77 protein-coding genes are annotated in these 86,452 nt (G+C 56.1%); 46 read left to right on the top strand and 31 right to left on the bottom strand.

The window, feature by feature from the left end:
• Positions 1-283 precede the first annotated feature (283 nt).
• The 5 genes from asnB to nagB all read right to left on the bottom strand — a co-directional run bounded on the left by asnB (position 284) and on the right by nagB (position 6,260).
• The gene (asnB, locus tag ABLU88_RS20975; protein WP_025106390.1) at positions 284-1,945 is read right to left on the bottom strand and encodes an asparagine synthase B; all 1,662 of its coding nucleotides are present in this window, start codon (positions 1,943-1,945) and stop codon (positions 284-286) included.
• A 278-nt stretch (positions 1,946-2,223) separates the two neighbouring features.
• A complete protein-coding gene (locus ABLU88_RS20970) occupies positions 2,224-2,976 on the bottom strand; it encodes an HAD-IIA family hydrolase (RefSeq protein ID WP_004100215.1) in 753 nt (250 codons plus the stop codon).
• A gap of 45 nt (positions 2,977-3,021) precedes the next feature.
• Positions 3,022-4,242 carry an N-acetylglucosamine repressor gene (locus ABLU88_RS20965; RefSeq protein ID WP_025106389.1) on the bottom strand — a complete coding sequence of 407 codons (1,221 nt, stop codon included), beginning with the start codon at positions 4,240-4,242 and terminating at the stop codon, positions 3,022-3,024.
• Positions 4,243-4,250: 8 nt separating this feature from the next.
• On the bottom strand, positions 4,251-5,399 hold the full coding sequence (gene nagA / locus ABLU88_RS20960) for an N-acetylglucosamine-6-phosphate deacetylase (protein WP_014228413.1): 1,149 nt from the start codon (positions 5,397-5,399) through the stop codon (positions 4,251-4,253).
• Positions 5,400-5,459: 60 nt separating this feature from the next.
• Positions 5,460-6,260: a glucosamine-6-phosphate deaminase gene (gene nagB, locus ABLU88_RS20955; protein ID WP_004130458.1), complete on the bottom strand. Its 801-nt coding sequence runs from the start codon at positions 6,258-6,260 to the stop codon at positions 5,460-5,462.
• A gap of 312 nt (positions 6,261-6,572) precedes the next feature.
• Between nagB and nagE the strand changes: the two genes are divergently transcribed.
• The 4 genes from nagE to chiQ all read left to right on the top strand — a co-directional run bounded on the left by nagE (position 6,573) and on the right by chiQ (position 12,590).
• Complete coding sequence (gene nagE / locus ABLU88_RS20950; protein WP_004848836.1) at positions 6,573-8,525, top strand: PTS N-acetyl glucosamine transporter subunit IIABC; 1,953 nt, start codon at positions 6,573-6,575, stop codon at positions 8,523-8,525.
• A 178-nt stretch (positions 8,526-8,703) separates the two neighbouring features.
• The gene (gene glnS, locus ABLU88_RS20945) at positions 8,704-10,371 is read left to right on the top strand and encodes a glutamine--tRNA ligase (RefSeq protein WP_004848839.1); all 1,668 of its coding nucleotides are present in this window, start codon (positions 8,704-8,706) and stop codon (positions 10,369-10,371) included.
• 436 nt (positions 10,372-10,807) lie between these two features.
• A complete protein-coding gene (gene chiP, locus ABLU88_RS20940) occupies positions 10,808-12,211 on the top strand; it encodes a chitoporin (protein ID WP_004130464.1) in 1,404 nt (467 codons plus the stop codon).
• 46 nt (positions 12,212-12,257) lie between these two features.
• Entirely contained in the window at positions 12,258-12,590 is a 333-nt protein-coding gene (gene chiQ, locus ABLU88_RS20935) for a ChiQ/YbfN family lipoprotein (RefSeq protein ID WP_004848843.1), read from the top strand.
• A 52-nt stretch (positions 12,591-12,642) separates the two neighbouring features.
• On the opposite strand, the gene ABLU88_RS20930 is transcribed toward chiQ, so the two are convergent.
• From ABLU88_RS20930 to ybfF, 8 genes are all read right to left on the bottom strand, one after another.
• Positions 12,643-13,938, bottom strand: a complete 1,296-nt coding sequence (locus ABLU88_RS20930) for an MFS transporter (RefSeq protein WP_103814118.1) — start codon at positions 13,936-13,938, stop codon at positions 12,643-12,645.
• 54 nt (positions 13,939-13,992) lie between these two features.
• Complete coding sequence (gene tcuB / locus ABLU88_RS20925; RefSeq protein ID WP_348837830.1) at positions 13,993-15,132, bottom strand: tricarballylate utilization 4Fe-4S protein TcuB; 1,140 nt, start codon at positions 15,130-15,132, stop codon at positions 13,993-13,995.
• Positions 15,119-16,522 carry an FAD-dependent tricarballylate dehydrogenase TcuA gene (gene tcuA, locus ABLU88_RS20920; protein ID WP_348837828.1) on the bottom strand — a complete coding sequence of 468 codons (1,404 nt, stop codon included), beginning with the start codon at positions 16,520-16,522 and terminating at the stop codon, positions 15,119-15,121. Before tcuA ends, tcuB begins: the two co-directional genes overlap by 14 nt.
• Positions 16,523-16,619: 97 nt before the next feature.
• Positions 16,620-17,546, bottom strand: coding sequence for a tricarballylate utilization LysR family transcriptional regulator TcuR (gene tcuR, locus ABLU88_RS20915; RefSeq protein WP_025106387.1), 927 nt, complete (start codon positions 17,544-17,546; stop codon positions 16,620-16,622).
• Between the two features lie 129 nt (positions 17,547-17,675).
• Positions 17,676-18,128, bottom strand: a complete 453-nt coding sequence (gene fur, locus ABLU88_RS20910) for a ferric iron uptake transcriptional regulator (RefSeq protein WP_004130476.1) — start codon at positions 18,126-18,128, stop codon at positions 17,676-17,678.
• 291 nt (positions 18,129-18,419) lie between these two features.
• A complete protein-coding gene (gene fldA / locus ABLU88_RS20905; RefSeq protein WP_004100234.1) occupies positions 18,420-18,950 on the bottom strand; it encodes a flavodoxin FldA in 531 nt (176 codons plus the stop codon).
• Positions 18,951-19,099: 149 nt separating this feature from the next.
• Positions 19,100-19,393, bottom strand: a complete 294-nt coding sequence (gene ybfE, locus ABLU88_RS20900) for a LexA regulated protein (protein WP_004848855.1) — start codon at positions 19,391-19,393, stop codon at positions 19,100-19,102.
• Between the two features lie 133 nt (positions 19,394-19,526).
• Positions 19,527-20,300, bottom strand: coding sequence for an esterase (ybfF, locus tag ABLU88_RS20895; protein ID WP_014837821.1), 774 nt, complete (start codon positions 20,298-20,300; stop codon positions 19,527-19,529).
• A gap of 184 nt (positions 20,301-20,484) precedes the next feature.
• On the opposite strand from ybfF, the gene seqA reads away from it, so the two are divergent.
• The 11 genes from seqA to araD all read left to right on the top strand — a co-directional run bounded on the left by seqA (position 20,485) and on the right by araD (position 32,315).
• Positions 20,485-21,033 (top strand): replication initiation negative regulator SeqA, encoded by a 549-nt coding sequence (gene seqA / locus ABLU88_RS20890; RefSeq protein ID WP_004848859.1) that lies wholly within the window; start codon positions 20,485-20,487, stop codon positions 21,031-21,033.
• A gap of 31 nt (positions 21,034-21,064) precedes the next feature.
• On the top strand, positions 21,065-22,705 hold the full coding sequence (gene pgm, locus ABLU88_RS20885) for a phosphoglucomutase (alpha-D-glucose-1,6-bisphosphate-dependent) (RefSeq protein WP_014228422.1): 1,641 nt from the start codon (positions 21,065-21,067) through the stop codon (positions 22,703-22,705).
• Between the two features lie 58 nt (positions 22,706-22,763).
• On the top strand, positions 22,764-23,183 hold the full coding sequence (locus ABLU88_RS20880; RefSeq protein ID WP_048261214.1) for a hypothetical protein: 420 nt from the start codon (positions 22,764-22,766) through the stop codon (positions 23,181-23,183).
• 323 nt (positions 23,184-23,506) lie between these two features.
• On the top strand, positions 23,507-24,304 hold the full coding sequence (locus tag ABLU88_RS20875; RefSeq protein ID WP_004848865.1) for a DeoR/GlpR family DNA-binding transcription regulator: 798 nt from the start codon (positions 23,507-23,509) through the stop codon (positions 24,302-24,304).
• A gap of 116 nt (positions 24,305-24,420) precedes the next feature.
• On the top strand, positions 24,421-25,494 hold the full coding sequence (locus ABLU88_RS20870; protein WP_348837823.1) for an alcohol dehydrogenase catalytic domain-containing protein: 1,074 nt from the start codon (positions 24,421-24,423) through the stop codon (positions 25,492-25,494).
• Between the two features lie 280 nt (positions 25,495-25,774).
• The gene (locus tag ABLU88_RS20865) at positions 25,775-26,641 is read left to right on the top strand and encodes an ABC transporter substrate-binding protein (protein ID WP_014228426.1); all 867 of its coding nucleotides are present in this window, start codon (positions 25,775-25,777) and stop codon (positions 26,639-26,641) included.
• 105 nt (positions 26,642-26,746) lie between these two features.
• Positions 26,747-28,231, top strand: coding sequence for a sugar ABC transporter ATP-binding protein (locus ABLU88_RS20860; protein ID WP_004848870.1), 1,485 nt, complete (start codon positions 26,747-26,749; stop codon positions 28,229-28,231).
• 67 nt (positions 28,232-28,298) lie between these two features.
• A complete protein-coding gene (locus ABLU88_RS20855; RefSeq protein WP_046878552.1) occupies positions 28,299-29,228 on the top strand; it encodes an ABC transporter permease in 930 nt (309 codons plus the stop codon).
• A 27-nt stretch (positions 29,229-29,255) separates the two neighbouring features.
• The gene (locus tag ABLU88_RS20850) at positions 29,256-30,734 is read left to right on the top strand and encodes an FGGY-family carbohydrate kinase (protein WP_004848873.1); all 1,479 of its coding nucleotides are present in this window, start codon (positions 29,256-29,258) and stop codon (positions 30,732-30,734) included.
• Positions 30,731-31,630 (top strand): L-ribulose-5-phosphate 3-epimerase, encoded by a 900-nt coding sequence (locus ABLU88_RS20845; protein ID WP_032748734.1) that lies wholly within the window; start codon positions 30,731-30,733, stop codon positions 31,628-31,630. The genes ABLU88_RS20850 and ABLU88_RS20845 overlap by 4 nt, the downstream gene beginning before the upstream one ends.
• Positions 31,620-32,315 (top strand): L-ribulose-5-phosphate 4-epimerase, encoded by a 696-nt coding sequence (araD, locus tag ABLU88_RS20840; protein WP_260450331.1) that lies wholly within the window; start codon positions 31,620-31,622, stop codon positions 32,313-32,315. The genes ABLU88_RS20845 and araD overlap by 11 nt, the downstream gene beginning before the upstream one ends.
• Before the next feature lie 233 nt (positions 32,316-32,548).
• Here the strand turns inward: araD and kdpE are convergent, their stop codons facing one another.
• The 6 genes from kdpE to kdpF are packed head-to-tail and all read right to left on the bottom strand — an operon-like array spanning position 32,549 to position 40,337.
• Positions 32,549-33,226 (bottom strand): two-component system response regulator KdpE, encoded by a 678-nt coding sequence (kdpE, locus tag ABLU88_RS20835; protein ID WP_221691122.1) that lies wholly within the window; start codon positions 33,224-33,226, stop codon positions 32,549-32,551.
• Positions 33,223-35,910: a two-component system sensor histidine kinase KdpD gene (gene kdpD, locus ABLU88_RS20830; protein ID WP_348837818.1), complete on the bottom strand. Its 2,688-nt coding sequence runs from the start codon at positions 35,908-35,910 to the stop codon at positions 33,223-33,225. Before kdpD ends, kdpE begins: the two co-directional genes overlap by 4 nt.
• Before the next feature lie 2 nt (positions 35,911-35,912).
• Positions 35,913-36,488, bottom strand: a complete 576-nt coding sequence (kdpC, locus tag ABLU88_RS20825) for a potassium-transporting ATPase subunit KdpC (RefSeq protein ID WP_025106377.1) — start codon at positions 36,486-36,488, stop codon at positions 35,913-35,915.
• A gap of 10 nt (positions 36,489-36,498) precedes the next feature.
• Complete coding sequence (gene kdpB, locus ABLU88_RS20820; protein WP_004848888.1) at positions 36,499-38,547, bottom strand: potassium-transporting ATPase subunit KdpB; 2,049 nt, start codon at positions 38,545-38,547, stop codon at positions 36,499-36,501.
• A 21-nt stretch (positions 38,548-38,568) separates the two neighbouring features.
• The gene (gene kdpA / locus ABLU88_RS20815; RefSeq protein ID WP_014837834.1) at positions 38,569-40,248 is read right to left on the bottom strand and encodes a potassium-transporting ATPase subunit KdpA; all 1,680 of its coding nucleotides are present in this window, start codon (positions 40,246-40,248) and stop codon (positions 38,569-38,571) included.
• A complete protein-coding gene (kdpF, locus tag ABLU88_RS20810; protein ID WP_009651669.1) occupies positions 40,248-40,337 on the bottom strand; it encodes a K(+)-transporting ATPase subunit F in 90 nt (29 codons plus the stop codon). The genes kdpA and kdpF overlap by 1 nt, the downstream gene beginning before the upstream one ends.
• 309 nt (positions 40,338-40,646) lie before the next feature.
• Between kdpF and ABLU88_RS20805 the strand changes: the two genes are divergently transcribed.
• Both ABLU88_RS20805 and phrB read left to right on the top strand, forming a co-directional pair.
• Positions 40,647-40,853: a DUF2517 family protein gene (locus ABLU88_RS20805; protein WP_004848892.1), complete on the top strand. Its 207-nt coding sequence runs from the start codon at positions 40,647-40,649 to the stop codon at positions 40,851-40,853.
• A 244-nt stretch (positions 40,854-41,097) separates the two neighbouring features.
• On the top strand, positions 41,098-42,546 hold the full coding sequence (gene phrB / locus ABLU88_RS20800; protein WP_201993784.1) for a deoxyribodipyrimidine photo-lyase: 1,449 nt from the start codon (positions 41,098-41,100) through the stop codon (positions 42,544-42,546).
• Here the strand turns inward: phrB and dtpD are convergent.
• On the bottom strand, positions 42,509-43,990 hold the full coding sequence (gene dtpD / locus ABLU88_RS20795; protein ID WP_064375132.1) for a dipeptide permease DtpD: 1,482 nt from the start codon (positions 43,988-43,990) through the stop codon (positions 42,509-42,511). The two genes, phrB and dtpD, sit on opposite strands and share 38 nt — an antisense overlap.
• Before the next feature lie 270 nt (positions 43,991-44,260).
• Here dtpD and ABLU88_RS20790 point away from each other — a divergent pair, with 270 nt between their 5' ends.
• From ABLU88_RS20790 to nei, 8 genes are all read left to right on the top strand, one after another.
• A complete protein-coding gene (locus ABLU88_RS20790; protein WP_014228436.1) occupies positions 44,261-45,004 on the top strand; it encodes a type 2 GTP cyclohydrolase I in 744 nt (247 codons plus the stop codon).
• Positions 45,005-45,019: 15 nt separating this feature from the next.
• Positions 45,020-45,676, top strand: coding sequence for a 5-oxoprolinase subunit PxpB (pxpB, locus tag ABLU88_RS20785; protein WP_004848901.1), 657 nt, complete (start codon positions 45,020-45,022; stop codon positions 45,674-45,676).
• Positions 45,670-46,602 carry a 5-oxoprolinase subunit PxpC gene (pxpC, locus tag ABLU88_RS20780; protein ID WP_009651642.1) on the top strand — a complete coding sequence of 311 codons (933 nt, stop codon included), beginning with the start codon at positions 45,670-45,672 and terminating at the stop codon, positions 46,600-46,602. Before pxpB ends, pxpC begins: the two co-directional genes overlap by 7 nt.
• Positions 46,592-47,338 carry a 5-oxoprolinase subunit PxpA gene (gene pxpA, locus ABLU88_RS20775; RefSeq protein WP_004848906.1) on the top strand — a complete coding sequence of 249 codons (747 nt, stop codon included), beginning with the start codon at positions 46,592-46,594 and terminating at the stop codon, positions 47,336-47,338. The genes pxpC and pxpA overlap by 11 nt, the downstream gene beginning before the upstream one ends.
• A 62-nt stretch (positions 47,339-47,400) precedes the next feature.
• On the top strand, positions 47,401-48,126 hold the full coding sequence (locus ABLU88_RS20770) for a DUF969 domain-containing protein (RefSeq protein WP_004130515.1): 726 nt from the start codon (positions 47,401-47,403) through the stop codon (positions 48,124-48,126).
• Positions 48,123-49,118, top strand: coding sequence for a DUF979 domain-containing protein (locus ABLU88_RS20765; protein ID WP_116280180.1), 996 nt, complete (start codon positions 48,123-48,125; stop codon positions 49,116-49,118). Before ABLU88_RS20770 ends, ABLU88_RS20765 begins: the two co-directional genes overlap by 4 nt.
• Before the next feature lie 9 nt (positions 49,119-49,127).
• Complete coding sequence (gene pcp / locus ABLU88_RS20760; RefSeq protein WP_116280181.1) at positions 49,128-49,772, top strand: pyroglutamyl-peptidase I; 645 nt, start codon at positions 49,128-49,130, stop codon at positions 49,770-49,772.
• Between the two features lie 15 nt (positions 49,773-49,787).
• Positions 49,788-50,579, top strand: a complete 792-nt coding sequence (gene nei, locus ABLU88_RS20755; protein ID WP_348837810.1) for an endonuclease VIII — start codon at positions 49,788-49,790, stop codon at positions 50,577-50,579.
• Between the two features lie 45 nt (positions 50,580-50,624).
• Here nei and gltA read toward each other — a convergent pair whose 3' ends face one another.
• The gene (gene gltA, locus ABLU88_RS20750; RefSeq protein WP_004100276.1) at positions 50,625-51,908 is read right to left on the bottom strand and encodes a citrate synthase; all 1,284 of its coding nucleotides are present in this window, start codon (positions 51,906-51,908) and stop codon (positions 50,625-50,627) included.
• A 639-nt stretch (positions 51,909-52,547) separates the two neighbouring features.
• On the opposite strand from gltA, the gene sdhC reads away from it, so the two are divergent.
• The 10 genes from sdhC to ABLU88_RS20700 all read left to right on the top strand — a co-directional run bounded on the left by sdhC (position 52,548) and on the right by ABLU88_RS20700 (position 64,776).
• Positions 52,548-52,952: a succinate dehydrogenase cytochrome b556 subunit gene (gene sdhC / locus ABLU88_RS20745; RefSeq protein WP_014837839.1), complete on the top strand. Its 405-nt coding sequence runs from the start codon at positions 52,548-52,550 to the stop codon at positions 52,950-52,952.
• A complete protein-coding gene (sdhD, locus tag ABLU88_RS20740) occupies positions 52,946-53,293 on the top strand; it encodes a succinate dehydrogenase membrane anchor subunit (protein ID WP_348837807.1) in 348 nt (115 codons plus the stop codon). Before sdhC ends, sdhD begins: the two co-directional genes overlap by 7 nt.
• Positions 53,293-55,059: a succinate dehydrogenase flavoprotein subunit gene (gene sdhA / locus ABLU88_RS20735; protein WP_025106368.1), complete on the top strand. Its 1,767-nt coding sequence runs from the start codon at positions 53,293-53,295 to the stop codon at positions 55,057-55,059. The genes sdhD and sdhA overlap by 1 nt, the downstream gene beginning before the upstream one ends.
• 15 nt (positions 55,060-55,074) lie before the next feature.
• A complete protein-coding gene (sdhB, locus tag ABLU88_RS20730) occupies positions 55,075-55,791 on the top strand; it encodes a succinate dehydrogenase iron-sulfur subunit SdhB (protein WP_004130526.1) in 717 nt (238 codons plus the stop codon).
• 571 nt (positions 55,792-56,362) lie between these two features.
• Positions 56,363-59,170, top strand: a complete 2,808-nt coding sequence (gene sucA, locus ABLU88_RS20725) for a 2-oxoglutarate dehydrogenase E1 component (protein WP_004130528.1) — start codon at positions 56,363-56,365, stop codon at positions 59,168-59,170.
• A gap of 14 nt (positions 59,171-59,184) precedes the next feature.
• The gene (gene odhB / locus ABLU88_RS20720; RefSeq protein ID WP_004848921.1) at positions 59,185-60,408 is read left to right on the top strand and encodes a 2-oxoglutarate dehydrogenase complex dihydrolipoyllysine-residue succinyltransferase; all 1,224 of its coding nucleotides are present in this window, start codon (positions 59,185-59,187) and stop codon (positions 60,406-60,408) included.
• A gap of 99 nt (positions 60,409-60,507) precedes the next feature.
• Positions 60,508-61,674, top strand: coding sequence for an ADP-forming succinate--CoA ligase subunit beta (sucC, locus tag ABLU88_RS20715; RefSeq protein WP_004848923.1), 1,167 nt, complete (start codon positions 60,508-60,510; stop codon positions 61,672-61,674).
• A complete protein-coding gene (sucD, locus tag ABLU88_RS20710) occupies positions 61,674-62,543 on the top strand; it encodes a succinate--CoA ligase subunit alpha (RefSeq protein WP_006685455.1) in 870 nt (289 codons plus the stop codon). Before sucC ends, sucD begins: the two co-directional genes overlap by 1 nt.
• 165 nt (positions 62,544-62,708) lie before the next feature.
• Positions 62,709-63,479 (top strand): AraC family transcriptional regulator, encoded by a 771-nt coding sequence (locus ABLU88_RS20705; protein WP_202019544.1) that lies wholly within the window; start codon positions 62,709-62,711, stop codon positions 63,477-63,479.
• 394 nt (positions 63,480-63,873) lie between these two features.
• A complete protein-coding gene (locus ABLU88_RS20700) occupies positions 63,874-64,776 on the top strand; it encodes a LysR family transcriptional regulator (protein ID WP_004848928.1) in 903 nt (300 codons plus the stop codon).
• A 146-nt stretch (positions 64,777-64,922) separates the two neighbouring features.
• Here ABLU88_RS20700 and cobO read toward each other — a convergent pair whose 3' ends face one another.
• The 10 genes from cobO to glmS form a co-directional block, all read right to left on the bottom strand.
• Complete coding sequence (cobO, locus tag ABLU88_RS20695; RefSeq protein ID WP_014228448.1) at positions 64,923-65,525, bottom strand: cob(I)yrinic acid a,c-diamide adenosyltransferase; 603 nt, start codon at positions 65,523-65,525, stop codon at positions 64,923-64,925.
• 9 nt (positions 65,526-65,534) lie between these two features.
• Entirely contained in the window at positions 65,535-67,187 is a 1,653-nt protein-coding gene (locus ABLU88_RS20690; protein WP_025108138.1) for a class I fumarate hydratase, read from the bottom strand.
• Between the two features lie 11 nt (positions 67,188-67,198).
• Positions 67,199-68,200, bottom strand: coding sequence for a glutaminase A (glsA, locus tag ABLU88_RS20685; RefSeq protein WP_049080943.1), 1,002 nt, complete (start codon positions 68,198-68,200; stop codon positions 67,199-67,201).
• Between the two features lie 74 nt (positions 68,201-68,274).
• A complete protein-coding gene (locus ABLU88_RS20680) occupies positions 68,275-69,582 on the bottom strand; it encodes a dicarboxylate/amino acid:cation symporter (protein ID WP_014228451.1) in 1,308 nt (435 codons plus the stop codon).
• A gap of 169 nt (positions 69,583-69,751) precedes the next feature.
• Positions 69,752-70,069 (bottom strand): DUF4387 domain-containing protein, encoded by a 318-nt coding sequence (locus tag ABLU88_RS20675; RefSeq protein ID WP_025108137.1) that lies wholly within the window; start codon positions 70,067-70,069, stop codon positions 69,752-69,754.
• Positions 70,066-71,436, bottom strand: a complete 1,371-nt coding sequence (locus tag ABLU88_RS20670; RefSeq protein WP_014228452.1) for an acyclic terpene utilization AtuA family protein — start codon at positions 71,434-71,436, stop codon at positions 70,066-70,068. Before ABLU88_RS20670 ends, ABLU88_RS20675 begins: the two co-directional genes overlap by 4 nt.
• A 3-nt stretch (positions 71,437-71,439) precedes the next feature.
• Positions 71,440-72,681, bottom strand: coding sequence for a methylaspartate ammonia-lyase (locus ABLU88_RS20665; protein ID WP_025108135.1), 1,242 nt, complete (start codon positions 72,679-72,681; stop codon positions 71,440-71,442).
• Positions 72,681-74,126 (bottom strand): methylaspartate mutase subunit E, encoded by a 1,446-nt coding sequence (locus tag ABLU88_RS20660; protein WP_004848945.1) that lies wholly within the window; start codon positions 74,124-74,126, stop codon positions 72,681-72,683. Before ABLU88_RS20660 ends, ABLU88_RS20665 begins: the two co-directional genes overlap by 1 nt.
• 16 nt (positions 74,127-74,142) lie before the next feature.
• Positions 74,143-75,531, bottom strand: coding sequence for a methylaspartate mutase accessory protein GlmL (gene glmL, locus ABLU88_RS20655; protein WP_116280188.1), 1,389 nt, complete (start codon positions 75,529-75,531; stop codon positions 74,143-74,145).
• Entirely contained in the window at positions 75,531-75,980 is a 450-nt protein-coding gene (gene glmS / locus ABLU88_RS20650) for a methylaspartate mutase subunit S (RefSeq protein WP_047724237.1), read from the bottom strand. Before glmS ends, glmL begins: the two co-directional genes overlap by 1 nt.
• Before the next feature lie 1,225 nt (positions 75,981-77,205).
• Between glmS and cydA the strand changes: the two genes are divergently transcribed.
• The 11 genes from cydA (at position 77,206) to cpoB (ending at position 86,235) form a co-directional block, all read left to right on the top strand.
• Entirely contained in the window at positions 77,206-78,774 is a 1,569-nt protein-coding gene (gene cydA / locus ABLU88_RS20645; protein WP_004130574.1) for a cytochrome ubiquinol oxidase subunit I, read from the top strand.
• Positions 78,775-78,789: 15 nt separating this feature from the next.
• Positions 78,790-79,929, top strand: a complete 1,140-nt coding sequence (gene cydB, locus ABLU88_RS20640) for a cytochrome d ubiquinol oxidase subunit II (RefSeq protein WP_004848954.1) — start codon at positions 78,790-78,792, stop codon at positions 79,927-79,929.
• Between the two features lie 15 nt (positions 79,930-79,944).
• Positions 79,945-80,058, top strand: a complete 114-nt coding sequence (cydX, locus tag ABLU88_RS20635; protein ID WP_004100325.1) for a cytochrome bd-I oxidase subunit CydX — start codon at positions 79,945-79,947, stop codon at positions 80,056-80,058.
• The gene (gene ybgE, locus ABLU88_RS20630) at positions 80,058-80,348 is read left to right on the top strand and encodes a cyd operon protein YbgE (protein WP_004100327.1); all 291 of its coding nucleotides are present in this window, start codon (positions 80,058-80,060) and stop codon (positions 80,346-80,348) included. The genes cydX and ybgE overlap by 1 nt, the downstream gene beginning before the upstream one ends.
• A 149-nt stretch (positions 80,349-80,497) precedes the next feature.
• Positions 80,498-80,902, top strand: a complete 405-nt coding sequence (gene ybgC, locus ABLU88_RS20625) for a tol-pal system-associated acyl-CoA thioesterase (RefSeq protein WP_004100330.1) — start codon at positions 80,498-80,500, stop codon at positions 80,900-80,902.
• Positions 80,899-81,591, top strand: coding sequence for a Tol-Pal system protein TolQ (tolQ, locus tag ABLU88_RS20620; protein WP_014228456.1), 693 nt, complete (start codon positions 80,899-80,901; stop codon positions 81,589-81,591). Before ybgC ends, tolQ begins: the two co-directional genes overlap by 4 nt.
• Positions 81,592-81,594: 3 nt before the next feature.
• Positions 81,595-82,023, top strand: coding sequence for a colicin uptake protein TolR (gene tolR, locus ABLU88_RS20615; protein ID WP_004130580.1), 429 nt, complete (start codon positions 81,595-81,597; stop codon positions 82,021-82,023).
• Between the two features lie 105 nt (positions 82,024-82,128).
• Positions 82,129-83,454 (top strand): cell envelope integrity protein TolA, encoded by a 1,326-nt coding sequence (gene tolA, locus ABLU88_RS20610; protein ID WP_348837796.1) that lies wholly within the window; start codon positions 82,129-82,131, stop codon positions 83,452-83,454.
• Positions 83,455-83,582: 128 nt separating this feature from the next.
• Positions 83,583-84,875 carry a Tol-Pal system beta propeller repeat protein TolB gene (gene tolB, locus ABLU88_RS20605; RefSeq protein WP_004133400.1) on the top strand — a complete coding sequence of 431 codons (1,293 nt, stop codon included), beginning with the start codon at positions 83,583-83,585 and terminating at the stop codon, positions 84,873-84,875.
• Between the two features lie 34 nt (positions 84,876-84,909).
• Positions 84,910-85,434, top strand: a complete 525-nt coding sequence (pal, locus tag ABLU88_RS20600) for a peptidoglycan-associated lipoprotein Pal (RefSeq protein WP_004100337.1) — start codon at positions 84,910-84,912, stop codon at positions 85,432-85,434.
• Between the two features lie 9 nt (positions 85,435-85,443).
• A complete protein-coding gene (cpoB, locus tag ABLU88_RS20595; RefSeq protein ID WP_004848965.1) occupies positions 85,444-86,235 on the top strand; it encodes a cell division protein CpoB in 792 nt (263 codons plus the stop codon).
• Positions 86,236-86,452: the final 217 nt, after the last annotated feature.

Raw genomic sequence — 86,452 nt, 5'->3', positions numbered from 1 at the left:
CCTGTGACCCCATCATTATGAGTGATGTGCTCTAACCAGCTGAGCTACGTAGCCATCTTTTTGCGCGTTACCTTATCGGCGTTGCGGGGCGCATTATGCGTATTGAGCCTTGAAGCGTCAACCCCTTTTTCATCGAAAATGGACTGAACGTAACTGTTTGGTTAGGTTGCGAACAGCGTGGTGCAATAATCGGCAATTATTGGTTATTTATCGTTTTTAACGGCTTAAATAAGGCACAAAACAAAAACGGACCCCGAAGAGTCCGTTTTGAAAACAGCGTCGGTTAGTAGGCCGACTGGTGTACGCCAACCGCGCGTCCCGACGGATCGTTCATTTTTTTGAAAGATTCGTCCCACTCAATCGCTTTTGCTGAAGAGCATGCGACGGAAGGGCCGCCAGGAACGCATTCGGCCGCGCTCGGTACCGGGAACAGCTCTTCGAAAATCTCACGGTACAGATACGCTTCTTTCGAGGAAGGCGTGTTGTACGGGAAGCGGAAGCTGGCGGTTTCCAGCTGCCGATCGGAAATCTGTTCAGCGGCCACTTCTTTTAAGGTATCGATCCAGCTGTAACCAACGCCATCAGAGAACTGTTCTTTCTGGCGCCAGGCGACGCTCGCCGGCAGGTAAGATTCAAAACATTCACGCAGGACATGTTTTTCCATTTTACCGTTGCCGCACATTTTATCCTGCGGGTTAATACGCATTGCCACGTCGAGGAATTTCTTATCCAGGAACGGGACGCGCGCTTCAACGCCCCAGGCGGACATCGCTTTGTTGGCGCGAGCGCAGTCAAACATATGCAGCGCCTGCAGTTTGCGCACGGTCTCTTCGTGCAGCTCTTTGGCGTTGGGCGCTTTATGGAAATAGAGGTAGCCGCCAAATACTTCGTCAGAACCTTCGCCGGACAGCACCATTTTGATGCCCATGGCTTTGATTTTACGCGACATCAGATACATTGGCGTTGACGCGCGAATCGTTGTCACGTCGTAGGTTTCAATGTGATAGATAACATCGCGAATCGCGTCCAGGCCTTCCTGCACCGTAAAGTGGATCTCGTGGTGTACGGTACCCAGATGGTTAGCCACTTCCTGCGCGGCTTTCAGATCGGGGGCGCCCTCCAGGCCGACGGCGAAGGAGTGCAGCTGCGGCCACCAGGCTTCTGATTTTTCCTGATCTTCGACGCGGCGCGCGGCATATTTTTTGGTGATGGCGGAAATCACCGATGAATCCAGGCCGCCGGAGAGCAGTACGCCGTACGGAACATCGGACATCAGGTGGCTTTTCACCGACTCTTCCAGCGCCTGACGCAGTTCGTTTTTGTCCGTGACGTTGTCTTTGACCGCGTCGTAGTCGAACCAGTCGCGCTGGTAGTACTCGCGGATTTCGCCATCTTTGCTCCACAGGTAGCTGCCTGCCGGGAACTCTTTAATCGTGCGGCAAACCGGAACCAGCGCTTTCATTTCAGAGGCAACGTAGAAGTTACCGTGTTCGTCGTGACCCATATACAGCGGGATGATGCCGATGTGGTCGCGACCAATCAGATACGCGTCTTTTTCGCTGTCGTAGAGAGCGAAAGCAAACATCCCCTGCAGATCGTCGAGGAAGTCCGGGCCTTTTTCCTGATACAGCGCGAGGATAACTTCGCAGTCGGAACCGGTCTGGAACGCATAGCGGTCGCCGTATTCCGCGCGCAGCGCCTGGTGGTTGTAGATTTCACCGTTGACGGCGAGAGCGTGAGTTTTAGCGGCGTTATACAGCGGCTGCGCGCCGGCGTTGACGTCGACGATCGACAGGCGTTCATGCGCCAGGATGGCTTTATCACAGGCATAGACGCCGGACCAGTCCGGACCACGGTGGCGCATCAGTCGGGAAAGCTCCAGTGCCTTTTTACGCAGCTCACCCGCGTCAGTTTTAATATCCAGTACGCCAAAAATCGAACACATAGCCTTCTCCGTTACCCTGTCTTGTTTGTTGTTGTGCAGACTTCGTCTTATTGCGAAGCCTCAGTGCATGCTTTAGAAAATGCCGCAAAGGCGCGGAGGGCGCAAGGGGTTTACGGCAGGAAAAGGAAATAATGCAATTGTGATTGTCGAATAGTGAAAAAAGAGTATGTTTTGAGCACTTTTGTTGCTGAATATTTAGTGATGGCGCCTTTTTTTTAGATAAAAGCATTCAGGAGAGGCTTAGAAATAAGAAACCACGTCGCAGGACGTGGTTTTATTTAGAAGATATCGATTTCCGCAACGGAGGGATAAATCCAGGAAGGGCGGAACGGCATGCTGTCGATATCATCGAGCGTGGCAACCCCGGAAAGTACCAGAATGGTTTCCAGACCGGCCTGGAAGCCTGCCAGAATATCCGTTCGCAGGTTATCGCCGACGATTACCGTCTGTTCCGAATGCGCCTGCATTTTATTGAGCGCGGAGCGGATAATCCACGGGCTCGGTTTCCCCACGTAGAACGGCTTACGACCGGAGATTTTTTCTATACCAGCGCACAGCGCCCCGCAGGCCGGGTAGTAGCCGCGACCGTGGGTATCCGGGTTAGTGGCGATAAAGCGCGCGCCGTTGGCGACAAAAAAAGCGGCCTTATGCATCATCTCCCAGTTAAAGGAGCGCGTCTCACCGACGATAACAAAATCCGGATTGACGTCGGTGATGGTAAAGCCGGCTTTGTACAGTTCGTGAATCAGCGCGCCTTCCCCGACCACATAGGCTTTTTTGCCTTCCTGGCGACGCAGAAAATCCGCCGTGGCCATTGCTGAGGTATAAAAGGCGGTATCAGGAACATCGATTCCCGCCGTCGCAAAGCGGTTTGCCAGATCCTGACCGGTTTGAGAAGGGTAGTTGGTCAGCATCACCAGCGGCATCTCTTTCTCGAGTATGCGTTTGATGAATTCAGCGGCGCCCGGCACGGCCACATTGTCGTGCATCAGCACGCCGTCAATATCACAAATTACGTTTTGAATGGTCATGAACTGTCCGACATCGTTGGAGAAAGGCGAAACTATAAAGCGGCTTTAGCTTTCCAGCAAACGCTGGAGCAGAGTCCCGTTGAGCATCGCACGCTTTACCAGGGCAAAAGCGCCAATGGCTGAGCGATGATCGAGCGTGGATCGCACTACCGGCAGGTTTTTGCGAAACGCCTTCAGCGCCTGGGTATTAATACAGCCTTCGATTGCCGGCAGAAGGACTTTTTCCGCTTCCACGATCTCCCCGGCAATCACCACTTTTTGCGGATTAAACAGGTTAATGGCGATAGCGATGGTTTTACCCAGATGGCGGCCAACGTGCTCGATCACCTCACAGGCCAGCGCATCGCCTTTATTCGCGGCTTTGCAGATCGTTTTGATCGAACAGTCATCGAGGGAGATTTTGCTCTGATAACCCTGTTCCAGCAGATGACGAACGCGATGTTCAATAGCGGCATTGGCGGCGACGGTTTCCAGACAGCCGAAGTTACCGCAGTGGCAGCGCTCGCCTAACGGGTCGACCTGGATATGGCCGATTTCCCCGACGTTACCGTTACGGCCAATAAAAATCCGCCCGTTGGAGATGATCCCTGCGCCGGTTCCGCGATGTACGCGCACCAGAATGGAGTCTTCACAGTCGTGGCTCGCACCAAAGTAGTGCTCCGCCAGCGCGAGGCTACGAATATCGTGGCCGACGTAGCAGGTAACTTTAAAGCGTTTTTCCAGCGCTTCAACCAGCCCCCAGTTTTCCACCTGAATATGCGGCATATAGCGAATGACGCCGCTTTCCGGATCGACCAGCCCCGGCAGGATCACCGAAATGGCGATCAGCTCGCGGATTTTACGCTGACAGCTCTCCATAAAGGTGGCGATGATGTTAAGCAGGGCGTGTTCCAGCGTTTCCTGGGTTCTTTCCGGCAGCGGGTAGTGCTCTTCTTCAAGAGTCTTGCTGCTTAAATCATAGAGGGTCAGGGTGGCGTCGTAGCGGCCAAGGCGTACGCCGATGGCGTGGAAGCCGCGGGTTTCGGCAACAATGGAGATGGCGCGGCGGCCCCCGGTGGAGGCCTGCTGATCGACTTCTTTGATCAGTCCGCGTTCAATAAGCTGACGCGTAATTTTGGTTACGCTGGCAGGGGCAAGCTGGCTTTGTTCCGCAATCTGGATACGCGAGATGGGGCCGTGCTGATCGATGAGCCGATAGACGGCCGCGCTGTTCAGCTGTTTTACGAGATCGACGTTACCAATTTGAGCCTGTCCGCCTGCTGTCATACTTTTACTTACTCAGTGACGACCTCGTTACCATTAACGATGGTCTTGGTGATTTTATAATCACGGGTGAATGCGGTCAGGTTAGCGACCATCCCCGGGGCAATGCTGCCTAACTGTTTGTCTACGCCAATGGCGCGGGAAGGGTAGAGCGTCGCCATACGCAACACTTCATCCAGCGCGATGCCGCAATGCTCAACGAGGTTACGCACCCCTTCAATCATGGTCAATGAAGAGCCGCTGAGGGTTCCGTTCTCATCTACGCACAGGCCGTTCCGGTAGTATATTGTTTTACCGGCAAAAATGAACTGCTCAATATTGGCACCCGCCGGCGCCGTCGCGTCGGTAACCAGACACAGCTTGTCGCCTTTCAAGCGTTTAGCGAGGCGCACGTTAGCGAAATCGACGTGCATACCATCGACGATGATGCCGCAGTAGACATCCGGCTCGTCGAAAATCGCGCCAGCCAGGCCCGGCTCACGGCCGGTAATATACGGCATGGCGTTAAACAGATGGGTAGCAAAGGTAATCCCGGCGCGGAAACCGATTTTCGCTTCTTTAAGCGTCGCGTTGGAGTGACCGGCGGAGACAATGATGCCGGCGGCCACCAGTTTGCGGATAACCTCCGGTTCCACCCGTTCCGGCGCAAGCGTGATTTTGGTTATCACGTCCGCGTTTTCGCACAGGAAATCCACCAGCGCGGCATCCGGTTTGCGTACGTAGTCCGGGTTGTGGGTGCCTTTTTTAACAATATTCAGCCACGGGCCTTCAAGATGCAGACCCAGCGCCTGGTTAGGATGTTTTTGCAGGTATTCGCGCATCACGCGTACGCCCTGTTTCATCAGGTCGTCGCTGGAGGTGATCAGCGTGGGCAGATAGCTGGTGCAGCCGGAGCGTTCATTGGCCTTCTGCATAATCTCCAGCGTTTCAACGGTGACCGCGTCCGCCGTGTCGTTGAACTGCACGCCGCCGCAGCCGTTAAGCTGGACGTCGATAAAACCGGGGGCAAGGATCGCGCCATCAACCGAGCGCTGTTCGATCCCGGTGGGCAGTTCAGTCTGAGGACAGATACGTTCGATAAGGCCATTGGCGATAACAATCGCATGGTCATCCAGAATTTCATGACCGGTATAAATCCGGCCTTGGGTTAATGCATACATTACGACCCCCGGTTGTCAAAAATGGTTGTCCCGCGGGGGCAGCCGCGGGACGAGACTACATTACAGACCTTTGATATTTTCGGCTTCTAACTCGTTGAAATATTTCAGTGTCTTAACTTTTAGTTCCATGGTGGACGGCTCATCGCAGACCACCACCGCTTTCGGGTGCAGCTGCAGACAGGTAATGGTCCACATATGGTTTACGTTGCCTTCCACCGCCGCCTGCAGCGCCAGCGCTTTCTGATGACCCAGCACCAGAATCATCACTTCCTCCGCGTCCAGCAGCGTGCCCACGCCAACGGTCAGCGCGTACTTAGGCACCTGGTCAACGTCACCGTCGAAGAAACGGGAATTCGCTACGCGAGTATCATGGGTCAGGGTTTTGATGCGTGTGCGTGAAGCCAAAGAAGAGGCTGGTTCGTTAAAAGCGATGTGGCCATCGTTACCCACGCCGCCCATAAACAGGTGGATTTTACCGTAAGAACGAATTTTTTCTTCATAGCGACGGCATTCTGCATCAATATCCGGCGCGTTACCATTCAGCAGGTTAATATTTTCCGCCGGGATATCAACGTGATCAAAGAAGTTGCGATGCATAAAGCTATGATAGCTTTCCGGATGCTCTTTCGGCAGCCCAACGTACTCATCCATGTTGAAGGTGACAACATGCTTAAAGCTAACCTGGCCTGCTTTGTGCATCTCAACCAGGGCTTTATAAGCGGTCAGAGGCGTACCGCCGGTAGGCAGGCCCAGGACAAACGGACGGTCCGCAGTCGGTTTGAACGCATTGATGCGGTTAACGATATGCCGGGCAGCCCATTTACCGACTTGTTCAGCTGTTACCAGGGGGATCAGTCTCATTGTTCACCTCTATAGTTAAATTAGAACCTGGCGGATTGGCGCCAGCATACTATTAAGAGTATCGCAGCAACTGCGCCGAGCGGGGTCAATCCGTGTTGATTTTTTGAATGATAAAATAAGTTTTCGTTGTTAGCCAGTCAAAGGCGGAGGTGAATACGATATTTGGTGACTATTGTCACAAAAAATACCCATTTAATTTGCGAGACGAATTAATTTTTCAGACACTTTGCAGGTAAGTTAAAAATTTAACCAGGTTACACAATAATAAAGTGGCTTTAATGAGCCTTATCGGGGTCTCATAGGGGGAATAAGATGAATATTTTAGGTTTTTTTCAGCGACTCGGTAGGGCGTTACAGCTCCCTATCGCAGTGCTGCCGGTCGCGGCGCTGCTGCTGCGATTCGGTCAACCGGATCTGCTTAACATTTCGTTTATCGCCCAGGCGGGCGGGGCAATCTTTGACAACCTGGCGCTGATTTTCGCTATCGGCGTCGCATCCAGCTGGTCGAAAGACAGCGCCGGTGCCGCAGCGCTGGCGGGGGCGGTTGGTTACTTCGTGTTGACGAAAGCGATGGTCACCATCAACCCGGCCATCAACATGGGCGTCCTGGCGGGTATCATTACCGGTCTGGTCGGCGGTGCCGTCTATAACCGCTGGTCGGGTATCAAACTGCCTGACTTCCTGAGCTTCTTCGGCGGCAAACGCTTTGTACCTATCGCAACCGGCTTCTTCTGCCTGGTGCTGGCAGCCATCTTCGGCTACGTCTGGCCGCCGGTGCAGAACGCCATCCATGCAGGTGGTGAATGGATTGTGGGCGCGGGCGCGCTCGGCTCCGGTATCTTTGGTTTCATCAACCGTCTGCTGATCCCGACGGGTCTGCATCAGGTGCTGAACACCATCGCCTGGTTCCAGATTGGTGAATTCACCAACGCTGCTGGTGCCGTGTTCCACGGTGATATCAACCGCTTCTATGCGGGTGACGGCACCGCGGGGATGTTCATGTCCGGCTTCTTCCCGATCATGATGTTCGGTCTGCCGGGTGCGGCGCTGGCGATGTATTTCGCGGCCCCGAAAGAGCGTCGTCCGATGGTCGGCGGTATGCTGCTGTCGGTTGCCATCACCGCATTCCTGACCGGTGTGACTGAGCCGCTGGAATTCTTGTTCATGTTCCTGGCGCCGCTGCTGTATCTCCTGCACGCCATCCTGACCGGTATCAGCCTGTTCGTTGCGACGGCGCTGGGTATCCACGCGGGCTTCTCTTTCTCCGCAGGCGCCATCGACTATGTGCTGATGTACAGCCTGCCGGCAGCCAGTAAAAACGTCTGGATGCTGATTGTGATGGGCGTTGTGTTCTTTGTTATCTACTTCCTGTTGTTCAGCGCGGTAATCCGCATGTTCAATCTGAAAACGCCGGGTCGTGAAGATAAAGTGGATGACGTAGTCACTGAAGAGGCCAACAGCAATACCGAAGAAGGTTTAACCCAGCTGGCGACCAACTACATCGCGGCGGTCGGCGGTACGGATAACCTGAAAGCGATTGATGCCTGTATTACCCGTCTGCGTCTGACCGTGGCGGACTCTGCGCTGGTTAACGACGCGGCCTGTAAGCGCCTCGGCGCTTCCGGTGTGGTTAAACTGAACAAGCAGACCATCCAGGTTATCGTGGGTGCGAAAGCCGAATCCGTCGGCGATGAAATGAAGAAAGTGGTTGCCCGTGGCCCGGTTGCCGCGGCGGCTGCAGCGTCTCACAGCGCACCCGTAGCCGCTCAGGCTGCTAAACCGCAGGCTGTTGCTAACGCGAAAACCGTCGAAGCGCTGGTTTCGCCGATTACCGGCGACATTGTAGCGCTGGAGCAGGTACCGGATGAAGCGTTCGCCAGCAAAGCCGTCGGCGACGGCGTGGCGGTGAAACCGACCGATAAGATTGTTGTTGCGCCGGCGGCTGGCACCGTGGTGAAGATTTTCAACACCAACCATGCTTTCTGTCTGGAAACTGAAAACGGTGCGGAAATCGTCGTCCATATGGGTATCGATACCGTCGCGCTTAACGGCCAGGGCTTTAAACGTCTGGTGGAAGAGGGCGCGGAAGTGAAAGCGGGTCAGCCGATTCTGGAACTGGATCTTGAGTTCCTGAACGCTAACGCGCGCTCGATGATTAGCCCGGTCGTATGCAGCAATAGCGACGACTACAGCGCGCTGGTTATCCAGGCAACCGGTAAAGTGGTTGCTGGCCAGACGCCGCTGTACGAAATTAAAGGCAAATAAGACTCCTGAGTGGCGTTTATGCCTCAGCGGCGCAGCGAAACCTGCGCCGCTTTTTTTTACCGCAAACACCCCCATAATCTCCTTCCGATCGCTATTTTGCGTAACTAATAGTTGTCTCTACGCCCTGCTTGTAAGATCATGTGCCGTTATACGTTGTTTACGCTTTGAGGAACCCACGATGAGTGAGGCAGAAGCCCGCCCGACTAACTTTATTCGTCAGATCATTGATGAAGATCTGGCTACTGGTAAGCACACCACCGTTCATACCCGTTTTCCACCGGAACCGAACGGCTATCTGCACATTGGCCACGCGAAGTCTATTTGCCTGAACTTTGGTATCGCTCAGGATTACCAGGGCCAATGCAACCTGCGTTTCGATGACACCAACCCGGTGAAGGAAGATATCGAATACGTTGAGTCGATTAAAAACGACGTGCAGTGGTTAGGTTTCCACTGGTCCGGGGATGTTTGCTACTCGTCTGATTATTTCGATCAGCTGCACCAGTATGCGGTTGAACTGATCAATAAAGGTCTGGCCTACGTTGACGAACTGTCAGCGGAAGAGATCCGTGAGTACCGCGGCACGCTGAAAGAGCCGGGTAAAAATAGCCCGTACCGCGATCGCAGCGTGGAAGAGAACCTGGCGCTGTTTGAAAAAATGCGCAGCGGTGGATTTGCCGAAGGTAAAGCCTGCCTGCGCGCGAAAATCGACATGGCCTCTCCTTTTATCGTGATGCGCGATCCGGTGCTGTACCGCATTAAGTTTGCCGACCATCACCAGACCGGAAGCAAGTGGTGCATCTACCCGATGTACGACTTTACCCACTGCATCAGCGATGCGCTGGAAGGGATTACCCACTCGCTGTGTACTCTCGAGTTCCAGGATAACCGCCGCCTGTACGATTGGGTGCTGGATAACATCAGCATCCCCGTGCATCCGCGCCAGTATGAATTCTCGCGCCTCAACCTCGAATACACCGTGATGTCCAAGCGTAAGCTGAATCAACTGGTGACCGAGAAGCACGTTGAGGGCTGGGATGACCCGCGTATGCCGACCATTTCCGGTCTGCGCCGTCGCGGCTATACCGCTGAATCCATCCGCGAGTTCTGCAAACGCATCGGCGTGACCAAGCAGGACAACACTATCGAAATCGCTTCGCTGGAATCCTGCATCCGTGAAGATCTGAACGAAAACGCCCCGCGCGCGATGGCCGTTATCGACCCGGTTAAGCTGGTTATCGAAAACTATCCGCAGGGTGGCAGCGAAATCGTGACCATGCCGAATCATCCGAATAAACCGGAGATGGGCAGCCGCGAGGTGCCGTTCAGCGGCGAAATCTGGATCGATCGCGCCGACTTCCGCGAAGAAGCGAACAAGCAGTACAAGCGTCTGGTGCTGGGTAAAGAAGTTCGCCTGCGTAACGCTTACGTGATCAAAGCGGAGCGCGTGGAGAAAGATGCGGAAGGCAACATCACCACTATCTTCTGCACCTACGATGCCGATACCCTGAGCAAAGATCCGGCCGACGGCCGCAAGGTGAAGGGCGTGATTCACTGGGTGAGCGCGGCGCACGCGCTGCCGGTAGAAATCCGCCTGTACGATCGCCTGTTCAGCGTACCGAACCCGGGCGCGGCGGAGGACTTCCTCTCGGTGATGAATCCGGAGTCGCTGGTGATCAAACAGGGTTTTGCCGAGCCGAGCCTGGCGCAGGCGCAGCCGGAAAAAGCGTATCAGTTCGAGCGCGAAGGTTATTTCTGCCTGGATAGCCGCTATGCAACCGCAACCCAGCTGGTGTTTAACCGCACCGTCGGTCTGCGCGACACATGGGCGAAAGTCGGCGCGTAGCTACCCGCCGTTATTGAGAACGCCGCTTACTGCGGCGTTTTTTTATTCAGAATCAGAGAATTAAATCCTCATATTTTTGCGATGCGAATTAATCTTGTTTACAGATTGTAATAACCGCTTTTTTTAACCCTTTCCATCCATTGCATATAAATATGTAATCGCTTTCATTTCCCCTAATTTTCTCTTTTTTTGCAAGCACTTCACCCGAAAAAAGTGTGACATCTACGACTGAAACAAAAAGACATAAATTATGTGCGCTTTGTCATAATCTTCATCTTTGGTCGGCGAAAGAGATTGATAATTCGCGTCACGAAAAATAGTCTATACCTAGTGGTTATGCGAATTTTTACCGCACCACTTTTTAAGCAGTCTTATTTTATTTTTTTGCGCGTTGCCATTGGTAACCGCACTTTAAAACGTCAAAGAGGATATGCATATGCGTACGTTTAGTGGCAAACGTAGTACGCTGGCGCTGGCTATTGCCGGTGTCACAGCCCTGTCAGGATTTGCAATGGTGCCGGATGCAAAAGCAGAAGGGTTCATTGATGATTCAACGTTAACCGGCGGCATCTATTACTGGCAGCGTGAGCGCGACCGTAAAGATGTGACCGACGGCGATAAATATAAAACTAACCTGTCGCACTCCACCTGGAACGCCAACCTCGACTTCCAGTCCGGCTATGCCGCCGATATGTTCGGTATTGACGTTGCTGCCTTTACCGCCATCGAAATGGGCGAAAGCAGCGAGAGCGGTCATCCGAACGAAATCGCTTTCTCCTCGCGCAATAAAACCTACGATGAAGACTATTCCGGCGATAAGAGCGGGATCAGCCTGTATAAAGCAGCCGCAAAATTTAAATTTGGCCCGACCTGGGCGCGCGCGGGCTATATTCAGCCAACCGGCCAGACGCTGCTGGCGCCGCACTGGAGCTTTATGCCGGGTACCTATCAGGGGGCTGAAGCCGGTGCGAACTTTGACTACGGCGATGCGGGCGCGCTGAGTTTCTCCTATATGTGGACGAACGAATATAAAGCGCCGTGGCACATTGAGATGGATGAGTTCTACCAGAACGACAAGAAAACCAAGGTGGATTACCTTCACTCTCTTGGCGCCAAATATGATTTTAAAAACGACCTTGTGCTGGAAGCGGCGTTTGGTCAGGCACAGGGTTATATCGACCAGTATTTTGCCAAGGCCAGCTATAAGTTTGATGTTGCAGGCACGCCGTTAACCACCAGCTATCAGTTCTACGGCACCCGCGATAAGGTCAGCAACGGCGGGGTTAACGATATCTATGACGGCACCGCGTGGCTGCAGGCATTGACCTTTGGCTATAAGGTTGCCGACGTTCTGGACCTGCGTCTGGAAGGAACCTGGGTTAAAGCTGATGGTCAGCAGGGCTACTTCCTGCAGCGTATGACGCCAACTTACGCATCGTCTAACGGGCGACTGGATATCTGGTGGGATAACCGTTCGGACTTCAACGCCAACGGTGAAAAAGCGGTGTTCTTCGGCGCGATGTATGACATGAAGAACTGGAACATGCCGGGCTGGGCCTTCGGCGCCTCCTACGTTTATGCCTGGGATGCGAAGCCGGGGAGAATGTCCTCGCCTGATGCGTACTACAACCCGGATAAACGCCTGGAAGAGTCCGCCTATAGCCTGGATGCCATGTACACCGTTCAGGAAGGACGCGCTAAGGGCACGCTGTTCAAACTCCACTTTACGCAATACGACAACCACTCCGATATCCCAAGCTGGAGCGGTGGTTACGGCAACATCTTCCAGGATGAGCGCGACGTGAAGTTCATGGTTATCGCTCCGTTCACCATTTTCTGATGCCACTGCGGCGGGGGAAACCCGCCGCAATTTCCCGAGGTTCATGATGAAAAAGTTAATACTTGTCGCCATTATGGCAGCAGGTCTGGTTGCCTGTACCCAGTCGCCAGCGCCTAAGGAAGACTCAAAGTTAAAAGATGCCTACAGCGCCTGCATTAATACCGCAGAGGGCAATCCGGATAAAGTTGAAGCCTGTCAGAGCGTACTGAACGTGCTGAAGCAGGAGAAACAGCATCAGCAGTTCGCGACCCAGGAAAGCGTGCGGGTGCTGGATTATCAGCAGTGTATCCAGGCGCGCAAAACCGGGAACGATCAGGCTGTAGAGGCGCGCTGCGACCAGATCTGGAAAGAGATCCACAGCAACAATACGCCGCGTTAAGCCAGACGGCGGCAAGCAAACGGGCGGAGCGTCAACTCCGCCCGTTGCTATTTTAGCGGGGTATTTCTGCCGGCTGGTAGCCGCGGCCCAGGCGTACGAAGAGCATCGCGGTAGCGGCCAGGCCGCATAGCGCGGCGCACATCAGCCACCAGCCCGGCGAGCTTTTGTCGCCCGTTATCTCGACCAGCGCGGTGGAAATGGCTGGCGTCAGGCCGCCGAAGATCGCGGTGGCGAGGCTAAAGGCCAGTGAAAAGCCCACGGTGCGGACGTAGACCGGCATCACTTCCGTCAGGGCGGCCACCATCGCGCCGTTATACATCCCAAAGAAGAACGAGAACCAGAGCAGGACCAGCGTCATGCGGGTGAAATCCGGCGCGGCGGTGAGCCAGTGCATGACCGGCCAGGTAGTGAGCAGCGCCAGCAGGGTTATGCCCATCAGCACCGGCCGACGGCCTATTCTGTCAGAAATTGTCCCGCCAATCGGTAACCAGATAAAGTTAGAGATGCCGACCAGCATGGTCACCAGCAGACTGTCGCGGGCGCTCAGATGCAGAACGGCTCTACCGTAGGTCGGCGTATAGACGGTAATAAAATAAAAGGTGGTGGTGGTCATCGCCACCAGCAAGGTCCCCGCCGTGATGATGCGCCAGTTTTTGGCAATCGTGCTCAGGATCTCCCGCGTGTCAGGGCGATGCTTGCGCTGCAGGAAGGCTTCGGTTTCCTGCAACGAACGCCGCAGCACAAAAATCAGCGGAATAATCATACAGCCAATAAAGAAGGGAATACGCCAGCCCCATTCGGCAATCTCATCGTGGCCGAGCGTTTCATTCAGCGCGTAGCCAATCAGCGCCGCGACGACGATAGCCACCTGCTGGCTGGCGGATTGCCAGCTGGTATAGAACCCTTTTTTCCCCGGCGTGGCGATTTCCGACAGATAGACCGACACGCCGCCGAGCTCGACGCCCGCCGAGAATCCCTGCAGCAGGCGACCCACTAATACCAGAACGGGGGCGAGAACGCCGATGGTTTGATAGCCGGGAACCAGCGCTATCAGCAGCGTCCCGCAGCCCATAATCGCCAGCGTCACCATCAGCCCTTTACGCCGCCCGATTCTGTCAATATAGGCCCCCAGCACTATCGCGCCGATGGGGCGCATCAGAAAGCCCGAACCAAACACGGCGAAGGTCAGCATTAACGCCGCAAACTCGCTCTCCGCCGGAAAGAACGTTCTGGCGATATAGGTGGCGTAAAAGCCAAACAGAAAAAAGTCGAATTGTTCGAGAAAATTACCGCTGGTCACGCGGAGAATGGCGCCAAAGGTACCGGCGCGCGATGAGGGTTGCGTCATAGGGGTTGCTCTCCATTGTCTTTATCTTGTTTTTATAGAGGTAAGAGGAGCGGACTAGTCGCCTGCGACTGCCGCCTGTTTTCCGCGTCGTTTCTCAATCGCCCACTTGAGTAACGCCGCACAGCGATAAAATCCGTGGGCGAATTTTCCGTATGGCAGGGTCAAAAACAGCGCCATGACCACGCCGAGGTGAATGGCAAGCAGAATGCCCATCCACGAGGTGTCTCGTCCCGCCAGCAGGGCGAGGCCGGTGAAGCTGGTCAGCAGCAGCAGCAGAATAAAGCCGCGATCCATCGGTTTTTGCCGCGGGTCGCCGTGCAGCGGCGAGCGGCGCAGGTTCAGCCATAGCAAACCCGCCGGGCCCACCAGCAGGCCGATGCCGCCGAGCGTGCCCAGCACAACCGGTACGCTGAAGAACGGGTAGGGGGCCTCCCAGCCGGCGATATAGTGATACCCCGTGGCCACCACGGTGGCGGCGAAACAGAGCAGAAACCCGTAGAAGGTAAAGTGATGGAAACGGCGGCGCAGCAGGGTAAACGCGTCATCGGCCTCGTTGCAGCCCTTACCGTGCCCGCCGTCGAGATACTTCAGCGTGAGCGCATTATGCGAGGCTTTAGCGATGTCGATGGCCTGAGGCTGACCCGGCGAGATCTCGCGCCAGAAGCGGATCACCCCGGCCATCAGTAACCCCATGGCCAGTATGAAGACCGTGCCAAACATCCACGCCAGCAGGTTATGGGGAAAAATCTGGTAGAAATCGCCGGCCAGCGGCGGATGAAGCAGGGAGCCTTTGAGCCCCATCGCCAGCAGCAGAAAGAGGATCAGCCCGCCGACCAGCGCCAGTACCGTGGTTACGCCGGCCCGACGATACAGGCTGCCGAAAGCCGAGGGCTGAGCATAGTGTTGATAGGTCTCCAGGCGCACTTCCGCCATCGCCTTCTGGACATTAATGGCAAACTCGTGCGGCGGCGCGTACTGGCAGGCATGCAGGCAGGCGCCGCAGTTATGGCACAGGTTGGCCAGGTAGTTTATATCCGCTTTGCCAAAAGCCAGACGCTGGGTCATGGCCGGAAACACGGCGCAAAACCCTTCGCAATAGCGGCAGGCGTTACAGACCTGCATCACCCGTTCAACTTCCGCTTCCGACTCGGTGATGATTTGCGCGTCAATGATCAGCTTTTCAAGCGATTTCATGGTGTGTCTCCTGCTGCGCCGCGCGGGCGGCCTGCTGGCCGGCAATGCGGCCGAATGTCGTACCGATGGACATGCCCACGCCGGCGGTATACCCCTTGCCCAGCACGTTGCCGGCCATCATTTCGCCGGCGACGAACAGGTTGCGGCTCGGCTTGCCCGCAAAATGGACGGCGGCGCGTTCATTAACGTACAGCCCAAGGTAGGTAAAGGTGATCCCCGGCCGTAGGGCATAGCCGTAGTAGGGCGGGGTATCGATGGGCCGCGCCCAGTGGGTTTTCGGCGGCGTCAGGCCGGATGTCGCGCAGTTATCAAGGCGGGTATGATCGAACTGGCCCGGCGTACAGGCGGCATTGTAGCGGGCGATGGTTTGCGCCAGGTGTTCCGCGTCCAGCCCCAGCTGGCGAGCCAGCTCTTCAATGGTATTGGCCTGGGCGCCGGGGAAAACGGGCGGCATAAAGTGGCCGATCGCGTTGCTGTCGATGATCGAGTAGCCGATTTGCCCCGGCTGGTGGGCGACCAGCCTGCCCCAGATGGCATAGCGTTTGGGCCAGAAATCTTCCCCTTCATCATAAAAGCGCCCGGCGTCGCGGTTGACGACCACCCCCAGCGACACGCAGTCCACGCGCGTGCAGATCCCGCCATCGTAGAGCGGCGCCCTGGCGTCAATGGCGACGCAGTGGGATTGCGAGGGGTCGCCAATAATGTCAGCCCCGGCGTCAATCATAAACTTGAGCAGCACGCCCTGATTGAAGCGGGTGCCGCGGATGAGAAAGTTATCGGCTGGCCATTCACCGCGCTCATTCTGTCCCCATGCTTCACGCAGCCACTCGCGGTTAGATTCAAATCCGCCGGCGGCGAGGACGCAGGTTTTGGCGACGATCCTCTCTTCGCCCGCCAGCGCGGCGACGAATTCGCCGTTATCTAATTCGAGCGCCTGTACCGGCGTGTTGTAGCGGATCTTTACGCCCATCTGCTCCGCGCTGCGGTAATAAGCATTTATAAGAGCCTTGCCGCCGCCCATAAAAAAGGCGTTGGTGCGGGCCACGTGCAGGGCGCCGGAGAGCGGCGGCTGAAAGTTAACCCCGTGCTGGCGCATCCAGTCCCGGCACTGCGATGAGGTGCGGATCACCAGGCGCGCCAGCGCTTCGTTGGTGTTGCCCTCGGTGACGCGCAGCAGGTCCTGCCAGTACTCTTCTTCCGGATAGCTGTCGACCAAAACATCCTGCGGAGCATCGTGCATACAGCGAAGATTCCGCGTGTGCTGAGAGTTGCCGCCTCGCCATTCCCGCGGCGCGGCCTCCAGCAGCAGTACGGACGCGCCAGCTTCCCGGGCGGTTAAGGCGGCGCATAGCGCGGCATTGCCGCCGCCAATGACCAGTACATCCACCATTTATGGCTCCATTACGCTTTGCTTGATTGTTAAATTTGTAATGGAAATGTATGCGTTACGGCCGGCTGGACGCTATGGCGTATTGCTAAAGGGGGGTTTAGTTTGCGTAAAGGCTGGCGCCGGGCCAGCGACCCGACTCAACCAGCTGACGCATGACTTTCGCCAGTATTACGCGGGCCGCAAGGCCTGCCGGAGTCAGCTCATCATCGGAAAGGCTGACGAGAAAATTAGGTCGACTGAGTATCGGATTGTCGACGCCGATCACTCTCAGGGACTCGCTGTCGAGATGGGAAATTGCCGCCCCCGGCTGCAAAGTGGCGCCGAGCCCGTCGCGGACGGCGCGCATCAGCAGGGCCAGGCCGTCGATTTCAGCCACCACATCGACGCTCAGGGCATGCTCCTGGCAGATCGCCTCCAGCCTGCCGCGCAGTCCATGCCCCAGGCTTGGCATTATCAGCGGGATAGCGGCCAGCTGGCCAGGCGAGATGCTCGCTTCGGGAAGGGGAGAGAGCACGTCATGGGTGCCAATCAGAAACAGACGCTCTTCGAGAATAGGTCTGGCGCTCCAGCGCACAAGCTTCTCCTTCTGGAACACGATAGCTAAGTCAAGCTGGCGGGTGTTGATCATGCGTTCAAGGTTACCGGAGAGGCTCTCGACCAAATGCAGGCGGACGTCGGCATAGCTTTCGCGCATCGCGTGAATAAAAGGCACCCCGAGAACGGAGGCGGTGCTGGGGGCCATACCGACGCTGACGTGGCCGGAAAGGCGCGCCTCGCGCGCGGCGAGAACCGCATCATCGGCGTGACGCAGCGCGAGCTGCGCCTGGGAGTAGAAGGCGAGGCCGGCGCTGGTCGGCATTACGCCGCGAGACGTCCGCTGCAGCAGGCGAATGGCGAGTTCGTTCTCGAGGCGCGCCATCTGTTGGCTAAGCGCGGAGACGCCGATATCCAGGTCAAGCGCGGCGCGGCCCATACTGCCGGTTTCAATAATGCGCACAAAATAGCGTAGCTGGCGAAGCTCCATGTCGACTCTCCGTACACGTCAGGATGCACTGACAGTAAACGTATTGCAGCGCGAGAGAAAGAGGCGGCAGATTCCGGGCAAAAAAAAGCCAACCTTCAGGTTGGCTTTTGGCGGTATACGATGCGGTGATTATTTCTCTGCCGCGTCGTGGGCATGTTCATCTTCGCGGCAGTCGCCTTCTGCGCAGTGGCCGTACAGGTACAGGCTGTGGTTAGTCAGGCGAATACCGTGCCTTGCGGCAATTTCACGCTGGCGCGCTTCGATGGAATCATCGCTAAATTCGATCACTTTGCCGCAGTCGAGGCAAATCAGGTGATCGTGATGATGCTGCTGCGTCAGTTCAAAAACGGATTTACCGCCTTCGAAATTATGACGGGTGACGATGCCGGCGTCGTCGAACTGGTTCAGTACGCGGTAGACGGTAGCCAGGCCAATCTCTTCACCCATATCAATCAGGCGTTTGTATAAGTCTTCCGCACTGACATGATGGTTATCCGGTCCTTGCAGCACTTCCAGGATTTTTAATCTCGGAAGCGTCACTTTCAGGCCAGCTTTCTTTAATGCGGTATTGTTGTCAGTCATGCGGAATCTGTCCTGTTGCTAAACGATCTACTTCCATCAGCGGAAGTAATACAGAGAATCACCCGATGTAATGCGTCTCATTATAGAACTGCCATGGTGAAATGAAAACTGCAAGCATCGGGCCTTGTATGCTGTCAAAAACGAGGCACTCGCTACAAAGTGCTTCACGCGACCCCGTTAAATCAGAGGACATTGTACAGATATGTGATTAAAAGTTAAAAACTTGTAGCTATAACTTTGATTGCTTTTATCTATCAATTCGGCGAAACCTGAGGATTACGCCGTTCAGACTCAGGCATTCTTGATTTCTTCGAGGTGCAGCTCTTCAGAAATCTGTTTTACCCATTTTTCCACGCGTTCGTTAGTCAGCTCAGGCTGACGGTCTTCGTCAATGGCCAGGCCAACAAAGTGATCGTCATCGGCCAGGCCTTTAGAGGCTTCAAAATGGTAGCCGGCGGTCGGCCAATGGCCAACGATAGTTGCGCCGCGCGGTTCGATGATATCGCGGATAGTCCCCAGCGCATCACAGAAGTATTCAGCATAGTCCTCCTGATCGCCACAGCCAAACAGAGCCACCAGTTTGCCATTGAAATCGATCTCTTCCAGCGTCGGGAAAAAATCGTCCCAGTCGCACTGGGCTTCGCCGTAGTACCAGGTGGGAATGCCGAGCAGCAGGATATCGTGAGCTTCCAGATCCTCTTTGCTGCTTTTGGCAATGTCGTGAACATCAGCAACGTCTTTACCAAGCTGCTTTTGGATCATTTTTGCAATATTTTCGGTGTTGCCGGTGTCGCTGCCAAAAAAGATGCCGATGATTGCCATGAGTAAAATAACCTCTTGAAACTTAATGATGTGGTAGTGGCGTAATGCCCGCAGATAGGGGCAATGATAGCAGAACTGAGAAGGGCGCGGAAACAGCAATCACGCCCAACTGCACACTCTGCTACACGAAAGCTTATTTTTTGAGGGTTTTAGGCTTTATCCTGGCCGCGCAGGGCTGCCAGCTGGTTCATCAGCATCTCTTCGATGAGATCGCTGCGGTTCATGTTACGGGCTTCGGCCAGCTCATTAAGCGCATCGACAGCATCGGCATTGAGCTTTAGCTCCACGCGCTTCAGACCGCGACTCTTATCGCGTTTAAGCTGATTGCGTTTGTTGATGCGCAGCTGTTCATCGCGCGAAAGCGGATTCGTTTTCGGTCTACCCGGCCGACGCTCAGTTGCGAACAAATCTAATGTCGTACGGTCCGTTTGTTCTTTTGCCATGATTCAGAGTGACTTCGGGGGAAACAAGCTATCGGGCATAGCCGACGCAGACAGCGCGCCATAATACATCAGGCGACGGGCTGCGCCAACGGCCGCGGGCATTAAGCCGCGCGGTCGAGTATATTTTAGGCAGTTATGCGGCGATAGAGGTCAAATAACGACGGATCGCGCGGATAACGGCCTCCGGTTTTTCTGCATGCACCCAGTGCCCGGCGCCGGCGATAACGTGCGCGCGCGCCTGGGGAAACTGAGCTAATAAAGTCTCGCGGTAGGCATCGGTGACGTAGGGGGAGTTGCCGCCCGGGATAAACAGCGCCGGATGCGGCCAGGGCGGAACGGTTTGCCAGCCGACGATATTATCGTACTGCTCCCACAGCACCGGTACGTTAAACCGCCACTGGCCGTCCACGAAAGATTTTAACAGAAACTGAATCACGCCCTCTTCGTTAAGGTGCTGGCGCATGACCGTCGCCGCCTGCTGACGCGTAGCGGCCCCCGCGTCGGTGACGGCATTGATGGCGGCGAAGATTTCATCATGGCGGCGGACGTGATAATCCACCGGGGCGATATCAATGGCGACCAGGCCCGCGATGCGCTCTGGGGCCAGCGCGCTCAGCGCCATCACCGCTTTACCGCCCATTGAGTGACCAATAAAGGTGGCTTTCTCAATCTGTGATTCATTGAGAATATCAAGCAGATCCTGGGCCATCGCGGGATAGGTCATGTCAGGCGAGCGTGGCGAAAGGCCGTGGTTTCGCATGTCGACCTGGATAATATCGCGATCGAGAACCAGATCGCGGGCGAGGATCCCAAGATTATCCAGGCTGCCAAAAAGGCCGTGGACCAGGACGATAGGGGGATTATTGTGCGGATTCTGTGCAGATTGCGCTCGGCTATTTAATTTCATGGCAAAGTTCTTTTTTTCGCTCCGTCGGGTTAGGGTATTATGTTGGACATTCTGCCATCCGGCTGCAAGACCCGGAAGATATCCGAGTTTTACCGCCATCCTGGTTTGACGCTATCCGCGGTTGGGATTTGTCCCTATAATCCCGACAACTTGTATTCAGAAAAAGATATCGCACTGGATTAAGATGAAAACAATTGAAGTTGATGATGAACTCTATAGCTATATTGCCAGCCACACCAAGCATATTGGCGAGAGCGCATCCGACATTTTACGGCGCATGTTGAAGTTTTCCGCCGTTTCCCAGCCTGTCGCACCGGTAGCGAAAGCCGCTCCGGCCCCTGCGCCAACGCCTGTCGTTGAAGTGAAACCCGCCAATCCTCTGAAAGATAAAGTTCGCGCTATGCGTGAGCTGCTGTTATCTGATGAGTACGCCGAACAAAAGCGCGCGGTAAACCGTTTCATGCTGGTTCTGACCACCCTCTACGCCTTAGACAGCAAAGCGTTTGCCGAGGCGACCGAGTCCCTGCACGGGCGCACCCGCGTTTATTTCGCTGAGGATGAACGCACGCTGCAGAAAAACGGTAATCAGACGAAACCTAAGCAGGTACCGGGAACGCCGTGGTGGGTCATTACAAATACCAATACCGGTCGCAAATGCAGCATGATCGAACATATCATGCAGTCAATGCAGTTCCCTGCGGAATTGATCGAAAAGGTTTGCGGTACGATCTAGTTAGTTAACTTTGCACCAGAAGGATCAGGCAATGGCAATCGATAAGCGCGCGGGTCAACCTGCGCAACAGAGTGATTTGATTAACGTCGCCCAACTGACTGCCCAGTACTATGTGCTGAAGCCGGAAGTTGGCAACGCGGAACATGCAGTGAAGTTTGGCACCTCCGGTCACCGCGGCAGCGCGGCGCGCCACAACTTCAACGAGCAGCATATTCTGGCGATTGCTCAGGCAATTGCTGAAGATCGCGCGAAGAACGGGATCACCGGCCCATGCTATGTTGGTAAGGACACTCACGCACTCTCCGAACCGGCTTTCATTTCCGTACTGGAAGTGCTGGCGGCGAACGGCGTTGACGTCATCGTTCAGGAAAACAACGGCTTCACCCCGACGCCGGCGATTTCCAATGCGATTCTGGTGCACAACAAGAAGGGCGGCCCGCTGGCTGACGGTATTGTTATCACGCCGTCCCACAACCCGCCGGAAGACGGTGGTATCAAGTACAACCCGCCTAACGGCGGCCCGGCGGATACCAACGTGACTAAGGTGGTAGAGAATCGCGCCAACGAACTGCTGGCTGCCGGTCTGCAGGGCGTGAAGCGTATTTCTCTTGATGCGGCGCTGGCCTCCGGCCACGTCACAGAGCAGGATCTGGTGCAGCCGTTTATTGAAGGGCTGGCGGATATCGTCGATATGGCGGCGATCCAGAAAGCCGGACTGACGCTGGGCGTCGATCCGCTGGGCGGCTCCGGTATCGAATACTGGAAGCGTATCGCTGAGCATTACAATCTCAACCTGACCATCGTTAACGACCACGTCGATCAGACCTTCCGCTTTATGCACCTCGATAAAGACGGCGCAATCCGCATGGACTGCTCCTCCGAGTGCGCGATGGCGGGCCTGCTGGCGCTGCGCGACAAGTTTGACCTGGCCTTCGCCAATGACCCGGATTACGACCGTCACGGTATCGTCACGCCGGCCGGGTTAATGAACCCGAACCACTACCTGGCGGTGGCGATTAACTACCTGTTCCAGCATCGCCCGCAGTGGGGCAAAGATGTGGCTGTCGGTAAAACCCTGGTCTCCTCGGCGATGATTGACCGCGTAGTCAACGATCTGGGGCGCAAACTGGTGGAAGTACCGGTTGGCTTTAAGTGGTTCGTTGACGGCCTGTTTGACGGCAGCTTCGGCTTCGGCGGCGAAGAGAGCGCGGGGGCGTCGTTCCTGCGCTTTGACGGCACGCCGTGGTCGACCGACAAAGACGGCATCATCATGTGCCTGCTGGCGGCGGAAATCACCGCAGTCACCGGCAAAAACCCGCAGCAGCACTACGACGAGCTGGCAGAGCGCTTTGGTGCGCCAAGCTACAACCGTCTGCAGGCTTCCGCGACGTCTGCCCAGAAAGCGGCGCTGTCTAAGCTCTCCCCGGAAATGGTGAGCGCCAGCACCCTGGCAGGCGATCCGATTACCGCGCGTCTGACCGCGGCGCCGGGCAACGGGGCGGCGATTGGCGGTCTGAAGGTGATGACCGACAACGGCTGGTTCGCCGCGCGTCCGTCAGGTACCGAAGATGCCTATAAAATCTACTGCGAAAGCTTCCTCGGCGCTGAACATCGTCAGCAGATTGAGAAAGAAGCGGTAGAGATTGTCAGCGAAGTGTTGAAAAACGCGTAATTGACCGCACGATAAACAGGCCCTTTTCAGGGCCTGTTTTTTTTTCGCAGGGATAGCGATGAATCGGGAACGAAAAAACGTTTTTTGGTTTTGGGGTGGGATGGATCTCTTTTATCTCTTGCAGTTTATTGGCTGGAACATCTACCACCGGCGAGTACCGCTTTACGACGATATCCTCTCATTTTTACCGCTGCTGCAAACCTGGGGCTCCGCGGCCGCCTGGCTGTTTACCCTGCATTTTATTCTGACTATCAGCATTCCCGCATCGATGATTCTCTTCTGGCGCCAGAGCCGCTATGCGCCGTGGCTGGCCTATGCGCAGACGCCGCTGCGTCTGGCCTTTATGCTCCCGTCGCTTTCGCTGGTGGTCTGGCTGGCGCAGGCGGTGGCGTTGAAAAGCGCGGCCTTCTTTATTGCTCTGCTGCTGGTCTCAGAGGCGGCAAAAGTCGTGACATTATGGCGATGCCGCAAGGTTTGACGTTATGTGTTATCCAGACGGCACAGGCTTGGCGGATATTACGCTGACTGAATCGGGCATAAACGGGTATTATTGCTTTGACCGGGTTTGCCCGTTTTAGCGAATATACGGCTAAAGCAAACGAACAATCACGGCTAATTCTGCGATTTTAATCACAAATTTATTCCATCCGAAATGAAAGTTGCCTCATATATATGATCAACTTCAAACTAAAAAAAAGCTAAAAACTTGTTTTGATTTTGTATGATTTATGTCACTTACTGATATGGACGATTTTGTTATATTTATGTCATTAAATCCTGAATGCTTTCTTGAGAACGTCTATGTTACAAGTTAAACGTCATTCATTAATTGTGGAATATGTCGTAGAAAAAGGATGCGCCAGAGTTAATGAGCTCTCACAGATATTCGGCGTATCTCCAGAAACCATTCGCCGGGATTTAACCGCGCTGGCGAGAAATAAAAAAATAGTTCGCAGCTTTGGCGGTGCAATGATTTCTGAAAATAATGCATCATTTTTAGCTGCCGATACGCCGACAAATCACGGGAACTTTGTCGATAAAGCCGAGGCCTTTATTAAGCGCACCAAAGAGCAGCCGGAACGTAAGATGCGTATTGCTAAAGGCGCGCTGCAGTTTATTCATGAGCATGAGTGCATTATCATGGATAATAGCAGCTCCTGCTGGTTTTTAGCGCGCCAGCTGCCTGACATCGAGCTGACCGTGATTACCAATTCTTTGAATATTATTCAAACCTTAGCCTGTCGTAAGAAAATAAGAATAGTCAGCGTTGGGGGGGAATATTCTGAGCGCCACGGTGATTTTCACGGTCCGGTCGCCGAGTTCATTATCAACAACTTTAAGGTCAATAAGCTGTTTTTTTCTTGCCAGGGTCTCGACGCCGGGCTGGAAATAAAAGACAGCAATGAAGTCAACGTCCGGCTGAAGCAGGAGATGCTGAAAGTTGCCGATCAAAAAATCCTGATGGTCGATAGCAGTAAGTTTGAACGCTATTCACTCTATAAAATATGCGATCTGGCGGATATTGATGTGTTGATCACTAACGAATTACCAGCTGATACCTATCGCCAGCACCAGGTACATATTGTCGAGACTAAATAGCCGCTCTGCCAGATATTCTACCGGCATTATTATTGAATAGCCCTTGTGCCCGATGAAGGGGTATTGCGCCAGCAATACCATCCCTCTTCATTATTTATCCGAAAAAGAGGTTTACGATGGAACAATTACCTGAAGATATGAAAGCGGTTGTCTGCCATGGTCCCCAGGATTATCGCTTTGAGAAAATTCCCCGCCCGGTCGCCAAAGAAAAGGAAGTGGTCATTAAGGTTGACGGGTGTGGAATCTGCGCCGGCGACTGCAAGGCCCAGGACGGCGCGCCGATGTTCTGGGGCGATAATCCGTGGGTGAAAACGCCGGTGGTGCCCGGCCATGAGTTTTACGGTCGTATTGCCGAATTAGGTCCGGGCTCCGCTGAAAAATATCAATTAAAAATTGGCGATCGCATCCTGGCTGAACAGATTGTCCCCTGCCATGAGTGCCGTTTCTGTAAAACCGGCAAATACTGGATGTGCGAAACCCATGATATTTACGGCTTTCAGAAAAATGTTGCCGATGGCGGTATGGCTGAATATATGCGTTTCTCCGAGCGCGCGATTATTCACAAAATTCCTGAATCATTAAGCGAAGAAGATGCCGCGCTGATCGAACCTATGGCCTGCGCAATCCACACGGTACGCCGCGGAGATATCGAACTGGATGATGTGGTTGTTATCGCCGGCGCCGGGCCGCTGGGGCTGTGTATGGTGCAGGTCGCTCATCTGAAAACGCCGAAGAAACTGGTGGTCATCGACACGATGGACGACCGCCTGGCGCTGGCGAAAGCGTTTGGCGCCGACGTGGTCATCAATGCGGCGCAAGAGGACGCCATCGCTATCGTAAAATCCATGACCGATGGCTACGGCTGCGATGTGTATATCGAAGCGACGGGCGCCCCTATCGGCGTGACCCAGGGTCTGGAGATGATTCGTAAGCTGGGACGCTTCGTTGAGTTCAGCGTGTTTGGTAAAGAAACGACCGCCGACTGGTCGATTATTGGCGACCGTAAAGAGCTGGATATCCGCGGCGCGCATCTGGGGCCTTACAGCTATGAAATCGCCATCGATCTCTTTGCGCGCGGTCTGCTGACCGCCAAAGGCGTGGTGACGCATTTCTATTCTATTGATGAGTGGAAAGCCGCTTTTGAGATGGCTAAATCGCTCGATTCGATTAAGGTCGTCATTAAGCCATAAATTTTTTAACTAGCTAAGTTCGCCATTTTTAATTATTACGCAAATGACCGCTGATGGCTGTTCATTAAATACTGGATTTCAATCATGGGGATAACTGAGAACAATATCAGTGGCTTCTGGCTATCTGCCAGCGGCGTATTTATTGCTCAGTATATCAGGCAGCATCCGTACCATGAAAACGCTGATAAATAAATTTTATTTCTCAGCGCATTACTCAATAAGGAGATAGTGAATGCCTGTAAAATTTAAGACTAAAGCAATACTCTCAGGACTTCTTGCGATGAGCATGGTTGCCTGCGTTAATGCCAAACCTTTGACTATCGGTATGTCGTTCCAGGAATTGAATAACGAATATTTCGTCACCATGAAAGAGTCGCTTGAGCAGTCGGCAAAAGATATTAACGCCACCGTCTATACAGCGGATGCGGCACATGATGTATCCAAGCAGATTAGTGACGTTGAGGATATGCTGCAAAAGAAAATAGATATTTTGCTGATTAACCCGGCTGATAGCGTCGGTGCGGAAACCGCCGTGCTGGCCGCTAAAAAAGCCGGCGTGGTGGTGGTGGCGATAGATGCTCAGGCTAATGGCCCGATCGATTCTTTTGTCGGCTCAAAAAACTATGATGCGGGCTTTATTGCCGGGGAACACTTAGCCAAAGCGCTAGGTGATAAAGGCAACGTAGCGATTCTCGACGGGATTCCGGTGGTACCTATTCTGGAGCGCGTGCGCGGCTTTGAAGATGCCATGAAAAAGCATCCCAATATTAAAGTGATTACCAAACTGAATGGTAAACAAGAGCGCGATACCTCCATGAGCGTAACGGAAAATATGCTGCAATCCAACCCGACGCTCAACGGTATTTTTAGCGTGAATGATGTTGGCTCACTCGGCGCTCTGGCGGCGATTCAGGCATCAGGGCGCGATGTGAAGCTGGTGAGCGTTGATGGTTCTCCGGAAGCGGTCGCTGAAATTGCTAAAGGTAATACGCCGTTTATTGCCACCGCCGCTCAGTTCCCGCGCGATCAGCTGCGTATTGGTTTAGGTATTGCCCTGGCCAAACATTGGGGGGCGAATATTCCTAAAGAGATCCCTGTTGATGTGAAGCTTATCGATAAAACCAACGCCAAAGATTTCCACTGGTAATCGCATTATTACGCCATAGTGGCTCTCGCTTATTCAGGTGAGCCGTGCCGGATTCTTATTAAAGTATGGCTCGCTATTTTATCGAGCCATTATGGAGCGATGTTTATGCCCAGCTTACTGGAAGTCAAAAACGTCAGTAAAAGCTTCCCCGGGGTCAAGGCGCTGGATAATGTCAATATCACCCTTGGCCGAGGGGAGGTGCATGCTTTATTAGGTGAAAACGGCGCGGGTAAATCGACGTTAATGAAAATCCTTTGCGGGATATATCAACCTGACGCCGGTAATATTTTTATTGATGGTAAGCAGCAGCATTTTCATAACTATCGTGACGCGATTGCCTGCGGCGTAGGGATTATCTTTCAGGAGTTTTCTCTTATTCCCTATCTGAACGCTTATGAGAATATTTTCCTTAATCGCGAAAAGGTAAATCGTTTTGGCCTGCTAGATCGTAAAGCGATGCGCCGCGAGGCGTTACGCATTTTTAAAGATCTTGGCGTGACCCTCGATCCCGATGAGCAAATTTGCCATCTCAGCGTCGCCGAACAGCAGTTTGTGGAAATTGCCAAAGCGCTGTCGCTGGATGCGCGAATTCTCATTCTGGATGAACCCACCGCGACCTTAACCCCGAGCGAGGCGGAGCATCTTTTCCGCGTGATGCGCGATTTAAAGGCCAAAGGCGTCGGGATGTTCTTTATCTCGCACCATCTTGAGGAGATATATGAGATCTGCGACAGCCTGAGCATTCTCCGCGACGGCAAATATATCGGGTCGGCAAAGGTCGACAATATCGATATCGCCGAGATGATCCAGATGATGGTCGGCCGTGAGGTGGAGAATATCTATCCCGAGCGGCGGACGCTGGCGCATGATGAGATACTGCTGGAGGCCGAAATTCAGCTTACCGAGAGTAGCCAGCTCAATCGACTGACGCTGCGCAAAGGGGAGATCCTGGGCCTCGCCGGGCTGGTGGGGTCGGGGCGTTCCGAAGCGATCCTGGCCCTGACCGGCGCGGATAAATGCTTCAAAAAGCGCGTCCGCCTGGCCGGAAAAGAGGTGACGATAAAATCCACCGACCGGGCTCTGCGTTTGGGCATTGGTCTGTTGCCGGAAAGCCGCAAAACGCAGGGACTGGTGCTGCCTTTTTCGGTCAAAGATAATATCTGGCTTAACAAACACGCCTGCCAGTTCTCGCTTATCCGCGATAACGAAGAGCGCCTGACCGCCGAGCGTTTAATTAATCACGTTGGCGTGAAAACGCCGGATGCCGGGACCGCGGTGGGGACGTTGAGCGGCGGTAACCAGCAGAAAGTCGTTATTTCCCGTTGGTTGAATCATGATGTCAATATTCTTATTTTTGACGAACCGACTCGCGGTATTGATGTCGGAGCGAAATCAGAAATCTATCAGATTATGCGCGACCTCACCGCCCAGGGTATTTCAATAATTATGATTTCATCTGAGCTACCAGAGGTGATTGGCGTTAGCGACCGGGTAATGGTTTTTCGCGACGGTAATATCGTTGCCGAACTCGAGAACGACCAAATCAATTCCACTGTGATTATGCTGCACGCTGCCGGTAATATTATTTAGGGAGTATTGAATGAGTAATGAAAACGTGTCATTAGCGCCCGCCGCATCTCCTGATAAAAATAAAAAGATGCTCCATGGTTTATTAAAAATGCCCGCGTTCCTGCCGTTTGTTGGTCTGGTACTCCTGTTCTCCTGTATGGCTATTTTTAATGACTACTTTTTAACGGTCGATAACTTATCGACCGTCGCCCGTCAGGTCTCAATTAACGCCATCATTGCCATCGGGATGACCTTTGCCATCCTGACCGGCGGGATCGACCTCTCCGTCGGCGCGGTCATGGCCCTGGCCGGTACCCTGATGGCGGGATTAATGAAGTACTATGGTTTAGATCCGTGGTTAGCCATTCTTATCGGCCTGTGCTCCGGCGTCGCCTTTGGCGCGCTGAACGGCTTTTTAACCGCCTACGGTAAAATGCCGCCGATTATCGTGACCCTCGGGGCAATGATTATTGCGAAGGGGCTGGCGCTGATCTATACCGGCGGCTACCCCATCTCCGGCTTGCCGGATTCATTCGCTTTTTGGGGCCGTGAATATCTGTTCGGTATTCAGGTGCCTATTATTCTGATGGTGGTTTTATATCTCATCTTTTATATCGTCCTGAATCATATGCCGTTTGGTCGCTATGTTTATTCCCTCGGTGGCAATGAAGAAGCGGCGCGCCTGAGCGGTCTGCGGGTGAAATATTATAAATTGCTGGTTTACGTGATCAGCGGTTTTACCGCCAGTTTTGCCGGTCTTATTTTCACCTCGCGGGTGATGAGCGGCCAGCCGAATGCCGGCGTCGGATTTGAACTGGATGCCATTGCCGCCGTGGTGCTCGGCGGGGCATCCATTGCCGGCGGCCGCGGAATGATTATCGGCACCCTGATTGGCGCCATGATGCTCGGCGTACTGAATAATGGTTTAAACCTTCTGGGGATCTCACCTTACGTTCAGTACGTGGTGAAAGGGCTTATTATTTGGGGCGCCACCTTTATTAGCTCAGCCAGACGTTAACTTATTTTAAATATGAGGCGAAGGGATATGAATTTTATCGGGGTTGATATCGGTGGTACGGTCACCAAAGCCGGTATATATAATGAGTTAGGGCAAGAGATTCACGTGGCGTCGCAATATGCGCAGGTATTATCCGAACAGCCGGGCTTTACCGAGCGGAACATGCATGAGCTATGGGACACCGTTTGCAGCGTGATAAAAAAAGCGCTGTATGAAAGCCAGGTGCCGCCGCTAAGCATCGGCGGGATCGGTTTCTCCTCGCACGGCAAAGGGCTCTACGCGATTGACAAAAAAGGCGAGCCGGTGCGCAACGGGATTATCTCATCCGATACCCGGGCGCTGGCGTTTGTTAAAAAATGGTATCGCGAAGGTATAGACAAGCTGGCATACCCAAAAGGATTGCAGCAGCTGTGGACCGGACATCCGGTGTCGCTACTGGCGTGGCTGAAAGCGCATGAACCGGCCAATTACGACAGGATCGACGCCGTTTTAATGGTGCACGACTACGTACGTTTCCGCCTGACCGGCGAGGCGACGGCGGAGATCACCAATATTTCCGGCAGCAATTTTTATAACCAGTTTACCTCCCGCTATGACCGCGACATGATGGCGCTGTTTGGCATTGAGGAAGTGGCGGATAAAACCGCGCCGGTGGTGAACTCGACGGACTGCGTGGGCCACATTACCCTGCAGGCCTCGCTGGATTGCGGTTTGTGCCCGGGGACGCCGGTTTTCGGCGGCTTTTTCGACGTGGTGGCCTCCGCCGTCTCCTCGGGCATTGACCGGGCGGATACCCTGAGCGCGGTAGCCGGCACCTGGAGTATCGCCACCTCGGTGACGGATAGCATTATTGCCAGCGACTTTCCCTACATCTGGGGGAAATACTGCATTCCGGGCAAATACTTCGTTCACGAGGGCAGCCCCACTTCGGCGAGCAATCTCTCCTGGTTTGTGAAGCAGTTTTTCCCTGACGATGACCGCTGCTACGACCATTTCGAAAGCTGGATTGCGCAAGATACCGACAGTAACCTCATTTTTTTACCCTATTTGTTCGGTTCCAATCTGGCGATGGATCTGCCCGGCGCGCTGGTGGGCCTCGCGGGGCATCATACGAAAAAGGATATTATTGCGGCCATCTATCGCGGCATCGTTTTTTCTCACCTGGTGCATCAGGACCGCATTATTGAACTCAATCGGGATATTCAAAAAATTCGCTTTACCGGCGGGCCGAGCCAGTCGAGAGGCTGGACGCAGATGTACGCCGATGCGGCCAATCTTCCGCTGGAAGTGGTGGATATCGAACAGGCCGGCTGTCGAGCCGCCGCGCTGTGCGCCGCGGCCGGCAGCGGCGCCTACGCTAACTTCAGCGAAGCGATTGCCGCCACGCAGCCCGAGGTGGTCTGCTATCAACCCGACAGCAATCGGCATCAGCAGTTGCGTGAAGGCTACGCCCGTTACTTAGCGGTCGCGCAAAGCCTCTCCAGGGCGACGGGAGCGGCGCAATGAAACCCAGACTTGGCATCTACGAAAAAGCGCTCCCCGCGGCGCTGGACTGGCCGAAACGCTTTGAAATGGCGGCGGGCCTGGCGTTTGATTTTATTGAAATCTCCGTTGACGAAAGCCCCGAGCGCCAGGCCAGGCTGCGCTGGAACCGGGGGCAGCGGCTGGCGTTCGTGGCCGACAAAATTAACAGCGGCATTGATGTGCCGAGCATGTGCCTCTCCGCGCACCGCAGCCATCCCTTTGGTAGCGTCAATCGCGATACCCGGCTCAAGGCGCGGGAACTGATGCTTGATGCGCTGGATTTTGCCAGCCACGTCGGCATTCGCAACATCCAGCTGGCAGGCTATGACGTCTATTACGAATCCTCTTCGGCGCAGACCCGGGAATACTTTATCGAGGGCATCAACTGGGCGGTGGCCGAAGCGGCGAAAGCGCAGGTGATGCTGTCAATGGAGATTATGGATACCGCCTTTATGAGCAATATCTCCCGCTGGCTGGATCTTGAACGGAAGGTTTGCAGCCCGTGGTTTTGCGTCTACCCGGACGTTGGCAACTTAAGCGCCTGGCAAAACGACGTTCCCGAAGAGTTGAGGAAGGGCATTCATAAAATCACCGCCATTCATTTGAAGGATACCCAGCCCGTTTCCCACGCTTCGCTGGGGCAGTTTCGCGATGTGCCATTCGGTACCGGCTGCGTCGATTTTACCGAGATATTTCGTACGCTCTCGGCGCTGAACTATCGCGGCGCCTGGCTGATTGAGATGTGGGCCAAAAATGACGGGCGGGACAGCGAGAGAATTGCCGACGCTAAAGCGTGGCTAACGGATAAATACCAGCAGGCGTTTCGCCCGCCCCAGTATGAAGGCATTGTGAATTCAGGAGTGAAGTATGTTGGATAACCTCAAGCAGGCGGTTCTTGACGCCAATCTGGCGCTGCCGAAATTTCATCTTGTGACCTTTACCTGGGGCAACGTCAGCGGTATCGATCGCGAGGCCGGGCTGGTGGTAATCAAACCCTCCGGCGTGGAATACGCCGTGATGACGGCCGAGGATATGGTGGTGGTGGAGCTGGCGACCGGCAGGGTGGTGGAGGGGCGCTATAAGCCCTCGTCGGATACGCCGACCCATCTGGCGCTGTATAAGGCGTTTAGCGGCGTGGGCGGAATTGTGCACACCCATTCGCGCCACGCGACGATTTGGGCGCAGTCGGGCAGGCCGCTGCTGGCGATGGGCACCACCCACGCCGACTATTTTTATGGGCCGATCCCCTGTACCCGCCCGCTCAGCGATGATGAAATCCGCGGTGATTATGAAACCAATACCGGTCACGTGATTATTGAAACGCTGGGCGCGCAGCATACCGATCCGCTCAGCGTGCCCGCCGCGCTGGTCCACGGCCACGGCCCGTTTGTATGGGGAAAAGATCCGGCGAACGCGGTGCATAATGCGGTGGTGCTGGAGGAGATTGCCTATATGAATATGTGGACCCGTCAGCTGAGCATTGACGAACAGCCGGTCTCTGCGACGCTGCTGGATAAACACTATTTGCGTAAACACGGGGCAGGGGCCTACTACGGACAATAATCGCCTGCATTCCCCGGATTGCGGCGTAAACGCCTTATCCGGGCTACCGGCCCGCAGTCGACGGTGAACACGTAGCCCGGTCAGCGTAGCGCCACCGGGATGAAACAGCGTTGATTTATGAGGCCCGGCACATTTCCCGGAGGCGGCGCTTGACGCGCCTGTCCGGGCTACCGCCTGGCAGACGATGGCGGACCCGTAGCCCGGCTAAGCGAAGCGCGAGCCGGGGACAACGGCTAGGGCATAAACCGATAGCCGATCCCCGTTTCGGTCAGCAAATGCTGCGGACGCGCCGGATCGGCCTCCAGCTTTTGCCGCAGGTGCCCCATATAAATGCGCAGATAGTGGCTGTGCTCCACCGCATTCGGCCCCCAAACCTGATTGAGCAGCTGCCGCTGGGTCAGCACCTTGCCGGGATTATTGAGCAGTACCGCCAGCAGGCGAAATTCAATCGGCGTCAGGTGGATCTCCTGATCGCCGCGTACGATGCGGCGGGCGGGGATATCAACGTCAATATCGGCAAAACGCACCCGCGGTTCGTCGGCCTGGGCGCCGCCATGGCGGCGCATCGCCACCCTCAGCCGCGCCTGCAGCTCGCCAATACCAAAGGGTTTACTGAGATAGTCATCGGCACCGGCGTCAAGCGCGGCGATTTTGTCCTGCTCCTCGGTGCGCGCCGACAGCACGATAATCGGCATCTGGCTCCACTGGCGAACCTCGCGAATAAACGCGTTGCCGTCACCATCGGGTAGTCCAAGATCGAGAATGGTTAAATCCGGCTTGCGGGTCGCGGCTTCGATCAGCCCGCGCTGCAGGGTCTCTGCTTCAAATACGCGCATGCCGTCGGCTTCCAGCGCGGTGCGCAGAAAGCGGCGGATAGCATTTTCGTCTTCAACGATCAGAACGTTAATCACATTTCCTCGGCTAACTCTTCCAGTTCAGGGGGCGTTTCCCTCGGCAGTGTAATACGGAAGCAGGCGCCGCCCTGCGGGCGCGTCGCGGCGCTAATGGTCCCGCCGTGCACCTCAACGATCGCCTGGCAAATGGCCAGCCCCAGCCCGACGCCGGGGATCGCCGACTCTTTATTGCCGCGAGCGAATTTATCAAAGATAGCCTGTTCTTGCCCGGCGGGAATACCCGGTCCGTTATCCCATACCTCAAGTACTAAAGTGTGCGGATCGACGTCCGCGGTAATGCCGATTTGCGCCTGTGCTCCCGCGTATTTCACCGCATTTTCCAGAAGATTAATCAGTACCCGCTCAAAAAGCGGACCGTCGACGTGAACCAGCAGCAGCGGGTCCGGCAGCGCAAGCTGAATATGCCGCCCGCCGAGTCCCGGCTCCAGCATACGCAGCGCGCTGCCGACGACCTCTTCCAGGGTTAACCACTCTTTATGCAAATTAAAGCCGCCGGACTGGATCCGCGCCATATCCAGCAGATTATTCACCAGGCGGGTAGTATTGAGCACGTGCTGGCGTATCTCGTTGGCCTGCGGCGCGTGCTTCGATCCTTCGCTGGCGAGATCGAGCGTCAGGATCTCTGCCTGGCCAAATAGCACCGTAAGCGGAGTCCGTAGATCGTGGGACAGCGCCGCCAGCAGCGAGTTGCGCAGGCTTTCCCGTTCGCTGTTCAGCCGGGCCTGCTCTTCGCTGGCGGTGAGCGCCAGCCGTTCCAGCGCGCTGGCGACCAGCAGGGTGAAGGTTTCCAGCAGGCGCTGCTGTTCGGGGATCATCAGCTGGCGCAGGTTGGCCGGCTCCACCACCAGCAGCCCCCAGGTGCGGGCGGCGCTTTTCAGCGGCAGGATCTGGTAGGGCACTCCGGGAAGCGTATCGGTGCCCGCGCCGGCGGGCTGTCCTTTATCAAAGCTCCAGCGGGCAATCGCGTCATCCCAGGTGATTGCCGCCGCGGGCTGCGTCAGCGGCGTGAGTCTTAATGTTTCATCGGGCAGCAGCAGCTGGCTGCGCGCCTGAAACGTTGAGGCGATAAACCGCTCGCTGGTGGCGGCGATATCTTCACGGCTGCGGCCCACCGCCAGCGCTTTTGACATTTCGTACAGATGCCGGGTGCGCTGTTCGCGGTAGCGCGCCACCCGCGCCTGGTAGCGTACGCCGGCGGTGAGGTTGCCGATAAGCAGCCCGACGGTTAACATCACGCCAAAGGTCAGCAGATACTGCACGTCAGAAACCGCCAGCGTGCCGCGCGGCGCGACAAAAAACAGGTCGAAGCTGACCACGTTAATCACCGTCGCCAGTACCGACGGCCAGCGGCCGTACAGGAGGGCGATAATTACCACGCCGAGCAGGTACAGCATCACCAGGTTGGCGGCCTCAAAGGCCATCAGCCACTGCATGGCGACGACGGTAATAACCGCGCACAGGGCGATGGCGACGACGCACCCCTGAAGCTGCAAACGCCATTTTTCCATCGCCGTCCGGCTATCGCTGGCGCGCGCCGGCAGGGAGGCGGCCTTCTCATCCAGCGCGATCACCACCAGGTCGAGATCCGGCGCGTGACGGGCCAGGCGATCGGCGAAGCCGCTGCGATCCCACCAGCGCCTTTTCTGCTGGCGGCCAATCACTATCTTGCCGAGATTATGTTCGCGGGCGTAGTGGAGAACGGCCTTCTCTTCAGTAGGATCGGCGAGGGTGGCGGTTTCCGCGCCCAGCTCCTGCGCCAGCCTGAGCGCGGCGAGAATCGCCCGCCGTTTCGCCTCCGGCAGGCGGTGCAGAGAGGGGGTTTCAACATACACCGCATGCCAGACGCTCCCCAGCCGGGCCGCCAGCCGGGCGGCGGCGCGGACCAGCTTTTCGCTGCCGGTGTTATGGCCGATGCACAGCAAAATGGCGTCGCGGGTATGCCAGACTTTTTCCTGGCCCTGACGGTCGCGCCAGGCGCGCATCTGCTCATCGACCCGATCGGCGGTACGGCGCAGCGCCAGCTCGCGCAGGGCGATGAGGTTGCCCTTGCGAAAGAAGTTCTCGATGGCCCGCTCGGCCTGGCCGCCGATATAGACTTTTCCCTCATTGAGCCGCTGACGCAGATCGTCGGGGGGCAGGTCCACCAGCACCACATCGTCGGCGGCGTCGAAAAACGGATCCGGGACGGTTTCGCGAACCTGCACGCCGGTGATGCCGCTGACGACATCGTTCAGGCTCTCGAGGTGCTGGACGTTAACGGTGGTAAATACGTCAATGCCGGCTTCCAGCAGCTCTTCGACGTCCTGCCAGCGTTTAGGATGACGCGAGCCGGGCGCGTTGCTGTGCGCCAGCTCATCGACCAGAATCAGCGCCGGGCGACGGGCCAGCGCGCCGTCAAGGTCAAACTCCTTTACGTAGCGCCCGCGGTGGGAAAGGCGGCGCTGGGGCAGGGTACTGAGCCCCTCAAGCATCGCCGCCGTCTCTTTGCGTCCGTGGGTTTCCGCCACGCCAATCAGAATATCCAGCCCCTGGGCGCGCAGCCGCTGCGCTTCCGCCAGCATCGCCCAGGTTTTACCGACCCCGGCGCAGGCGCCAAAAAATATCTTTAGCTTACCGCGATGCGGGGCGGCGGCGTGTTGCAGCAGGCGGTCAGGGTCCGGACGCAGCGGCTCGTCACTCATTTTTACTTATCCTTCAGGGCATCCAGCGACATATTCAGCTGCAGTATATTTACCACAGGTTGGCCGAGAAAACTGAGCAACGGTTTTTGCGTTGCCTCGTTCACCAGCTGCGTGACCTGCTCCACGCTAAGCTGGCGCGCTTTGGCGACGCGCGGCGCCTGCCACAGAGCGGCGGCAGGCGTCAGACTGTAATCCAGTCCGCTCGCCGAGGCGGTCACCAGCTCCACCGGAACCGTTGCGCTGGCGTCCGGATTGGCGGCGCGCAGGGTCTGCACCCGTTCGCTGATGGCTTTGTCCAGCGCCGGATTGCTGGCGGCGAGGTTGCTGCCGCCGGACGCCAGCGGGTTATCAGGCATCTCCGCCGTCGCGGAAGGGCGGCCCTGGAAGTAGCCCGGCGCGGTAAAGTTCTGCCCGATAAGGCGGGAACCGCGCACTTCGCCGTCAATCCGCACCAGCGAGCCGTTGGCCTGCTGCGGGAACCACCACTGTCCCAGCGCGGTGGTTAACAGCGGATAGACGCCGCCGGTGAGCAGCGTTAACAGAATAAACAGCACAACAGCAGGACGAATGAATGACATGGTTTTTTCCTCACAGCAGCCCGGTCAGGGTCAATAACAGGTCGATCGCTTTGATACCGATAAAGGGCACCAGCAGTCCGCCCAGGCCGTAGACCCACAGGTTGCGGCGCAGCATCGCCGAGGCCGTCAGCGGCTTATAGCTCACGCCCTTCAGCGCCAGCGGGATCAGGAAGATGATAATCAGCGCATTAAAAATCACCGCGCTCAGGATCGCCGAAGAAGGCGAGTGCAGATGCATCACGTTAAGCATCGCCAGCGGCGGATAGACGGCGGCAAAGGCGGCCGGAATGATGGCGAAATACTTCGCCACGTCGTTGGCGATACTGAAAGTGGTTAACGAACCGCGGGTCATCAGCATCTGTTTACCGATATGTACGACCTCGATCAGTTTGGTGGGGTTAGAGTCGAGATCCACCATATTGCCCGCCTCTTTCGCCGCCTGGGTACCGGAGTTCATCGCAACCGCCACGTCGGCCTGCGCCAGCGCCGGGGCGTCGTTGGTACCGTCGCCGGTCATCGCCACCAGCCGTCCTTCCGCTTGATACTGGCGGATCAACGCCAGCTTGGCCTCCGGCGTCGCTTCGGCGAGAAAGTCGTCCACGCCCGCTTCCGCGGCGATAGCGGCGGCGGTCAGGCGGTTATCGCCGGTGATCATCACCGTCTTAATCCCCATTTTACGCAGTTGGGCAAAACGCTCTTTGATGCCGCCTTTGACGATATCTTTCAGCGAGATAATCCCCAACACGCGTTCGCCTTCGGCGACCACCAGCGGCGTAGCGCCAAGACGCGCCACGTCTTCAACCTGTTTATCGACGTCGGCCGGGAAGTGACCGCCGTTGGCCTCAACGTGGCGGCGAATGGCATCCACGGAACCTTTGCGGATCATCCGCTGGTCGATGTTGATGCCGCTCATCCGGGTCTGGGCGGTAAACGGCACGAAGGTGGCATGCAGCGATTGCAGATCGCGCTCGCGCAGATTAAAGCGCTGTTTTGCCAGCACCACGATGCTGCGGCCTTCCGGCGTTTCGTCGGCCAGCGACGACAGCTGGGCGGCATCGGCAAGGGTTTTCTCTTCCACGCCCTGCGCAGGCAGGAATGCCGAAGCCTGGCGGTTGCCGAGGGTAATGGTGCCGGTTTTGTCCAGCAGCAGGACGTCGACGTCGCCCGCCGCTTCAACCGCGCGGCCGCTGGTGGCGATCACGTTCGCGCCGAGCATGCGGCTCATCCCGGCGACGCCGATGGCCGACAGCAGGCCGCCGATAGTGGTGGGGATCAGGCACACCAGCAGCGCCACCAGCACCGTGACGCTGACCGCGTTACCGCTCCAGGCGGAGAAGGGCCAGATGGTGGCGGTGGCCAGCAGGAACACCAGGGTCAGGGCGATAAGCAGGATAGTCAGCGCGATTTCGTTCGGCGTCTTGCGGCGCTGGGCGCCTTCAACCATGGCGATCATCCGGTCAAGGAAGGTTTCGCCGGGGTTGACGCTGCAGCGGATCACCAGCCAGTCGGAGAGAATACGCGTCCCGCCGGTCACTGAGGCGAAGTCGCCGCCGGACTCGCGGATAACCGGCGCGGATTCACCGGTAATGGCGCTCTCATCCACCGACGCGCCGCCTTCGATAACTTCGCCATCGCAGGGAATGATATCCCCCGCTTCGACCAGCACCACGTCGCCTTTACGCAGCTCTTCGGCGGGGACGTGGTCAATTTGCGCATCGTGCTGCGGCGCGCGCAGCTTACGGGCAAAGGCGGTCTTTTTGACCCCTTTGAGGCTGTTAGCCTGCGCTTTACTGCGGCCTTCCGCCATCGCTTCGGCGAAGTTGGCGAACAGGACGGTGAACCACAGCCAGAGACTCACGGCGGCGGTAAATCCGGCGCTGCCGGCGATCTGCCCGCTTGCCATGGCAAGAGCCAGCAGGGTGGTGAGCAGACTGCCAATCCAGACGATAAACATCACCGGGTTACGCCACTGTACGGCAGGGCTCAGTTTTTTCACGGCGTCCAGCAGGGCCTGACGCACCAGCGTCGGCTCCAGCAGGGCTAATGATTTGCGACTCATAACAGGTTGCTCCGCAATCGCTTAAAGTAAGGAAAAGTGTTCCGCCAGCGGGCCGAGCGCCAGCGCGGGAATAAAGGTCAGGGCGCCAACCAACAGCACGGTGCCGATCAGCAGGCCGATAAACAGCGCGTCATGGGTGGCGAGCGTGCCGCTGCCGGCGGGCTGAATTTTCTTCGTTACCAGCGAACCGGCAATCGCCATCACCGGGATAATGACCGCGAAGCGGCCAACCAGCATGCAGAACGCCAGCAGCAGGTTCCAGAACGGCGTCGCCGCGCTGAGGCCGCCAAAGGCGCTACCGTTGTTGTTGGCCGCCGAGGTGACGGCGTACAGCACTTCGCTGAAGCCGTGCGGCCCGGGGTTGAACATGCCCGCGCGACCGGCTTCGGTCATCATCGCCAGCGCCGTGCCGAGGAGCACCAGCGTCGGGGTCACGAGGATCGCCAGCGCAATCATTTTCATTTCGCGGACGTCAATTTTCTTCCCGAGGTACTCCGGGGTGCGGCCAATCATCAGCCCGGCGATAAATACCGCCAGCATCACGAACAGCAGCATGCCATACAGACCCGAGCCGACGCCGCCGAAGACCACTTCGCCTATCTGCATCAGCCACATGGGGACCATTCCGCCCAGCGCGGTAAAGGAGTCGTGCATGGCGTTGACCGCCCCGCAGGACGCGGCGGTGGTGACCACGGCAAACAGGCTGCTGGCGAGAATACCGAACCGGCTCTCTTTGCCTTCCATATTGATACTGCTGTCGGCGCCAAGGCTCAGCAGATGCGGGTTACCGCGGGTTTCCGCCCACATCACTACCGCCACGCAGACGATGAAGATGAGCGTCATCGCCCATAGAATGGCCCGTCCCTGACGGCGATCGCCCACCACCTCGCCGAAAGCGAAGCACAGCGCCGCCGGGATGAGAAAGATCGCCAGCATCTGCACCAGGTTGGTCAGCGCGGTTGGGTTTTCAAACGGATGCGCTGAGTTGGCGTTAAAGAAGCCGCCGCCGTTAGTACCCAGCATTTTGATCGCTTCCTGTGAAGCCACCGGCCCCATCGGCAGCATCTGGCGCACCCCTTCAAGCGAGGTAAAGCCCTGATTCGGGGAAAAACTCTGCGGCACGCCCTGCTGAATAAAGAACAGCGCGATGAGCAGCGAAATGGGCAGCAGCAGCCAGAGGGTGATGCGGGTCAGATCGACCCAGGCGTTGCCCAGGGTGCTGACTTTCTGCCGGGCGTAAGCGCGGGTAAGGGCAAAGATCACCGCGATGCCGGTGGCGGCGGAGAGGAAGTTTTGCACCGCCAGCCCGGCCATCTGGCTAAGGCTACTCATGGTGGTTTCACCGGCATAGGCCTGCCAGTTGGTGTTGCTGACAAAGCTCACCGCCGTATTCAGCGCCAGGTCCCACGACAGGCCGGGCAGGTGCTGCGGATTGAGCGGCAGCGAGCCCTGGAACATCAGCAGCGTGAACAGGACCAGCAGACCCAGCGCGTTAAACAGCAGAATAGCGAATAAATATTGATACCAGTTCATCTCCTGCGAACGAATGCCCGCCGCCCGCCATAAACCGCGTTCGATGCCGGCCAGGCCCGGTAGCGGGGCATCATTGATCATCGTCGCCAGCGCCGTGCCCAGCGGACGAGCCAGGATCATCAGCAGCAGAATAAAGCTCGCGATGAGTAAAAATCCTTGAGCGGCCATCAGAATGCCTCCGCGTGTATCAGGGCATAAACCAGATAAACCAGCAACAGGAACACCAGCGCTACGCCAGCGATTACGCCTGCACTCACAATCCACCTCCGGGTGTCTTTTTGATTTACGAGGAGAATAGGCAGTCGGGCGCAAAGATTTCGCAAAAATCAGCGGCGGGGGTGTAAAAAAAATATAAAAATCGCCAAGACCACAATTTAACTAATGGTTAGTATTAATTTAACTTTTTTGTAACTAAGTTACCGGGTGAATGTAAATAAAGGCTAAATACGTGCTTTTTAGTGGTCGGATGAGTAGTAAAATTACAGCCAAAGCGGTACTATTTTAAGCAGAGAAACAGATTAACTTTACCGGCTTTGCTTGCCGGCCTGACAAAGGGGAGAGAAATTATGGCGTTGTACAAAACTTATCCTGCTCATATCATCTTTGCGCGTCGCGCTTTCGCCGTAGCGGCTGGCGTGCTGGCGCTGCCGGTAATGCTGTTCTGGAAAGATCGCGCCCGTTTTTACAGCTGGCTGCACCGCGTGTGGGCGAAAACCAGCGAACAGCCGGTATGGCTGGCGCAGGCTGAAAAAGTCTCCGCAGATTTTTATTAATAACGGTTTATGGCTCAGCGGGCGCGCGCTGCGAAAACGGGCTAATGGCTTGATATCCTGGTTTATTTACCCTGTTTTCCCCGGCACAGCGTGCCAACAGATTGCCTTATCATCATGCCGCCGGTTTACCCGGCGGTTTTTTTTTGCCATGAGTGGCTTACACTTATTCACTCCCCGAAGGTTAAGCCTGCGGGAGGGTTAAATATAAGTCGAACTTATCAATTTTCATGATGAAAGGAATGCTATGGCCACCCATCTGGTCTGGTTTCGCGCGGATTTGCGCATCCACGATAACCTGGCGCTCGCCGCCGCCTGCCGCAATCCCGATGCCGAGGTGCTGGGATTATTTATCGCCACGCCAGGGCAATGGCGCCAGCACGGTATGGCGCCGCGCCAGGCGGCGTTTATGGTCAGCCACCTTCACAGCCTGCAAGCGGCGCTGGCCGAAAAGGGGATCCCGCTGCAGATTGAACATGCCGCAGATTTCACCGCCAGCGTGGCGCTGCTCGCCAGCATTTGCCGGCAGCGGCAGGTGACCCATCTGTTTTACAACTACCAGTACGAAATCAATGAACGCCAGCGCGATACGGCGGTGGAGAAAACCTTAGCGGAGCTGACCTGTCAGGGCTTTGATGACAGCGTTCTGCTGCCGCCGGGCAGCGTACTGACCGGCAGTCGTGAAATGTATAAGGTCTTTACGCCGTTTAAAAATGCCTTTATTCGCCGTTTGCAGGAAGCGCTGCCGGAGTGCGTCGCCGCGCCGAAAGTCCGCGCGGGCGGGCCCATCGCTGCGGCGTCTGAAGTGAAAATAGATTATCCGCAGACGCCATTTGATAGCGAGCTGTTCGCCGCGGATGAAAAAAGCGCCATCGCCCGGCTTCGCGGCTTCTGCCAGCAAAAGGCCGCCGACTATGAGCAGCAGCGCGATCTTCCCGCCATCGAGGGGACCAGCCGACTGTCGCCGTGCCTGGCGGTGGGCGCGCTCTCACCGCGCCAGTGCCTGCACCGTTTGCGGGTTGAGCAGCCGCGGGCGCTGGATGGCGAAGCCGGATCGGTATGGCTCAACGAGCTTATCTGGCGCGAGTTTTATCGTCACCTGATGGTTTACTACCCAAACTTGTGTAAGGGGCGGCCTTTTATCGACTGGACCGATAACGTGGCGTGGCTGGACGATAAATCCGCGCTTCAGGCCTGGCAGCGCGGGCAAACCGGCTTCCCGATTGTCGACGCCGCGATGCGTCAGCTTAATGCGACCGGCTGGATGCATAACCGCCTGCGGATGATTGTCGCCAGTTTTCTGGTGAAAGACCTGCGCATCGACTGGCGGCTGGGCGAGCGCTACTTTATCGAACAACTTATTGATGGCGATCTGGCGGCGAATAACGGCGGCTGGCAGTGGGCGGCTTCAACGGGTACCGATGCCGCGCCCTATTTTCGTATTTTTAACCCGACGACCCAGGGAGAGCGCTTCGACAAAGCGGGGCAGTTTATTCGTCAATGGCTGCCGGAGCTGGCCGGGGTACCTGAAAAAGCGGTGCATCAACCGTGGCTGTGGGCGGAGAAACAGGGCGTAACGCTGGATTATCCGCGCCCGATTGTTGACCACAAGCAGGCGCGGCTGGCGACGCTGGCGGCCTGGGAAGCCGCCAGAGAGCTTAAGACTCCATCGCCAGGCGACGAGTCCGGATCTTAACGGCGTGATACAGCCAGATAGCCAGCACCAGGCCGACGCAGGCCAGCGCGCCCCAGGTTATCTGGCTGAATACCTCAATGTAGGCGTTGATCGAGTAGTTGACGGCCCCGGCGGCATCGAACGACCCCTGCGAGGTTTGATCGGCAATCACGCCTGCCAGATAGTTGGCGATAGCGCCGGAGAGCAGCATATAAATACCGGTCAGCACCCCGGTCACGCCGGGGATCTCAATACGGGTAATCTGCGACATCGCCACCGGGTCGATAAACAGCTCGGCGAAGCCCATCACCGCCAGGCCCAGCACCATCAGCGGCATTGAAGATTGTCCGTAAGCCGCCGACCAGCGTGCGCTGAGGGTCAGGATACAGAAACCGGCGCTCATCAGGCCGAGGCCCAGCGCGAATTTGCCCCAGATACGCACGGTACGGTTGCCGTTAATATTCTCCTTCACCAGCCACGCCAGCACCACCCCACAGAGCATCACCGCAAAGGCGTTCACCGACTGGAACATCGCGGTCGGTATCTCATAGCCCATAAAATGGCGATTAACAAAACGGTCGATATAGAGGCTGATGGAACTGCCGCCCTGCTGCGCAAAGGCCCAGAACAGCAGGCTGAAGCAGGTGAGCACCATAATCAGCCGCAGCTCTTTACGCTGCCTGGCGGTCTCCGCCCGCAGGTAGATCCGCGTCAGTACCGCCAGGCCGATAACCGTCGCCACAATCAGCGCGTAAACCGACCACTCCTGCCAGAACAGCACGGTGATCAGCAGCGGCGCGGCGATCAGCAGCACCAGCAGCCAGCCCCAGTTTGGTAAGACGAAACTCCGCGCCCGCAGCGCTTCGCGATTGACGCCCCGGGTGTGGCGGAAATGGTGATTGCCGCTGAGGAAAATCACCAGCCCGGCGATCATGCCGACGGCCGCCAGCGCGAAGCCCATCGCCCAGCTGTACTCCTCCTGCACGTAGCCGCAGGCGATTGGCGCAATGATAGACCCGACGTTACCCGCCGCGTACATCAGCGAAAAACCGCCGTCGCGGCGCGGGTCGGTGGGTTCATACAGCTCGCCGAGTAGGCAGCTGACGTTGGATTTAAACAGCCCGTAGCCGCAGACAATAATCGCCAGCGACAGGTAGAGGAAGGTGGGGGCGATTTCGCTGGCGCCGAGCACCAGATGGCCGATGGCCATCAGCAGCGCGCCGAGCATCACCGCCATGCGGTTGCCCAGCAGCTTATCGGCCAGGAAGCCGCCGAGAATCGGCGTGACGTAGACTAAAGAACAGTAGGCGCTGAACAGCGCATAAGCATGATTATCGTCATACTTGAGCTGGTTGGTGAGATAAAGAATCAGCAGCGCGCGCATGCCGTAAAAACTGAAATATTCCCAGATTTGCAGCGCGACGACGTAATAAATCGCCCGCGGCTGTGAGGATTGTGTGTTCATGTAATGCCTTGTCCTGCCGTAAAAAAGAAAGTCGATCTTTCTGCATGAATAGCCATTAACTAGCGATATTCATGGCCTTATGGGCTTTCTGGTTATTTAATATGCTGTAATAGTGCATAAATATACACGAATGCGCGAACGAGGGAGTAGACAAATTGCGGGATTTCGCGAAAAGTCAAAATGGACGGCGAAGCGGCAGAACTATCGACTGACCGGACGGATACCGTTATGTTATTCCTCTGCATAGAACGATGACCTGGTGGAACGGCAATGAAAAATAGTGAACTGGAACAACTGATTAATGAAAAACTCAATAGCGCGGCCATCAGTGATTACGCCCCCAACGGGCTCCAGGTGGAAGGGCGCGAAACGATACAAAAAGTCGTCACCGGCGTGACCGCCAGCCAGGCGCTGCTGGATGAAGCCGTCCGCCTGGAGGCCGATGCGGTGATCGTCCATCACGGCTACTTCTGGAAAGGCGAATCGCCGGTCATTCGCGGCATGAAGCGCAACCGCCTCAAAACGCTGCTGGCTAACGACATTAACCTCTATGGCTGGCACCTGCCGCTCGACGCTCACCCGGAACTGGGCAATAACGCTCAGCTGGCGTCGCTGCTCGGCATCAATGTGATGGGGGAGATTGAACCGCTGGTACCGTGGGGCGAACTGTCGATGGCGGTATCGGGCCTGGAGCTGGCTTCATGGATTGAAGCGCGGCTGGGTCGCAAACCGCTGTGGTGCGGCGACACCGGGCCGGATAAAGTCGCCCGCGTGGCCTGGTGCACCGGCGGTGGGCAAAGCTTTATCGACAGCGCGGCCCGCTTTGGCGTCGATGCGTTTATTACCGGTGAAGTTTCAGAGCAAACCATACACTCGGCGCGCGAGCAGGGGCTGCATTTCTACGCCGCCGGGCACCATGCCACCGAGCGCGGCGGCATTCGCGCGTTAAGCGAATGGCTGACGGAAAATACCGAACTGGACGTCACGTTTATTGATATCCCGAACCCGGCCTGATGAACGGAGGCAAAAGTGCAGCGAGCGCGTTGTTATTTATTAGGTGAAACGGCAGTCGTACTGGAGCTTGAGCCTCCGGTGACGCTGGAAAGTCAGAAGCGGATCTGGCGGTTAGCCCAGCGGCTGGTAGGCCATACCGAGGTGGTGGAAGCCATCCCGGGCATGAACAACATTACCGTGATATTGCGCAACCCGCAGCAGACGGCGTGGGACGCGATTGAGCGCCTGCAGCTCTGGTGGGAGGAGTGCGATACGCTCGAACCGGAATCGCGGGAGGTCTCGGTCCCGGTAGTTTATGGCGGCGAATACGGACCGGATCTGGGAGAAATTGCCCGCCACAGCGGCCTGAGCGAAAAGCAGGTGGTTGAGCTGCATTCGTCGGTGGAGTACGTGGTGTGGTTCCTCGGCTTCCAGCCGGGGTTCCCGTACTTCGGCGGCCTGCCGGAGCAGCTGGCGATGCCGCGACGGGCGGAGCCGCGCCTGCTGGTACCCGCCGGGTCCGTCGGTATTGGCGGGGCGCAAACCGGGATCTATCCGCTGGCGACGCCGGGGGGATGGCAGCTGCTGGGGCGTACGCCGCTGGCGCTGTTTGATCCGAAGCGCAAGGAGCCGGTGCTGCTGCGTTCCGGCGACAGAGTGCGTTTCGTGCCGCAAAAGGAGGGCGTATGTTAAAAATTATCCGCGCCGGAATGTATACCTCGGTGCAGGACGGCGGGCGTGAAGGGCTGCGTCAGCTGGGCATCAGCCGCTGTGGCGCTATGGATAAGCCGGCGCTGGTCACCGCTAATCTGCTGGTGGGTAACGGCGCTAACGCCGCGGCGCTGGAGATAACGCTGGGTCAGGTGGATATTCAGTTTGAACGCAGCGGCTGGTTTGCGCTGACCGGCGCCGCCTGCGAGGCGAAACTCGATGGCGAGCCGGTATGGGTGGGCTGGCGAACGGCGGTCAAGGCCGGGCAGCATCTGGTGCTCAAGAACCCGCAGCACGGCGTGCGCAGCTACCTGGCGGTGGCGGGGGGGATTGCGGTACCGAAGGTGCTGGGTTCGCGCAGCACCGATCTGAAAGTGGGGATTGGCGGTCTGGAAGGTCGACGTTTGCAGGACGGAGATCGGCTGAAGCTGGGGAAATCGGATAAGCAGTTCCGCGGGCCGCGCGGCGTGAAGCAGCTCCCCATCGGCAACCGCATCCGCGCGCTGCCCGGGCCCGAGTACCAGGAGTTTGATAGCGTGTCGCAGGACACGTTCTGGCGCTCGCCGTGGCAGCTTAGCCCGCAGAGCAATCGCATGGGCTATCGCCTGCAGGGGCAACCGCTGAAGCGGACGACCGACCGCGAGATGCTTTCGCACGGCCTGCTGCCCGGCGTGGTACAGGTTCCGCATAATGGCCAGCCCATCGTACTGATGAACGACGCGCAGACCACCGGCGGCTATCCGCGGATTGCGACCATTATCGAAGCCGACATGTACCAGCTGGCGCAGATCCCGCTGGGACAGCCGATCCACTTTGTTCCCTGCTCCCTGGAGGAGGCGCTGAAGGCGCGCGCCGACAGACAACGTTATTTTGAACAGCTGGCATGGAGACTGAACGATGAAGATTGATTTAAACGCCGACCTGGGCGAAGGCTGCGCCAACGATAGCGCGCTGCTGCAGCTGGTCTCTTCTGCCAATATCGCCTGCGGTTTCCATGCGGGCGATGCGGTGATGATGCTGCAGTGCGTCCGCGAAGCGCTAAAATATGGCGTCGCGGTGGGCGCGCATCCCAGCTTCCCTGACCGGGAAAATTTTGGCCGTACGGCGATGCAGCTGCCGCCGGAAACGGTTTATGCGCAAACGCTGTATCAGGTCGGCGCGCTGGCGGCGCTGGTGCGCGCGCAGGGCGGCGAGCTGCAGCACGTCAAGCCGCACGGCATGCTTTATAACCAGGCGGCAAAAGATCCGCAGCTTGCTGACGCTATCGCCAAAGCGGTATATGACGTTGACGCGGGTCTGGTGCTGGTAGGCCTGGCGGGCAGCGAGCTGATTCGCGCCGGGCAGCGTTATCAGCTGACCACCCGCCAGGAGGTCTTCGCCGACCGCGGCTATCTGGCGGACGGCAGCCTGGTGCCGCGCACCCAGCCCGGCGCGCTGATCGAGAGCGAAGAGCAGTCGCTGGCGCAAACCCTGGAAATGGTGCAGCACAGCCGGGTACGCAGCATCACCGGCGAATGGGCGCACGTGGTGGCGGAAACCGTCTGCCTGCACGGCGACGGCGAGCACGCGCTGGATTTTGCGCGCCGCTTGCGCGCGGCGTTTGCCGGGCGCAATATACAGGTCAGTGCGGAAGTAGAAGAATAAAAAAAATATTATCAAGCAATTAACATTAGACAACAATTCACAACAACATACAGGATGTAACTATGGGAGAGTCATTATCTCTCTGGCCACTGATCGGCATTGCTGCGATCGTGGTCGGATTTGTTCTGCGTTTTAACCCGGTACTGGTGGTTATTGTGTCCGGGATCATCACGGGTCTGACGGCGCATATGCCGATCGCGACCATTCTGGAAAAGCTGGGAGAAGGATTTCTTAATACCCGCAACCTGCCGTTTATTCTGCTGCTGCCGCTGGCGGTGATTGGCCTGCTGGAGCGGCACGGTCTGAAAGAGCGCGCGCAGACGTGGATCGCGAAGATCCGCAGCGCCACCGCCGGTCGTCTGCTTATCGTCTATCTGTTCGTTCGTGAAGTGACCGCGGCGATGGGCCTCACCAGCCTGGGTGGTCATCCGCAGATGGTGCGCCCGCTGCTGGCGCCGATGGCGGAAGGGGCGGCGGAGAAAAACTTCGGCGCCTTGCCCGGCGAGGTGCGCTATCGTCTGCGCGCGATGTCGGCGGCGACCGACAACGTGGGCCTGTTCTTCGGGGAAGATATTTTCGTCGCCTTCGGGGCGATTATCTTTATGCATAACTTTATGCTGGAGTCGGGCGGCATTCAGACCGAGCCGCTGCATATCGCCCTGTGGGGGATCCCAACGGCGGTCTGCGCCTTCCTGATCCACTCCGCCCGCCTGTGGCGCCTCGACCGCCATCTCCAGCGCGAGCTGGACAAGGTTAACGCCGGGCAGGCGAAAGGCGGTGCCGCATGAATTTTCAGCAAACCTGGCTGTACTGGCTGGCGGGCGCGGTTCTGCTGGTGGTGGCGGTGATGTCATGGCGCGATAAGGCCAACCCGCGCAGGCTGACAACCGGCCTGTTCTGGGGGCTGTATGGCCTGGTGTTTCTGTTTGGCGACTGGACCTATGAGCTGGTCGGCGACAAGCGGGCCGTTAATATCGGCGTTGGCGTGGTGGTGGTGGTGCTGGCGCTGATCGCTGGTTTTGGCGGCGTGCGCCTCGGTCGCTATCATCAGCGCTCGCAGGAAGAACGTACCGCCAGCGCCGCGCGTCTTGGCAACCGGCTGTTTTTCCCGGCGCTGGCGATCCCGGTGGTGACGGTGATCGGCGTGCTGCTGTTTAATAATCTCCCCTCGCTGCAGGTCGCTATCTTTGGCCCGGGCAATCACGCCACGCTGATCACGCTGTTTTCGATGACCGCGGGCACGCTGCTCGGTCTGGTGATGGCTATCCGCATGACCCATGAAACGGCCGCGCAGCCGTTACAGGAAGCCCGCCGCCTGCTGGATTCGGTGGGCTGGGCGTTTATTTTGCCGCAGATCCTTGCGGTGCTCGGGCTGCTGTTTACCGCCGCCGGCGTTGGCAACAGCATCTCCCTGCTGACGCAGCACTACCTGGCGGTAGACAGCCGGTTTATCGCCGTTGCCGTCTATACCCTGGGAATGGCGCTGCTGACGATGGTGATGGGCAACGCTTTCGCCGCGTTTCCTATCGTGACGGCGGGGGTCGGGATCCCGATTCTGGTGCTGCAGCACGGGGGGAACCCGGCGGTGATGGCGGCCATTGGCATGTTCTCCGGCTACTGCGGTACCCTGATGACGCCCATGGCGGCGAACTTCAATATCGTGCCTGCCGCGCTGCTGGAGCTGCCGGATAAAAACGCGGTCATCAAAGCCCAGGTGCCGACCGGCATTATGCTGCTTATCGTGAACGTATTTTTGCTCTATTTCCTGATGTTCCTGTAAGGAGGGATCATGGCTGGCGTGTTAATTACCGGTTTTGAGCCGTTCGGCGGCGAATCGGTTAACCCTTCGTGGGAAGTGGTAAAGCGGCTGGATGGCGCTATTATCGGCGGACAGCCGGTAGCGGCGCGGCAGCTGCCGTGCGTCTTTGGCGACGCCCTGACGGCGCTGAACGCCGCGCTGGATGAGCTGGATCCCGTCCTGACCCTGGCGATTGGCCAGGCGGGCGGTCGCGTCGACATCACCGTTGAACGGGTGGCGATCAACGTCGATGATGCGCGGATCCCGGACAATAAAGGCCTGCAGCCGATCGACGTACCGATCGCTGCCGGCGGGCCGGCGGCGTACTTCAGCACGCTGCCGATCAAAGCGATCGTCACCGCCCTGCGCAGCCGGGGGATCCCGGCGTCGGTGTCGCAGACGGCGGGGACGTTTGTCTGTAATCACGTGATGTACGGCCTGCTGCACAGCCTGCGTCATCGCAGCGGCGCGAAGGGCGGGTTTATCCATATTCCGTATTTGCCGGAGCAGGCCGCGGCTCATCCCGGCGAAGCCAGTATGGCGGTAGAGACGGTGCAGGCCGCGCTGGAAACGGCCATCGCCGTTGCCCTGCAGCAGGATGGCGATGTGAAAGTCGGCGGTGGGGCAACGCATTAACACAAGGACAAGATTATGCCGGAAGGTCCGGAAATTCGCCGCGCGGCGGATAGCCTGGAAGCGGCGATTAAAGGCGAACCCCTGACCGGGGCGTGGTTCGCCTTCCCGCAGTTACAACATTACCAATCTCAGCTGGTCGGCCAGCGAGTGACGCACATTGAAACTCGCGGTAAGGCGCTGCTGACCCACTTCTCCGGCGGGCTAACGCTGTATAGCCACAATCAGCTGTACGGCGTCTGGCGAGTGGTGGACGCGGGGGAGCAGCCTGAAACGACGCGCGTTCTGCGCGTTCGGCTGCAGACCGCGCGCAGGGCGATTTTGCTCTACAGCGCCTCTGATATTGAGATGCTGACGCCCGAGCAGCTCGCCCGCCATCCGTTTTTGCTGCGGGTCGGGCCGGATGTGCTCGATATGCGCCTTAACGTTGAACAGGTCAAAGCGCGGCTGCTGTCGGCGAAATTCCGCAACCGCCAGTTCTCCGGTCTGCTGCTGGATCAGGCGTTTCTTGCCGGATTAGGCAACTATCTGCGCGTGGAGATCCTCTGGCAGGTGGGGCTGACCGGGCGGCATAAAGCCTCTGAACTGGATGAAAAACAGCTTGATGCGCTGGCGCATGCGCTGCTGGAGATCCCGCGATTGTCCTACAACACCCGCGGTCTGGTGGACGAGAATAAGCACCACGGCGCGCTGTTTCGCTTTAAGGTTTTTCATCGCGAAGGGGAGACCTGCGAGCGCTGCGGCGGAATAATCGAGAGAACGATGCTATCGTCGCGGCCGTTTTACTGGTGCCCGGGATGTCAGCAATAAAAAAACGCGCCTTCAGGCGCGTTTTTTGTCGCTGCGATAGCCCTCTTAACGGGCGATATCGTTTTTGAAATCGCGCTTTTCGTAGCCGGTATACAGCTGGCGCGGACGGGCGATTTTCATGCCGTCGCTGTGCATTTCGTTCCAGTGCGCAATCCAGCCCACGGTACGCGCCATCGCGAAGATAACGGTAAACATAGAAGACGGAATGCCCATCGCTTTGAGGATGATACCGGAGTAGAAATCGACGTTCGGGTAGAGTTTCTTCTCGATGAAGTACGGGTCGTTGAGCGCGATGTGCTCAAGCTCCATGGCCACTTCAAGCAGATCGTCTTTGGTACCGAGCTCTTTCAGCACTTCGTGGCAGGTCTCACGCATCACGGTGGCGCGCGGGTCGTAGTTTTTGTACACGCGGTGGCCAAAGCCCATCAGGCGGAAAGAGTCGTTTTTGTCTTTCGCGCGACGGACGAATTCCGGAATGTGTTCAACGGAGCTGATCTCTTCGAGCATCTTCAGCGCCGCTTCGTTGGCGCCGCCGTGTGCCGGTCCCCACAGGGAGGCAATACCCGCAGCGATGCAGGCAAACGGGTTCGCGCCGGAAGAGCCGGCGGTACGTACGGTGGACGTTGAAGCGTTCTGTTCGTGGTCGGCGTGCAGGATCAGGATACGGTCCATGGCGCGTTCCAGAATTGGATTCACTTCATATTTTTCACACGGCGTGGAGAACATCATATTCAGGAAGTTACCCGCGTAGGAGAGGTCGTTGCGCGGATAAACGAAAGGCTGGCCGATAGAGTACTTGTAACACATTGCCGCCATCGTCGGCATTTTGGAGAGCAGGCGGAATGCGGCGATATCGCGGTGGCGTGGGTTATTCACATCCAGCGAATCGTGATAGAACGCGGCCAGCGCACCGGTGATACCGCACATGACGGCCATCGGGTGAGAATCGCGGCGGAACGCGTGGAACAGACGGGTAATCTGTTCGTGAATCATGGTGTGGCGGGTAACGATGGTTTTGAATTCGTCGTACTGGGCCTGGGTCGGCTTCTCACCGTTCAGCAGGATGTAGCATACTTCCAGATAGTTGGAGTCGGTTGCTAACTGATCGATCGGGAAACCGCGGTGCAGCAGGATACCTTCATCACCGTCGATAAAGGTGATTTTAGATTCGCAGGATGCGGTGGAGGTAAAACCAGGGTCAAAAGTAAACACGCCTTTTGAACCAAGACTACGAATATCAATAACATCCTGACCGAGCGTGCCCTTTAGCACATCCAGTTCGATAGCAGTATCACCACCCAGGGTGATTTTTGCTTTAGCATCAGACATTTATGGTCTCCTTAGCGCCTTTATTGCTTAAGGCTGCCGGGTGGTGGATTTGCATTCAGCCCGTAGCAGATGACATTACCAGTTTGTTATGTTGCACATCGCTCTGCGTCGCGAAAAGGGCAGGGTACAGAGCAAGGGCGCTTGATGGTACGTCTTCAGCCTACGACGAAACAACAGCAAATCAGCGTTTTAGCAGCCCGAATATTATAAAACTATATACCACTAATAACTGTCCTGATTACATCGGTCAATACTCTCTCACTGTTGCATAACTTATTCTCAGGTAAAAGAGTGACCCCATAACTTTTGCGTATTATTGCATTTATCTGGTAATGGTTGTAACAATAATGTTTAATATTTGTCAAATCAGATGATTAAAAATTAAAAATATGTTGTTATCGTGACATGGATCACTGTTCGGGAGAAAACCCGACAAACTATATGTAGGTTAATTGTAATGATTTTGTGAACGGCCTATACTGCCGCCAGGTCTCCGGAACACCCTGCAATCCCGAGCCACCCAGCGTTATTTTGTCACGCTTTAACTCCTGGAAAGGCGTTTTAACATGACTTTTAGTTATAGATAAGGACGCTGTCTGACCCGCAAGCAGACCGGAGGAAGGAAACAATAAGAACAGCATGTGGGCGTTATTCATGGTAAGAAATGTGAAAAAACAAAGACCTGTCAATCTGGATCTGCAAACGATCCGGTTCCCAATCACGGCGATAGCGTCCATTCTCCATCGCGTATCCGGAGTGATCACCTTCGTGGCGATCGGGATTCTGCTTTGGCTGCTGGGCACCAGCCTTTCCTCTCCCGAAGGTTTTCTCACTGCGGCATCCATTATGGATAGCTTCTTTGTGAAGTTCATCATGTGGGGCATCCTGACCGCGCTGGCGTATCACGCGGTGGTCGGTATTCGCCACCTGCTGATGGATTTTGGCTACCTTGAAGAAACCCTCGAAGTAGGGACACGCTCCGCCAAAATTTCTTTTGTTATTACTGTCGTGCTTTCACTTCTCGCAGGAGTCCTCGTATGGTAAGCAACGCCTCAGCACTAGGACGCAACGGCGTACATGACTTTATTCTGGTCCGTGCTACCGCTATCGTTCTGACCCTCTACATCATCTATATGGTTGGCTTCTTTGCCACCACCGGTGAAATTTCATGGGAAGTCTGGACGGGCCTTTTCTCCTCCGCGTTCACTAAAGTCTTCACCCTGCTGGCTCTCGTTTCCATTCTGATCCACGCCTGGATCGGGATGTGGCAGGTATTAACGGACTACGTTAAACCACTGGCCGTGCGCTTAATTCTGCAACTGCTGATCGTTGTAGCGCTGGTGGCTTACGTTCTTTATGGATTTGTTGTGGTGTGGGGTGTGTAATGAAATTGCCTGTCAGAGAATTTGATGCTGTTGTCATTGGTGCCGGAGGCGCAGGTATGCGCGCGGCGCTGCAGATTTCCCAGAGCGGCCAGACCTGTGCGCTGCTCTCTAAAGTTTTTCCGACCCGTTCCCATACCGTTTCTGCGCAGGGTGGTATCACCGTTGCGCTCGGTAATACTCATGAAGATAACTGGGAATGGCATATGTACGACACCGTTAAGGGGTCGGACTACATTGGCGATCAGGACGCCATCGAATACATGTGTAAAACCGGCCCGGAAGCGATTCTGGAGCTGGATCATATGGGTCTGCCGTTCTCGCGTCTCGAAAATGGCACGATTTATCAGCGTCCGTTCGGCGGCCAGTCGAAAAACTTCGGCGGCGAGCAGGCGGCACGTACCGCTGCGGCGGCTGACCGTACCGGTCACGCGCTGCTGCACACTCTCTATCAGCAGAACCTGAAAAATCACACCACTATTTTCTCCGAGTGGTACGCGCTGGATCTGGTGAAAAACGCCGATGGCGCGGTGGTTGGTTGTACCGCCCTGTGTATCGAAACCGGTGAAGTGGTTTACTTCAAGGCTCGCGCCACCGTGCTGGCTACCGGCGGCGCCGGTCGTATCTACCAGTCCACCACCAATGCCCATATCAATACCGGCGACGGCGTTGGTATGGCGATCCGCGCTGGCGTGCCGGTGCAGGATATGGAAATGTGGCAGTTCCACCCGACCGGTATCGCCGGGGCGGGCGTTCTGGTGACAGAAGGCTGCCGTGGTGAAGGCGGCTACCTGCTGAACAAACACGGCGAACGTTTCATGGAACGTTATGCCCCGAATGCGAAAGACCTGGCGGGTCGCGACGTGGTGGCGCGTTCCATCATGATCGAAATCCGTGAAGGTCGCGGCTGCGATGGTCCGTGGGGCCCGCACGCCAAGCTGAAGCTCGATCACCTCGGTAAAGAAGTGCTGGAATCCCGCCTGCCGGGTATCCTGGAGCTCTCCCGCACCTTTGCCCACGTCGACCCGGTAAAAGAGCCGATTCCGGTTATCCCAACCTGCCACTATATGATGGGCGGTATTCCGACCAAAGTGAGCGGACAGGCGCTGACCGTCAACGAGCAGGGCGAAGATGTGGTTATTCCGGGACTGTTCGCGGTAGGCGAAATCGCCTGCGTATCGGTACACGGCGCGAACCGTCTGGGCGGCAACTCGCTGCTTGACCTGGTGGTCTTTGGCCGCGCGGTGGGTCTGCACCTGCAAGAGTCTATCGCCGAGCAGGGCGTACTGCGCGACGCGACGGATGAAGAGATCGACGCTTCTCTGGAACGTTTGAACCGCTGGAACGGCAACCGGAATGGTGAAGACCCGGTCGAAATCCGCAAAGCGCTGCAAGAGTGTATGCAGCATAACTTCTCGGTCTTCCGCGAAGGGGATGCAATGGCGAAGGGCCTTGAGCAGCTGAAAGCCATCCGCGAGCGTCTGAAAAACGCCCGCCTGGATGATACTTCCAGCGAGTTCAACACCCAGCGCGTTGAGTGCCTGGAGCTGGATAACCTGATGGAAACCGCTTACGCCACCGCGATGTCTGCGAACTATCGTACCGAAAGCCGCGGCGCGCATAGCCGCTTCGACTTCCCGGATCGTGATGATGAAAACTGGCTGTGCCATTCCCTGTATCTGCCAGAGTCGGAATCCATGACGCGTCGTAGCGTCAATATGGAACCGAAGCTGCGTCCGGCATTCCCGCCGAAGATTCGTACTTATTAATGCGGAGACAGGAATATGAAACTCGAGTTTTCAGTTTATCGTTATAACCCGGACGTAGACGATGCTCCGCGCATGCAGGATTACACCCTGGAAGCGGAAGAGGGTCGCGACATGATGCTGCTGGACGCGTTAATCCAGCTGAAAGAGAAAGACCCGTCGCTGTCGTTCCGCCGCTCCTGCCGTGAAGGGGTTTGTGGCTCCGACGGTCTGAACATGAACGGGAAAAATGGTCTGGCGTGCATCACGCCGATCTCCGCGCTGAATCAGCCGGGTAAGAAAATTGTTATCCGTCCGCTGCCAGGATTACCGGTTATCCGTGATTTGGTGGTAGACATGGGGCAATTCTATGCACAATATGAGAAGATTAAGCCTTACTTGTTGAATAATGGGCAAAATCCTCCGGCTCGCGAGCATCTGCAGTCGCCAGAGCAGCGTGAGAAACTCGATGGTTTGTACGAGTGTATTCTCTGCGCATGTTGTTCAACGTCTTGCCCGTCGTTCTGGTGGAACCCGGACAAGTTTATCGGCCCGGCCGGCCTGCTGGCCGCGTATCGCTTCCTGATCGACAGTCGCGATACCGAAACCAGCGAGCGCCTCGAAGGGCTGAGCGATGCTTTCAGCGTATTCCGCTGTCACAGCATTATGAACTGCGTCAGTGTGTGTCCTAAGGGGCTGAACCCGACGCGCGCCATCGGCCATATTAAGTCGATGCTGCTGCAGCGCAGTGCGTAAGTAACCCGGTCTGCCCCGGATGGCGCTAGCGCTTATCCGGGCTACCAAAAGCAGTAGCCCCGGCAGCGTTCGCGCCGCCGGGAAATGAATACCCTAAATAATTCGAGTTACAGGACAAAACGGCTAGCCGTTTTGAACAGCGCTTGCGCTGGCCCCGTAGGGGCGAGGCCGAAGGCCGAGTCACGCGGCGACGCAGCGAATCCCCAGGAGCTTACTCAAGTAAGTGACTGGGGTGAGTGAGGAAAGCCAACGCACATGTAACTTGAAGTATGAAGGGGATAGCAGGAAATCTTTAAAAACCGCCAAATATGTACCAGTAATCAAGGCGTTCAGAGCGAGGTAAGGCGGCAACTGAACGCATCCCCGGGAGCATAGTGAACTATGTGACCGGGGTAAGTGAAGGCAGCTAACGCAACCGCAGCCTGAACGCCGAAGATTAATGGCAGTTTTTAAAGGTTCCTTAGCGGACGAAACCACAACTCATCCGCAACAAGTGAACCCCGGCACGTACAACTTCTGTGCGTGGTAGTTTCTACGGCGAAATAAGCATATAAATGCTTAAGGGATCACGATGCAGAACGGCGCAATGAAAGCCTGGCTGGACTCTTCTTACCTCTCTGGTTCGAACCAGAGCTGGATAGAACAGCTCTATGAAGACTTCTTAACCGATCCTGACTCTGTTGACGCCAACTGGCGTTCTATGTTCCAGCAGTTACCTGGCACCGGAGTCAAACCGGATCAATTTCATTCCAAAACGCGTGATTATTTCCGCCGCCTGGCGAAGGATGCCTCGCGTTACACTTCTTCGATTTCCGACCCTGACACCAATGTGAAGCAGGTTAAAGTCCTGCAGCTCATCAACGCATACCGCTTCCGTGGTCACCAGCATGCGAATCTCGATCCGCTGGGACTGTGGCAGCAAGAGAGAGTGGCGGATCTCGATCCGGCTTACCACGATCTGACCGAGGCCGATTTCCAGGAGATCTATAACGTAGGTTCTTTTGCCATCGGTAAAGACACGATGAAGCTGGGCGATCTGATCTCTGCCCTGAAGCAAACCTATTGCGGCTCCATCGGCGCGGAATATATGCACATTACTTCTACCGAAGAAAAACGCTGGATCCAGCAGCGTATCGAGTCGGTAGCAGGCAAAGCGAGCTTTAGCGCCGAAGAGAAAAAACGCTTCCTGAGCGAGCTGACCGCGGCGGAAGGCCTCGAACGCTACCTCGGGGCGAAATTCCCGGGCGCGAAACGCTTCTCGCTGGAAGGCGGCGATGCGCTGATCCCAATGCTCAAAGAGATTATCCGCCACGCGGGTAAGAGCGGTACCCGCGAAGTGGTGCTGGGCATGGCGCACCGCGGTCGTCTGAACGTACTGGTCAACGTGCTGGGTAAAAAACCGCAGGACCTGTTCGACGAATTTGCCGGTAAACATAAAGAACACCTCGGTACCGGTGACGTGAAGTACCACATGGGCTTCTCGTCGGACATGGAAACCGAAGGCGGCCTGGTGCACCTGGCGCTGGCGTTTAACCCGTCGCACCTGGAAATCGTCAGCCCGGTAGTTATCGGTTCCGTACGCGCTCGCCTCGATCGTCTCGACGAACCGAGCAGCAACAAAGTTCTGCCGATCACCATTCACGGCGACGCCGCGGTCACCGGCCAGGGCGTGGTTCAGGAAACCCTGAACATGTCCAAAGCTCGCGGTTACGAAGTGGGCGGTACCGTACGCATCGTGATTAACAACCAGGTGGGATTCACCACGTCTAACCCGCTGGATGCGCGTTCTACCCCGTACTGCACCGACATCGGTAAGATGGTGCAGTCGCCGATTTTCCACGTCAACGCCGATGACCCGGAAGCGGTCGCTTTCGTGACCCGCCTGGCGCTGGATTTCCGTAATACCTTCAAACGCGATGTCTTCATCGACCTGGTTTGCTACCGCCGTCACGGCCACAACGAAGCCGACGAGCCGAGCGCAACCCAGCCGCTGATGTATCAGAAAATCAAAAAGCACCCGACCCCGCGCAAAATCTACGCTGACAAGCTGGAAGCCGATAAGGTCGCGACGCTGGAAGACGCTACCGAGCAGGTTAACCTCTACCGCGACGCGCTGGATGCTGGCGAATGCGTGGTGCAGGAGTGGCGTCCGATGAACATGCACTCCTTTACCTGGTCCCCGTACCTCAACCACGAGTGGGATGAGAGCTATCCGGACAAAGTTGAACCTAAGCGTCTGCAGGAGCTGGCGAAACGCATCAGTACGGTGCCGGAAGCCGTTGAGATGCAGTCGCGCGTCGCGAAAATCTATGGCGATCGTCAGGCAATGGCCGCCGGCGAGAAGCTGTTCGACTGGGGCGGCGCGGAAAACCTCGCCTACGCCACGCTGGTCGATGAAGGTATTTCGGTGCGTCTGTCCGGCGAAGACTCCGGGCGCGGGACCTTCTTCCACCGCCACGCGGTGATCCATAACCAGAAAAATGGTTCAACCTATACGCCGCTGCAGCACGTCCACAACGGTCAGGGCCATTTTAAAGTCTGGGACTCCGTGCTGTCAGAAGAAGCGGTCCTGGCGTTTGAATACGGCTATGCCACCGCAGAGCCGCGTACTCTGACCATCTGGGAAGCGCAGTTCGGCGACTTCGCCAACGGCGCGCAGGTGGTTATCGACCAGTTCATCAGCTCCGGCGAGCAGAAGTGGGGCCGTATGTGCGGTCTGGTGATGCTACTGCCGCACGGCTACGAAGGCCAGGGGCCGGAGCACTCCTCCGCGCGTCTGGAACGCTATCTGCAGCTCTGCGCCGAGCAGAACATGCAGGTTTGCGTACCGTCCACGCCGGCGCAGGTTTACCATATGCTGCGTCGTCAGGCGCTGCGCGGTATGCGTCGCCCGCTGATCGTGATGTCGCCGAAATCGCTGCTGCGTCACCCGCTGGCGGTATCGAGCATGGACGAACTGGCTAACGGCACCTTCCAGCCGGCAATCGGTGAAATCGACGATCTCGACCCGAAAGCCGTGAAGCGTGTTGTGCTGTGCTCTGGTAAGGTTTATTACGACCTGCTGGAACAGCGCCGCAAGAAAGAGCAAAAAGATGTCGCTATCGTTCGCATAGAGCAGCTCTACCCGTTCCCGCACCAGGCGGTACAGGAAGCGCTGAAACCGTATGCGCACGTGCATGATTTTGTCTGGTGTCAGGAAGAACCGCTCAACCAGGGCGCGTGGTACTGCAGCCAGCATCACTTCCGTGAAGTGATTCCGTTTGGGGCCTCTCTGCGTTATGCAGGCCGCCCGGCCTCCGCCTCTCCGGCGGTAGGATACCTGTCCGTTCACCAGAAACAGCAACAAGATCTGGTCAATGACGCGCTGAACGTCGATTAATTAAAGGATACATAATGAGTAGCGTAGATATTCTGGTTCCCGACCTGCCTGAGTCCGTAGCTGACGCAACGGTTGCCACCTGGCATAAAAAACCGGGCGATGCGGTTGTTCGTGACGAAGTGCTGGTAGAAATCGAAACTGACAAAGTGGTACTGGAAGTACCGGCTTCAGCGGATGGCATTCTGGACGCGGTCATTGAAGACGAAGGCGCCACCGTGCTCTCTCGTCAGATCCTCGGCCGCCTGCGTGAAGGCAACAGCGCGGGCAAAGAGTCCGGCGCGAAAGCCGATGCCAAAGAGTCGACGCCGGCCCAGCGCCAGCAGGCTTCTCTGGAAGAACAAAACAACGATGCGCTGAGCCCGGCGATTCGCCGTCTTCTGGCGGAACACAGCCTCGACGCGGCGGCCATTAAAGGCACCGGCGTTGGCGGCCGCCTGACCCGCGAAGACGTGGAGAAGCATCTGGCGAGCGCGCCGGCTAAAGCTGAAGCGCCGGCGGCTGCACCCGCTGCTGCTGCTCCGGCGGCGCAGCTGGGCAACCGCTCGGAAAAACGCGTGCCGATGACCCGTCTGCGCAAACGCGTTGCCGAGCGTCTGCTGGAAGCGAAAAACTCCACCGCCATGCTGACGACCTTCAACGAAGTCAACATGAAGCCGATTATGGATCTGCGTAAGCAGTACGGTGACGCGTTTGAAAAACGTCACGGTATCCGCCTGGGCTTCATGTCCTTCTACGTGAAGGCGGTCGTGGAAGCGCTGAAACGCTATCCGGAAGTGAACGCCTCTATCGATGGCGACGACGTGGTGTACCACAACTATTTCGACGTCAGCATGGCGGTCTCCACGCCTCGCGGCCTGGTCACCCCGGTTCTGCGCGACGTCGATCTGCTGGGCATGGCGGATATCGAGAAGAAAATTAAAGAGCTGGCAGTAAAAGGCCGCGACGGCAAGCTGACCGTAGACGACCTGACCGGCGGTAACTTCACCATTACCAACGGCGGCGTATTCGGTTCTCTGATGTCCACGCCGATCATCAACCCGCCGCAGAGCGCGATTCTGGGTATGCATGCCATCAAAGATCGTCCGATGGCGGTGAATGGTAAGGTGGAAATTCTGCCGATGATGTACCTGGCGCTCTCCTACGACCATCGTCTGATCGACGGACGTGAGTCGGTTGGCTACCTGGTTGCGATTAAAGAGCTGCTGGAAGACCCGACTCGTCTGCTGCTGGACGTGTAGTCAGCAAGAGTATGACCTACCGTAGGCCGGGTAAAGCGCGCGAGCGCCGTTATCAGGCCTACAGGTTTATAATTATTCCCTGAAGGATGGACTGAACACATGAACTTACATGAATATCAGGCAAAACAACTCTTTGCCCGCTATGGCTTACCGGCGCCGGTGGGTTATGCCTGTACTACTCCGCGTGAAGCAGAAGAAGCCGCTTCAAAAATCGGCGCGGGTCCGTGGGTAGTGAAATGTCAGGTTCACGCTGGTGGCCGCGGCAAAGCGGGCGGTGTGAAAGTAGTGAAGAGCAAAGAAGACATTCGCGCATTTGCTGAACACTGGCTGGGCAAACGCCTCGTCACCTATCAAACAGATGCGAACGGCCAGCCGGTTAACCAGATTCTTGTTGAAGCGGCGACCGATATTGATAAAGAGCTGTACCTGGGCGCGGTTGTTGACCGTAGCTCCCGTCGCGTGGTCTTTATGGCCTCTACCGAAGGCGGCGTGGAAATCGAAAAAGTAGCGGAAGAGACCCCGCACCTGATCCACAAAATCGCCATCGATCCGCTGGCGGGTCCGATGCCTTACCAGGGCCGCGAACTGGCGTTCAAACTGGGTCTGGAAGGTAAACAGGTTCAGCAGTTCACCAAAATCTTTATGGGCCTGGCGACCATTTTCCTTGAGCGCGACCTGGCGCTGATCGAAATCAACCCGCTGGTGATCACTAAGCAGGGCGACCTGATCTGTCTCGACGGTAAACTGGGCGCTGACGGCAACGCGCTGTTCCGCCAGCCGGATCTGCGCGAAATGCGCGACCAGTCGCAGGAAGACCCGCGCGAAGCTCAGGCGGCGCAGTGGGAGCTGAACTACGTCGCGCTGGACGGCAACATCGGCTGCATGGTGAACGGCGCGGGCCTGGCCATGGGCACCATGGACATCGTTAAGCTGCACGGCGGCGAACCGGCTAACTTCCTCGATGTTGGCGGCGGCGCAACCAAAGAGCGCGTCACCGAAGCGTTTAAAATCATCCTCTCTGACGACAACGTAAAAGCGGTTCTGGTTAACATTTTCGGCGGTATCGTACGCTGCGATCTGATTGCCGACGGCATCATCGGCGCGGTAGCCGAAGTGGGCGTTAACGTCCCGGTAGTGGTTCGTCTGGAAGGTAACAACGCCGAACTGGGCGCGAAGAAACTGGCTGACAGCGGCCTGAATATTATTGCAGCGAAAAGTCTGACGGATGCAGCTCAGCAGGTTGTTGCCGCAGTGGAGGGGAAATAATGTCCGTTTTAATTAATAAAGATACCAAGGTTATCTGCCAGGGCTTCACCGGTAGCCAGGGTACATTCCACTCTGAACAAGCCATCGCTTACGGTACGCAAATGGTTGGCGGCGTAACGCCGGGCAAAGGCGGCACCACCCATCTGGGCCTGCCGGTGTTCAACACCGTGCGCGAAGCGGTAGAAGCGACCGGCGCAACCGCATCCGTTATCTACGTTCCGGCGCCGTTCTGCAAAGACTCAATCCTGGAAGCTATCGATGCAGGCATTAAGCTGATTATCACCATCACCGAAGGCATCCCGACGCTGGATATGCTGACCGTGAAGGTGAAGCTGGATGAAGCGGGCGTGCGCATGATCGGGCCAAACTGCCCGGGCGTGATCACCCCAGGCGAATGCAAAATCGGCATCATGCCGGGCCACATTCACAAGCCGGGTAAAGTGGGCATCGTTTCCCGTTCCGGTACCCTGACCTATGAAGCGGTTAAGCAGACCACTGATTACGGCTTCGGCCAGTCCACCTGCGTGGGCATCGGCGGCGACCCGATCCCGGGCTCTAACTTCATCGATATCCTGAAGCTGTTCCAGGAAGATCCGCAGACCGAAGCGATCGTCATGATCGGTGAGATCGGCGGTAGCGCGGAAGAAGAAGCGGCCGCTTACATCAAAGATCACGTGACCAAACCGGTTGTCGGCTACATCGCCGGCGTGACCGCGCCGAAGGGCAAACGTATGGGTCATGCGGGCGCCATCATTGCCGGTGGTAAAGGGACGGCGGATGAGAAATTCGCCGCGCTGGAAGCCGCTGGCGTGAAGACCGTTCGCAGCCTGGCCGATATCGGCGAAGCGCTGAAAACCGTAATTAAGTAATAAGTAAAAAAACAGCCCTGACGTTCTGCATGGTTAAGGGCTGGTCCAATTTCGACATGGTTGGCCATCTGATGATGGCCTTTTTTTTGCCTGCCACTGCGCCATCAGGCGTTACGCCGTTTTCGCCCGCGATTTCATGCCGTTTAATCATATTCATCTGCGCAAATGAGATTATTTTTTGCGTCCGGCATCATCCTTTTTATCCGCGCTATTTTGCATATTAAGTGCTTGCAAAAGGCGGTGGGGAATAATGTGGTGCGAAAGAAAATGCATGAACAATGGGAGAGCTTTAGCTCGCTGGCAGCGCTTTTTTCGCGGGCTACCGGGCTGGAGACCACGGTGATTGAGGCGAATGACAATCGATTACCTGCTGGCTATGGTGGGTTAAATTTCTTTGCCTTACCGCTGATTCAGGACAATACATTATCCGGTTATATTATTTGCGACCATCATAACGCGACCGACAACCAGCATCGGGCGGCGGCGATACGATTACTGCATTTTATCGTTAATAATATGTCTGCGATTGCAGAAAACAGTGAAGTGGACGAGAAACCGTTGTGGCATAAGAGAGAGTTTTATTATTCGCAAAAATCGTCCCATGAAATAAAACTGCTGTCGGCATTACGCTATATTGATGAAAATTTATATGGTGAGCTGTCTTTAGAGGCCGTCGCCGCTCACGTTTGTTTAAGCGCAAATTATTTTAGTCGTTTTTTTAAAAAACGCCAGGGGGTGAATTTTAAAGTCTGGGTTAATCAGCGCAAAATGCAGCGTGCCGGAGAACTGCTTGGCGATCCGTCATATTCGGTAGACAGCGTAGCGCGTAAGCTTCAGTTTGCGCAAACCAGCTACTTTTGTCGGGTGTTTCGCGCCGCTCATCGCACCAGCCCGCAGTCGTTCCGCGATCGGCGTCTGGCAGCCGCTTCACGGTAAGTCGATTAGCCGCCGTTTTATCGTTAATACAGATTTTTCCTGGAGCGCTCATAATGTGTGGCCGATCGCGGAAAAATTTTCATTTATGCTCACCAGCGGGCAATTAAATTTCACCGTCTCATCGACTGACTTCGCAAATAAACAAGTTAATGTGAAAAAATATTGACAACTTATTGTTGTTATTTGCATGACAATCACATTGTTTAAATTGTGTTTATTGTAGTGCCTGGGTATTATTGGTTATTATTTGATCAATAACAGTGTGCATTAATCATGGAATAGATCAATGACATCTGAAGGTAAAATAAAATATAACACCCGGGCTAATCTGATGTCCTTGCGCGCTTTTTTTATCTATTAAACAATTTTTTGCACGCCGTAAATGGAAGACGTTATGAGAGGAAAAATCCCCAAAACTGAATTACTGGTGACCTTTGAGGTTGTGGCTCGCCACGAAAGTTATACTCGAGCAGCGGAAGAGTTGGCTTTAACACAAAGCGCCGTGTTCCGACAGGTCACGGCGCTGGAGGATTTCCTCCATACGTCATTATTTAATCATGCTAAAAAAAGGATTTTTTTAAATGCGGCTGGCAAGCATTATTTGACTATCGTTAAGGAAACGCTTAACAAACTGGAACGTGATACCAACTCCATTATGACATGGCAACCGACGGTGCAGGTGCTTGAGCTGGCCGTCAATCCTACCTTTAGCACCCACTGGCTGATCCCCAACCTGCGCGAGTTTAATAAATTACATCCGGGCATTATCGTTAATATTCATTCGCTGGCTAATATTGGCGATTTTCTTAGCCGCGAGTACGATGCCGCCATTATGCGCGAGGATTTTTGCTCGCCGTGGGCGGAGGTTGAGTATCTGTTCGAAGAGGAAATTCTGCCGGTGTGCGGCTGCGGGCTGCTGTCCGAACCCGGGCAGAAGCTGGCGGTCGAGGAGCTGCTGGGCGAGTTTCCGCTGCTGCATCAAAGCACGCGAATTCACGGCTGGCAGGAGTGGTTTGCGCTGTCGAATATCACCAGCCCGCAGATCAACATCGGTCCGCGTTTTGACCTGCTCTCAATGCTGATTGCGGCGGTGCGTTCGAACCTGGGGGTGGCGCTGCTGCCGCGTTTTGCCATTCAGCATGACCTGGATAGCGGTGAGATGGTGATCCCCTGCGATGTGCCGATTCGCACCGGCAACCGCTTCATTATGACGTGGCAGGAGGATAAAGCGGAATCCCGGCATTTACAGGTATTCCGCGAGTGGCTGCTGCAAAAATCGGTGGTCTCGGCAGCCTGACGGCGCGTTATCCGGACCGCAGACGGCGGTGCCGGGCGCAGAGTGGCTGAGTTTCCCGGAGGCGATGCTGCGCATCTGTCCGGCTACTGGCCCGCAGAACGCTGTGAACCCGTAGCCCGGCTAAGCGCAGCGCGAGCCGGGTAAAACTACCAGTCGATTCCCACCTGCGCCTGAATACCGCTGTCAAAGGCGTGCTTCACCGGACGCAGCTCACTAACCGTATCGGCAAGCTCCAGCAGCCGGGCGTGGCAGCCGCGGCCGGTGACAATCACGTTCTGCCGCGGCGGACGATTCTCTATCGCCGCGATCACTTCCTGAGTATCCAGATAGTGATACGCCAGCATATAGGTAAGTTCATCCAGCACCACCAGATCGTAGCTCGGGTCGGCCAGCATGCGCTTGCTCTCCTGCCATACGGCCGACGCCGCCTCGATATCTGCCTCCCGGTTTTGCGTTTCCCAGGTAAAGCCGGTGCCCATAATGTGAAACTCAACGCCCAGCGGATGCAGCGTGTTGTACTCTCCATTATCCCACTGACCTTTAATGAACTGGGCAACACCGACGCGCTTACCGTGGCCGACGGCGCGCGTTGCCGTACCGAAGGCGGCGGTGGATTTACCTTTGCCGTTGCCGGTGAAGACGATCAGAATGCCTTTTTGCTCCGTTGCCGCCGCCACGCGGGTAGCAACCTGCGTTTTCAGCTTCTGCTGGCGCTGACGATGGCGGTCGGGATTGCCTCGCGCGTGCATAAATGCTCCTTAGTGTCCTGCCGGACAGGTGGCGCAGCGGTGCTGCTGCTCGAACTGGCTAAAGAAGTTGTTGCCTTTGTCGTCAACCAGCACAAACGCGGGCAGATTTTCGACTTCCATCATCCATACCGCTTCCATGCCCAGCTCCGGATACTCCAGGCAGCGCAAACTTTTAACATACTGCTGCGCCAGCAGGGCCGCCGCGCCGCCGATGCTGCCGAGATTAAAGCCGCCGTGTTTATGGCAGGCCTCGGTCACCTGCTGGCTGCGGTTGCCTTTGGAAAGCATGATCAGACTGCCGCCCGCCGCCTGGAAAGCGTCAACATACCCATCCATGCGTCCGCCGGTGGTGGGGCCCAGCGAGCCGCAGGCCAGATTATTCGGCGTTTTCGCCGGGCCGGCGTAGTAGACAATATGCTTGCGCATATACTCCGGCATCGGTTCGCCGTTATCCAGACGCGCTTTGATTTGGGCATGGGCGATGTCGCGGGCGACGACAATCGGACCGCTCAGCGATAGCCGGGTGCCCACGGGCAGGGCTGACAGGTCGTGGAGGATGTCGCGCAGCGGCCGGTTCAGATCGAGCTGGACGGTCTGCGCCCCGTTTTCTATGCGCTGAGAATCAGGGATAAACTTGCCCGGGTTATGTTCCAGCTTCTCCAGCCAGATGCCGTGTTTGTTGATTTTGGCTTTGATGTTTCGGTCGGCGGAGCAGGAAAGCGCCATTGCGATAGGGCAGGAGCCGCCGTGCCGCGGCAGGCGAATCACGCGAATGTCGTGGGCGAAGTATTTGCCGCCAAACTGTGCGCCGATGCCGAACTCGCGGCTGGCTTTGAGCAGCGCCGCTTCCAGCGACGTATCGCGAAACGCCTGGCCCAGTTCGTTTCCGCTGGTGGGCAGATTGTCGTAATATTTTGTCGAAGCCAGCTTCGCCACCTTCAACGCCTGGTCCGCCGACAGGCCCCCCACGACAAAGGCGATGTGGTACGGCGGGCAGGCGGCGGTGCCCAGCGCCTTCATTTTTTCAATCAGGAAGGCGGTGAGTTTTTCCGGCTGCAGAATAGATTTTGTTTCCTGAAATAGCGCGGCTTTGTTCGCCGAGCCGCCGCCTTTATTGACGAAAAGGAAGCGGTACTCGCTGCCCGGCACCGCGCTGATATCAATCTGCGCGGGCAGGTTGGTCTCAGTGTTGACCTCGGTATACATATCAAGGGGGGCATTTTGCGAATAGCGTAAATTGTTTTCCTGAAAGGTGGTGTAGATGCCCTGACTCAGAGCTTCCGCGTCGTTGCCGCCGGTCCAGACGTTCTGGCCTTTGCTCGCGACGATGGTGGCGGTCCCGGTATCCTGGCAGTTTGGCAGCACACCTTTTGCCGAGACTTCGGCGTTGCGCAGCAGCTGTAGCGCAACGTATTTATCGTTGCCGCTGGCCTGCGGGTCGTGCAGGATGCCGGCGATCTGCTTTAAGTGCCCGGCGCGCAGGAAAAACGACGCCTCATAAAATGCCTGCTGAGCCAGCAATGTTAACGCTTCCGGCGCAACCTTGATGACCTCTTCTCCATCTAACTCTGTCACCTTAACATGTTGATTCGTTAGCAGTTCATATTCGGTATTATCGTTGCTCTGAACAAAAAGTTCCTGCCAGACAAAGGGTTTCGACATTTTACTTCTCACTATTTCGCTAAAAAGAGATTGGCCCGCGTCGCATTCGCGACGTACTCGATGGTCTGCTGGGCGCGGACGCTGTTGCCGGCTGCATCCAGCGGAGGGGAGTAGACGGCGATAGCGTATTGCCCGGGAACGACGGCGACCATTCCGCCGCCAACGCCGGATTTTGCCGGGATACCGACGGTGTACAGCCATTTGCCGCTGCCGTCGTACAGCCCGGCGATCGCCATTTCCGCCAGCACCTGCGGGACGTAGCTGGCGGTGAGCAGCTGCTTGCCGTTGAACGGTGATTTGCCATTGTTGGCGAGTACGGCCCCCATTTTGGCGAGCTGCTCAACGGTGATATCCACCGAACACTGACGGGTGTAGATTTCGACGGCTTCCTGAGGGTCGCCATAGAAGCTGCGGTATGAATTCATCAGCATCGCCAGCGCCTGGTTATGCTGATTGGTCTCCATTTCGGATTGAAATACCGGCTCGTTAACGCTCAGGGAGCTGTCGGCCCAGGCGTTGAGGTTGTTGAGAATGTTGTTCCAGCGGTCGGTTTTGTCTTTCGCCGCAATCAGGCTCACGGTGCTCAAGGCGCCGGCGTTGACTAACGGGTTCTCCGGCGCGCCTTGCGTGAGCTCCACGGCTAAGCCGGAATTGAAGGGCAGGCCGGTCGCGTTCGCGCCGAGTTTATCCAGCACCTCCTGCGGCCCGCGCTGCTCCATCGCCAGCGCCAGGGTGAAAACTTTACTTAATGATTCCATCGGAAAGGCTTTTGTCACGTCGCCGGTCTGGTAAATTTTGCCTTCGACCGTCGCGAGCGTAATGGCGAAATTATTCGGGCTATAGCTCGCCAGGGCAGGGATATAGTCGGCGACTTTACCGTCGTGGTTACTCTTATATTTCTGATGCGCCTGCTCGATGATGCTGGCGTAGTCCGGCGCGCTTTGCGCCTGCGCGGCGGCGCTAAACAGTAAGCTGGCGGTTAAGATGCAGGTGCCAAGAAATTTCACGTTCATGGTGTGTCCCGTTGGGATGATTGGAGGGAACCGGGCCGGACGTATCCGGCCTGGGGCTCATAGCCATTTTGCTGTCAGGACATCGCCACTTCGGACGTTTCGCTGGCAGGGCGCTCCTGCTCCGGTTTTTTGACCGGGGCGGTGCCGCGGCAGCCTTCTCCGTAATGCTCGCCTTCCCAACGGCCAACGATGGCGGCGCCCATGGCGTTACTCATCACGTTGGTGGCGGAGCGACCCATATCGAGGAACGGGTCGACGCCCATCAGCAGGATCAGGCCCGCTTCTGGAATGTTGAACTGGTTCAGCGTCGCGGCGATAACCACCATTGAGGCGCGCGGCACGCCCGCCATCCCTTTGGAGGTCAGCATCAGGATCAGCAGCATGGTGATCTGCTCGCCCATGCTGAGGTGGACGTTACAGGCCTGGGCGATAAACACCGTGGCGAACGAGCAGTAGGCCATGGAGCCGACCAGGTTAAAGGAGTAACCGATGGGCAGGACGAAGCTGGCGATTTTGGAAGAGACGCCGAATTTTTCCAGCTTATCGAGGGTTCCTGGGAAGGCGGCTTCTGAGCTGGATGTGGTGAAGGCCAGCAGCGCGGGCTCGAAGATCGCTTTGGTCAGACGGCTGATACATGGGCCGACAATCACCGTCGACAGGCCAATGAGGATTGCCCACAGCATGCCCAGCGTCAGATAGAATTCACCCATAAAGATCCCGGCGCTGACCATCACGCCCAGACCGCGCTCGGCAATCAGCCCGGAGATGGCGGCGAAAACGGTCAGCGGCGCGAACAGCATGACGTACCCTGTGAGCTTCAGCATCACGTGCACCAGCGAATCGAGCACCTTCACGATGGGCTCGGCTTTTTCGCCGATCGCCGCCAGGCTGCAGCCGAGGAAAATAGAGAACACCACGATCTGCAGAATTTCGTTGCGCGCCATCGCATCAACGATGCTGGTGGGTACCGCGTGCGAGATAAACACTTTCAGGGTGAAGGGCTCGGACTGAACGGCGGCCACGGCTCCGGCATCGTGGGGGACAAAGTTGATGCCCGCGCCTGGCTGGAACAGATTGACGATCACCAGACCCAGCGCAATCGACAGCAGCGAGGCGCAAATAAACAGGAAAAAGGTTTTAGAGAATATGCGCCCGAGCGTTTTCGCATCGCCCATTTTGGCAATGCCGACCACCAGCGTTGATATTACCAGCGGGGCGATAATCATTTTTACCAGGCGTAAAAATATAGTGGTAAAAATGGAAATATCCTGCGCATAGGATTTTGCTGTATCTGCTGATGCCATATTATTAATGATCACCCCGGCAATCATGCCGAGTATCAGGCCTAATATGATCATTTTGGTTAAACTTATTTTTTTCATATTTACTCCATCGGAACAGGGTTAGTCGGTGAAGTGGTGTAGGGCGGCGTACGCCTGCGCCAGGTAGCAGCGCAGACGTACGCCTGTGGTGACCAACCGCATAAATTGTCTGGAATACAGTGATACAGCGAAATTCTGTACCCCAATGGATGTTGTTGTATTTTAGAAATTACAGGTCGAACTCAATACTTAATAACGGCGCATGCTGCTGAGCACCATAAACATCATTGTCTCCGACGTTGCCGGAAATAATATCCCGCGGCATGACGATTTTTACCGCGTTGGCCGGATCGAACCAGATTATGCGATGAATAAAATCAGGCTTTACGTTATATAAGCCGGCAATAAGCTGCGGGGTTAATTGCTCAGAACGTTTGACCCGCTGATAATCTTCCCGGGTTTTAAATAAAATATCTAAAACCAGTTCATACGGTCCGGCGTTTTTGGAGCGGATCACCTGCGCCAGTGAGCATAGGGATTGTTTCATGCCTGAACTCCTTCTGGCGTCACCTGTTCGATATGGAAGTCAAAGCGCAGCGCGTCGCTGGCTTCGATCAGGTGATAGATTGAGAACTCATACACCGGACCGCTCTGAATATCGGAAGGTGAGAACGGGAAGGCGAGGTTGCCCGCGGTGGCAATGCGGTTTTCATAGCCGTAGTGCAGCAGGGTAGAGCGCACCAGCGAACAGACGCTGTTGGCGATATCCTGGGTTGGCGCAACGACATCAAGCAGGATGCCCAGTTCGTGCCCGGCGGTTTTCATCGGTTCGTGATTGCCCATCACGCCGTTCTTTCCATACAGATGGAAGGTCATGCGGATGCTGTCATCGTTCAGCGAGAGGTTGCGTGCGACGCTGGTCTGTACCTCTTCAAGAATATTATCGATTCCGGCAATCATGATCGGATCGCGCGTTCCGGCAATGGTCAGGCAGCGGAAGCCGACCCGCCGCGCGCCTTCCAGCTTCAGCGCGTACGGCGTCGCTTCATGACGAGAACCGCTGACGTAAACCTCGCCTTCGTTGACGGCTTTGAAGGTGCATCCTTTCAGGTTCAGCACGCCGCCCGGACCGGGCAGGAAATACGGATCGGACTTCTCGTACAGCGTATGCGCCGCCGCAGAGGTTTCGGTAAACTTACGCTTTGGATTAAACGCTTTCAGCGTAAAGCCGCTGTCGTCGATAATCCCCATGGCGCAGTCGGAACCGGAGCCTGGCGTGGCGGCAATGGCCGCGCATTCGAGGATCTTGCCGCAGTGCAGGGCGAGCCCCTCATCAAAGCCCTGCATAATCGGCAGCGCCGCGAAGCAGGCCGGATCGTACGCCCGGCCGCCAAGCACCACCTGGGCGCCGGCGGCGAGCGCCCGCTGAAAGGGTTCGATCCCCATCTGGGCGACGATATAGGTACTCTCTTCAATGGCCTCGTGGGTCAGTTCAGGCACAAAGTCCAGGGCGGTGATTTTGCCGTTATCCAGCGCCTGATGAACGATAGCTTTATCGACATCAGACGGGATCAGCGCCATGGAGAACGACAGTTTTTCTTCCTGCGCAATCTCATGGATAATCTGCCGACACCACTCCAGATGCGGCGCGGCGCCGGATCCTCCAGCGGTGCCGATCACCACCGGAATGTTGTTCTTCACCCCGGCGACGATCATATAGCGCAGATCGCGTTTCACCCCGGCCCGGTCGGTAAAAGGTTTGCCTGCCCCCAGATAGTGGGGGCCGGGATCGGATGAACCGGCGTCAACGGCAATCAGATCCGGCGATGCCTCCATAGCTTTACGAAAGCTCTCTTCCGGGAAGCCATAGCCGAGGATTGCCGTCGGCGATAAGATCTTAAAGGTACGAGCCATCTCTTAATCCTTAGTCTGCAACAGCGCGATGGTGCGGTTCATTTCGTTAAACACGATGTTAAGACCTTCGTCGAAGCCCATGCCCGGCTTGATCAGCATGCGCATCGGACGCGCGGCCAGCGCGACGTGAACGCAGGTGCGGGCGCTGATCTCGGTTTCGTTACAGGTACCGCCCTGATAGGCTTCCATCGCGTGTTTGTTGCAGTACAGCACCGCGTCCACGATGTTATGAATGCCGCCGAGATCCGGAGTTTTGATCTGCACCATGTGGCAGCTGCCGGCATCGGTAAAGTCAACGATATCCTGGTAGGTGTTACACCACTCGTCGGCGACAATTTTTACGCCGGAACCGAGGCGGGTCAGCTCTTTGGTAATGGCCGTGAGCATACGGATCTGGTCCGGTTTATTACCCGCATCCACCGGGCCTTCTATGTAGAGCGGCAGGCCCTGCGCCTCTTGCTCCAGGCTGGCGATATAGTCGGCGCAGCGAACCGGATCCATATCGAAAATCAGGCCGATGGTGCCGTACACGTCGATATGCAGCGTGGGGCGATAGCGGGGGCTGGTGCGCAGGCTTAAGATGCGGTCGGATAGCCAGCGGACATACTCACGCAGTTTTTCCCCTTTCAGACCCAGCTTCTCTTCGACGTTGTTAATCAGCGCATGCGGCAGGACGTCAACGCCTTTGAGGATCATTTTGTCCACGGCGATGTAGCGGTCGTCGCCGCTCTGACCAAATAACGGAATCGCTTCCGGTATGCAGGGCAGCTGCCATTCGTCGCAAACCACCTCCGCCTTCAGGCGGCCGCTGGCCAGCGCGGTGGCGTCGAGCAGCGCCTGGGAAAGACCGTAGCGGACGGCGGTATGCAGCAGATGACCGTCGATGCGCAGCTTGTCGAAGAAGCGGGCGTTCGGCAGGAAGGTATCGACATCGCGGCCCTCCAGCAGCGGTTTGATATGATCGTTGAGGAACGGGATAAAGTTCTCCGCCAGGAACAGCGGGTCGCGGCCTCCCGCGCCGGAGTACTGTACGGCGGCACAGTCACCGACCGCCACCGCGCCGTTTTCCAGAATCAGCTGGACGGATACGCATTCACCCGCCTGGCGTACCGAGGTGAAGCCTGGCGTTACCGGAGCACCGGTATAAATGAACCCATCATGACCCGCGCCGTTTTTAATCGCCTGCTGATCGTCAAAATAGAATGAAGAGTAGCCAGCGGTGAAAAGGGCCTGTTTAATTTTCATTATGGTCTTCCTATTAATTTACTGTGGGATACCGCGTTGATGTCATCAACAACCATCTGGAATGAGGGTTTGCGTCCTTCAAAATGCGCACGTTCAGCGACGTAATCGTGGTGCAGGGCGAGGATGTCCTTCGGCAGCGGAACCGCGCCGGCTTCAAGCACGCGAATGGCGCCGGCATTGTCGCGAACCGGCAAAATTTTGCCCGCGTTGCAGGATGCGGGGGCAAAAGGCACGTCGAGGACGCCCGCTTCAAAGGCCAGCACCGTACCGCGGGCGATGTCGCCGTTGCCCAGCTCGAACACTTTCTTCAGCACCGCGCGAACCTCGCTTTTTATCAGCTCCACTTCCTGCTCAACCGCGGCGCAGGGCGGGAACTTCTGATCGCTGACCATATTGAGCATCTGGCGGGATGCCCTCAGCCCCTGCGCGTTGGCCGCCGCGGTGGGAATACCGAACGCTTCATGCGGGCTCTTGGTGATCACTTTGGTGGCGCCGGACATCCCGGCTACCGCCGCGCCCCAGGAGATAATGGCAAAGGCTTTTGATTCATCTTCCGGAAAGCCGCCCATCCACTGGTGGAAGACGGTACTCAGCTCATAATCGTCGAATCCGTAATTGCCAAAGTATTCGTGGGAGAGTTCGCGAAGAGATTTAATCGCCGCGATGTCCTGGGTGAGGCTGCCGACCTGGCCGTAGCCGACGGTGATTGACTTGACGCCCTGTTCCAGCGCCAGCAGACCTTCGATAATGGCCACCGCGTGGGACATAAACGGTGGGATCAGGGTGCCGGTCAGAGGGCCGAACGGTTCGCGGTTAATACGAATGCCGTGTTCTTCATACAGGCCCATCAGGCGGTCGCAGTATTGCCAGTCGCGAATCGACTTCTCCAGGGTGACGCGCTTGGCGTAGGGAATGTTGTAGGAGATACCGCCGCCTTCGTAGCTGGTAAAGCCGCTGGCCATGGAGATTTCCGCCAGCAGGCGCGCGTCTGGCGTACCGTGACGTACCTGGACCGGTTTTTCCAGCGCTTCGGTCATCCGGCGGCAGGCGGCGACGCCGTGGTTAACCACCGGCAAACCATTCAGTTTGGAGGTTCCCGCCTCGATGGATTTCTGTATGCCGACCGCCGCTTCTTCGTAACGGTTGAGGCGGGTATAGGCATCGATGGTGCTGGGCAGCAGATCGCACTCTTCCTGCAGGGTTTTGAGCAGCGCAATATGTTCATCCATCAGCGCCACGCCCGCGCGCGGCTGGCTCAGGGTTTTACCCTCCTGGTCGGCCTTAAGCAGAGCGTGAGAAAAGCGTTTTTTCTCAGGAATGGTTTGCTGGTACTTCACGCCATCTTCGAAGTGCTCAACGTCCTTGCCGGTATGCCAGGTCTGCAATACCTGATGCCGCTCGGTCATGAATTCGTCGTGGGTTAATTTTTTATTTCGAAGTTCCATTCGTAGCTGCCTTCATTTATAGGGTTAAACAGTGAATGCTGGTGCGAGCGGCGAGCTCGGGGTAGAGCCTGGCAACGTTTGCCAGCAGCGGAAGCAGGCCTTTTGCATCGCGGTAATAATCAAACCGGATTGGCAGAAGAATGCGTCTGCCGTCGTCATCCAGTTCGCGGTATTTCAGCCAGCGGTGGATGTCGAAGCCGCTGGCGCGGGAGAGCCATCCACCGGAACCGACGACTTTACGCACGGGGGTCAGATCGCGGCCCATCTGTAAATCGACGTTGCCCACGCAGGTGCAGACCTGCTTTTTGGTGCCCGCGTGGCGTTCGCTGGCGTAGCCGACGCACAGCCCGGCCAGCACGGTGTCGAAATATTTTTCTTCCTCGTTGAGCGGCAGATAATCCGGCTGAGCGACCAGATGGCGCAGGTAGCGGTAAAAGGCCTCCTGACGCTGCGGCTGATGGGCAAACACCACGTTCACCAGCTCCTGAGTACTTTCACCGACCACGACAGCTGAAACGCGCATGCCGAGATCGCCTTCTACCGTACGTTTAACAAACGGTTCCGGAACCCCGTGCAGAACGGTATCCGGAGAGAGCGTGTTGGCGCTGGCGGAGTAGACGTCGGTGGTGGCGCCGCCCATATCGATCAGCATGAACTCTTTCCACGCGCTGTCGTAATGGCTGATGGTTTTTACCAGCTCGTAGACGGTCCACGGCGTTGGCATCGGCTCTTCGCCGGTTTCCGCGACAATCACGTCCAGCCCTTTACCTTTGACGATTCGGGATAAGAAGACATCGCAAATCGCCTTGCGGGCAGCGTAGGGATTAGGGTGATCGAGATCGGGCAGAATGTTGTCTACCGTGGTCAAATCTTTGTGGCCAAGGATGGCCTGAACCTCGTCCTGAATATCCCGGTTTCCGGCATAGATAATGGCGCAGTCGAGCGTTGACTCCGCCAGCGCATGGGCGTTGGCCAGGCCGTAGCTCTCCTCGCCGCCGTCGGTTCCGCCGGTAAACAGCAGGATATCCGGCGGCGTGGCTTCCAGCGCCTGGATATCGTGGCGGTTGAGTTTGTAGGCGTAGTATTGGGCGATTTTGGCCCCCGCCGAGTGGGCGGTGACTTTTGCTGATTCCAGGGTGATGGACGGCACCAGACCCATCGCGGCAACGGCAAGACCGCCTTTTGCCGATGAAGAGTATTTCAGCGTGACGTCACCGCGGTGCAGCAACGGGCGCGCATCGGCAACGTTAAGCACCCGGTTCAGGCTGGCAAAAAAGCCTTCCGCCAGGTGATGGGTAGTGGTCGGGGTCAGAACGTGGTTTACCAGCGTCAGCTCATCCCCCTCCTGTGCGAAGAGGGCCGCTTTGGTCCACGTCGAGCCGATATCGACAGAGACGGTTTGCATCAGATAGCCTCTTCCAGACACTGCTGTTCAACGCCGTGGCGCTGGTTGATATCGTTCGCCATCAGCCTGCAGACGTCTTCCAGATCGTGGCTTGGGGCAAAGACGCGATTGAAGCCCATCTCTTTGAATTTGGCCTCGACGTCGACAAAATCATGCTTACCGACCACCAGGTTGCCGCCAACGTAAAGAAGAATATCGCCGATACCCCGTTCGATGCAGCGTTCGCGCAGTCCCAGGCAGTCGATATCGCCGTGGCCGTAAATAGACGAGACAACGATGGCGTCCGCGCCGGTTTCGATAGCGGCATCGATATATTCATCCTGACTGACCATCACCCCCAGATTGATTACGCGAAAATCATGGGCAGTAAAAACGCGGTCCAGGACTTTGTTGCCTACTGCATGGCAGTCAGCACCAATGACGCCAATAACAAGTGTTGATTTCTTCATGGGTAATCCTCTGTAAGGCTGATGGTATAAAAATAAAAACGACTTTCTAATATTTGCAGCGTTGATGATGGCCGCCTGTTAATAGGGCTGGAGTGTCTGTGGTTCGAAGGGGGGAAGCAATTGATCTATTTTCAGAATATCTTTCAAAAAAGTCTTGTTTTTGATTTTTCTTTAAAAAATCCTTTTGTATCATGATGTTGTTAGTTTTTTTATTGTCTGGGGTTATTTCTGTTCAGATCTTTTTAATAAATAGATTGCGATGTTTGTGAGCAAGGTCTTATTTTATATTTTGCGTTTGCTTTGCCTTGATAATAAGCGGTAAATACAATTCTTTAAATTTTTCTGTGAGCATAGTAACGGTATTTATGTGCTGTTTTTTATATGCGTCTCGGCGAATTTGTTAGATTAAAGATATAAAATGGTGATTTGTTTATTTAATATTTCATTTTTGTTGATGGCGGAGTGGGGCAGGAGAGCAGCTGTCCGGGGTGGATAAAAGCGCAGGAGAAAAGCCTGCTGCATAAAGAGCAGGGTGCGTTGCGTCACAAAACGACGAGAAAGAGAATGTACGCCGCATTTACTTGATAATGAGATAGTTACGCATCTGTGTTAATTGAAAGTAAACGCAATGATAAATGTAATAAGCAAAAAAATTTAGGGCATTAACTTGATAAAAAAAATCTGTGAGCTACACGACATTGTCAGCTGATGCCCGGATTAATGCGACCAGCGCTCATCCCGTTAAATTCCCCTCCGCGGCGAAATAAATGGACTATCATTTTCAGTAACCGTTGATACTCTTGAAAAACATATTGTTAACCTAGTGTTTACCTGTACGGTACACGGTATACATAATTAACATTTAAAATGAAAATTGATTTAAATCAATGTTTAAAACTTGGAAAAGGTCGCGAAATGGAGTTAAATTGTCGCGGATCAAATTGACCGAAATCTGGTATTTTCGCTATAAATTGATCGCTGTCGAAAACTGCAAATTTATCACAATAAAAACCTATTTATTGTAAGGGTTTTGCAGCGTAATATAATCACGGGATCAATTTGGGTGTTTTGTTAACATGTTTGTAACTTCTCATTACTATCGTTTTCTTGCATGAGAAAACGGGCGTGACGAGAAGAAGCAAATAAATTTGTATTGGGGCATGCGTGTGACCCTTTCTAACGGGGTTCACTCTCGGAGTCTTCATGCGATGAGCAAGGAGTCATGATGTTAGATATAGTCGAACTGTCGCGCTTACAGTTTGCCTTGACCGCGATGTACCACTTCCTGTTTGTGCCGCTGACGCTAGGTATGGCGTTCCTGCTGGCCATCATGGAAACGGTCTACGTCCTTTCCGGCAAACAGATTTATAAAGATATGACCAAGTTCTGGGGCAAGTTGTTTGGTATCAACTTCGCGCTGGGTGTGGCAACCGGTCTGACCATGGAGTTCCAGTTCGGGACTAACTGGTCTTACTACTCTCACTATGTGGGCGATATCTTCGGTGCGCCGCTGGCCATTGAAGGTTTGATGGCCTTCTTCCTCGAATCTACCTTTGTCGGTCTGTTCTTCTTCGGTTGGGATCGTCTGGGCAAAGTTCAGCACATGGCCGTGACCTGGCTGGTGGCGCTGGGCTCCAACCTGTCGGCGCTGTGGATCCTCGTCGCTAACGGCTGGATGCAGAACCCGATTGCGTCGGACTTCAACTTTGAAACCATGCGTATGGAGATGGTCAGCTTCTCTGAGCTGGTCCTGAACCCGGTTGCTCAGGTTAAGTTCGTTCATACCGTGGCGTCAGGCTACGTGACCGGCGCGATGTTCATTCTTGCCATCAGCTCCTGGTATATGCTCAAAGGCCGCGACTTCGCTTTTGCCAAGCGCTCCTTCGCTATCGCAGCCAGCTTCGGTATGGCGGCGATTCTCTCCGTTATCGTTCTCGGTGATGAATCCGGCTACGAAATGGGCGACGTGCAGAAAACCAAACTGGCGGCTATCGAAGCTGAATGGGAAACTCAGCCTGCTCCGGCGGCCTTTACCCTGTTTGGTATTCCCGATCAGAAGGCGCAGGAGAACCGCTTCGCGATTCAAATTCCTTACGCGCTGGGCATCATTGCGACTCGCTCCGTGGATAAACAGGTTACCGGCCTGAAAGACCTCATGGTTCAGCACGAAGAGCGTATCCGTAACGGGATGAAAGCTTACGCGCTGCTGGAACAGCTGCGTGCCGGTTCAACCGACCAGGCCGTGCGCGATCGCTTTAACGACGTGAAGAAAGATCTGGGCTACGGTCTGCTGCTGAAACGCTATACCGACAACGTCTCTGACGCGACGGAAGAGCAGATTGCTCTGGCGACCAAGGACTCTATTCCTGCCGTGGCGCCGCTCTACTTCGCCTTCCGTATCATGGTAGCGTGCGGCGTGCTGATGCTGTTGATTATCGGCGCCTCCTTCTGGAGCGTGATTCGCAACCGCATCGGTGAGAAAAAATGGCTGCTGCGCGCCGCGTTCTATGGCCTGCCGCTGCCGTGGATTGCCGTTGAATCGGGCTGGTTTGTCGCCGAATATGGCCGTCAGCCGTGGGCTATTGGTGAGGTGCTGCCGACGGCCGTCGCGAACTCGTCGCTGACCGCGGGCGACCTGATCTTCTCTATGGTGCTGATTTGTGGCCTGTACACGCTGTTCCTGGTGGCTGAACTGTTCCTCATGTTCAAGTTTGCCCGTAAAGGACCAAGCAGCCTGAAAACCGGTCGCTATCACTTTGAACAGTCCTCTGCGGCTATTCAGTCGGCACGCTAAGACAGGAGTCGTCAAATGATCGATTATGAAGTATTGCGTTTTATCTGGTGGCTGCTGATTGGCATTTTGCTTATTGGTTTTGCCGTCGCCGATGGCTTCGACATGGGGGTGGGGATGCTCACCCGTTTCCTCGGTCGTAACGACACCGAGCGTCGAATTATGATTAACGCCATTGCCCCGCACTGGGACGGAAACCAGGTGTGGCTGATCACCGCCGGCGGCGCGCTGTTTGCCGCCTGGCCGATGGTCTACGCCGCCGCGTTTTCCGGCTTCTATGTGGCCATGATCCTGGTGCTGGCGTCTTTATTCTTCCGTCCGGTGGGTTTCGACTACCGCTCGAAGATTGAGGATAACCGCTGGCGTAACATGTGGGACTGGGGCATCTTCGTCGGCAGCTTTGTGCCGCCGCTGGTGATTGGCGTGGCGTTCGGCAACCTGCTGCAGGGCGTTCCGTTCCACGTTGATGAATATCTGCGCCTGTACTACACCGGTAACTTCTTCCAGCTGCTGAATCCGTTTGGCCTGCTGGCCGGTATTGTTAGCGTGGCGATGATCCTGACGCAGGGCGCGACCTATCTGCAGATGCGTACCGTGGGTGAACTGCACCTGCGCACCCGCTCCGTGTCTACGGTGGCGGCGCTGGTGACGCTGGTCTGCTTCGCGCTGGCGGGCGTTTGGGTCTACTACGGTATCGACGGTTATGTGGTGAAATCGGTGATGGATCATACCGGCCCGTCTAACCCGCTGACTAAAGAAGTCGCGCGTGAAGCCGGCGCGTGGATGGTGAACTTTAATAACATGCCGGCGCTGTGGGCGATTCCTGCTCTGGGCGTGGCGCTGCCGCTGCTGACCGTCATCTCGACAAAAGCGGATAAAGGCGCATGGGCGTTTCTGTTCTCCTCGCTGACGCTGGCGTGCATCATTCTGACTGCCGGTATCGCCATGTTCCCGTTCATTATGCCATCAAGCACGGCGATGAACGCGAGCCTGACCATGTGGGATGCGACCTCCAGCCAGCTGACGCTGAACCTGATGACTTACGTGGCGATTGTCTTCGTACCGATTATTCTGGCCTACACCGCCTGGTGTTACTGGAAAATGTTCGGTCGCATCACTCGCGAAGACATCGAAAAGAACACCCACTCGCTGTACTAAGGTAAGGAGCTATATATGTGGTATTTCGCATGGATTTTGGGAACGCTTCTTGCCTGTGCTTTTGGGGTGATTACCGCGCTGGCGCTTGAGCACGTGGAAGCCACCAAAGCAGGTAAAGAAGAACACTGATGAGTATTATCGCGACTCTTTACGCGATAATGGACAAGCGCCCGTTAAGGGCGCTTTCCTTATTGATGGCGCTGGCGCTAGCGGGCTGCATCTTCTGGGATCCGTCGCGCTTTGCGGCCAAAACCAGCGAGCTGGAAATCTGGCACGGCTTCCTGCTGATGTGGGCGGTTTGTACCGGCGTTATCCACGGCGTGGGCTTCCGCCCGCGCGCCATTCACTGGCAGGGAATTTTTTGTCCGCTTATCGCTGATATTGTGCTCGTTTTGGGCCTGTTCTTTTTCTTCTTTTGAATAAGAAATCTCTGTTAACCATATGGGCTTGCATAAGCCCATAAAAATTTACTCCTCGTTTACTTTCCCCCATTCCAAACCACGATTCCCGCGCGTATAGTAGCGAAGTTTGAAAGCACTAACCTTTTGTTGCATTACCGGGATGTAAAGTGAATACAACGCTGTTTCGATGGCCGGTTCGGGTCTATTACGAAGACACCGACGCCGGTGGTGTGGTTTACCACGCCAGCTACGTCGCTTTCTATGAAAGAGCACGCACAGAGATGCTGCGCCATCATCACTTCAGCCAACAGGTTTTGCTGGCTGAACGAGTTGCCTTTGTGGTTCGCAAAATGACGCTGGAGTATTTTGCGCCCGCCAGACTCGACGACATGCTCGAAATCCAGACGGAGATAACCTCAATGCGAGGAGCTACCCTGGTTTTCACGCAGCGAATCGTCAACGCCGAGAACGTCGTTTTGAATGAAGCTGAGGTTCTTATCGTGTGCGTTGATCCACTCTTAATGAAGCCTCGTGCGCTTCCCAAGTCTATTGTCGCGGAGTTTAAGCAGTGACTGAGATGAATATCCTTGATTTGTTCCTGAAGGCGAGCCTTCTGGTTAAACTTATCATGTTGATTTTAGTTTGTTTTTCCATCGCCTCCTGGGCCATCATTATTCAGAGAACGCGTATCCTCAATTCGGCGTCACGTGAGGCCGAAGCGTTTGAAGATAAGTTCTGGTCCGGTATCGAGCTTTCTCGTTTGTACCAGGAAAGCCAGGGTCGTCGCGATAATCTGACCGGTTCGGAACAAATCTTCTACAGCGGCTTCAAAGAGTTTGCGCGTCTGCATCGTGCGAACAGCCATGCGCCGGAAGCGATTGTCGAAGGGGCGTCGCGCGCCATGCGTATTTCGATGAACCGCGAGCTGGAAACCCTGGAAACCCACATCCCATTCCTCGGTACGGTGGGTTCTATCAGCCCATATATCGGTCTGTTTGGTACCGTATGGGGGATCATGCATGCCTTTATCGCGCTGGGCGCGGTAAAACAGGCGACGCTGCAAATGGTCGCGCCGGGTATCGCAGAAGCGCTCATCGCGACGGCAATTGGTCTTTTTGCCGCTATCCCGGCGGTTATGGCCTATAACCGTCTGAACCAGCGCGTGAACAAACTTGAGCTGAACTACGACAACTTTATGGAAGAGTTCACCGCCATTCTGCACCGTCAGGCGTTTACCAGCAGCGAAAGCAATAAGGGGTAAGCCATGGCCAGAGCACGTGGACGCGGACGTCGCGAACTGAAGTCCGAGATCAACATCGTTCCGCTGCTGGATGTCCTGTTGGTGCTGTTGCTGATCTTTATGGCGACAGCGCCGATCATTACGCAGAGCGTAGAGGTCGACCTACCGGACGCAACGGAGTCGCAGGCGGTGAAAAGCAACGATGAGCCGCCGGTGATCGTTGAAGTCTCCGGCGTCGGGCAGTACAGCGTGAAAGTTGGCCCGGAAACGTTATCGCAGCTGCCGCCGGAACAGGTTATTGCGGAAGCCAGGCGTCGACTTGAGGCGAATGAGAAAACGGTGTTCCTGATCGGCGGTGCTAAAGAGGTGCCATACGATGAGATTATTAAAGCGCTTAACCTGTTGCACAGCGCAGGGGTTAAATCGGTTGGCTTGATGACCAAGCCGATCTAATCGCTCGCAATATGCACGCCCGCCAGCACGTCGGCTTTGGGACAACAGCGTCTCGTGGCCGACGTCATATAACGGGAACAGGCGAACAGTTTTTGGGAACCGATAGTGTCAAAGGCAACCGAACAAAACGACAAGCTTAAACGAGCGATCATAGTATCAGTCGCGCTGCACATCGTATTGATAGCGCTGCTGATCTGGAGTTCGTTTGACGAGCATCTGGATGCTTCTGCCGGGGGTGGCGGAGGTTCCTCTATCGATGCGGTAATGGTCGATCCGGGGGCGGTTGTGAAGAATTATGACCGCCAACAGCAGCAGCAGGCCAGCGCCCGCCGCGCCGCCGAGCAGCGTGAAAAGCAGGCTCAGCAGCAGGCGGAAGAGCTACGTGAAAAACAGGCCGCCGAGCAGGAACGGCTGAAACAGCTGGAACAGGATCGTCTACAGGCGCAGGAAGCGGCTAAAGAGGCGAAAGAACAGCAGAAACAGGCGGAAGAAGCCGCGGCGAAAGCCGCCGCAGCGGCCAAAGCCAAAGCGGACGCACAGGCGAAAGAGGCGCAGGAAGCTGCCGCCAAAGCCGCCGCTGACGCGAAAGCGAAGGCCGATGCGCAGGCGAAAGCAGCCGAAGCCGCTGCGGCGAAAGCGGCGGCGGATGCGAAGAAACAGGCGGAAGCAGAAGCCGCGAAAGCGGCCGCGGACGCGCAGAAAAAAGCCGAAGCGGATGCAGCGAAGAAAGCTCAGCAGGACGCTGAGAAGAAAGCGCAGCAGCAGGCAGAGAAAAAAGCGCAGCAGGAAGCGGCGAAACAGGCCGCTGCTGAAAAAGCCGCCGTCGAAAAAGCGGCAGAAAAAGCCGCCGCGCAGAAAGCCGCTGCTGAGAAAGCGGCAGCCGAGAAAGCCGCCGCAGCGGAAAAAGCCGCCGCCGAGAAAGCCGCGGCAGCCAAAGCTGCAGCAGCAGAGAAGGCCGCCGCAGACAAAGCGGCGAAAGCCGCCGCCGCTAAGGCAGCAGCCGCGAAGAAAGCCGCTGCGGCCAAAGAGGCCAACGGCGTGGACGATCTGCTCGGCGACCTGAGCTCCGGTAAGAATGCGCCGAAAGGTAATACCAGCGGTAGCGCTGGGGGTTCATCTCCTGCTAAAGGAAGTAAGCAGGGGCAGGGTGGTGCATCCCAGGCTGAGATTAACAGCTATATTTCACAGGTGCAGGCTGCGATTAAAGGTCATCTCTATGACTGGGATACCTACAAGGGGAAAACCTGTACTTTACGTGTGAATCTGGCTCAGGATGGAACGCTGTTAAGTGTGAAATCGGAAGGCGGCGATCCGGCGTTCTGTCAGCAAATGCTGGCGGCAACGAGCCGGATGACGAAGTTCCCTAAACCGCCGTCGCAGGCTGTTTATGAAACATTCAAAAATGCGCCACTGGACTTCAAACCTCAGTGATAGTTTTCCCCGTTTATACGGGGAAAACAAACGTCGGTAGGCCCAGGGTTTTGGTAGTTTTGTGTATTTGAGTTTGTTAACATTCTGCTAAATTATCGTGGGCTTTTCGCCTGGATAAGGGAGATATGATGAAGCAGGCATTACGAGTAGCATTTGGTTTTTTAATGCTGTGGGCGGCAGTGCTGCACGCAGAAGTACGCATCGAGATTACCCAAGGGGTCGACTCGGCACGCCCAATCGGCGTTGTGCCGTTCCAGTGGGCGGGGCAGGGTGCTGCTCCGGAAGATGTGGGCGGTATCGTGGCGGCTGACCTGCGCAACAGCGGCAAGTTTAATCCGCTCGATCGCTCGCGTCTGCCTCAGCAGCCGGGTAGCGCTCAGGAAGTACAGCCGGCGGCATGGTCTGCGCTGGGCGTTGACGCCGTCGTGGTTGGTCAGGTGACGCAAAACCCTGACGGTTCCTACAACGTGGCGTATCAGCTGGTTGATACCGGCGGCGCGCCGGGTACCGTGCTTGCGCAGAACTCCTTTAAAGTCACGAAACAGTATCTGCGCTATGCCGCGCATGCTGCCAGCGACGCCGTATTTGAGAAGCTGACCGGTATTAAGGGCGCCTTCCGTACCCGTATCGCCTACGTGGTACAGACCAACGGCGGTCAGTTCCCGTACGAGCTGCGCGTGTCCGACTACGACGGCTACAATCAGTTCCTCGTTCACCGTTCAACCCAGCCGCTGATGTCTCCGGCATGGTCTCCGGACGGCGCGAAGCTGGCCTACGTGACCTTTGAAAGCGGACGCTCTGCGCTGGTTGTGCAGACGCTGGCTAACGGCTCCGTTCGTCAGATTGCTTCGTTCCCGCAGCATAACGGCGCGCCGGCGTTCTCGCCGGACGGCAGCAAACTGGCTTTCGCTCTGTCGAAAACCGGTAGCCTGAACCTGTACGTGATGGACCTGGGATCTGGCCAGATTCGTCAGGTGACCAACGGTCGCAGCAATAACACCGAACCAAGCTGGTTCCCGGATAGCCAGAACCTGGCCTTTACTTCCGACCAGGCCGGTCGTCCGCAGGTGTATAAAGTCAATATTAATGGCGGCACGCCGCAGCGTATTACCTGGGAAGGTTCACAAAACCAGGACGCTGACGTGAGCGCTGATGGTAAAACTATGGTAATGGTAAGCTCGGCCGGTGGTCAGCAGCACATTGCCAAACAAGATCTGGAAGCGGGTGGTGTGCAGGTTCTGTCATCAACGTTTTTAGATGAAACGCCAAGTCTGGCACCTAACGGCACTATGGTAATCTACAGCTCTTCTCAGGGGATGGGATCCGTGCTGAATCTGGTTTCTACAGATGGGCGTTTCAAAGCGCGTCTTCCGGCAACTGATGGACAGGTAAAATCACCTGCCTGGTCGCCGTATCTGTGATAATAAATAATTGATTATTAAAGGAATCAAAGAAATGCAACTGAACAAAGTGCTGAAAGGGCTGTTGATCGCTCTGCCGGTTATGGCAATCGCGGCGTGTTCTTCTAACAAGAACGCCAGCAACGACCAGAGCGGTGAAGGCATGCTGGGTGCCGGCACTGGTATGGACGGTAACGCTAACGGCGGCAACATGTCTTCCGAAGAGCAGGCTCGTCTGCAGATGCAACAGCTGCAGCAGAACAATATCGTTTACTTCGATCTGGACAAATACGATATCCGTTCTGACTTCGCTGCAATGCTGGACGCGCACGCAAACTTCCTGCGCAGCAACCCGTCCTACAAAGTGACCGTAGAAGGTCATGCGGATGAGCGTGGTACGCCGGAATACAACATCGCTCTGGGTGAGCGTCGTGCTAACGCCGTTAAGATGTATCTGCAGGGCAAAGGTGTTTCTGCTGACCAGATCTCCATCGTTTCTTACGGTAAAGAAAAACCTGCAGTACTGGGCCACGACGAAGCGGCTTACGCCAAAAACCGTCGCGCCGTACTGGTTTACTAAGAGAATTGCATGAGCAGTAACTTCAGACATCATCTATTGAGTCTGTCGTTACTGGTTGGCATAGCGGCCCCCTGGGCCGCTTTTGCTCAGGCGCCAATCAGTAGTGTCGGCTCAGGCTCGGTCGAAGACCGCGTCACTCAACTCGAGCGTATTTCCAATGCGCACAGCCAGCTTTTAACCCAACTCCAGCAACAACTCTCCGATAATCAGTCCGATATTGATTCCCTGCGCGGTCAAATTCAGGAAAGCCAGTATCAGCTGAATCAGGTTGTTGAGCGCCAGAAGCAGATCCTGCTGCAGATCGACGGTCTGAGCAGCGGTGGCGGCGCAGCGGGAGCGCAAACCCAGACGTCAGCGGGCGATCAGGGCGCTGCGGCTAGCGGGACGGCGCCAGCGGCCTCGTCAGGCGCCCCGGCGCAGACCGGTGATGCTAATACCGATTACAACGCGGCTATCGCGCTGGTGAAGGATCCCTCTCGCCAGGACGATGCGATGGCGGCTTTCCAGAACTTCGTCAAAAAGTACCCCGATTCAACGTATCAGCCGAACGCCAACTACTGGCTCGGTCAGCTGAATTACAACAAGGGTAAAAAGGACGATGCGGCGTACTATTTCGCTTCCGTGGTGAAAAACTACCCTAAATCCCCGAAGGCGCCCGACGCGATGTTTAAAGTCGGCGTGATCATGCAGGACAAAGGCGATACCGCAAAAGCGAAGGCGGTTTACCAGCAGGTGGTCAGTAAATTTCCTGGCACCGACGGGGCCAAACAAGCGCAAAAACGCCTTAACGCACTCGGATGATTATGGCATGACCAGAAATCGCATCATTTCTGGTCTTGTCGCATGAATCCTAAGCAGTTAAGCAATCTTTATCTAAATTGTTGTTGCGCTGAATTCTGAAATCAGTAATATATGCCGCCGTTGCCAAGGGATATCGAACAAGCCCAAAGCGGCGAAAATAGTGGGTCGTTAGCTCAGTTGGTAGAGCAGTTGACTTTTAATCAATTGGTCGCAGGTT

Source organism: Klebsiella sp. GW_Kp182 (assembly GCF_040062275.1).
GTDB lineage: Bacteria > Pseudomonadota > Gammaproteobacteria > Enterobacterales > Enterobacteriaceae > Klebsiella > Klebsiella michiganensis.
Note: the sequence above shows the minus strand (reverse complement) of the source record. Positions and strands in the feature narration are given on the sequence as shown.

Bases quoted from the DNA above. Each gene is read 5' to 3' on its own strand.
- asnB (WP_025106390.1), bottom strand. From the start codon at position 1,945: ATGTGTTCGATTTTTGGCGTACTGGATATTAAAACTGACGCGGGTGAG.
- ABLU88_RS20970 (WP_004100215.1), bottom strand. From the start codon at position 2,976: ATGACCATTCAAAACGTAATTTGTGATATTGACGGCGTGCTGATGCAC.
- ABLU88_RS20965 (WP_025106389.1), bottom strand. From the start codon at position 4,242: ATGACAGCAGGCGGACAGGCTCAAATTGGTAACGTCGATCTCGTAAAA.
- nagA (WP_014228413.1), bottom strand. From the start codon at position 5,399: ATGTATGCATTAACCCAAGGCCGGATTTATACCGGTCATGAAATTCTG.
- nagB (WP_004130458.1), bottom strand. From the start codon at position 6,260: ATGAGACTGATCCCCCTGGTAACAGCTGAACAAGTCGGTAAATGGGCT.
- nagE (WP_004848836.1), top strand. From the start codon at position 6,573: ATGAATATTTTAGGTTTTTTTCAGCGACTCGGTAGGGCGTTACAGCTC.
- glnS (WP_004848839.1), top strand. From the start codon at position 8,704: ATGAGTGAGGCAGAAGCCCGCCCGACTAACTTTATTCGTCAGATCATT.
- chiP (WP_004130464.1), top strand. From the start codon at position 10,808: ATGCGTACGTTTAGTGGCAAACGTAGTACGCTGGCGCTGGCTATTGCC.
- chiQ (WP_004848843.1), top strand. From the start codon at position 12,258: ATGAAAAAGTTAATACTTGTCGCCATTATGGCAGCAGGTCTGGTTGCC.
- ABLU88_RS20930 (WP_103814118.1), bottom strand. From the start codon at position 13,938: ATGACGCAACCCTCATCGCGCGCCGGTACCTTTGGCGCCATTCTCCGC.
- tcuB (WP_348837830.1), bottom strand. From the start codon at position 15,132: ATGAAATCGCTTGAAAAGCTGATCATTGACGCGCAAATCATCACCGAG.
- tcuA (WP_348837828.1), bottom strand. From the start codon at position 16,522: ATGGTGGATGTACTGGTCATTGGCGGCGGCAATGCCGCGCTATGCGCC.
- tcuR (WP_025106387.1), bottom strand. From the start codon at position 17,546: ATGGAGCTTCGCCAGCTACGCTATTTTGTGCGCATTATTGAAACCGGC.
- fur (WP_004130476.1), bottom strand. From the start codon at position 18,128: ATGACTGACAACAATACCGCATTAAAGAAAGCTGGCCTGAAAGTGACG.
- fldA (WP_004100234.1), bottom strand. From the start codon at position 18,950: ATGGCAATCATCGGCATCTTTTTTGGCAGCGACACCGGCAACACCGAA.
- ybfE (WP_004848855.1), bottom strand. From the start codon at position 19,393: ATGGCAAAAGAACAAACGGACCGTACGACATTAGATTTGTTCGCAACT.
- ybfF (WP_014837821.1), bottom strand. From the start codon at position 20,300: ATGAAATTAAATAGCCGAGCGCAATCTGCACAGAATCCGCACAATAAT.
- seqA (WP_004848859.1), top strand. From the start codon at position 20,485: ATGAAAACAATTGAAGTTGATGATGAACTCTATAGCTATATTGCCAGC.
- pgm (WP_014228422.1), top strand. From the start codon at position 21,065: ATGGCAATCGATAAGCGCGCGGGTCAACCTGCGCAACAGAGTGATTTG.
- ABLU88_RS20880 (WP_048261214.1), top strand. From the start codon at position 22,764: ATGAATCGGGAACGAAAAAACGTTTTTTGGTTTTGGGGTGGGATGGAT.
- ABLU88_RS20875 (WP_004848865.1), top strand. From the start codon at position 23,507: ATGTTACAAGTTAAACGTCATTCATTAATTGTGGAATATGTCGTAGAA.
- ABLU88_RS20870 (WP_348837823.1), top strand. From the start codon at position 24,421: ATGGAACAATTACCTGAAGATATGAAAGCGGTTGTCTGCCATGGTCCC.
- ABLU88_RS20865 (WP_014228426.1), top strand. From the start codon at position 25,775: ATGAGCATGGTTGCCTGCGTTAATGCCAAACCTTTGACTATCGGTATG.
- ABLU88_RS20860 (WP_004848870.1), top strand. From the start codon at position 26,747: ATGCCCAGCTTACTGGAAGTCAAAAACGTCAGTAAAAGCTTCCCCGGG.
- ABLU88_RS20855 (WP_046878552.1), top strand. From the start codon at position 28,299: ATGCTCCATGGTTTATTAAAAATGCCCGCGTTCCTGCCGTTTGTTGGT.
- ABLU88_RS20850 (WP_004848873.1), top strand. From the start codon at position 29,256: ATGAATTTTATCGGGGTTGATATCGGTGGTACGGTCACCAAAGCCGGT.
- ABLU88_RS20845 (WP_032748734.1), top strand. From the start codon at position 30,731: ATGAAACCCAGACTTGGCATCTACGAAAAAGCGCTCCCCGCGGCGCTG.
- araD (WP_260450331.1), top strand. From the start codon at position 31,620: ATGTTGGATAACCTCAAGCAGGCGGTTCTTGACGCCAATCTGGCGCTG.
- kdpD (WP_348837818.1), bottom strand. From the start codon at position 35,910: ATGAGTGACGAGCCGCTGCGTCCGGACCCTGACCGCCTGCTGCAACAC.
- kdpC (WP_025106377.1), bottom strand. From the start codon at position 36,488: ATGTCATTCATTCGTCCTGCTGTTGTGCTGTTTATTCTGTTAACGCTG.
- kdpB (WP_004848888.1), bottom strand. From the start codon at position 38,547: ATGAGTCGCAAATCATTAGCCCTGCTGGAGCCGACGCTGGTGCGTCAG.
- kdpA (WP_014837834.1), bottom strand. From the start codon at position 40,248: ATGGCCGCTCAAGGATTTTTACTCATCGCGAGCTTTATTCTGCTGCTG.
- ABLU88_RS20805 (WP_004848892.1), top strand. From the start codon at position 40,647: ATGGCGTTGTACAAAACTTATCCTGCTCATATCATCTTTGCGCGTCGC.
- phrB (WP_201993784.1), top strand. From the start codon at position 41,098: ATGGCCACCCATCTGGTCTGGTTTCGCGCGGATTTGCGCATCCACGAT.
- dtpD (WP_064375132.1), bottom strand. From the start codon at position 43,990: ATGAACACACAATCCTCACAGCCGCGGGCGATTTATTACGTCGTCGCG.
- ABLU88_RS20790 (WP_014228436.1), top strand. From the start codon at position 44,261: ATGAAAAATAGTGAACTGGAACAACTGATTAATGAAAAACTCAATAGC.
- pxpC (WP_009651642.1), top strand. From the start codon at position 45,670: ATGTTAAAAATTATCCGCGCCGGAATGTATACCTCGGTGCAGGACGGC.
- pxpA (WP_004848906.1), top strand. From the start codon at position 46,592: ATGAAGATTGATTTAAACGCCGACCTGGGCGAAGGCTGCGCCAACGAT.
- ABLU88_RS20770 (WP_004130515.1), top strand. From the start codon at position 47,401: ATGGGAGAGTCATTATCTCTCTGGCCACTGATCGGCATTGCTGCGATC.
- ABLU88_RS20765 (WP_116280180.1), top strand. From the start codon at position 48,123: ATGAATTTTCAGCAAACCTGGCTGTACTGGCTGGCGGGCGCGGTTCTG.
- pcp (WP_116280181.1), top strand. From the start codon at position 49,128: ATGGCTGGCGTGTTAATTACCGGTTTTGAGCCGTTCGGCGGCGAATCG.
- nei (WP_348837810.1), top strand. From the start codon at position 49,788: ATGCCGGAAGGTCCGGAAATTCGCCGCGCGGCGGATAGCCTGGAAGCG.
- gltA (WP_004100276.1), bottom strand. From the start codon at position 51,908: ATGTCTGATGCTAAAGCAAAAATCACCCTGGGTGGTGATACTGCTATC.
- sdhC (WP_014837839.1), top strand. From the start codon at position 52,548: ATGTGGGCGTTATTCATGGTAAGAAATGTGAAAAAACAAAGACCTGTC.
- sdhD (WP_348837807.1), top strand. From the start codon at position 52,946: ATGGTAAGCAACGCCTCAGCACTAGGACGCAACGGCGTACATGACTTT.
- sdhA (WP_025106368.1), top strand. From the start codon at position 53,293: ATGAAATTGCCTGTCAGAGAATTTGATGCTGTTGTCATTGGTGCCGGA.
- sdhB (WP_004130526.1), top strand. From the start codon at position 55,075: ATGAAACTCGAGTTTTCAGTTTATCGTTATAACCCGGACGTAGACGAT.
- sucA (WP_004130528.1), top strand. From the start codon at position 56,363: ATGCAGAACGGCGCAATGAAAGCCTGGCTGGACTCTTCTTACCTCTCT.
- odhB (WP_004848921.1), top strand. From the start codon at position 59,185: ATGAGTAGCGTAGATATTCTGGTTCCCGACCTGCCTGAGTCCGTAGCT.
- sucC (WP_004848923.1), top strand. From the start codon at position 60,508: ATGAACTTACATGAATATCAGGCAAAACAACTCTTTGCCCGCTATGGC.
- sucD (WP_006685455.1), top strand. From the start codon at position 61,674: ATGTCCGTTTTAATTAATAAAGATACCAAGGTTATCTGCCAGGGCTTC.
- ABLU88_RS20705 (WP_202019544.1), top strand. From the start codon at position 62,709: ATGAGATTATTTTTTGCGTCCGGCATCATCCTTTTTATCCGCGCTATT.
- ABLU88_RS20700 (WP_004848928.1), top strand. From the start codon at position 63,874: ATGAGAGGAAAAATCCCCAAAACTGAATTACTGGTGACCTTTGAGGTT.
- cobO (WP_014228448.1), bottom strand. From the start codon at position 65,525: ATGCACGCGCGAGGCAATCCCGACCGCCATCGTCAGCGCCAGCAGAAG.
- ABLU88_RS20690 (WP_025108138.1), bottom strand. From the start codon at position 67,187: ATGTCGAAACCCTTTGTCTGGCAGGAACTTTTTGTTCAGAGCAACGAT.
- glsA (WP_049080943.1), bottom strand. From the start codon at position 68,200: ATGAACGTGAAATTTCTTGGCACCTGCATCTTAACCGCCAGCTTACTG.
- ABLU88_RS20680 (WP_014228451.1), bottom strand. From the start codon at position 69,582: ATGAAAAAAATAAGTTTAACCAAAATGATCATATTAGGCCTGATACTC.
- ABLU88_RS20675 (WP_025108137.1), bottom strand. From the start codon at position 70,069: ATGAAACAATCCCTATGCTCACTGGCGCAGGTGATCCGCTCCAAAAAC.
- ABLU88_RS20670 (WP_014228452.1), bottom strand. From the start codon at position 71,436: ATGGCTCGTACCTTTAAGATCTTATCGCCGACGGCAATCCTCGGCTAT.
- ABLU88_RS20665 (WP_025108135.1), bottom strand. From the start codon at position 72,681: ATGAAAATTAAACAGGCCCTTTTCACCGCTGGCTACTCTTCATTCTAT.
- ABLU88_RS20660 (WP_004848945.1), bottom strand. From the start codon at position 74,126: ATGGAACTTCGAAATAAAAAATTAACCCACGACGAATTCATGACCGAG.
- glmL (WP_116280188.1), bottom strand. From the start codon at position 75,531: ATGCAAACCGTCTCTGTCGATATCGGCTCGACGTGGACCAAAGCGGCC.
- glmS (WP_047724237.1), bottom strand. From the start codon at position 75,980: ATGAAGAAATCAACACTTGTTATTGGCGTCATTGGTGCTGACTGCCAT.
- cydA (WP_004130574.1), top strand. From the start codon at position 77,206: ATGTTAGATATAGTCGAACTGTCGCGCTTACAGTTTGCCTTGACCGCG.
- cydB (WP_004848954.1), top strand. From the start codon at position 78,790: ATGATCGATTATGAAGTATTGCGTTTTATCTGGTGGCTGCTGATTGGC.
- cydX (WP_004100325.1), top strand. From the start codon at position 79,945: ATGTGGTATTTCGCATGGATTTTGGGAACGCTTCTTGCCTGTGCTTTT.
- ybgE (WP_004100327.1), top strand. From the start codon at position 80,058: ATGAGTATTATCGCGACTCTTTACGCGATAATGGACAAGCGCCCGTTA.
- tolR (WP_004130580.1), top strand. From the start codon at position 81,595: ATGGCCAGAGCACGTGGACGCGGACGTCGCGAACTGAAGTCCGAGATC.
- tolB (WP_004133400.1), top strand. From the start codon at position 83,583: ATGAAGCAGGCATTACGAGTAGCATTTGGTTTTTTAATGCTGTGGGCG.
- pal (WP_004100337.1), top strand. From the start codon at position 84,910: ATGCAACTGAACAAAGTGCTGAAAGGGCTGTTGATCGCTCTGCCGGTT.
- cpoB (WP_004848965.1), top strand. From the start codon at position 85,444: ATGAGCAGTAACTTCAGACATCATCTATTGAGTCTGTCGTTACTGGTT.